Genomic DNA, 110,158 nt, shown 5'->3' on the forward strand with positions numbered 1-110,158 from the left:
GTGTCAATGACCACCCTCTTCCCGATCAGGCTTTTTAACGCAGCGTAAACATAAGGCTCCACAACGACCACCTGCATCGGTCCGTTCGAAGCTGCCTGCGGGTTATTCCGATATGGATACATGCTGTACATACATCTACCTCCAAGCTGATTAGTTTCACCTCTTAAAGGTATGTACCTGGGAGCATGGACCATTCCAGTACGTTTGCTCCCCTGCCCTTTGTATTAGTATTGGACTTCGGCGGACGGGTCCGGGGGAGGGTGCAGGCGGTTTGCATAGCCAAAATCATTGTGTTATCCGGCTTTTTCAATTTGATTGTATTCCATTAAATTCGATAATAAATGGCTGGAATCGTTGATATCGCACCGTTTATGAAAATAGCCTCAACGGAATAGATAATAAATTGTCTGTTTTCGATCATAAATCTTGAAATATTGATAATAAAACTTTCATTTTTGATAATATCCTGTCCCTGCCCCCTTTCAAAACCTATTCAAAACCCAAAAACGATGCTTTAGAACGGGTATCCCCCCTTAAAATAGTCAAAAGGTCACCAAACAAGCCCAATTCCCACCTGAAAACGATCGAAAATCCAAGAAAACGGACAATTCGCCCTCCCCGCATCTCCACGACTACAGCCCCGTCCGCCAAAACACGGTTGCGTCCGTCCTCCGAAAACGTTTACCATGGTAAAGTGCTAATATTCTAAATTTTACACACATATCTGCTGCCGGGGTCCAATCCATACCATAAAAATCTCTTTTCAAATCATGGATTCCATTGAGAGCAGCACATCCAAAAGAGCGTACATAAAAATGCGGACGCTTACACTCACATCAAGAAAGGAGCAGCACTATGTCATTAGAAGTGAACACAACCACTCCAAAAGCACCAACATCCTTTAAAAAACGGGCCGCCCTGATCGGTCCGGGATTCGTGGCCGCAGCCACAGGGGTCGGGACGGGGGATCTGGTCGCCGCCCTGGTCGCTGGGGCCAGTTTCGGTCTCGTATTTGTCTGGGCAATCGTCGTCGGGTCGATCCTCAAGCATTTCCTTAACGAAGGGGTCGGGCGCTGGCATCTCGCCACCGGGAAAACGATCCTCGAAGGCTGGCAGGAGATGGGGAAATGGGCGACCGGCTACTTTGGCGTATATGCCGTCATCTGGGGGTTCGTCTACGGTGCGGCGGCCGCTTCTGCCTGTGCCCTTGCCATGACGTCGATGTTTCCGATCATGCCGTTCTGGGCGTGGGCCGTCATCCATGCAATCGCCGGCTTCCTCCTCGTATGGACGGGCCGCTATCTACTGTTCGAAAAAGTCATGATGGTTCTGATCGGCATCATGTTCGTGACAGTCGTCGGATCTGCCCTCTTGTTCCTGCCGAATCTCGGTGATTTCCTGACAGGCTTCGTGCCGAGAATCCCCGACGGTTCATTCCTGCTTGCCCTCGGACTCGTGGGGGGTGTCGGCGGTACGATCACGATGACATCGTACGGCTACTGGCTGAAGGAGAAAGGGTGGAGCGGAAAGGAATGGATCCCGACGATGCGTCTGGATTCGAAGGCCGCATACACGATGACGGCCATCTTCACGCTCGCCCTATTGATCGTCGGGAGCCAATTTTTATATGGGACGGGCATTGAAATCGAAGGAGAGCAGGGCCTGATCAAATTGACGGGGCTTCTCGGCGAGAAATACGGGGCGTTCATCTCATGGATGTTCCTGATCGGTTTCTGGTCGGCCGCGTTCTCTTCCCTGCTCGGTGTTTGGAACGGGGTCCCTTATCTGTTCGCGGATTTTGTACGGGTTGTGAAAAAAAGGACGGACCGCCCTGTCACGGAAAAGGACCCGGCCTACCGCCTGTTCCTGGCGTGGCTCACATTTCCGCCTATGATTCTGCTATTCTTCGGAAAACCGGTCCAGCTTATCATTCTATACGGGGCACTCGGGGCGCTGTTCATGCCGTTCCTGTCATTCAGCCTGATGTGGCTGCTGAACTCGAAGAAGGTGGACAAGGACTACAGGAACAGTCTTATGGCCAACTTCGTCTTTGCAGCCTGCATCCTGCTCTTTGCCATCCTGGCCGTGACGAAATTGATCTCCATTTTTTAAAAATGGCTGTTTTCTAAAAGATTGTTGCTTTGCGTAAATAGGCTTGCAGCTTGAATAGTGCTTGTGGACGTGCTCTTTTCGAACTCAAGTATAAACAACAGACGAATTAACAAGCCGAAAATACCCAAGTTCCGGTATTTTCTGGTGTGCAAAGCAACAAAGTATGCGAAAAGAGCCTTAAAAATAAACAAAAGCCTGGGATCCAAGTGGTCCCAGGCTTAATTATTGACTGCCATCCTCCCGAGCGGCCCGCTCTCCTCAATGATATCCTGCAGATCAAAGACAGAAATCGGGAACATCGGGAAACCGGCCACATACGGCGTGATTTCATAGAGCTGGAAATAGATCACCAGTGCTTTGTCCGCGATGTAGAAGTCCTGATCGGGGCGGATGCCGGTGAATTCGCCGAGCAGCGGAATGTCCCGCTCCTTGATCTGTGCGGCCACCAGGTCCGACAGCCTCTTCACATAATCACTGCCGGGCTTGAATAAATCTTTCAAACTGCAAATCTTTTCTTTTTTCCAGATCGAACGTCAGCGAACGGATGAACGTCATCCCATGGGCGGCATGAGCGTGATACGTATAGTTGGAGAGTGATAGACTCAGGACCTCGCGCTGATTGTTCTTGATTTCAAAGGACCCCTGCATTTCCTCAACGGTCGACGGCATATTCCCTACCTGCTCATGGATCAGCTTCTGGGTCTCTGCGACAATGGTCCTGTTGATGGTGCGCTGAAAATCGCGGCTTCTCATCCGCACAGCTTTCGGGTAATAGACGACTTGTTTCGGACCGTTCGAAATCCTCCTCTGCTCGATGCTTACCGGTAACGATACTGGCACCTTCATCATCCTCTGCTTTTTAACCCATTGTATTCAAGGGGATGCCCAGCGTGAACCCTCACTCCGTTAAGGAAGGACGGTCAGCACGCCCCTGATCTTACTTAGTACCTATCTCAGTCTATGTCGCTTGTGATGAATTTTTAACAAGGATTGCAATCCTTCGAAAATAATAGAATTTGAGAATAGTAAAAAGGAATGTCCGCCAAGACATCCCTCATGCTTTCATTACCAATTCCCTTTCTTTGAGCCATTCAACGAACTCTCCCTCCTGCAGCGGAGGCGAGAAATAATAGCCCTGGATGTGGGGACGCTCAATCATCCCTGTGATGAAATCGATCTGTTCCTGCGTTTCAACTCCCTCGATGACCACCCGAAGCTTCAAGGAGGAACACAAGGTGGTGATCGCCCTCAGCAGCGCGGAATCCTTTTCAGAAAGCGGGACACCGTCTACGAATGATTTATCGATTTTAATCGTTGAAATTGGGATTTTCCTTAAATAAGAAAGGGAGGATAAGCCTGTCCCGAAATCATCGAGTGCAACAGAGAGTCCCATTTCCCTGAATCGTCCGACAGCCGTGATGGCGTTCTCGATATCGTGGATGACACTGGTTTCCGTGATTTCAAGCTCAATGAGACGGCTGTCGATGCCATACTTCCTCAATCCCTCATGCAGGACAGACAGCAGTCTCGATGACGTCACATACGGCCCCGGGATATTGATGGACACGCGCTTGAATTCTACCCCTTCATCAAGCCAGTGTGAGACCTGCCGGAAAACCGTTTCGATGACCCAGTCAGTCACCTCAAAAATCTTCCCGTTCTCCTCTAAGACAGGGATAAAAACACCCGGTGAGATCAACCCGTGTACCCTGTGCTGCCAGCGCAGCAGCGCCTCCACACCCGTCACTTCCCCGGTGCCGGTCTGTACTTTCGGTTGATAGACCATGAACAGCTCTTTAGTTTCAATCGCCCGGTTGATGTCCTGAACGATCTGCCTTTCAAAACTGTAAGTATGAACGGCGGGATCATATTCAATCACCCCGTGCCGGTATTGAATCGAGGAGTGCTGGAGGACAGCCATCGTATTGGCCAGCAGCTGTTCGCAGTCCCCTGTGTCACATTGGGAAACGGCACACGCCATTTCGATCACGACGCGGTAATCATCGATCATCAGCGGCTTCTTCAGCTCAGACAGAACGTTCTCCATACAGGCCTTCAATTTTTCAAACTCATGCTCTTCACCGTGGTAGACGGCAAAACGGTTCCCTTCGATCCGGTAGACCTTTGAAGTCCGCAGCTTTCGTTCTTCTATGATTTCCCCGACCGCTTTTATCACATGGTCGCCAAACGTATAACCATATCCGCTCACCCATTTTTCAAGGTCATGGATATGGATGATCGCAAGGCTCCCCGCCGTCTTTGAGTTCTTCAAATCCTGTTCGAACTGCCGCTGATTCGGAAGCAGGGTGAGAGCGTCATAATGATGAAGACGGTGGTCCACATAGCGGTCGAGAAGACCAGCAAGGCCGGACACCGCCAGCAGGATGAAAATCCCTGCCGTCACCCCCGTTACCAGCAGAGGCATGTCCATTTTATGCATCCCGTGCATGCCGTCCAGAGGTTTATCCGTGTAAAAAATAACGGCCGACATCCCCGTATAATGCATGCTCGTAATGGCGAGCCCCATCAGGACAGATGTGAGGATCTTGATCCACTGCGTCCCCATGAACTTCTGCAAACTTGAGAAAATGAATAAAGCCATATAGGAAACCACAACCGCAATCAACACGGAAGCGAGGAGGATCAATGGCTTGTAGGCATATTCCACTTCCATCTCCATCGCAGCCATCCCGATATAGTGCATGGCGGATATCCCGATCCCCATGATGATGCCGGCCGTGACCGCAGATAGGTGCCCCTTCTTCTTACGGCTGGAAAACGAAAACGCCAAATACGAAGCAAACACAGCCGGTAAGACAGAAGCAGCCGTCAAGAACGTATCGTAGGTCATCTGAACAGGGAGCATAAACGCGCTCATCCCGATAAAATGCATCGACCAGATCCCAAGCCCCATCGCCACCGAGGCCAGTACCAGCCAAAACGATTTATGAAAAAAATGATTCTGCTGCATCCTCTGATTCAAAGACAAAGATGTATAAGACGCACAGCAGGCAATCACAATCGACAACACCACCAGCGGGAGGGAATACTCCCCCTGAAGAATGGTGATATCCTGTGATTCAGGTAATGAAAACATACAACAACCTCATTTAACGTAATGTTGGAATTAATATTCTGGTATACATGTTAAATTATACAAAAGCTGCTGAAAAAAGATAGGGTTGGACTAGTAAACCTGCAAATGGATTCAGTTTGAATTTTCTGAAATTAAATAGGTGTTTTGTCCTGCTTTCAGCGTATAATAGAAAGACCTCACTACTAAAAATGACGGGAGAAGATGATTTTGAAGAATAAGGGGATTTACCGTGACTTTTTCCTGCACCTCGACATTATGATCATGGCCGGAATATTCCTAGCCGTGCTTGCCTTTCTTTTTACCATGGGTCCGGACGCTTTCACTCCACTGTTCATTGTACTCGGTATCGTCACCTACATGTTCAGCGAGTACCTCACCCACCGGTTCGTCTTTCACATAAAGGCCCCGAAAAATAGCATTCTATTAAAATTAATCAAGCGGCTCCACTATGACCACCACAAGAAACCAAATGACCTGAAGCTGTTATTCCTGCCTATCTGGTACAGCGCACCGAGCCTGTTCGCCCTGAGCCTAATCTTCTACTTCATCTCAGACTCTATGCAGGCAACCCTGTCCTTCAGCGCAGGGATCCTCATCATGTTCTTCGTCTACGAATGGAAGCACTACGTAGCCCACCGGCCGCTCAAGCCGAAAACGAAATTCGGCAAGTGGCTGAAAAAGACACACGTCCTTCATCATTATAAAAATGAAAACTATTGGTATGGGGTCTCGACTCCGTTTGTGGATGCACTTTTTGGGACTTTGAAAGATGAGAAGGAAGTGGATTCGAGTGAGACGGTGAAGGATTTGGAGAAGCGGGCATGACTGGCCGACCATGCTTTGGGTAACGACCGGGGCTGGGGATTGGACTGGTAACGGGGTGTGCGCTAAGGATGAGAGTGGGCCTGAATCCGGGCCAGTCTGGTACCGGGATGCGGCTGGGGTCCAGGGATCGCCTTGAATTCAGGGGCAGCACCGGATCCCCCTTCATCATTTTTTCTTGTGGCGGGCATTTTTTAAAGGAAGTAACCTTTTTCTTTAAAAGAAATGCCCTTTTTCCCTTTCAGCAGACAAATCCGAGTCAACACCCTCCCTTATCTGCCTGTATGCACGCTAAAACCGCCCTCCACGGGGGCGTGCGACAGTTTTATTATCAAAAACGGGCAACTTATTATCAAAAATCCAATTATATTATCAAAACCAGAAAAACCAAGCAGCCTTCCTGGAGGGGGCTCACCTAACACGCTTCTCAGCCAGGAGTCTTCGTCTTTCACTCCACTCAACAGCTGGAACATGCTAAAAGTTAGAGGACAATTTATCATCCACCTCAAACGTATAAACTCACCCCCTATCATTTAGAACCCGAATGATCTTAAATAGGAGTGACCTCTGCTTTTCTACTAATTATTTGAAAAAATGTAATTAACACCGAACCCTTTTTAAAGTTTAGTAGTAATAGTTGAGAATGAAAATTTAACTGCCAAATTTTTTAAAGGAGGAAATATGAAACGTCCATATTTAGCTTCACTCATTTTATTAGTACTGATATTAAATGCTTGTGCTTCACCTCAGAAGGAAATCGACATTTCGGGTAATGTAAAGTCGGTCGGAAATACGGTTTCCGTCAATGGCACTACTACATTAGAAAGCGATTCTGAGATCAAAGTCCAGATAAGAGAGTTAGGGGCAGACACTGTGATTCAAGAACAGACAGCGAAGGTCGATAGCGAGGGCAATTATAGCCTGAATTTATCCAGGGATAAAAGAGAAGAAAATCAGAAACTGGTCGTTTTATTTCAACCGGATGAGCAATCAGAGAAAATTAAAGAGATATACGGTGAACACGGAGAGAATATCGATGAAACCTCTGCAGGCATCTTCCAATACAGTAAGGGCGGGAAGGAATACGCAGGTATACAAATGTTCGATTTCATTTATAAGGTGGTGAAAGGAAGTACGGGGCAGCGTACTTTTCTGACCGAAAATTTTAATAATCCGAATGAACAAAGCGACAGTGCACAGTAATGAGTGGCGGATTAGCTGTCCAAAAATCATGACAAGACGTAAATGGATCATCACACTTGCTAAAATGACGGCGGAAATATTGACGACTTCCCTGATGATCGCAGCCATCATCTCTTTTTCACAAACTTATCTTCTATTGTGGAAGCCTCATTGGTTTCAGGCTTTTTTCTTAAACCTGAAGGAATTGTTGGTCAGTGTCATAAACATGGCTGATATCAGGGTCCGGGTCTCAGATTATCAAAATCAGAATTTGCTTGAAGCATTGGCAGAACCTTATATGTATTCAGCAAAAGTGCTACTAAGCGTGCTAATCGTTTCCATCATTGCAGGGCTTGGCCTTTCTGTCATGACAGCCTTATTACCAAAAAAGATACAAAGTGCTATAAAGGAAGCAGCATTTTTCTTTGAATCCATACCGGATGTCATTGCGCTGTTTTCCATTCAGTTGATCATTATATGGATTTTCAAGAAGTCTGCCATCCTACTTGTAAACCCGGTTGGATACATGGAAAACATCTACCTGCTGCCCATTGCCGCTACTTCGATCATCCCGTCAGTCATTCTCTTTCAGATGACCTTCTTTGCCATTCGGGAAGAACAGAATAAACCCTATGTGGAATTTGCAGCATCCAAAGGCCTTACACGGCTCAAAGTGTTGACATCTCACATATTTCGCAACGTATGCGTAGTCGTATTTTCCAATATCCAAATGATACTATGGATGACCCTTTCCAATTTACTTATTACTGAATATGTCTTTAACATGAAAGGGATTTTCTCATTTATGTTCAGGCATTTGGGTTCTCCAGAAGTATTAGCTAGCTGCCTGCTACTGATTTTTATTCCTTTTTATTTTATAGAATACGCTGGAAGATTCATTTCAGCCAGGATGGCGGGACAGGGAGGGCGTATAAAATGGTAAAGAACAAAAAACTCTTACTAGGAGGTTCAGTGGTTCTTCTCCTTTTTCTCCTCAGTCTATGCTACTCCCTCTTTTTACATGAAATCATTAAGGATCCACCTAATGCAATATACGGTCCTGGACACCGATTAGTGGATGTCCCTCCGTATCCTCCTGACAGACACCACCTTCTGGGGGTTGACCGTTTTGGAGAAGACGTCTTCTGGAAAGTGATTGATGGAGCAAAGTACACTCTGATGATTGCGCTGGTGGTGAGCAGTATGAGAATGGGGATAGGCCTATTCGGAGGTATACTGACCGTTATGTTCCTTCACCATTTTACGTTTTTAATTGACTCTTTTATCAGAGCGTTTAGGTTTGTCCCCGCAGTGATGGTAGCATATATCTTTTTTGCTGCAGTTAAAATCGACCCTGACATCCCAAGTCAAAGTTTGATTGCCCATCAGCTATTAATCTTGGGCTTTATCGGCGGTATTCCACTGACCGGACACCTGGCCACGGAAATGAGAGAATTCCTGCAGAACGACTTCATCAAATGCTCGCAGTCATTGGGAGCAGGCAAGAGTTGGCTGATAAGAAAGCATATCCTGACCTTCCTCCGTCCAAGACTGATCATTCTTTTCACCAGGCAAGTAGTCCAATCCCTATTGATATTGGTACAGCTTGGCGTTTTCCAAATGGTGATCGGCAAGGTGAAGGAATTGAAAATTTCGGATGGAATAAGCGCTTCCGGAAGTGTAACATTATCCTTATCAAATGAATGGTCTGGGCTAATCGGCCTATCCTATCGGGAGCTGATGCTCGACCAGTGGATTGTATTGGGACCTTCGCTTGCCTTTGTTGTAACCATCTATTCTTTTCGGCTGATTGAAAAAGGGCTGGAAGAAACAGTTGAAAAAGAAACAAATCATTTCATCTCTTTCAAAAAGGAAGAAGCCGTACCTGAATCCTCAGGCAGCCTATTTACGTTTACGAACAGAAAAATAAATCACAGCATTCGAGAGGAGTGAAAAGAAATCATTGTTTATTGACGAAGCAAAAGCAGAAATGATTTTCAACGAATATAGGCAGTACATTTTTCGCACAGCTCTGCTCTTAACGAAATCACGCAGCCTGGCAGACGATATCACTCAGGAAACCTTCATCATACTACTAAGCAAATATGATACATATGACCCTGAAAGGCCCATCAAACCATGGATTTACACAATCACCATGAATGTAGCCAAGACTATCATTAAGAAACAGAAAATATTAAAATATTTTTCTTACTTTTCCGACGAATCCTCACACAATAGAGTGGATTCAGTAGAAGAACAATTCTTAAAATCAGATGATATTCAAGAGATTTGGAAAATCGTCAATTCTCTCTCTTGGAAAAGCAAGGAAGTAATCGTCTTGCATTTTTACTCAGGACTGACGCTTAAAGAATGCTCTCATGTTTTGGGGATCCCCTTAGGTACTGCAAAATCAAGATTACATACGGCCCTTCAACAATTGAGGCGCTTGGAGTTAAAGGGGAAATTTGATTTTACCAAGGCGGGATTATATGAAGAAAGATGATTTTAAAAAACTATTCGACCATGTGGATGAAAATGAAAAAACATCTGTTGAATTCCAGACCGTCTGGAGAAAGGCACATCGTAAAAGCTGGAAACAAAAACTGATTCAATCCGCCGGACCTAACTTGGCCATTTTACTTATCCTACTCGTTCTTACTCCCATCACAGGGTATTATATAGTGAACCAGTCCGTAACATCCAGTTCTGCTCCATCCGTGGCGGTTCACCCCCCTGAGACTGAGTATGTGATCTCAGGAAAAGTGTATAACTTTCCTAACCAGATTGTTGTAAAAGGACGCAGCAACTTGCCTGAAGGGACAATCATCAGCCTGAAATACAGTAAAAAGGACAAAGCTACAAATTTGTATGTGGAAAAAGGAGTGGCTGACCAGGAAGGTTCCTTCCGAATCACGGGTGATCGATTAGAAAGAAAAGAAGATTATATCGTTAACATTATCGTCTATCCGCATATACAACGAGACAGTATAAAGGAAATGCTCGGCAGCAAAGGTCAATATCTAACTAAAAGCTCTGATGGATTTACCTATGCACATGAAGGCGAAAGTTATACAGGTCTTCAAATATTGGGGCAGGTAAATAAAAGCGGGAGTAATAGTCAGTCTGTCCTGTCGGAACCTTTAGTACCTCTTGAGGAATTTGAGTTAATGCATTAAAGATAGTTTATTAAAAGAAAGAATACAAGTATTTCATGCAAAAAAGCTCAGAGCAATAAAAACTGAGCTTTTTGGATTACCAACAACTATTTAATTCTTTTAAACAAACAGGTGAGTTTTCAGCAGGTTATGATTTCAAATCCCATGTCATTCTATTATTATTTCATTTGTTGTCTGATTACCCTTGCCAGCCTCTCTACACCATCAACAATCCCGCTCTCCCCCTCATAACTGAACGAAAGCCTCAAATACTCAAGACCCTCTTCCTGATTTAAAAAGAAATACTTGCCCGGGACATACGAAACGCCTTCTGCAGCTGCTTTTTCCAGCAGCTTCGACGTATCGGTACCCGGAACCTGTACCCAGACGAAGTACCCTCCCTGCGGGACATACCAAGAAACTGATTCAGGCATGTGCTTTTCGAGCTCGGACAATAGGAGTGAGCACTTTTCACGATATACCTTCCTCAAAGCGCTGTAGTGTTCTTTCCACTCCAAATCGTGCAGCAGCTGGCTTACGCTTGCCTGTGAAAAAGGGTGATCAAGATCCTTCTTGAACCATGACAACGTCTGGATGAATTCCTTATCAGCAGCAACCCAGCCGATGCGGAGCCCGGGCGCCACGACCTTCGAGAGAGATCCGATATACAGGACACGGGGATCATTTCCTCTCTTCATTGACTTCAATGGTCTCGTATCCTGATTAAAGTACACTTCCCCGTAAGCATCATCCTCCATTACAAGGAAGTTGTATTCATCAGCAAGCTTCATCAGATGTTCCCGGCGTTCTGCGGACATTGTAGTCCCGGTTGGATTTTGAAATGTCGGAATCGTATACACCACTTTCGGAAGCTTCTCCCCATGCTCTCTGCGCTCCTTCAGCTCCTCTTCCAAAAGATCGGTCCTGAGTCCATTTCCGTCTATTTCAATCGTCATGAAGCGGTTCGTATAGTTCTGAAAAATTTCGAGCGCCTCCATGTACGTTGGTGACTCCACTGCCACGACCGTCTCATCGTCAATAAGGACGCGGGCGATCAAGTCGATCGCCTGACATGCGCCGGATGTGATCAATAGTTCATCACTCCCGATTTCCATACGGCGTTCCTTCATCAAGTGTTGAAGAGTACCCTTCAGGCCATCCGCTTTTTTGCTGCCGATATAGTGAAGCGGCAGATCCTTCTCCTCTTCCAAAAGCTTCACAACCGAGTTCTTCAGCTCCTCGGCCGGGACAAGTCCGGGATCAGGGTAGCCTGAACTCAGCCTGATGCATCCTTGGGGGATGACGGGCATCCACTCCCCCGGGGGATCATTTTGCAGTGCGGGTTTAATATCTTTTGAAAAAAAAGATTCCGGATTCACGCGATCAAACACCTTTCCATTTATTGTTTAGTTTTATTTTATAGGAAGAACCCCGGGGCTTCTACCCGAATCCTCTATGAAAAAACAGAAAGCATTGACTGCTGCCAATGCTTTCGTTTATTTGCACCATTTTTCAAATGTTCCACGTGAAACATTCCCTCTAAAAGAAAAACAAATGAGCCATCAATGCCGCGACCGGCAGGGTGATGATCGTACGCTGTAAAAAGATGATGAACAGCTGCAGGAACGAGATCGGAATCTTTGACTTCAGCAAGAGAATACCGATTTCAGACATATAGATCAGCTGAGATAAGGACATGACCCCGATCACGAAACGGGTCAGCTCCGACTTGATCCCGCTTCCGACAACGGCAGGCAGGAACATGTCAGCGAACCCGACGATCATCGCAGGTGCTGCCGCTTTCGCTTCCGGAATCTGCAGCAGTTCAAGGAACGGCACAAAAGGATAGGACAGATAATCAAAGATCGGCGTGAACTCGGCAATCACCAGCGCAACCGTCCCGATGGCCATGACCAGCGGGATCAGCGCGAACCAAATGTCCACCACATTCTTGATCCCGCTGCCTGCTACACCGCGAAGACTTTTAACCTGGGCTGCCTTTTCAACAGCCGTCTCAAGGCCCCATCGGAAATTGGAGACCCCTTCAGGCACGTCCTCTTCGATTTGCTTTCCAACCGGCTCGTAATAGGTTTCTTTTTTAAGAGAAAGAGGAGGGATCCTCGGACAGATAATGGCTGCGATCACACCCGTCACGACCACTGTCAGATAAAATTGGACAAACAGGTGGTCAATCGCCAAAAACTTGGCGATCACGAGGCTGAAGGCGATCGACGCAATCGAGAAGTTGGTGGCAACGACTGCCGCTTCCCGTTTCGTATAATACCCGCCTTCATATTGCTGCGTCGTCAACAGGACGCCGACCGTCCCGCTTCCCATCCAAGAGGCAAGGGCATCGATTGAGGATCTGCCAGGCAATTTAAACAGCGGTACCATCACATTCCGGACCAGGGTGCCGAAGAAATCCATCAATCCGAACTCAAGTAGCAGCGGCATGAATAAACATGCGAACAAGAACCATACCATCAGGACAGGGATCAAATCATACAGGACGACCCCGCCCGTAAATTCAGACCATATGTATTCAGGACCTATTTTAAAAAATGTAATAATAGCGAATGCCGCCCCGATCCAGCGAAGTGTCAGCCAAAACGGCGTGACATCGAAAAGCGCTGTAAGGAATGGACTCTTTTTGAAAAATTGAATATCCGTGAATCTCACCGCTAAACTCGCAAGTGCCGAAAGACAGATGATCCCGGTCATGATCGCAGGGATGTAATCGGCTATCATGGCCTGCAGTCCATCCGCCAGGACCCCAAGCCCGATCGTCACCTTTCCGTCTACCGATATCGGGATCAAAAACAGCAGGATCCCGAACAGGGATGGCAGCCAGAACTTCATATACTGCTTCGCTGTAAACTCTTTTTTACCCGTGATCTCCTCTGCATGCTGCAATTTTTGTGCCTGCAAATGTAACCCCTCCATTCATATAAGTTTTTTTATAATTTTCTGAGTATAAATAAGATAACACTCAAGTGAATAAATATACAACCCTATATGTGAAAAATGGTAGATTAGGAGCTTTTTTTATAAAAGACTGTTTTCTCAAAGGTTGTTGCTTTTCGTAAATTGTCTAGTAGCCTGAATGCTTCTTGTGGACGTGCTCTTTTCGAATTCAAGTTTAAACCACAGGTAGAAATACATCAGAAAACACCCAAGTTCCGGTATTTTCTTTTGTGTAAATCAACAAAGTATGCGAAAAGAGCTTTCTAAAAATAAATCTGGTGAACCGTGGAATAATAAGTACAAGCATACATAAGGATGTGTCGTCCCATGGACTTTTTTCAAAGTCAGGAATCACTGACGGCGGTTGAATGGATTTTCAGGGCCGTAGTCGGGTTCTTCTTTTTACTGATTGTCACCAAGGTTCTCGGTCAGCGGGCCATCTCCCAGCTCAGACCTCTCGATTTCGCCATCGCCCTCGTGATCGGCAACATCATTGCCCATCCTCTTTCAGATGAGCACCTTGGGTTGAAAGGGTCGATCATCACCACCACTGTGCTGGTGACCCTTTACGTCGGCGGTGTGTATCTAATTCTCAAGTGGCCGTGGTTCAGGAAACTCCTTTCTCAGCCCCCGATCACTCTTGTGGAAAATGGCAAAATCCTTAATAAGGGACTGATGAAAGCAAGAATCTCTCTGGACGTGTTACTGGAGGAATTACGCGAAGATAAAATTGAAGATGTAAAGAAGGTGGCCATGGCAGTTTGGGAGGCAGACGGTAAGATTTCGGTGTTTCTCGATCCCAAATATGAACCGGTAACCCCTTCTGATCTAAAGATTGAAACAGAGCCTTTCGATTTCCCGAGGACGATCATCAAAGAAGGAAAGATGGACTTTATCGCACTCTCCCAAATTGGGAAGGACGAATTCTGGGTTCGGTCCAATCTGGAGAAACAGTATGGAACCGAGGTGAAAAATGTTCTTCTGGCCACCATTGACAGGAAGGATAACCTCAAAGTGTTTTTATATCAATAAAAAAGAACCTCCGATCCTATATCAGATCAGAGGTTCTCGAAATATTGATATTTAACTGTGGGCAAGCTCTTTCCCGTTCAAACCAAGAGCTTCTGCCGTCGAAGCATGGATTTCCTTGAACAGCTCCGGATTTTCCGATAATGATAAACCGTAAGAAGGAATCATTTCCTTGATTTTCGGTTCCCACTCATTCATGTGCTGAGGGAAGCATTTATCGAGTACCTCCAGCATGACGTGGACCGCTGTCGACGCACCAGGTGATGCTCCGAGCAGGGCAGCGATCGAACCGTCGGAGGAACTGACGACTTCCGTTCCGAATTGAAGCGTTCCTTTTCCGCCTGCTTCCGTGTCTTTGATGACCTGGACGCGCTGGCCGGCCACGACGATGTCCCAGTCTTCGCTTTTTGCATTCGGGATGAACTCACGCAGCTCTTCCATCCTCTTTTCTTTTGAAAGGAGGACCTGCTGGATCAAATACTTGGTCAATCCCATGTTCTTCGCGCCTGCTGCAAGCATCGTAAGGACGTTGTTCGGCTTGACCGAAGTGATTAAATCCAGGTTCGAACCGGTCTTCAGGAACTTGGGCGAGAAGCCTGCAAACGGTCCGAATAACAAAGATTTCTTGTTGTCGATGAAGCGTGTGTCAAGATGCGGCACCGACATTGGCGGAGCACCGACTTTCGCCTTGCCGTATACTTTGGCATGATGCTGGGCCACGACCTCCGGATTGTTGCACACCATGAAGAGTCCGCTCACCGGGAATCCGCCGATACGCTTGGACTCAGGAATGCCGGTCTTTTGAAGCAGGTGAAGGCTTCCGCCGCCTCCGCCGATAAAGACGAACTTCGCCGTGTGGGTTTCGATCCGTCCGTTGGCAAGGTCCTGAACCTTCACTTCCCATGAACCGTCGTTCGTGCGTGTAAGGTCCTGGACACTGTGCCCGTAGTTGACCTCGACGTTTTGAGTCTTCAAATGATCGAATAACAGGCGGGTCAACGCACCGAAATTAACGTCCGTACCGGAATCGATCTTGGTAGCCGCGATCGGCTCGTTCGATGTACGGCCATTCATGATCAGCGGGATCCACTCTTTCAATTTGTCAGGTTTGTCCGAGAATTCCATTCCTTCAAACAGCGGACTGGCTGACAGCGCTTCCAATCGTTTTTTCAAAAACTCAACATTTTTTGTGCCTTGAACCATACTCATATGCGGCAGCGGCATGATGAAATCCTGTGGATTCCGAATCAGGTTGCTGTTGACCAGATGAGCCCAGAACTGTCTTGAAACCTGGAACTGTTCATTTACCTTGATTGCTTTCGTGATATCGATGGAGCCGTCAGGTTTCTCGGATGTATAATTAAGCTCGCATAACGCAGCATGTCCCGTACCCGCATTATTCCACTCATTCGAGCTTTCTTCCCCCGGTTCCGACAACTTCTCGAATACTGTGATTTCCCATTGTGGTGCTAACTCTTTCAGCAATGATCCCAAAGTCGCGCTCATGACTCCGGCACCGATTAAGATTACGTCAGTTTTCTTCTGTATGCTGCTCATGATACCCTTCCTTACCTTTAATATTTTCACAAAAAAGAGCAGGCGCTCCTGCTTCAATTTGAAAAAAGCAAGGCGTCACTCCACGAACATATCTCACTACTAAATATATCATAGTCTGTCATACTGATTGGCAGGTAAATATAAAACTTCTGTTATCTAAATATTATAAACTATTTAAAGATAATAAAAAAGTGCAACCTGTTTCCATGATGCCTAAGAATATAAAAACCACTTGCAGGCTTCGTTATTGACAAAAGTTCCAAAAATTCTGTCATCAATACCGCACCCCATTATAAGTAATTATTATTCTCGTAAAACAGGCGCCGCCACATCAATTCGATTCGTCCATACCCCGCCGGTATAATCTTCCGGGAGACGCTCAAGGTCCCGAGGTGTGTCAAAGCCTTCCGACCATCCTCCGTCGCCGGCAACAAGGATCACGCGCGTCCCAGCCTCTTCCATGCGGTTGATGAACTTATCCGGCCAGCCCCACATCCATTTGGCGTACTTCTCAGGGAGATGGATCTGTGTGTTCTTACAGGCTGAAGGGACATACCCTGTCCACCCCGCAGCGATATAAGGCAGCATACAGCTCTTCATCGTCGCAATCGACATGACGCGAATTCCCGGCAGCTCTTCTTTCAACGCTGCAATCGGCCGGTCGCCTCCGTATACAGTGAGTTCACCCAGACGGTCCTCTGAAAGTCCCGCAAGACGGCGGGCAAGCTCCTTCCCTTCCCCCGGGTCATCACTCTTGATATGGATCAGAAATGAACGCTCCGGAAAACGCTCCAGCACCTCATCAAGTGACGGCATCATCCCGACTCCCTTCCCACGGAAAGGATAGGTCTTCCCGTCATCAGCCGTATATCCATACCCGACATCAAGCTGCTTCAGCTCCTCCATCGTGTGTTCCCTCGTCACCCCTTCACCATCCGTCCGGCATTCCAGGGTCCAGTCATGAAAAATCGCAAACTTCCCGTCCTTCGTCGGCTGAACATCAAACTCTACGACATCCGCCCCTCTTTCAAAAGCAGCTTCCATCGATGGAATCGTGTTTTCAAGGTAAGGATGTTCGGGTTCATGCATCCGCTCAGCCGTGCAGGTATCGCTCTTGATCCCTTCCATCGGGAACGTCTGGGCCATCCCCCTGTGGGCAAGCAGCAAAGGCTTTTCATCTTCAGTTTTCGAAAATAGGGATGTGTTGTTTATGTACATAAACGCTGCCAGAATACCTATCACCAGCAGAGTCCGTTTCAAGATTCTCTTAAACTTTTTCATCGTTCCTCCCCGGTACTCACAAAAATTGAATTCCAGTAAATTGTATCCCTTTTCCAGGAATCCTGCTATGGGTTCCGGCTTACTGCCGGCAGCTCCGTCCAGCTCCCGCGCAGTATTATCTGCCACAGTGTGTATTAGGGTGGTGAGTGTTTTTTCTTTTCGTTCTCTTCTTTCTTTACATTCTTCTTTCTGTTTTCGATTCTGGACCAAACTTGCTGCAATGCTGATTCATGTCTGATTCACAAAAAGAAATACAGCACATTTTTTGTGCCGTAGAAAATTCAACTCAAAGTGCATAGAATTCCGTTCATTTTTCATCCATAAAATTCCTTCATCACTCTCACCCCTCCAGACCTCTCCACCTCCCATATATGAAATAAAGCGAAAAACGGATACCTTTGTCGAAAATTAGCTATCATTATTTCATTCTTTCAACACATTTCCTTACTAAACTGAATGGTACAGACGATTCTATCCAAAAAAGCAAGAGAAGGAGATTCATATGAACAGGAACACTTTCAATCCATTCAGGAGGCTTCATTTTTATGCTGCCTGGTTCATCACGCCTTTATTATTGATCCTGACGCTTTCAGGGATCGGTTTCCTCTTCTATCCTGAAGTCGAAAACATGATGTATGAACACGAATTTTTCGGTCAGAGTGATGCCGGTGATATGCAGACGATGGATGAAGCAATTCAAGATATAAAAGAAACATACAACGGCTACTCCGTCAGTAAGATCAGCATGATGGAAGAGCCTTATAACAATAGGGTTACAATCAGCAATGAACAAGGGGGATCGCAGTATGTGTTCCTCGACGAAAACAACCAGATCGTTTCCAGCCTGGATTCAAAAAACACCTATTCCAATTTCATGAGGACGTTTCACAGTTCCGTGTTGACCGAGCACACCTTTGTCCGCTATCTGGTGGAACTCACGGCTTGCTGGGCCAACTTCCTGATCGTGTCGGGTACATATATGACATTCAAGAAAAAGCTGCTTCAGAACCAATCCAGGAAGCTGCGGTTCCAAAAGATCCATGCCGTCTTGGGACTGGTTCTTGCCGTACCACTGATTATCATTGTGGTGACCGGGATTCCGTGGTCTGTATTTACAGGAAGTAAAATTGCACAGTTCGCAGCCGACCATCCTGATTGGGGCAGGACGGAGCTTCGCTATAATCCGCCTCAATCGGATATAGATGAAATCCCGTGGGCTACAAGAAGCATAGATCAGCCTGCTTCAGACCATAAGGGGCACGCGGGGCATCAGTCCGAAAGCAGTGCCAGCGACATGATTGTAGGCCAGAAATCTGTTGAGGAAATCATTACCTTGTCCGCGGAAAACAATATTTCAAGACCGTTCTCCATCGTCTATCCTTCCGATGAAAAAGGCGTCTTCACGGTTTCAAAGGGAAGCAACACAGGCGTCACCGGACTCGACGTCAGCCCCTACGAAGAAACCACTGCTTATTTCGACCAGTACTCCGGGGACATGATCGCACAAATCGACTTCGAGGATTACGGTATCATCGGCAAGTGGTTCACATGGGGGATCCCGCTTCATGAAGGGCATCTGTTCGGGATGGCCAATAAAATCCTCAACCTGCTCGTCTGCATCGCCTTCCTCTCAGCCATCACGATGGGCTTCATGTCCTGGATGAAGCGGATGAAATCGGGTGAAGCGAAGGGTCCGAAAAGGATCAACAAACCATGGTCAATCGGTGTCGTAGTCACGCTGGCGGTTCTCGGGATCCTCATGCCGCTGTTCGGGTTGTCGGTGTTGGTGATTTTTATAGTTGAAACGGTTATTTATTTTAGGAAGAAGAGGAAAGAGGCTTAGATAGGGGGCGCTTATTCGAAGCTCGGATCGGAATTCCTGATTAATAAGGCAGCAGCACATGGGTTTTACGTGAAATCACCATGTACTGCTGCTTTTTTTGTGACGGGAGGAAAAAGAATGCTTGATTCCCGCTGCGTTTTGACTCTCCAACTTGGAAATCTCTATGAGGTATGGGCGGGGCGGGGGTATCGGGCAGGATTTATGTGCGGGATTTTTAATATAAGTGCGAAATTCGCGTGTTTAAGAGCGAGATTACCAATATAAGTGCGAAATTCCTTATATATGTGCGAGCTAGCAATTTTTCGACAAATTCTCTAAAATAATTCAATCCATATACATGCTCGGGTATAGATGCTACATAATCCTGGATTAACCCTGAGCCCGGTTCCAAAACACCCCAGCCAGGGACCGAAAGAAAGGAAACAGGCTTGATCCATAAAGAACGGATTTATACGAAAACAATCTACTTAATACCCTATAATACATAGACTCTCATGCCAAAAGAACGATGCGTTTTTTGATAGTTTATAATGGTACAATGAATATGGAGTTTACTGGTAAAAGAGACGATTATTTAGCGGGGGCTCAAGACATGAACTACTTTTTTAAACTGAACGCTGTCAGTATTCTTTATGCGTTAATGTTCTTTGTACCAGCTGAATTGATGGTGAATGTTTATCGAATCAGCAGATTAACAGGCTGGGAGATTGGTACGGTCAATACCTTAACTGGTGTGTTCCTATTTATTGACATCACAGCAGGGTCTGTCCTTCTCTATTTTCTAGCAAAAATATGGCTGCACGGGAGAAAAGCTAATTTTTGGAACGCCATTCTCTGGGTACCTTATTTTTTTCTTTTCACTTATATTTTCGCCTCTTTATTTCCGATCACCTATGGAGGGGACGACCCAAATCCTGCTTCTGGCCTTTTGTTAATAGGCGGATTCATTTGTTACCCATTTTATATCCTGCTGCTCACCTTTTTTGGGGTGGCAGCTGAAGACAAACTCAATTAAAAAAAGCCCGGGACAGATCCCGTGCTTAAGTTAAAAGTCTTAACGCTCAATCCAATAAAGACATCCATAATCATCATTGATAATTCTCAACATAATTTCCTTTTTCAAAAATATCCTGCGGACTGACACCGGTCCATTCAGCAGGTGCTGAATTCGGATTCAGCTCCAGATAGGACTTGACCATTTTATACCCTTCACTGTAGCCGTAAAGCCAGGGGAGGTCTTTACCGCCCATTAAGATTTCCCTTGACCTGTTGAAATCGTATGAATGAAGATCTGGTTCAATTTTAGACCAGAGCTCTTTATCGTAAGACGGGTCTATAGGAGTGAAATCGATGTCTGGATAGACGTTTTTTTCAAACATGACTGCCTTTCCTTCAAAGATCAGATTATCCAGAACCGAAGACTGCTTTGCCCTGTCCAATGCTTTTCAGCCCAAATACTGTGATGGTATTCATGGGCAAGCCCTGCCCTCAGAGTATCCTCTGTATATTGCCAATTATATAGAACTTCAATCTTTCCCGTCCCGACCGTAATCATTTCGGCATACTTGTTGGTGGATGGAAGTACACAGACCGTGGTTTCTTTCTCAGACGGCAGAATGTCGGAAGATTTAATCAGTGCCTCTTTAATAGTTTTCTCCGGTTGCTGATTATCTATCTTATCAATCAAGTTTTGAATTTCTGTGAGGTGGGTTGGAGACACATTCAAGTGATTGGGATCGGCATTGAGTATGGGGTCGGCCATATGAAGGAATTCTCCATCTTCAAAACAATCACTGTATATCGGATCGATCACTTCCTCCTGATAAATATCAAGATAAGGCGCATCAGGGTCCTTTTTAACTTCATCTAAATAATTTTGATAAAGTTTATAAGCATTCACAATTTTATATTTTTGCTTTGTTTCCGGGTGTTCAAATGTTGTAATTGTACTTTCATACTTTATTTTTCGACTGACCTCGCCTATATCTGCTTTGTCTGTATTTTCGCATGCAGTGGTCATAAGAAGGCAAATAAGCAAGATTGAAATATTAGAAGCGATATTCCTTTTCAACTACATTCCCCCAATTATGCAAAATGAAATGACTCATTAAATTCTACCATAATATGGGTGATGAGAGGTTTTTTATTTCAATGTCCGCTCATGCCTCAAAAGCCATTCCTTCCTCCACAATCCGCCCGCATAGCCTGTCAGCTTCCCATTCGATCCGATGATCCGGTGGCAGGGGACGACGATGCTCAGACGGTTCCGGCCATTGGCGCTGCCCACTCCCCTGACCGCCTTCTCATTTCCGATATGAACGGCGATTTCTTTATAGGTGGAGGTTTCCGCGTACGAGATTTCCGTTAGTGCTTCCCATACCCTCTGTTGAAAAATCGTGCCATCAAGCTGATATGGAAACGTGAACGTACGCCGTTTTCCTCTGAAGTATTCGTCGAGCTGCATGGCACACTCGTTCAATACTCCAGGACATTTATCCCCGCAGTCGTCTGACTCAGACTCATCAGTGAACAGGATGGACGTAATCTGTTCATCCGTTCCTTGTATTTCTATCATGCCGATCGGCGACCGGTACAGTTTGTTATATAGCTTCATACAAAGACCTCCAAAGATAAAAGGCGGCATATCCCTGCCAGCCCTCCCATTTATGTGAAAATGCCTCCATTTCCTCAAGCTTTGGTTTACGCTCGTACCCCATTGCTGCCTTCAGCGCATTTTGAAGGCCGACATCAGCAATCGGAAATGAACTTTTGACATGAAGACATTTCATCATGACATAGTCGGCAGTCCAGGCACCAATGCCTTTGTACTGCAGGAGCGCTTTCCTCGCTTGCTGTTCGTCCAGTTTCAGCAATGATTCTTTCGTCAATCTGCCGTCCTTCATTGCTGCCGCAATTCCAATGATGTATGCTGCCTTTCTGCCGGTGATTTGCAGCTTCCGGAGATCTGCCTCCCCCAGCAGAGCAATCTCCTCAAACGACGGAAATAACCAATAGGTCTCACCATGAAACGTCAACTTTTCACCATACGCTTCGACCAACCGCTTTTTCAATGTATAGGCAAAGGTCAGGTTGATCTGCTGGCCGAGGACCGCCCAGACGAGGGCTTCGAACAGATCATGGATGGCAATCATCCGCAAACCGGTATATCTCCTAATGAGTTCCGACAGGACGGGATCGTCACTTCCCCATTTATAAAAATGACTGAGGTCCGTGTCCAAATCAAACCACTCCCAAATGTATTCCGCCGCCTTTTCCCGTGCCGCTTCAGAAGGGATGCCATTCAGAAATTCAACCTTCAGGGAGTCGTTCACAGACTGCACCTTAATCAAAATCAACTCCCCATTCAGCCTGACCAATTTCATTAAACAGCCTTCTTTTATGGTATGAAGGATTTCCCGTTCGTTCCTCCCAAGGAATATCAGACACTCCTCAAAGCTGAACGGGTCAAGAGGATGGATAATGATGAAGGAGTGTCCGTCAGTCCAATTCATTCCCGGCACCTCCAGTCATCTGTCTCCGGTATTCGCTCGGTGAACATCCTTTCAGCTGTTTAAACACTTTATAGAAATTGGATGAGCTCTGGAACCCGGCCTCATAGCCGATTTCAATATTTGTGAGGATTGTCGTCACCAGCAAATACGCCGCTTTATCAACGCGGATTTTTTCCAGATAGGTGCGCGGCGTCTCCCCCGTTTCCTGCTTAAAAACGCGCTCAAGATAATAGGGGCTGAGTCCCGCATGATCCGCAATATCTTTTAGCTCAAGCGGTTTATTGGCATGATTGACGAGATAGGCGGTCACCCTCCTGACCACCTCGATATTCGGGGAATGCTCGAGTTCCGGCTGACATCTTTTACAGGCACGATAACCGGCATTCTCTGCCTCATAACGATCCATATAAAATTCCACATTCACTTTTTTCGGTTTTCGCGACCTGCAGGAAGGACGGCAATAAATCTTTGTCGTCTTCACGGCCGTAAAGAACAGTCCGTCATACTTCCGGTCACACGCCATAATCTTCTCCCACATTTCTTCGAATGTCAGATTGATGGCTGACATGGGCACACCCCCTTTCAGCAGAATTTGATAAAACAGCCGACCATCATCAGCTCTCCGAAAGAAATCATTCTTTGCTTTCTATTGTATCAAGACTGAAGCACGGGATACCTCCTGATTCTTGCTCTTATGGTCTACATACAAAAAAAGCTCAGGTTCAATACCTGGGCTCAATACATTATAATGTAGGCTGCTTCTGCTTTTTCTTCCTCCGAATCAAAACAAAAATCGCAATGACTGAAACCACTGCAAGCAGGATGATTGCAAATAGAATCATAGTAGGATCTTCGTTTACATCCTCAGGAATCAATCGGCTCGCAATCGGTCCCATCGAGAGAAACAGCGGGATGATGATCGTGAACCACGTTTTTGTGTAGATGGCCGCCGCAATGAAGATCACGATGCACAGAGCGAGGATCAGATTATTTTGCAGGGGTGTCGCTGTAAAGACCGGCTGGAAATCCTGTGCGTTGTACCATAGCAGGACGGCCACACCCATTCCGGTGAAAAGTAACATGGTACCGATCAGCAGGAAATAGCTCCACTTTGAATGGAAGTACTTAGGCAGCACCTTGAATAATAATGCACCATAGACCAGCGTTCCAACGACAGCTCCAATGGATATGATCAGGATCATGACGCCGGACAGCGAGAACTTCCCTTCAATGGCCGGCCCGAGACTGAAATAAGCAGCCAGCAGCAAGAGAAACAGCGGCACCAGTCCCACTATCTGACGGTAATCCGTCTTCATAGATTCCCCAATGCTTTTCATATACTGCTTCGGGCTTTCCCCGACGATGTGCGTGACATCTTTTCCTTCCGCCTCGGCTTGAAGCAGGTGATCTTCCAGCTCCTCCGTGATTTCATTGATTTCGTTGTCGTTCTTCCCTTTTGACATCAAGTGCATGCGAAGTTCGATCAAAAACTGTTCCGACTTTTTAGAAAGCATCTCTTCATCTCCCCCTTTTATTCAACACATTGTCCACCGAGGAACTCAGCTGTTCCCAGCGTTTGATAAATGACTCCAGCTCTTCTTCCCCTTTTTCAGTCAGGGAATAATATTTCCTCTTCGGTCCGGCCGTCGACTTCCGAAGCGTGGCAGTGACCAGTCCCTCTTTCTGCATCCGCAGCAGCAAAGGATAAATGGTTCCCTCGCTGAAAGAAGTGAACCCGTAGGTCTCGAGTCGCGCTGCCAGTTCGTAGCCATAGATCTCGCCGTCTTTGATGATGGACAACAGGCAGCCGTCCAGAATCCCTTTTAACATCTGAGTTGTATCCGCCATCGACGTTCTCCTTTCGGTACCTTGTAATGCAAGATATATTTTTAGTATATTCAACGCTATCTTGTATTGCAAGATATATTTGATAAATTTTTACAAAAAAGTATAGAACTGAAACTTTTCTTTCGTTTTAAGCGTATGTAAGGCAGAGGTGAAAAAGCATGTACATACACATAGATGAACCAACGCAAACCATATCAAAAAACGCCGCAAAAGTGTGGCGGATTTCCAACACCATCGGACACACGATCGTCCTGATCATCATCGCGATCCTGCTGCTTTGCACGGAGAAATTCGACTGGTATAACTGGGTCGGCATCACTCTTTACGTACTCGGAGGCCTGTTCATTATTTCTGCCGTGTTTTCGATCATCATTGAACCTGTTTATTTACAGAAGACATGGCGCTATCAGGTGGATAAGGATTTCGTGCAGCTGAAATTCGGGAGATGGGAGCAGCAGCATATCCTCATCCCAATGGAAAAAGTCGAATACGTCCGAACCGAACAGGGGCCGCTCATGAGGCGCTATGGTCTTTACGAAATTGAAATCGGTACGACGGCCTCGAATCATAAGATTCCTGCCATTCCGGCTGATACGGCGAAAACATTGAAGGCCGAGATCGCCACCTACGCGAAAATCAGGGACAATGAGGCAGAAAAAGGAGAGGTCGGGGCATGAATCATTCACCCAAGCGCTATCATCCGGCGTATATCGCCGTTGAGGTGTTCTCATCATTAAAGGGCCTGGCCGGATTTTATCTGCTTCTGTTCCTTTTGAAGGCGAACTCCACAGTGGGATGGGTCATATGGGGGCGCTACGCCCTGCTTGCTGCCACCGCCGCGTCCATCCTGTTCATCCTTTCAAGGTGGATGTTCAACCGCTATGAACTCGGCGTGACATCCATCGTCTTCAAGGAAGGCATGTTTGTCAAAAAGCAAAAAACCGTTGCCTGGGACCGGGTCCACAGTCACCGATCCAGCACGACCTTCATTCACCGCTGGTTCGGGCTCACATCCCTGACCCTGGAGACCGGCACGAGCGGGGAAAATGCAGAGTTTGAATTCCCGGTCATCACCCAGACGGAGAAAGAGCGTATCCTCTCCCATATTGAAGTGAAAAAGGAGGCTGGAGAACCGGTTGAACAAACGAAATCTGCCCGGATCGTCCGCTTCCGGGCAACCAAAAAGGACCTGATGAAGGCATCCTTCACATCACTCAGTTTCCTTGCCATCTTCCCGCTCCTGAGTGCCATTTATTTCAACCTGGCCGATTTCTTTTCCATTGAGAAATCAGCGGAAAACGCCTGGTCCTATTTGTTGAATCATGTGTGGATTCTCGTCATTCTCTTTATTGCAGCCATGATTATCTCGATTGTGATCGGTTTTGTGAAGACCACGATTAAATATGGGAATTACGTCATCAGCGACGATAAAGATCGGATTTATATCGAGAAGGGGGTCGGCAATGAAATCAGTTTCTCGATTGCAAAGGATAAAGTGCAGGCCGTAAAAGTCGAACAGACCCTGGTGAAGCGGTTGTTCGGACTCGTTTCGATCAAATTGATCAGTGCCGGCACGTCAGACGGGGAAGAGGATATCAGTTCCCTCTATCCGTTCATGCCAAAGCACGATGCATACAGCATGCTGCACTCCATCCTGCCCCAGTATCACATCCGGGAAGAGATGGAGCGCTTCCCGGTCAAGGTGTTGTGGCTGAAACTGATTCAGCCCTATTACCTGACGATCGCATCCCTGATCGGATTATGGTTTTTCAATAAAGAAAGGCTGTGGGCTGCGGCGATCATCTTCGGCTTCTCCGTCTTCCTGAGGATCCTTGACTACTATTTCACAAGCTACATCCGTCACGGACACACCGTCCAGATCCGGAAGGGAGGATGGATGAACGAAACCTTCGTCACCCACCTCCACCGCATCCAGCAGGTGACCGTCAAACACAACTGGCTGCAGCGGAAATTCGGGGTCGCCACCATCATGTTCTCCAACCGGGCAGACCCCGCGCATGAAAGCCTGCTGTACGGGGTACCCAAGGAGGAAGCGGGGACTTTCTATGAATGGTATCACCGCAAGGCCGTCTCGTGATGAGGCGGTTTTTTTTAGGTACATAACCCACACCCCTGCATAGGATAAAAAGAAAATGCCTTATGAAGGGATTGAGGAAAATGTATAATGACCCGAATATGAATTCATGGCAGCAGCACTACCCTTACTATGCAAATGGCCAGTATGTTAGACAACCTGTTCACCCCGCTTATGCAAATCAATATTATGATCCGAGATTTTTATATGATAACCGTGCTATTCCATTAAAAGACTACGGTCCAAATCCTCTTGCGTTGAATATCAACGAAGCATCCAAGCAGAACAATACGTACCGTACCGCCCTGTGGACAGGGGAACATTTGCAGGTCACGCTGATGAGCATCGACGTTGGCGATGACATCGGGCTCGAGGTCCATCCTGATGTTGATCAGTTCCTGAGGATTGAACAAGGTCAGGGAGTCGTCCAGATGGGGAAAGACAAGAACAATTTAACCTTCCAACAAAATGTTGCCGATGATTCGGCCATATTTATACCCGCCGGGACGTGGCATGATGTCACCAACACAGGCAGCACCCCGCTGAAACTGTATTCCATATACGCTCCGCCGAACCATCCATTCGGGACGGTCCACCCGACCAAAGCGGATGCGATGGCGATGGAAAGCGGAAACGGCAATAATAAAGTATATGGCAAGACCCCGGATGAATGGGTAAAGCACACGGAATTTCTTGTAAATGAAGGCTTGGAGGACGTGAAACGTGGCATCAATGCCACGCATATCCTTCAGGAATTCATTCTCATGGGAGTACTCGTAGGGAAAGGTTACACACCTGAGAATGCGTACAAAACGGTAGAAGAATGGGAGCGGACCGGGGAATCGAAACTGCTTCAGCAAAGTAAAAACATGGGGCGCTAGTATGTATGCCCGCACAGAGAAAATGGGGTCAGACACCGGGGAAACTGTTACAGTTTCTTACGGAGTCCGACCCCATTTTGGGTATGATCATTTATATGCTTTCTTCAAACCATCATAGCTGTTAATCACCGCAGCGACCAGCAGCCCGACCGCGCCGGTCAGGTAAAACCACTGAAAGTTGAAGGAGTTGTTGAAGAGCACCTGGATCCTCTCGATGAATGTCGGGTCCATCACGTCCATGTTCCTGAAGATAAACAGGAAGACCGCTACGGGAACAAATTGATAAACGGCATTTTCGACCGCGAGCCTCTTCGTCCAGACACCCGCTCGCCATTTCCGGAGGAGGAGGATCAGCTCCAAACCAATCAGAATCACGATCAACGGCCAATAACCGAGGAGGACCTCCTGGTCAAAGAAAGGCGTGAACACCCTGCCGCCGTCACTCTTTTCATACAACCCAAGTATATCTGAAGCTTTAAAATAGCAGGTGGACCAGATGACCGTCCATACGAGCCCGCCGAATATCTCCAGCTTGCTGATCCGCTTTTCCTTCGGGATATATGGGACATCCTTCAAATCGTCAGGTGACCACTCTTTACCCTTCATCGTGAGCGGCTGCTGGCTTTCCGGGGTAACGGTCCGTTCAATGACGGCAAATGTCACGGTCAGCCAGAAGAACACCTGCATCCCTGCGCTTATAGCCTCGACAACCCCATTTCCTGCAATGGACAGGAATATTTCAACGGGATTGGAATCACCTGAATAGTTTAATACGGACGATACAGTCACTACGAGGAACGTGATGGCAGCGGCAATCGGCACGATCAACTTCAACAGCGTAATATACAAATCATAATACCGCGGCCCGATCAGATGCATCGGTTTGTCCCGATAGTTTGAGGCCAAAACAGCGGGGTCTCCCAGTGACATCAGCACCTCTCTCACATCATCCTCTGTATAATCATCAGGCAGCATATCTTCAATCGTGGATTTTAATTCTAGTGCGATGTCGTCACGGTTCTTCTCAGGCAGCCTTCTCATCACTTCTTGAATATAAAGTTCAACAAGCTTCATTTGTTCTCTTCCTCCCTTAATAAAATCGCCAATTCACCGGACATCTTCTCCCACTCCGCTTTCAACTGCTTCAGAATCTCATCTCCGTATTCGCTCAGCACATAATACCTCCTCGGCCTGCTCTCCGTCCGGTCCCAGCTGCTTGTGACCAGCTCCTGCTTCTCCAACCTTCGCAGCAGCGGATAGAGTGTACTCTGCTCCATCGAAATCCCGCTCTTCTCCAGCAATTGGACAAGTGAATACCCGTACTGAGGTGTCCGCAGCTGGCTCAATACCGCCAGGGTCAGCGTCCCCCTCCGAAGCTCCGTCGTCAAGGATGTCAGCAGTGACTTATCCATACCTTCACCTCTTTGCTTGAATAATACTGTACGTCATTTACTGTGTGTCGTACACTATATGGTTTATACTATGTATCATACACTATGGACGTGCAGAAAATGTAAAAAATGTATGTGGCGGCCCCAGGATACAGCCGGGAACTCAATAATATATGCTGAAATCTTCGAAAACAGCCGGAAACCACCGGGGAGGCTGAATTAAATGGTGTATAGGAACCACATCAGTCCTAATTGATGTATTTAGCTGTATTTGTGGGGGTCGTTTTGACCTATTGTAGTTCCATCATTTAGCGAATCTTTGAATTTTGGTTGATAATCTTCGAATTCGGGCCGTTTATCTTTGAATTCGGACCACTAATCTTTGAATTTTGACAAGTAATCTTTTAATTTCAGGGATAATTCCACCAATTGGAAAAAATAAGTAAAACATACAGACCACTCCCCGACTCCCGTTGCGTTCTACCCCAAATAAAAAACAGCGGCCCACAAGCCGCTATTCCCTATCCTTCAATTTACTCAATATCGAGTTCAACGTATCGTTCAGCTGCTCAAGCTCATTGCCTTCCATGTCGAGATTATCCAACAAACGCGTCGGGATGCAGCTTGCTTTTTCCTTCAAACGAGCTCCTTTGTCCGTCAGGCTGATGATGACGCTCCGCTCGTCTTCTTTAGAGCGCTCCCGGATCAACAGGCCGTTGCCCTCCATCCTTTTAAGCATAGGGGTGAGTGTCCCGGAATCCAGGAACAGCTTTTTCCCCAATTCTTTTACCGTGATCTTCTCCTTCTCCCAAAGGACCAGCAGGGCAAGATACTGGGGATAGGTCACCCCGATTTCCTCAAGGAGGCCCCGGTATAATTTCGTGATTTCCCTTTCCGCTGTGTAGATCTTAAAACAAATTTGATTCTCCAATAAAAGTACATCGTCCATATCTATTGTGTCCTTCCTTGTACATACTGATTGTTGAGATTATCATACAAAAACATTTAGTAATTATCAAATTAAATTGCACACAACTTAATTGTTGACAATACAAATAATGTGCACTACTATTTAATTGTGCACAACTAAAATAAAACTTTTTAAAAGGAGTGTTCAAAATGGATGCCATCTATACAGCAAAAGCGACAGCTGAAGGCGGCCGCGCAGGTAAAGTAAAGAGCAGCGACGGGGTATTGGACCTTGGATTGGCCATGCCGAAATCACTTGGAGGCAGCGGTGACGAAGGAGCGACGAATCCTGAGCAGCTTTTCGCAGCCGGTTATGCAGCATGCTTTGACAGCGCACTGAACCTGGTCGCAAGACAAGCAAAGAAAAAGATCGAATCCAAAGTAACGGCTGAAGTCTCTATCGGAAAAGATCCTGCTGACGGCGGCTTCAAGCTGGGTGTCCTTCTAGCCGTTGCAGTCGGTGGAGTCGAACTGGCCGAAGCGGAACAGCTTGTCGAAAAAGCACATGGTGTCTGCCCGTATTCCAAAGCGACAAGTGGGAATATTGAGGTAGAATATCAGACAACTTCTTTATAATAGAGACAGGTAAGCAAAGGCTCAGAGGTGAACCTCTGAGCCTTTGCTTATTTCTATAAACAGATGCAGAGGGTACCCACTGTCTTTAGTTCAATCCTCTGAAAACCTAACTCATAACTCTAAAAAGAAGATAACCACCTGTGATTTCTAAAAAATACCATAGGGAAGACGCTGATACCCATACTTATAAGTTGTTTTTCCTAATTTACAGTAATAAGTAAACTAGATCTTTTAACTTCCCAAGACTTATTTAATTCCTCTTGTACTTTATCAGTCCAATCATCTTCATGCATTGCAAAGACAAATAAATGAGTTACTCTGCTCATAGAGACATATAATAAATTGTGATCAGTATATAAATACTCATCATCGTTAGTAATCCCATACCTATGCAATAATATCTTGGTCAGTGGCTTATCTTTAAAGTCTACTACCAATACCGAGCGCAATGTTTCACCTTTTACTGAATGGATAGTATAAATATCATCTTTTTTTATTTCGGTATTTACGTCTGACTGCTGTAAATTGGTTATTAACATTTCTATTTGCTTATAAATTTTATTTCTTCCATTTATTTTTTCACTTCCTTTCTCCTCTAATAATTCATTCATAAATTTATTCAGGTCATTTTTTGTTGTACTAGTAAACCCATTTTTTAAAATCTTCACTAGTATAGTATTTAAACGTAAAATGCTAGGGTGGTTATTAATCCATGATTTCAATTCTGAAAGATTACCACTTTCATTACAAATTCTCTTAATTATAAAGTCAATAATAAAAGATTTTAAATCTACATTTACTGATTTGATTTTTTTTTGTTTCTTATTCTTATAAACGGCACCTTTTTTTACTAGGGAAGACCAGTTTCTTGCCCATACTAACACTTTGTCTTCTTTAGTGCTTTTTTTAAAAGACTTATCCAGACTCTCATACTCTTCAATAATCTTTTGATATTCCAAATAAATTTCTTCTTCATCCTTATATAACAAAATTATGGGTTTAAATGACTTTTTTTCTGGATATGCTTGGATGTTAGCATTCGGCATCAGCACATTTAGATGATTAGCAATTTCGTTACCAAAACGATTAGTCATGTTCAATCTCAGAACCTGTTTTTCTTCTATAATAGGCATTGGTTGATTATAAGTGATAGTTTGATAAGGATCTCCAATTTTCTGAAAATATTCTTCTCTGTTCCAAAAAGAGCATCAAGTAACTCAATGCCGTCGGGAGTTGTATCTTGAAATTCGTCTAAAAAAACATATTTAAAACGCATTCTTAATATTTCTTTAAATTTATCTTCAAGTAAATAGCATCTTGAAAATAAAAAAGTGTCATCATGGATTAGAAAACCTTGCTTCTTTCTCATTATTTTAGCTTCTAACATACGTGACTTGTGCTTATCAAATTTTTCCCAGTCAGTAGAGTTATATAAATCTAATGTATTATCTTTTGTATTTAGATACAATTTGCTCTTTATTATTCTCTTTGATATTGCCTCTACAACACCATCATTCATCCAAGTATTTTTACGTTTTAGGTAAGATTTATAAAACTCTAAATTTTCGTTATCGTTATCAAAACTAAGTTGATTATGTTTTAATTTATTTTTAAAAAATGGTAAGACACAATAACGATTAAAAAATTCATGGATTGTTCCGATGAAATGTGGATGATTAAGTGAACCAATTCCAGTATTAATTAGAACATTATTAATTTCATTAACAGCCACATTCGTATGTGTAATAATACACACGCCCTCTTTACTATTAGAAGCGTTTAAATTTTTCAATAATAATACTATCTTTGCAGCTAAGGCAGTGGTCTTTCCTGTTCCCGGGCCTGCAACAATTGTTTTTGACTTGGTTAATTCAATAAATTCCCTTTGTTTAGTATTAAAATAACCATTGCCCAGTAAAATTTTTTCAACTAATTCATAGTCTCGCTCTTTAATTTGCACCGTCCTCTCCTCCAGTTACGTGATAAATTGCGTTTATTAGATGTTTTAATGATTGGTCTAATAACAATATTTCTTTTAATCTAGATTTATTATCTGACAAATATTTAGCAAATTGTTGAGCTACAACAGCTTTTGAAATATCCTTTTCTAGTAAAAATTTATAAACCATTGTCGCTCTCTTTTCATGCTCCGTATATGCTTCCCATTCTTTCTTTTTTTTAAGTCTATTTGGCTCAAGAGAATAGTGGGATTCTAATAATATTTTCTCAAAATCTTCTTTTAAACTACTTAAAGCAATAGAGTGTTCTAATGTCCAAGGGTTTGAAATAAATACCCTTGTATTTTCAACATCATCAGAGTATCTTTTCTTTATTTCCAAAGTCATTTTATCCTTATACTCTTCAAATTGTGGCTCCAATCCCTCTAAGTGCTCGACAATTTTAGTATAAATCTCTTCATACTTTTGTTTTAGTTCATTCTTTTCCAACCTTTCTTTAATACTATGACCGTAAATTGTCTTAGACTTATCTAATACATCTTTTACTGTTATATATACTCTCTCTAATTCTTTATTAGTTTCAGCAGACTCGAATAAATTAGCAATAGTCCTATTTAATTTCTCATCTATTCTGATATAAGATGGTTCTTCATAATAATTAACAGGCTTTAAATCTAAATCAGTGATTATTGAAACAGGGAAATTTAATGGTTTCTTTGAATCAGATCTCAGAAAAATAGAAGCATATCTTTTGAAAGCGAGATTACCGACATTAATAATAGAAATTCCATATCTATGCAACGGTCTTCCTATCACTTCTGAAATTGCCGGTAATAATAAATTCTCAGCATCTCCTTCAACGAAAATAACTCCTTGAGCAAAAAACATATTTGCTTTAGTTGCATCTAAGAAACGTTCTAAAAACTCATAATCTGATGCGTTTAATTTTGTATGACCTTTTTTCATAGAATAGGCTTCTTTATTGTAAACAAAAATTATACTCTCAAGGGAAATTGATGAAGCCAATACAGGACTGTGGGAGGTGAAAATGTATTGTATTCCTGTATCTTTAGATTGTTCTTCAAAATGCTTTATTACACGTAGCTGAGCCTGTGGATGTATATGTGCCTCTACTTCTTCTATTAGAGCAATCTGGGGCCCAATTTCCGCTTCGCTTAGTAATAGTAATTCAACTGCCATGAATAGTAAATTCGAACTTCCTAATCCAGTCCCAACCTCACCAAGATTCAATTCGAGTTTTCTTAGTATTTCAACAAAACTCATTTCTTTGCTCCTAATTTCAGGGGTTTTTTGATTATTATCCTCAAAAAAATGACTAACTGTTGAACCAACTTTATTCAATACTGGCTCATCCAGAATTGTCTTTAATTCATCAAATGCCTTTGCAAAACTATCTATAATTTTTTTTTGATCATGACTATCTTCAGCAAAGCTACCTAAGTTCTTTACAACCTGTGCTATTCTTGAGCGCTTACCCGGGCTTAGTTCTGCTGCTGCATCTCTTAAAGGTTTTAAATATGTCACCGATAATAACTGTTTAACAGTATCATCAAGGGCATTTTCTAAGTTTTCAGGACCTGCTTTCACAGTCTTTTTTATTTTTTTTTGTTTGTTTATATCTTCGTATACTTCCGCTTCCATTAAAACCCTGAGTTCTGTATCTTTTGAAGATATTGTTAGCCAATCATAAAAAAAGGATTCTTCCATATGGCTTAAATCTTTAAATATACACTCTACTTTCATACTGGTGGAATTTTCATAAAAATCTTGTTCAGTTACCCAATTAACATCTTGATTATTTGTAGAAAGTACAGTTTTTATTGCATCTATTATTGCAGTTTTTCCTGAATCGTTCTCACCAACAATTACATTTAATCCACTGTTAAATTCAATTTCTACTCCACACTCACCGTTATCCTCCTGTGAAAATTGTCTCCAATTCCATAACTTTAAACTATGTAAATACACTTTAATTCCCTCCTTGTGTTTAAGGATAACACGTTTACTGGTTTATTTTGTAAGTTATCATTAATTATATGGACTCAACTTAGTGACTCGAGTTTTAGATTAAGATAACAAATGTTTTCTACTCAAACTTCATTTAATGATAAAATAAATCCAACAAACTTCCAAAAAGAGGTGCCTTAGTATGATCATATACCAAGCAACCAAAACCGAATTCATCTCAGACGTAACAAACGAACTCCTAGTAGAACGCCTCTACGACTCCTACAAACAGAAAATTGGTCGTACCTCAAAAAGTGAAATCAATTCCTGGGAGCATTCGCTGCAGCGTATGTCGAATGTAATGCAGGATAAGGAGATTCCTGATGATACGTCGGTTGCGATTGAGTTTAAGATTCCCAATACGTCGAAGCGGGTGGATTTCCTGGTGGCGGGCCATGATGGTTTTCAGGATCATGTGGTCATTGTGGAATTGAAGCAGTGGTCGGAGGTAGAGAAGGTTACGTCCAAGGATGCACTAGTGTCCACCTTTCTCGGTGGAGGGATGAGGACGGTCACGCACCCTTCATATCAGGCCTGGTCCTATGCGGCTTTGATTCATGACTTCAACCAAAATGTCCAGGATCAGCATATCTTGTTGAATCCGTGCGCCTATTTACATAATTACCGAAAGTCAGAGAATGACCCATTGATGGATTCTCACTATGCGGATCATCTGGCTAAGGCTCCTGTTTTTGCGAAAGGAGAGATTCAGAAATTAAGAGATTTTATTAAAAGATACGTCCGTTATGGCGACCGTAATCAATTAATCTATCAAATCGAACACGGCAAAATACGCCCGTCCAAGTCACTGCAGGATTCACTGGCAAGTCTTTTGAGAGGGAATCAGGAGTTCGTGCTGATTGATGAGCAGAAGGTTTTTTATGAAGATGCCTACCATTTAGCTCTTGAGAGTATCAAGAACAACCAGAAAACGGTCATGATTATCGAGGGCGGCCCTGGTACAGGCAAATCGGTGATGGCTGTGAACCTGCTAGTGAATTTAATCAATCAGGAGCTGACGGCTCTTTATGTATCTAAAAATTCGGCTCCGCGTAACGTGTATGCTTCCAAACTGAAAGGGACAATCAAGAAAACGCAGATTGATAACCTGTTTAAGGGATCCGGAAGCTTCACTGAATCCGAAAAGGATGAATTTGACGTCCTCATTATAGATGAGGCACACCGCCTAAATGAAAAATCGGGTCTCTTCAGCAATTTAGGTGAAAACCAGATTAAAGAAGTGATCCACTCGTCTAAATTCACGATATTCTTTATAGATGAAAATCAAAAGGTAACGTTAAAGGATATCGGAAGTATTGATTTAATAAAGAAATACGCTGATGAGACAGGTGCCCAACTAATCCAGGGTAAACTGGTTTCACAATTCCGATGTGACGGCTCCGATGCTTATATCGCCTGGCTGGATGATGTGCTTCACATCAGGGAAACCGCCAATGCAATCGACCGCGGAATGGATTATGACTTCAGGGTATTCGATAACCCGAATGTTATGCTGAAAGAAATCGAAGAGCTAAATAAGAAAAACAACAAATCACGTATGCTGGCAGGATACTGCTGGGAATGGCCGAAAAAGGGCAGGACAGATACGCTTCACAAGGACATCGTCATACCGGAACACAACTTTCAAATCAGTTGGAATCTTTCGGACAGCATCTGGGCCATCGAGCCGGATTCGGTCACTGAAGCAGGATGCATACACACATCCCAGGGACTTGAATTTGATTACGTCGGCGTCATAATCGGACCAGACCTCGCCTATCAAGACGGCCGGGTAGTCACTGATTACACCAAGCGGGCCAAAACTGATCAATCCCTAAGGGGAATCAAAACAATGGCAAAAGAAAACCCGGAAAAAGCGCAGGCACTCGCCGATCAAATTATCCGCAATACTTACCGCACTCTTATGACAAGAGGCCAGAAGGGATGTTTCATCTTCTGTACAGATCCGGAACTGAATGAGTACTTCAGAGAACGCCTGAATAAATCGGGTGTTTATGAGAACTTATCACCTGGAACATCGATTGCTGCCGAGGAACGAGGTAAGTATTAACCGTGTGATAAGATTACTCTAGATTACAACGGGATCAAGCGGTTGATTGGAGTGCAAGACGAAGACTCCTGCGGGAAGAGTAGCTGATGTGAGACCCCGCAGGAGCGAACGCGACGAGGAGGCTCACGGGCTACCCGCGGAAAGCGAAGTCTTGCACGGAAATCATTAGCGGTATTAATACTGCTCTCTCAAATTAGAAAGGGGATAACTTACATGAGCGAAATCCAACACCTAACAAAAAAACTAAACCAATTCATAGACGAACGAAACTGGGGACCCTCCCAAACCCCTAAAGACCTCGCCATCTCTATTTCCATCGAAGCCGCCGAGCTGCTCGAAGACTTCCAATGGATCAGCAGCGAAGAAGCGGTTGAAAAGAACGGAGAAAACATCCGGGAAGAAATTGCGGATGTTTTGATCTACTCTTTAATGCTTTGTTCTAAACTTGATTTGGATGTGAAAGAAATCATTGAAGAGAAAATGGTGAAGAATGCACGGAAATATCCTGTACCGGTTAAAAAGTGATGAACGCAATAAGAAAGGAAGCTGGTTCACATGTTTCTAACCCTTAAGCAACGAAAGGCGGTAAGACTCATTACAGGCTGTGCCGCCTTATATGGGACCATTTCTTTTTTATACTGTTTAATTTTATATACAGAGGTAAATACAAATGCGATCATCCTGACTCTATGCACCCTCTATTTATTCTATGGTTCTTCCCTGAAACCGGAAAAAGCTGAATAGAACGACAAAAGGCAGTACTGCACCCAGCACCGCCCTTTCCATCAATCCCTGTCCCTTGCCACCTGCGTATCACGGATATTCTTCTGAATCGTAATTGCTGCAAACAGGCTGAGGACAAATGACATGCCATAAAATCCTTTTTCACTCAGGATGATGCTGCCGGCATTATAAAGCCCGATTGCCATCAAGGCGATGGCGACGATGACGGCAAACCAGCTGAGGCCGTAATAGATGCCTGACACCGGTATATCCTCTTCCTTGTCCCTGACCGCTTTTTGCAGGGAAACCGCTGCATACAGTCCGAATACGAGTACAGCGAAGTAATAGCCTTTCTCATTCAGCTCCATTCCCGCATTGAACAGGCCGATCAGATAAGCGGCCACCCCGATCACCAATGCAGCCCAGCTCGCGCCTTTAAACGCGGAAGTCGGTTCTCCTTCTTTTCTTTCCACCTTGATCTTCGGTTTCTTGTCATCGTTCTTCACTAATGGATTCTCATTGAAATCAGACATTCGCCGCTCCCCTTTACTGTCATAGAATATAAGTGCTGTTATCAGACCAATTATAGCAATATTTTACATATATTGTTTACTCTTATTGTATTGATTTTAATTTTTTTCCAAATAGATTCGTTCCTGCTTACTATATTCCATTCGTTTTCCTTTGATGTTCCTGAGCAAGAAAAATAATCACCCCATAATACAAGTGACGCACCCCCTGTACCACTCATACATTAAAATAATTATTTTAAAGGGGGGCTCCTTATGAACGATATTCACACACTTTGCCAGCAGTTCGGTCAGATTCTTAACAAAAAAACGAAGATGAAGAATGGGGTTTGCTCAGTGAATTTCCACCGCGACCTTCAGGTAACCATTCAGGGCCGGCCCAGCCGCAGTGAGCTTCATTCAAAAGCATCGTTTGAATCCTTGGATCATGGGGGCAATGCCCTTAACCTCGGGGAAACCGTCATCCTTGAGGAAGAAGTGCCTGCTTTCACAAGAAGCCTTACCCAGAACGGCATCATCGTCAGCGCCATCCATAATCATTGGCTGTTCACCAAGCCCGTCATTCTTTATGTTCATTTTCAATCGGTTGAACCGCCGCTGCAGTTTGCCCACAAGGTGGCTCAAGCTTTTAAAGTATTGAAATGACCTGACTGTTCCCTGCCCTAACCTTTCTGCACATCCGCCCATACCCTGTGCATAAGATAAATGGATATGTTAGCGAGAAGGAGGATACCCATGTAATTCAATCAACAATGGACGGCTGAACATCGGCCCGCCGCAGATACCCGGTTGATCAAAGATATCAAGAAAGCAATAAACGCCGAGTACAGCGCAATCGCATGCTACGAGAAGTTAGCCGGGAACGCACCGACACAGCAGGAGAAGGACAGGATCCTTGAGATCCAGAAGGATGAAAAGAGACATTTGAAGGAATTCAGCAACATTTATACCGCCCTGACAGGAAGCAAGCCTTCATACAAAATCACTGAAACCTGCCCTGATAACTACAAAGCAGGAATTGAATTTGCTTTCAATGACGAACAAGGAGCCGTGGATACCTATTTAGATATAGCAGATAAGGCGCAGGATCCAATTATCAAAGAACGATTCCGGCGTGCTGCATCCGATGAACAGAATCATGCCGTCTGGTTCTTATCTTTTATACAAAAGAATGCCAGGAACGCGCATACCCGCAGACAAAACGTTGATTTCGGGGCCAAAGGGGCACTGAATGCAGCTTCGCTGACCCTTCCCGAGATGCTTACCTATGCCCTTCAGGACGAATACCTCGCCCAGGCAAGATACAACAATATCATCGGGAACTTCGGAAATATCCGGACCTTTGTCCAGATCAAGGAAGCTGAATTGAGGCATATCAATGCTCTGCTGCCTTTATTCCAGCGTTACCAGGTACCGGTTCCGGCAGATACATCCCAGTCTTTGGTCACCACTCCCGGGGATATCAAGGCGGCCTACGCTGCAGGGGTGCAGGGGGAAATCGATAATATCGCCATGTATGACCGGTTCTTATCAATGAATATCCCGAGTGATGTGCGAATGGTCTTCACGCAGGTGCGGAATGCCTCTGTGAACCATCTGGCGGCTTTTGAGAGAGGACTTGCGAGAGGTTGATTTCAACATGCAGGATTTGATGACGACAGCACAATGACCTCCTCTGTAACAAAAATGTTGCTGACTTTTTACAAGGTCTCAACAGATCAGCTTCTAAACTTCATCTTTCCTCAACATTCACATGTTCTAATAGAGGCAAGACATATTCATTGGAGGTCAACATTATGAAGAAACGCGTCACGCTTGGATTATCTCTTACACTTTTAGCTTCAAGTGCTGCTTCTGCATTTGCAGACGGACCAGCTCAAAATCATGGCCATCATAACCAGAAGCAAATCAAAAGCGTGGAATTCCAATCTATGAAAGCACCATCCACCATTGAGAACATGGTAAAAACATATTCAGAAGCGTCAGTGAAAGTGACGTACAAAGATGGAAGTGTTGAGGAAACGCCTCTTCATTATAATCAGCTGTTCCTATCCAAAGATAAAATTGCAGAGAATAAAGGGGAGCTCATCCCTGCCGGTACACCGATCGATGCAGAAGGGAACCCGATCATCGACCGGAGCATCCCGGATCAGCCTTCCCCTTATATTTCGGATGCCCCTGATTCCAACAGCTTCATCGAGATCAACGGGAAATCATACATCATCTCTCATTATGAGTATGACTCAGTCGATAATGCAGGAAATGAAGTCTCGGGCCTTCCGGCATCCATGACGCTTACACAGGTTGATAAAGACCCTGAAACAGGCGAACTGAGCGTAAACCATGCCAAGAAAATCGATTTCTCAAATGTAAACGGCTTGTGGACTCCATGTAACGGATCCACTACCGAATGGGGCACTCACCTAGGGTCTGAAGAATACGAGCCTGATGCACGCGCATTCGAAGATCCAACCTCCAGTGCCTATAAAGATGTAACGAACTTTGCCAAGCACTACTTTGGCGATGAAACGAAAGCCAATCCTTACTTTTATGGATGGATCCCTGAAATCTCCATCGATAAAAACGGGGAAGCATCAGTCGAAAAGCATTACAGCACGGGACGTTTCTCACATGAAACGATGCAGGTTCTCCCTGATAATAAAACGGCCTTATTCGGGGACGACGGCAAGAACACCATGATGTTCATGTATGTAGCCGACAAAGCAAAGGATTTCTCTGCAGGGACGCTTTATGCTGCGAAATTCAACCAAACAGGTACGGATAATGGCGGTAAAGGCGATCTGCAGTGGATCAAACTCGGACATGCTTCGGACGATGAAGTGAAAGCAATCATTGATAAAGGGACGACTTTCAGCGACATCTTTGAAACATCCGACAAGCCTGCCGAAGGCTTCACGGCAGTCAAAACAGCCGCAAGCAAGAATGTTGAATACCTGAAAGTGAAACCAGGTATGGAAAAAGCAGCCGCATTCCTTGAATCCCGCCGCTACGGAGCCATCCTTGGGGCCACTTCCGAATTCAACAAAATGGAAGGCATCGCGGTAAATGAGGAAGACAAAAAAGCTTATATCGCCATTTCTTATCAAGAAAAAGCCATGTTAAAAGAGCCTGGCGCGGTACAGGATGACATCCAGCTTCCTGAGCTGAAATCGGGCGTAACCTACCAGCTTAATCTAACATCGCACCAAAAAGATCAAGACAACGGTAAAATCAAAAGCCGCTATGTCCCTGCCAGCATGGAAGGACTGGTCATCGGACAAGACCTTGAAAAAGCGGACGCATACGGAAACACAGCGGATCCTGAAAAGGTCGCAAACCCGGACAATTTAAGCTTCTCAAACGATATGGATACACTGTTCATCGGGGAAGACAGCTCTTTACACACAAACAACTTCGTCTGGGCCTATAATGTCAAAACGAAAAAACTATCACGAATCCTGTCTGTCCCGGTCGGTGCAGAAGCAACGGGACTCCGTGCAGTCGAAAACCTGAAAAACTCCCGCTACGTACTGAGCAACTACCAGCACCCGGGTGAAGACATCAGCGACAAAGAAATCACCGCTGTCGATAAAGAAGAACTAACAAACGAAATGAAGAAAACCATCGGCATCCAGGAAACGGGCGGTGTCGGCTATATCTCCGGCCTTTCTTCGAACACACCACCTTATATGAAACACAAAGAAGACAAATAAGTTAGAAAGCACGCCTCAGTAGCAGGCGTGCTTTTTTTATGTAGGGCCGGTTCCCCCGCCTATTATTATGTATAATGATACTATGGAAAAATAAGTTAATCACTCGGAGATATGAAGATGACAAAAAATGATTCTGCTAATTACGTATTGCATGCCAAAAGTGATGAGTTTTATTGGGAAGGGAACGGGCAATTATCCATCAAAACGTTCTCGAACGGCAAAGCCCGTTATCAGACAAATCGGGGTTTTTATGCCATCGAAGAAGACAGGTATCTCCTGCTGAACGCCGGCCCTTACACCATTTCCATTGACGAACCAAGAGAGGTCGAGTCATTCTGCATCTTCTTTCAAGACGGATTTGCAGAAGAAGTCTTTCACTCCTTATCAGAAACAAATGACAGGCTTTTGAGCGATCCATTCAAGGATAAGAGTCCCCTCGGTTTTTTTGAAAAAACCTATCCTCAAAATGCGGCTTTATATGCCGTGTTGCATGATTTTAAACGGACACTGTCAGGCACAGAACGCATGTCCATCGGCTATGAAGAACAATTTCATCAGATCATGCAGGCACTCTTAGACGATCAGCTGCAGATCTATAAAGAGGTTGAATCACTTAAAGCAGTGCGAAAATCAACGCGGGTAGAATTGTATAGAAGAGTGAACACAGCCCATGAGTATATACGGGCATATTATGACCGGTCCGTGAAGCTCGATGATATTGCAGCGGCAGCCTGTCTATCTCCAAACCACTTATTACGGACGTATAAGCAGATATACAAAAGGACCCCCCATCAGCATATAACCGAATTCAGGACTCAAAAAGCCAGGCAGCTGCTATCTGAAACAGATTACACGATGACAGAGATCACTTTTTTATTGGGTCTCCAAAACCCGGTATCCTTCAGTAAGCTGTTTAAACAATTTACAGGCATTTCTCCGGCAGACTATCGAAAAAAGGTGAGAATGGATAAGACAAGATAATAGGAATTTTTTATTCTTATAAAGTAAGAACAGTCGAAAGGAGAAGGATTTATGGAAACAGCACTGATTGAGAAAGTGGGACAAATCGGACTACCGGTGAAAGACCTGGACAGAGCATTGAGGTTTTACAAGGGAACGCTTGGACTCACCCTCCTGTTTAACACAGATCGCATGGCTTTTCTTGAGGCAGGCGAGCTGCGGCTTATGTTATCCCTTCCCGAAAAAGACGAATTCGCCCATTCCAGCTCGGTTCTTTATTTCCAGGTAAAGAACATAAAAGAAGCGTACGAGCGCTTATCGGGGAAGGAAATCCAATTTATCGGCGAACCGCATATGGTCGCAAAAATGGAGCAAACCGAGACGTGGATGGTATTTTTCAAAGACACAGAAGGAAATACACATGCATTCATGAGTGAGGAGCAAGGATAAGATATGAAAGGAGGCCGCCTTTTACAGGAGGTCTCCTTTTGGCATTAATTGGTCCAAGCGCGTACCCTTGCACTTTTCCGTCAATACTATTAAAGTATATACTGGTACAAATCCATCCTGACCGGGATGGGATCAAATGCATCATCTTACTTTTTAATTTTGGGAACATGGTTTCCCTGAAGGAAAGGGTTTTATATATTATGAAGAATAATTTTTGGCATGAGTTGCCTCGGCCGTTTTTTGTGTTGGCACCGATGGAAGCCGTGACCGATGTCGTGTTCCGCCATGTCGTGAGTGAAGCGGCGAGACCCGACGTGTTTTTTACAGAGTTCACGAATACAGAAAGCTACTGTCATCCGAAAGGAAAAGACAGTGTGCGCGGGCGTCTGACGTTCACGGAAGATGAACAGCCGATCGTCGCCCATATATGGGGGGACAAGCCCGAATATTTCCGTCAAATGAGTATCGGGATGGCTGAGATGGGCTTCAAGGGAATCGATATCAATATGGGCTGCCCTGTGCATAACGTTGCAGCGAACGGAAAAGGCTCCGGCCTGATCAACCGTCCGGAAGTCGCTGCGGAACTGATCCAGGCTGCCAAAGCGGGAGGACTTCCTGTCAGCGTGAAGACGCGCCTCGGTTATACGAAAGTCGAGGAATGGCACGACTGGCTGAAGCACCTGCTGGAGCAGGACATCGTCAACCTGTCCATCCACCTCCGTACAAGAAAAGAAATGAGTGAAGTCGATGCGCACTGGGAACTGATCCCTGAGATCAAGAAACTCCGTGACAAAATCGCGCCTCATACCTTGCTGACGATCAACGGGGACATCGCTGACCGCCAGCAGGGACTGGAACTCGCCGAAAAATACGGCATCGACGGTGTCATGATCGGACGCGGGATCTTCCATAATCCATTTGCATTCGAAAAAGAAAAGAAAGAGCATACGAGCGAGGAGCTCCTCGACCTTCTGCGGTTGCAGCTGGATCTTCATGATCAGTACAACGATGAACTCGAGCCCCGTCCGTTCAAACCGCTCCGCCGCTTCTTTAAGATTTATGTACGCGGATTCCGCGGTGCAAGCGAGCTCCGGAATCGTCTGATGGAGACAGAAACCACGGATCAAGTTCGCGCTCTGCTTGATGAGTATGCAAGTGCAGTGAAGGAAGATGAAGGGTTTTCGGTTTCTAAGTAAAATAAAAAAGGGTCAGTCCCCAGTGAGAGTATACTTACTGGGAGGCTGATCCTTTTTTTATATTCAGAGCCTTCGAATTCCATTTGGAAGGGTATTTCTTTTCAACAAAATCCGAAAGCCAAATGGCAGCGGCAAACACAATCAGATAAACAAGAAAGGAAATAGACAATTTCCAGCCGGTATAGGTGAAAACATGAAATTGCACGGATGTCCATTCTAAAGCGATCGCTGCGACACCCCAAAACAACAAAAAGAATATACGTTTCAACCCTTCAGGCTTATAATGCTGATACGAGTTCACTACAAAATAAGGAAGGGTTGGGTATGTGATAAAGTGCAGTACCACATCAAATAACTCATGGGTTTTATGATCGATCGTAAAGTAAAGTTCATATGGCTTCACCGTAAGAGTAATATCAGCGAGCAGCGCAAGAAACACATTAAACGTCCAAATGATCGTGACCGTAACAGCCGACAGGCGTTTTGGCAGCATAAACAAAAGCGCCCAGGTAATGATGGTGGAAATGATAATAAACAGTTCATTTTCATCAAATTCCCGGGGGAGAGGGAAAATCATATCGTATTCACCTCTTTGTTTCTATCCATACCCTTTTCTAAATAAAATGCGTAAACAGCCATCAGAAGAAGAATAAAGATGTATCGCAAATAGGAATAAAACACATTCCAGTTTACCCATTCCAAATAGTGAATGGATACGAAATAGACTTCAATTGAAACGAGTGCTGTTAAGAGGACGAATACAGTGACCAGTTTTTCTAAAACCGTCCTTCCTGAGAACAAAATATAGATGATCCATAAAAGTAAAGCCGGCTTAAGGGACAACTCAGGGATCTTCTGCGTCCAAAAAATCAATTCACTGTAGGGATCCTGCCTTGTTAACTTTAAATTTAAGTTTATGATCACACCTGTATTCGTAAGAAGGATATTGGATAACAAATAACCTCCTATGACATGAATGACATTCATTTTCTTCGTCAATACATAAAGCGAAAGAAAGGATAGTAGTGCTAAAATCAGGAAAAGCCATACCGAAATCATTACAGTCACCAACTTTGTTTATATGTAAATATGTTTTACATAAAAGAATGAAATTACACGGTATGGAAGAAATTATACGCCATACTTTATTTATTCTTTATCGCTTCTGCAAGCTCATACAAAGCCTGCTGATTTTTGATGGAATAGTTCCTGCCTTCTTTTTGCAAATATCCCTTCTCACAAAACTGCGTCAGGACATGCAGCAGGTGGCGGTAAGAGACGCCAAGATAATCACAGACGATGACGTGCTTCTCCAGGTAAACTCCTTTATCGGACGTTTGTAAAATAAAGTCTGCAAGCCTGTTCTCAAGCGGAAAAGCAAGGCTCTGTGAATACTTTGCGGCCATCAAGGTTGCCTTCAGACTCAGGAATGTTGTCAGTTCACGAAGGAATTTCGTATCTTCAAGCAATTTGGTGCGGTACCTGGAAAAAGGCAAAGCAAAACAGACGGTTTTAGTGGATGCCTGAATTCCTTTTGTATAGTACACATCGTTCAGTAATTCCATCTCACCAATATAATCATGCGCATTGATAAAGTTGATAAGTGACACTTTACCATTTTGATGCGTAACGTATATTTTTGCTTTTCCTTCTGTCACATAAAATAAGTAATCGGGTCTATTCCCTTCTTGGATGATCCATTCATCCCGCTTATATTCCCTTACCTCAAGAAATTCTTCAATCTGAAAAGAAAATCGATGAGCGATTGAGTGATTTTCTAAATAAATCCGCTTTTTCTCACCTTTATAAATTTCCATCTTCCACCTCGAAAATATGAGATATCTCATATTAATCTTCCTTGATCCCATGATATCATGCGTTTGACAAGGAGGATACACAATGAATACACAACGTTGGATGAGCACTCATTTTTTTAGTTTCTTTCTGACATGGGGAATCTTTCTCCCTTATTGGTCAGGATGGATGATACAAACAAAAGGCATTACGGTTTCAGAAGCAAGTTTAATCATGAGCATAGGCTTAGTGGCGAGGGGACTGTCCACGCTGTTTGCCTTTCCTTATTTACTGGAAAGGGTCAGTAATAAAGCACTCTTGAATATAGCCGGAATTGGTACACTGGCCGCGCTTCTCAGCTATATCCCGGCTGACTCGTTCACTGCCTTACTGATCGTAACCGTCATCCTGCACATCTTTTACCCTACCTTGATGCCGGCTTTAGACAGCGTTGCCGGCGTCCTTGTGCAAAGCAAGCAATTGAAGCACTACGGGAAAAGCCGACAGTGGGGATCGATCGGATTTGTATCGGTAGGAATCCTGTTAACAGTCTTTACAGGGATGTTCGGGGATAACATGATTTTTTGGGCACTGCTGCTGGGGATCAGCTGCTTTGTGGCTCTCAGCTTAACGAACGGCCCTGAGATTTTATCGAAGAAACCGCAGATAAGTCAGTCCACGAAGGTCAATATTCTTGATTTATTCAAGACGAAACATTTCCTGGTCGTCCTGATTATTGTGGTGCTTCTTCAAGCAGCCCACGCTGCCTATTACAACTATGGCTACATCTTTTTACAGGAGATACACGCACCGATCTATCTCATCGGTGTCATCATTAACATTGCCGTCATTGCAGAAATTATCTTTTTTTCGATGGCCGATAAACGTTTTAACCGATTTTCGCCAGGAACCTTATTGGCGCTGGCTGCAGCCGGCTCTTCGCTGCGGTGGATCTTGGTGTTTACGTTCCCAAACGTTGTGGTGTTCTGCATTGCACAAACCCTGCATGCATTTTCGTTTGCGATGGGGCATTATGCTTTTATGAAATACTTAACTACAAACATTCCGCATACACACATCCCGAAAGCTCAGGGCATGTATTCAGCCTTTGCACTCAGTTGGAGCACGGCGGTGTTTACGATATTCGGAGGGTTCTTATATGAAATCGAGCCAAGATTTGCTTTCATCGGAATGCTTGCCTGCAGCTTGCCGGCGATGTTCATTGCGCTTGGGTATCGGAAGCTGGAAGTGGAGAAGGATGTGCTGGTGTCTGCTGAAGTGCGTTAATAGAAATAAAAAAGAAGTTTATCTGCATATGGATAAACTTCTTTTTTATTTGCCGGGGAGACTCGCTGCGTTGACGCTAGCAATCTCCATTCACTTTGAACAACTACCATGTTAACTTGGAATTCTTTATTTCTTCGTCCCACATATTCTCTAATTCTTTTATTACTTTTAATGGTAAGCTTCCTACCGAGGAAGAGATATTCTGATTTAATTGCTGAATATTTCTTGCTCCGGGTATGACGGTAGACACCGCATCGTATGAAAGGATATATTGCAGGGCTGCTTGTACCATGGAAGTGTCATCTCCCCGGGTATGACGGACTTTCTCTACCAGCTTCCCTCTTCTCTGGATTTCTTTTTCACTCCATCTGCTCCTGATTCCACTGAATGTACTTGTGGCATCATACTTTCCGGTAAGCCAGCCCGAATCGAGCGGAACCTTGACGATAACACCGATACCCTGTTTGTGGGCTGATTTCATGGCAGCGGATGGTTCCTGATGGAAAAGGTTGAACATAACCTCAATAATCTGACTGTCTGTCTTACTGATTAATTCATCCATCTCTTTTCCAGTATCCACCGAAGCTCCATAAGCTCTGATTTTTCCCTGTTCTTTCAATATCTCCAGTACTTCAAATTGCGGGGAGTCTCCATTAAGGGTTGAGAAAGGAGGATTATGGAGCAGAAGACTATCAAGATATTCAGTTTGTAATCTTCGTAAACTGTCTTCCACTGACAAAATCAATTTCTCAGGCTCGAAGCTTTGTTCATCATTGGATTGATGTCCACATTTACTGCTGATGACCACTCGATCTCTTTTTCCCTTGAAGGCTTTTCCTAGGAGTTCTTCACTTTTACCCGATCCATAATTAGGTGCAGTATCAAAGAAATTGCATCCCATATCCATCGCTTGATGTACTAAATAGACGGCTTCCTCATCGGTCATGCTTCCCCAATCCCTCTGATTGCCCAATTGCCATGCGCCAAACCCTACATCTGACACTTTAATTCCTGTATTCCCCAGGTTACGGGTTTTCATTATCTCCCCACCACATTTCTTATCAATTTTTCAACCCCTGACGATCTCATCCATCACGCGGTTGGTTCTGGCACCCGATTCTCCGCTGCTTGGACACCAATTGCCGCCCTCGGTTAACTCTTTGACAATCGTCGTTACAAGCGGCTGGTGGACATGCTCCGGTCGTTCGAAGCTCCATTGCTGCTGCCCTTCACGGGTCGTCAAGATGACCGGGTCATCCCCAAAGGTAGAAAAGCTGATCTTTCCTTCACTTCCGACAATCTCATTCATATCCACATCTTCAAACGCCGTGAAACACCACATTCCAACCCCATGGACACCGGATTGAAATTGATAGGTACCCGTCACAATATCCTCGGCCTCATAATAGCCTGCTTGATTCGAAGAGAACCCTCTTGCTTCCTGGGTCGGTCCGAGCAGGAAATCGAGAATATCGAGGGTATGGCTGGCCAGGTCAAAGAACAAGCCGCCTCCGGCTAGTTCAGGCTGCACGCGCCATGGAAGATTGTCCGGATCCTTCACGTCGTCCCCCGCTTTTTGATACTGGGTAGTAGAGACAAAACGAACGTCCCCAATCGCCTTTTGATCCAGCAGTTCTTTTATTTACAAGAAGCGCTCCTGCGCACGGCGGTAGTAAGCCACATATAGAGGAACCCCTGCCTCTTTACAGGCAGCCACCATCTCGCTGCATTCTTCAAAACTGCGTGCCATCGGCTTCTCCACATAAACAGGTTTCCCCGCAGCGGCTGCCTTCAGCGTATATTCCTTATGAGAACCAGGCGGTGTCGCGATATAAACCGCATCCACCTCAGGGTCGTTAATCAATGCATCCGCGTCATCGTACCACTTAGGGACCTGATGTCTTTCCGCATAATCCCTTGCCAGCTCGCCCGTTCTCCTCATGACCGCAACAAGTTCCGAGTTTTCAACCTTTTGAAAAGCAGGGCCGCTCTTCTTTTCCGTCACATCTCCGCAGCCGATGATTCCCCACAGGACCTTATCAAATTTCATGGTTACGTTCCCCCTATTGGTTTCGTTAGTAACCATCATACCTGATTTTTCTGAACAATGACTATGATTGATGCATCAGCGTTTGATGTTTTTCCTTTTTTCTCCTCATTCCGTATAGGGTAAATAAAAGAATGAACCATATAGGTGTCAGCAATAAGGCTGGACGAGTTGCCTCAGAAACCATCATGATCACCAGGATCACGGCGAACATGGTCAGCACAGCGTAATTGATAAATGGCGTGAATGGTGCTTTGAATGTTGATTTCAAGTGTAAATCGCGACGTGTTTTCTTATACTTCAGATGACAGATCAGAATTACGCCCCACACCCAGATGAAGCAAATGGCACTTATCGTTGTCACGATCCCGAAGGCCTGCTCCGGCAGCAGTTTACTTAAAAGTGCTCCCGCGGAAATAACCAGTGTGGAGATGAACAGCCCATTGCTTGGCACATGGTTTTTATTCAGTCTGGCAAAAATAGACGGCCCCTGTTTCGTGTTGCTTAAATTATATAGAATCCTGCTTGTAGAGAACATTCCGCTGTTGCAGGCAGAAGCCGCTGACGTCAGCACCACGAAATTGATGATTCCTGCCGCCAGGGGAATCCCGATTAAGCTAAATGTTTTCACAAACGGACTTTCCGCTGCATTGAGGCCTGTCCACGGATTGATGCACAAGAGCACAATCAGCGCGCCAACGTAGAAAAATAAAATCCTTAAAGGAATCTTATTGATGGCCGATGGAATATTCTTTTTCGGATCAGAGGTTTCCGCAGCCGATACTGCAACTAATTCCACACCGACATAGGCAAAAATGACCATCTGGAATGACAGCAGGAAGCCTGACATTCCATTTGGAAATAGTCCTCCATGCTCCCACAGATTGGTCATCGAAACAGTACCTGCATCCGTCTTGAATCCAATCACCAGCAGCACAACGCCGACACCGATCAACACAAGAATCGTGATGACCTTGATTAACGCAAACCAAAACTCCATTTCCCCGAATAGCTTTACAGTAAGCAGGTTGAACCCTAATAAAATGACCACACAGATGAGTGCAGGCACCCACTGCGGGATATCGAACCAATAATTCACGTACACCCCAACAGCGATCACATCGGCCATTGCCGTCATGATCCAGCAAAACCAATAGGTCCATCCCGTCACAAATGCAGCAGAAGCTCCAAGATACTCTTCCGCAATATCCGTCAACGATTGATAACCTGCTTTCGACAACAGAAGCTCCCCAAGCGCCCTCATCACAAAAAACAGGGCAATACCTACGATTAAATAAGCAAAGATGATCGAGGGACCCGCAAGCTGTATCGCTTTCCCGGAACCTAAAAATAACCCCGTCCCGATCGTTCCGCCAATCGCAATCAGCTGAACATGGCGATTTGATAAATCCCTCTTTAATTCTCGTTGTTCCAACCTTAACTCCTCCTTACAAACATTCAGAAAGCAATATTTAGAGCATAAAAAAAGAGACTGGATGCGCTCCAATCTCATGGTCCTAAGAATAACAAATACCATTTTGTATGCCAGCAGCCATAACGGCCTGCACGTCAAAATAAATATCTGATACTCTTCTGTCCTTTTGCCTGAGATTATGAACCCTTCGGCGCCGCGAAAACTCTCGCGGTCTCTCCAGAAGCTGCTCCTGCTATAGTATGATCCATAGCAATCATAGCTTTCTAAGTAATTAAATTGTTTGGTTACTCGTTTTGCTTCGAATAGTTGATTATTTTAAGGGCTGATATGGAGTTTGTCAACAGGAGGAATTCAGTTAACCAGCGGATGTATATTAAGCGGAGTTTCTCCGGTTATATACAAGGAGAATCTCGTTTTAGGAGTATTTAAGAGGAATTTTTCCGATTATGCCAAATATAATTTCTCATTTTAACGTTTTTTGAGTCAATAGACGGCATTACTCCGTCTATTTACGCTATTTTCAATTCTATATGCTAATTAGGCGGAATTTTTCCGTTTATTTATCAGAGTAGGTGTTTAACCTGATCCGCCAAGCGATAAGAGCGGATCCTCTTGATCCCAGATTCGGGAATCAACATCTTTTTATCAACTAGTTGAGTAAGCAATTTTTTTACCGTCTTGTCAGTTCGCTTCAAATACTTTTCCACTTCTATAGGGGATATAGCTTTTCCTTTTCGAATCGCTAGTCGAAGCACTTCCTTTTCTGCATAAGATAGAGTAGTCTGATCCAGCTCATCACCTAGCCATCGGCCAATCACTTGCTGAACGACCTGCTGGCATCGACGAGGTTTTTCTTTAACCTGGTCATAAGAAAAGCGTATGACAGTCCACCCGTCCATTACCAACTGGTTTTGACGCTCCAGACTGTCGGAAAATTGCCATCTGCTTATATTCTTTAAGTGAGGGCCATACCCATCGACCTCAAAACAAATCCGGATAGCTGGACGAATATAAGCAAAATCTAAATACCGTTTTCCATCTTTAAAATCATCGATTTCAAACTCTGGATGAAGATACCGAAAATGATAAAACGAAGGCCACCAAACTTGCTTCAAAAACAACTTTTCAGCCTGATTGTGACCTTCTTGTAAACGCCTCAACCGTTCACCTTTTCTTTCCTGAGAGTGAGCATTCATAAAAGCCTGGTACTCTTCTTCAAATCCCACAGCAATCCTCCTCAATAATCATCAAACTTTTATAGTTAGACTAAAAGAATTTGAAAACCGTTCTTTCCTCAATTTCTTCTACTATAAAATTTTGAAAGACCTTTATCTATCCCTCAATTGGAACCATAAAATCATATTCAGGAACTCCATACTTCGCAATCATCTTTTCCATATACTCGTCAAAAGATAAATGAAAATGTTCCGGTGGGTTCCCAAATAGGATGGTAAATACTCCGTTTTCGAAAGAAATTAAATAGCTTTTCTCCTGGTTAACATTCTTCTCCATAAGTGATACCTTTAACTCTTCCAATTGCTCACTAGTGAGACTATCGTTCAACATCACCTTTTTGCAGTTTCCATCTTTATTTTCCAATACAAACATACCGTGTCCTTCACGTTCCTCTTCCTTGTACTTAATAGAATTTTCGGTATATTTTTCTATTGTTTTGGTGTAATAATAACCGCACACCTTACAAAAAATGTACTTCTCATCAGTTTTGTAATAATCATCTACAAAAGCAGAACGTTCACAACCGGGGCATTTAATAGCATACCTAATCGATGCCAAAAATGGATCATCTCCCTTATTTTTTTGTTTTCAGACATCTTTTTAAAATAAATGAGTGTAAAATCTAGAGGGAAAAAGAGGTTTATTGTGGTTTCAACTGAAGAGAAATAAAGAAGCAAATAAAGATTCAAGGAGTAGTTAAATTAAGAGGAATTTGAGGAAAGAACTACTTTTAGTCTAAAAGAATTTTTTAATTTGTCAATCTATTTTCTTTGCACTTCAGCAATATCTCCCTTCTCATTTCTATTTGCCCTTAGGCCCCCCACAATTAGGAGAGGCCTTTGGCTAAAAACCTCATCACTTATGATACGGTTCCCCCCGATTAATCCGAAACGCTCTATAAATCTGCTCCACCAAAATCAGCCGCATCAACTGATGAGGGAATGTCATTTTCGAAAAGGACAAGGTATCATTTGCCCGCTTCATTACCTCATCACTTAACCCGAGTGATCCGCCGATGACGAAGGCCACTTTGCTTTTTCCATAGGTGGCGAGTTTGTCCAGGTTGTCCGCCAGTTCTTCAGATGATTTCATCTTGCCCTGGATGGCGAGGGCGATGACATGGTGGTCGGGTGAGATCTTGGATAGGATGCGTTCTCCTTCTTTATCCTTGACCTGTACCATTTCTGAATCGCTCAACACTTCCGGTGCTTTTTCGTCTGGCAGCTCGATGATGTCAAGTTTGGCGTAGGCACCGAGCCGCTTTACATATTCACTTATTCCTTGCTTCAAGTACTTTTCTTTCAACTTTCCAACCGTTACAATCGTGATATTCACAGTTCGTCCTCACTTTACAAACAATTTACAAACACATTATCCACAGAACTTATCCACATATCCACACCCGCCGTCCACATACTGTATGAGAATATTAGTTCGCCACAATATATACTGCGTTATTCCCACAATATTCACAGGTTGTGGATAACTGTTCTTCTTTAGGCAGTTCCTTTAGGTCCGGGGCCACTTCATGCTCGTCTACAATGATATCCATCGCAAGCTCCACGTGCTCTAAACAGCAATAAATCAAAGCTCATACCTCCTTGTTTTTTTACGTTTTTTATTTATCCACAGGTAATCATATCACGTATAGAAAAAGCAGGAAAGGTGCTTTCCCCCTCCTGCTTTTTACTTATCCACAACTACATTCTTGATTCGTCCGTCAATTTCATCGTCACGTCTTCTTTTTTGCCGTTCCGGTAGATGGTGACGTTCATTTGGTCGCCGACTTTTTTCTTGTTGTAAAGATGTTTACGAAGATCAATCATATCTTCAACCTTTTCACCATCAAGCGCTACGATGACGTCAAGTTCTTCGAGACCCGCCTGTGCTGCAGGAGAATTCGGGATGACCTGTCTGATCATGACTCCGTAATTAACGTCCTTCGGTAGCTTCAATGTTTCCTGCTGATGGTAGGATGAAATGCGGTTGACGTCTTCAAGGGCTACTCCCATCGCCGGCCGCTTCACTTCTCCGTATTGTTCAAGGTCGTCGATGATCGGCTGTGCCGAATTGATCGGAATCGCTAGACCGATTCCTTCCACCGCTTCCTGTGCGATTTTCATCGAGTTGATCCCGATCAGCTGACCGGAAATATTGATGAGTGCGCCTCCGCTGTTACCCGGGTTGATGGCTGCATCTGTCTGAAGGACTTCCGCATTCCAGTCTTCGACGCCGTCCTGGTTGATATCCACTGGAATCGTACGCTCGACACCTGAAACCACACCTTGAGTGACCGAGCCTGAGAATTGAAGGCCGAGCGGATTTCCGATTGCGATGACCGGTTCCCCTGCTTTTAGCTTATCGGAATTTCCGAATTCAGCGACTGCGTCCTTACCGATTTTACTGCCGTCGATTTCAATGACGGCAAGGTCCGTCCAAATATCGGTCCCTCTAAGCTTTGCAGGTACCTTAGTTCCATCTGCCAGTGTTACTTCAAGCTGATCCGCACCTTCCACTACGTGGTTGTTGGTGGCGATATACGCTTTGTTCCCAGCCTTTTTGTAAATGACACCCGAGCCTGTGCCGGCCGCCTGCCCCTGTGAATCACCCTGCTGTCCCCAGAAGCTTTGGGATTGGATATTCGAGATGCCGACGACAGCGTCGCTTGCTTTTTCAACTGCTTTCGTCACATCCGTCGTCACGTCCACCGATACATTCTTGGTCGTCCCGTTATGATATTCCTCATCCGTCGCCTTTAGATCCTGATCCGGCTGGATCGAATAAGGAAGTACGTCTAAGTTATGTAATTGCGGAATCGCAACCAGTATCAGGATGGCACCGAGAATCGCACCAAGAAGCCCTGCAAGGAACATGCCTCCACGGTTTCCCTTTTGCTTCTTCCTGCCTTCCCTGTTGAAATCCTGATCATCATAGTATCCCATCTGCCATCATCCTTTCATCAGATAATACCTTTTGTTATTTTATCTATTCATGCCTGATTATAGTCAGGTTAAATTAAAAAATGATGAAAAACCGTTAAGAAATGGTTGTCGATTTGGTGAACAATAGAAAAGCGGAGGAGGCTTGCTCAGCCCCGACAAGCATAAGATGAATGGGCCGGGAAGGCGTTCTTTGCGTTCTTTGCCTTCTTGGACCATTTAGCTTATGACCTCGAGGGGCTAGCCGCCGGAGCTGGACAAGTCTCAAATTAGCTCGATTCCCGCAGTTGATTTCCGTGGAAGACTTCGCTTTCCGCGGGCGGGCGTGGAGCCTCCTCGGCTTCGCCTGCGGGGTCTCCCCAGCTCCGCTTTTCCCGCAGGAGTCTTCGTCTTCCACTCCAATCATCTGCTGGAGACGGTTAATACTCACCATTACTTATAATTTTTCTTTTAAGAAACAATACAAAAAGGCAAAGACCGCCATCCTGCAGCCTTTGCCTATCATATTCCTCTAAATTCTCCCATTCAAACACAGAAATGGGTTAGATGGCTACTAATGGTGTCGGGACTTTTGGGTCCGTATCAAATAGATCGATTTGTTCGCCGACGCCGATTCCTTGTGTTTCGAGCGTCTGCGTCACACTCATGCGTGCCAGGTCTTTCATGTTGTTGTCGAGGCTCAGGTGGGCGAGATAGATGCCCTTGGTCCTGTCGCCGATGACTTCGCTCATGGCGATGGCGGCATCCTCATTTGAAACGTGGCCGACATCACTCAGGATGCGGCGCTTGATGTTCCATGGATACCGGCACATCCGCAGCATGCCGACGTCGTGGTTGCTTTCGAACACATAGGCATCGGCATTCGAGATGATGCCTTTCATCCGGTCGCTGACATAGCCTGTATCGGTGACGAGAACAAGCTTCTTTTCACCCTGATGGAAAACATAGAACATCGGCTCGGCGGCATCGTGTGATACGCCGAATGACTCGATGCTCATTCCGCCGAAATGCTTGGCCGTTTCCATATCGAATGTGAATTTCTGTTCTGTATCGATTTTCCCCACGAGCCCGTCCATTGCGTTCCAAGTCTTTTCATTCGCATAGACCGGGAGCTTGTACTTTCTGGCAAGAACCCCAAGCCCCTTGATATGGTCGCTGTGCTCATGTGTGACAAGGATGCCGGACAGGTCCTCGATTTTACGGTCGATCTGGCTGAACAATCCTTCCATCGCCTTGCCGCTGAGACCCGCGTCGACCAGGAAGGAATGCTCGTCCGTTTCAACGAATATCGCATTTCCTGTACTGCCGCTCGCGAGTACACTAAAATGCATGGTCATACCTCTCACTCCAGTAATTCTTTCTCTTTTTTTGTAAACTCGATGACGTCGCCTTCAAATGCAGTGAAATAAAGATGTTGTTTCTTATCCTTCTTCTCTACGACAAAATGCCATGTCGGGGTCAGTACCTGGGAATCCGAGAACGGCACCTCGGTTGAATACCCCTGCTCGAAGCTGGTCACCTTGCTGTCAGGTTCGATTTTACCGCTGTCGGCAAGGATCTGCAGGGATTCGAGCGGGTTGATGACCCTCGATACTTTTCCAAATGACTTTATATCTTCCATCATTGTCTGTTTGTACGACACGATTTCGTTCTCATTGTTAAGCTCCAACACGATTTCTGCACTGCCATTATGAAATAACGGCCTTCCCTCGTAAGTCTGATTGTAACTGATGGTCAGATTCTCATTGTTGATGCCCCTGAAAGCGTATTGATCTCCGTCGATCGCATATTCCTTCAAGAAACTCTTCAATTTTTCCTTCAGATCATCTTCCGTCAATTTTTCACCTAAATCATATGGCTCATCAAGTGTCGAATACAGCGTCGTCTCATTCAGGATGCTGACTTCCTGATTCTTCAGGCTCTCTTTATCCGAATCGGTGAATTTCTTGGATGTGGCGCTTATATTCGTTTCGGTGACGGCTTCCTTAGGAGGTGCAAGATCCGCAGGATACGTGATGTTAACGGACTCCAGCGATTGCTGGGTGCCCGTATCGGCAAGAATCTCCGGTTCAGAGATTTTTTTGATGAAAATGGTTAAAAGAAAAATATTCAGGATCAGGAACACGACGATGAAAATCGTTTTCGTTTTATTCCAATCCATTTAGACCCCCTCCAATTCTTCAAGAGGCAGGCGCAGCCAGTTGCCGCTGTATTTATAATACCATGAAGGTGTCAAATCGTATAAAAGCATGTCCGGGAAATTCATATCCCTAGTCAATTTATATCCGAGTGCGATATCTTCAACAAATTCCAAGTTGATCATCTTATTCCCTTCAAGCGCCTGCTGAACTGTATAACCTGATGGGATATGAATCTTATTCGGCTTGGAAAACATGGTGTAGTTATCACCAATCCTGAAATAAGGACGTTCATACTTATGGATTGTATCCGTCCCCCAGATCTGGGTGATTTCAGTCGTCCCTGCCGAATCACTGAATACCGGTAAATTCATCAGGAACATCCGGTATTCGATTTTACTTTCTTCAGGGCTGACCGAAAATAATTTGAATCGATCGGTCCATCCCCCGTGTTCATTCACAAACCCGATACTGTTTTGAACGAGGAGATCCTCTGAAATATTCCGGTCCGGATCCACGCCGGGATTGACGAATGACAGTGAGTTCACATTCGTGTTCACTTTCATCAAACTGGAGGAATCGCGGTAGATTTCTTCGGAATCGGTTGAATTCTTGCTGACGTTGATCGGGTTTTTAAATAACGCCTTCATGAAATCCTCTGCTTCCAATAGCTCGGTTGAATATTTATAGCTGTAATACTCTTCATCCTTAACAGGTAAGAGAAGGGTTTTTCTTGAATTCGCCTTGAACGCAAAGTAATTCCGGAAATTTTCATTATAGAGTGCCCTCTGGACGAACATCGTCTGCAGGGAATCCATTTTTTCCTCATCGACCTTGCTCTCCACGACATATTTCCTGTCTTCTTCGCCGTACAGGACGAAATAGACCATCCCCTTATCTCCTTTTTTCGCATTAAGGTCGAAGATGATGCGGTTAAAAGTGGTACTCGGCAGATTCTGTTCGTCAAACTTGATCACTTTATTGTAGACGGAAAGAGGAAGGCTGTCTGGAAACACCAGCTCGATCCTGCCGGGACTGTGAACCAGTTCCTCAATTTCGCTTTGAGAGTATTGACTGCTGATGTCCTTTGCATCCGTCAGCCGCCAACTGCTCATTTGCTCCAATACTTTATCAATCTCGGTTTCATTGGGGGAACCCATGATCTGCTCGTCATCATGATAGAAGACTTTGTATGGCTGGATCAATTCAAGCTCTTTCCGTTCCTCCCCGATGGATACATCGAATGTCTCTGTACTTTCAATCACATCATATTCAGGTTGATAGGTCCATAGATTCCACGTCAGGAAGATGCTCAGCGCCACAAGCACTGTCAATAGAATCGATTTTATTTTTTCATAATTCATGACCAATCATCCTCTTGTGCGGAATCAAATGGGAGCGTGAACGTGATCGTCGTGCCTTTGCCCTCGACACTTGTTGCCCAAATATCGCCGCCGTGTGCTGTTATCATTTCCTTCGCGATCGCAAGCCCCAGACCTGTACCGCCCATCTGTCTGGAACGGGCCTTATCCACGCGGTAGAATCGTTCAAAGACCTTATCAAGGTTTTCTTTTGGAATACCGAGACCCTGATCCGATACGCTGATCTCGATGAACCCGTTGTTTTCTTTTACATTGAATGTGATCGTGCCGCCCTCCGGCGAGTACTTCAGTGCATTCGAAATGATGTTATCCAAAACCTGCGTAATCTTATCCGTGTCGATTTCCACAAACATCGCTTGATCAGGAAGATAACGTTCAAAGGTGACATTCAAATTCTTCGTCATCTCAAAACGGTCGATGATGCGGTGGAATAACAGGATGAAATCAATCCAATCCTTATTGAAACGATAATCCTTGCTGTCCATCTTCGAGAGCTGGAGGAGATCATTGACCAGGCGGATCATCCGCTCCGTCTCGGTCTGCGTCACATTTAAAAATTGCGGCGCAATCTCTTCATCCTGCCATGCCCCTTCGGCCAGCGCCTCCAGATAGCTTCGCATCGTCGTCAGCGGAGTGCGCAGTTCATGGGATACATTCGCCACGAATTCACGCCTCTCAAGATCGATCTTTTCCTGCTCCGTGATATCATGGAGAACCGTGATCAATCCGTTGACAAAGCCGGTTTCCTTTTGGATGATCGAGAAATTCGCCCTTAAGATGTACGGCTTTTCCTTCGTGCTGTAATCAAGGATGATCGAGTCCTGTTCATTCGACAGGTCCTCGAATGTATATTCTTCATCAAGCCCGAGGAGCGCAACGATCGGCTGCGACAGAACTGTTTCACGTGAAACATTCAACATCTCGACCGCCGGATCGTTAATGAGGATGACCCGGCCTTTCCGGTCCGTCGCAATGACCCCGTCCGTCATATAGGAAAGGACAGAGGACAGCTTCCTTCTTTCACCTTCAGTCGTCGCCTGCGCTTCCTGCAGCCTTTTAGTGAGGTTATTGAAGGTCATGGCCAGCTGACCGATTTCGTCATAGCCGTAGACTTTTACTTTTCTCGAAAAATTCCCTTTGGCCATCGCAAGCGCATGTTTCCTCATATCAGAAATCGGCCTTGTGATGGTCTGTGCAAGCAAAACACCCAATATCGCAGTGATGGCCAGCGCGATCAACGTACCATTCGTGAAAATTTTGTTGATTTCATTCATCTGGTTGTACACATTTTCAATCTTCGCAACCAGATAAATGGCGCCGATCACTTCATCTGACGATATGATGGGGGATGTCAAAACCCAGACGCGGTCCCCGGTCTTTTCATCGATCAGAATATTATCATAAGCGCCTCCGCCGGCGAGGACCCGTTTGACCGAGATTTCATCGGTCGGGCGTCCCACCATCGCCTGGTTATTTTCATCAGAGGTGCCTATGATCCTGCTGCGGTCATCCACCACGCGTATTTCATAAATATCCGAGTTGGGCTCGGCACTGTCTTCCAATAGATTCTTAATTTCATTTTCCTTCGATGGATCATCCTCGGCACGTTCCTTGACCATTTCTTCACGGACCGAATATTCGAGCAGATCCACCCGGCTCTTGATGCTGGATTGAAAGTTATCCACCAGCTTATTCTCCAGTTCCCTGACAAAATAAACCCCGATGATCTGCATCGCCAGGAGAATCAGGAGCACATAAATCATGACAAACTTAAGATGGATCGAACGCGTTAAACCAACTTTCTTCATTCAACCTTACTCCTGTTCAGGATTTCGCAAGTAATAACCGACTCCTCTACGTGTTACGATCCAAGTAGGGTGGCTGGGATTATCCTCAATTTTTTCACGAAGACGTCTCACGGTCACGTCCACCGTACGGACATCCCCGTAATAGTCATAGCCCCATACCGTTTGTAATAAATGCTCACGGGTCATGACCTGTCCGATATGCTTGGCCAGATAATGAAGAAGTTCGAACTCACGGTGTGTCAATTCAATCGTTTCACCGCGCTTCGACACCACATACGCATCCGGGTGGATCGTCAGCGAACCGACCGTGATTTCATTGTTCTCATCCTCATCGCCGGCAGCCGCAGCCCCCGCCTGATGACGGCGCAGATTCGCCTTCACACGTGCGATCAGCTCGCGCGTACTGAACGGCTTCGTCACATAATCATCCGCACCCAGCTCAAGTCCGAGGACCTTATCGATCTCAGAGTCCTTCGCCGTCAGCATGATGATCGGCATTTCATACTTCTTACGGATCTCACGGCACACTTCCATCCCGTCACGGTTCGGCAGCATGATATCAAGAAGGACCAGGTCAGGCTTCACTTCCTCTGCCATCTTCACCGCCTCATCGCCGTCATACGCACAATGGACCTCATAGCCTTCCTTCTTCAAGTTAAACTGCAAAATATCAGCAATCGGCTTTTCATCGTCAACAACTAAAATCTTTTTATCCATATCAATTGATCTCCTTTGACAATTAAATTCGGTCTAATCGTAATTTTGCTTAGTATAGGATTCTTCCTTTAAATTTATCACTTTCTGCGTCTTAATTCATCTTTTACTCAATGATTGGCGGATTTCATGTCTATTTTCCCACCGGTTTTCTATCCCGCGGTTGATTTCCGTGCAAGACTTCGCATTCCGCGGTCAGCACTCCAATCAACGGCTGGAAGCGTCCCTAACATGTATCTACCTCTTTTTAACATAGTAAACAGCTTTTTACGAATGAAATCTCCCTATATAAAAGAAGAAACCCAAAATACAAGAAAGGGGACTGACGGTATTGTTGTTGTCAGTCCCGGGTTGTGCTGTATTTATTTATGAAGTACGTCTAATGGATTGATCAGGGATCCGTTTTTGTGGACCTCAATATGAAGGTGTACACCGGTAGATTGACCTGTTGTTCCCATGATTCCCAGTTTATCGCCTTTGCCGACCTTTTGGCCAGCTGAAACGGAGATGGAATCAAGATGTGCGTAAGTCGTTTTGTAGCCGTTTTGATGGTCGATCACGACTTTGTTACCGTAGCCGCCGTCGTCCCAACCTGCAGAAACGACAACCCCGTTATCAACGGATTTGATCGTCTTATCGCTTGGGCGTGCGATGTCGATTCCTTTATGCATCTTGCCCCAGCGCTGACCCTGCTTGGAGGAGATATATCCGCCGTTTGTCGGCCATGCAAAGCTGCCGGAACCTCTTGAAGGAGTTTCTTTCGTTCCTTTAATGACGATGTATTTTTGAGGCTCTTTTACATCCTTTTCCTCAGTGACATTCTTCTCGGTTTGAGAACCGTTCACTTCTGTAGCAGTAAAGGTAACGGACTTCTCGCCTTCCACACCTTCCTGCTTCACTTTCGTATCGCCCTTATTCATTGAAGAATCTTCAATCACTTCTTTATCATAGGCGATTTTTTCAATCTTATTGACTTCCTTTTTAACCACTGTATGAACGAACGGCTTGCTGACCGTCACATTCAATTCTGATCCGATCTTCAACGCCCCGTCCTCATCCAGTTCAGGGTTCAATTTCAGAAGCTCGCCCGTCGTCAAATCAAGCTTCTCAGCGATTGCCCCAAGGACATCGCCTTCTTCTACCTTATACTTCTTCTCTTCGACACTTCCTTTAAGAAGCAGGTTTACAGCTTCATCAGCAGAAAGGATTTCTTTTGGATCCACCTGTGATTTTTCAGCTGCCACATCTTCTTTAAAAGAAACATCCAATAAACGTGTTTCATTTTCCTTCAAAGCGGGTAAAGAAGAATCAGCGTCATTTTTACGTGCTTCCAAATCTTTCAGTTCGTCTTCGGAAACATATTTCAGCTTGATCTTTTTCAGCGTCTCGTCCGCTGTCTCTTTATCTTTTACATACGCCACAGGCTTGTCATCGACAACCAATGCATAAGCATTCGCTTCGACAGCCATCGACTTGGATACATTATTCAAAACTTCCTGGTTATTCGTTTTCGCAGAGAAAACATTCTCAGGTATGTATGTGATGTCATTATTCCAGGTTACCTGGTAATCCTTGAACTTCTCTTCAGCATCTTGAAGCTTTTCTTCCAGCATGCCCTTCACATCATCCTGATCCGTAACAGCCCCTACATAATGACTGTTTACGTATACATGATAGATCGTCTTCAGCTCTTTATCTGTATCATCCGCAGAAGCAGATGCAAACGTCAGTGTTGAAAGTGCAAGCGTCGTGACCGCAACCTTCTTCATGAATTGAGAAGATCGGCCTCTATATTCTTCTAATTTCGGTAATAAGCGTTCTCCAAACTTCATTGTCTTGCCTCCTGTAAACTAAAAAGCAAAAATCACTGTGTTGGTCATTCATTATGCCTAATTTTAGTAAATATTCTTGTAAATTCGTACTTTACTAACTTACCATAATTCGACGAAATACGGGGAAAAGTATTAGTATTGTAACAAAACTGTATAATTAATAGAATTTTCAATGAGTCGTTTTAATGATATTACCGCTGAAATCACTGATATAACTAGGAATAAGGTTGCATAGGAGAAATATTGCGTCCGAGGGAAAATGTGGTTATTTGTCACTTTTTGTTACATTCATGTTACAAATACATAATAAAAAAGTACTACGAGAGACAAAGTCATCGCAGTACTTTTTGTAGATGGCTCAGGACGGAATCGAACCGCCGACACATGGATTTTCAGTCCATTGCTCTACCAACTGAGCTACTGAGCCGTATTAAATTATTCGTTCCTAATCTGATAAACCGGTTGTCCATCGTCCAGCTCTCAGGAGGATTATTCAAGTTGCTGCTCGAGCTGTACGCTGATGATTACTCGGATGAAGCTTATTCACCGTGCTCTACCAACTGAGCTACTGAGCCGTGTTTAGTTATGTAATGAAGATCATCCGGTTCGGGCTGAGTGACCAGCGAGGGGAATGACGATTCATTATGTAAAAATAAAATGGCGGTCCGGACGGGACTCGAACCCGCGACCTCCTGCGTGACAGGCAGGCATTCTAACCAACTGAACTACCGGACCAGAGTTTTTCGCTTTAGCGAAATAACTTTCATTAATTGCTTTAGCAAAATATATTTCCTTAAATTGCTCTATCAAACTATCATTCTACTAAAAGAAAGATATGACCCGTACGGGATTCGAACCCGTGTTACCGCCGTGAAAGGGCGGTGTCTTAACCGCTTGACCAACGGGCCATGCAGGATGATAGATGTTTTGCTTCCGCAAAAATCTTTGGTGAGCCATGAAGGACTCGAACCTTCGACCCTCTGATTAAAAGTCAGATGCTCTACCAACTGAGCTAATGGCTCACAGTATATATCAACACGAAAGTTTCGCGACGTCTTTCGTGACAACGAAATTAATATTATCACGTATGCGGGACGGGGGCAATAGTTTTTTGTAGAATTTTGTTGAAAATTATTTTCTGGGGAATAAATGCGTCAAAAAGCCACCAGCATGGTGATGAAGCTGATGGCTTTTTATTATTTATTCGAAAGGGTATGGATTCTTCCTTTATTCTGACCTTTCGTGGAAACAGCAACAGCATTGACAGTGTCCAGCCCCAGTACATTGTTTCAGCACCTTATCAACGCCAACCAAAAAACCACACCCCAGCCCCGCACCACCAACGTACGGAACCAGGCTGCAGCCTCCAATACAATACCTAACCCAACCAAAATCCAACTAACCAACAACCAATCTAATAAGTCAAACTAGCCGCCACAATCAACCCAACCACAATCGAAACCGAGAACAAGCTGAATCCGATCGCGACGTTGCCTTCTTCTACTTTTTTCGCCAGATTCGTCTTTGGTGTGAGGACATACTCGATGATCCAGTACGCGATGACCTGGGTGGCGATTCCGATCAGCCCCCATACGAAGGCATCGAACAGATTGATGCTGTTTGCCCAGACGGTGTAGATGACGATGGCCAGACCGATGGCTTTGCCCCACAGTTTCAAGGCGACGGCGAGGTTGCCTTCGCGGATGAGGGTGGCTTCTGAGAATTTCGTGGTGAATGCGAATACGATGACACCGAGGATCATTAGACCGAGGCCTGTGCCGACGTGGGCAAGAAAACTGATGAGTGCTTCACTCGTTATGATTTGCATGGATTACTCTCCTTTTTGTTCTTCCCCGATTCCGATCGGAAGGAAGTATGATTCGTTATCGGTGATGGCGTTGCCGGCACGGTATCCGACGGCGTCCGCTGTACCGTTTATGACGAAACTGCCAACCATCAGACTCGCTTCGACAACACCGGAATCAGTCCGGATGTCATGCCGCGGCAGTTCAATATATTCCTGATAGACAGGCAGTGTTTCCTTATATGTTTCTTTCGGATCCTGCAGTACCACCCTGCCGGATGCTTCAATGATTTTGACGGTATCACCCTCGCGCCCGAATGCTGGCTTCTGCACATAGGTGGCACCGCTCTCTTCGAACACATCCGGATCAAGATATGTCGGTAAAAAAAATGCTGAAATCCACTCATGTTCTTCTTCTGTGAAAAAATCGCTCCCCGACTCATGAAGTCCCCAGATCAGGGCCTGCACGCCTTTGGACTGCATCAAGAATGCAGAAGGCGGGTTCAAAATGGCAAGCTTTCCGTCCACCACCAGTCCAATCAGCTCGAGTCCCGATTTTTCACCGGTATCGGGATCCACATCTTCAACCAAATGCTCGATCGGATAGGTCGGGCGATACAGCACATCGATCCGTTCACCGCTTGGTGTATAGAGACCGGCTTCCCGGCCGGTCCTCACCTGCAATTGATCAAGGCTGACAAATTCGGAAGGCACGTCTGCCAATGACTGCAGGTAACGCGTCGTCAAATAATCTTCTTCATGATCGCTGTGCGAGGAAAAGACGATCTTCGGCGATCCGTCCCGTCCGAGTGACCGCCAGGAAGCGAGCAGTGCCCGCCGCAGCTCAAGGCCGAGCTTCTCCTCAAGACCGGCATTCGGATCGTCCAGCGAAAAATGATCGCACACTCTTCCGTTCACATGATAAAGCTCCTTGATGAAGGTCGGTGTGTCACTATTAAACTCCAATAGTTTCAAGCGTCCGTCTTCACCCGCGACAAAATCGAACCTGCCAACGATGCACTCCTGGGGAATCGATTTAGTCCGTATGTAAGGAAGCGATTCCTCCGGAAATCCCAGTTCCAGCAGTGATTCATCACCGAGCTCACGCAGAAGAACTGCTGTTTTCACAAACACGTGATAAGCTTTCTCCGAAGCGTCCCGGACCTCCTCGATCATGGCCATGGGTTCTTTTCTTATATCCAAAAGGGCATATTCCATTCCGAAGAGGTCGTGCCAGAAATCCGGGACCCCTTCATAAAAATCCGCTCTTTGTTCACGATGTGTTCTATCCACCGAATCCGCCTTTCGAGCCGCTTCCGATCCCAGATTTATATGATTTCGAATACGATTTGTAGTCTGAATAGTTACGGAGGCTCGATTTGTTTTTAAACATCCTGCCGGCGAACCAGAAGTAGCCGAAGTGAGAGGAGCGGCTGTCATCACAGTAGTACGTGCCGCTGTCGTCGTCCCAATCCCAGTCGTCGCAGTCGGTGTCGGTCGGCTCCGGCGGGAGGTCCTGGTTGTTCCCGCAGCCGGTGACGGAAATGGCCATCACTGAGGCGGCCACTCCTGCCATCAATTTTTTCGTTTTGTTCATTGCGTTTCCTCCTTCAGCGTTTCGCCGGTTGCTTTTACATATAAAATGTATACGGACCGGTCTTCGTCGATTTCGGCGGAATCCCGTTCATATTCCCTGCCATCTATATAGGTATATACTGAACCGATGACGCTCAGAATATCAAGATGATCATCGTATGTTTCCTGTTTAACGATCGGGGGATTCTTCCTCGGATTCAGCTCACGGATCTCCAGCAGCAGTCCCTGAGGCGGGAAGAGCGGATCGGTGACAGGCTCTTCTTCATATTTGTCTACATATATAAGAAAAAGATTCCCTTCTTTTGCAGACGACGTCTGTCTGTAGGTGACGCCTTCTTTTACAAAAAACTCACATTCCCTGCGTGCAAGGATCTGCCCGAGTTCGATATCCGGGTAATGAAAGATCGGTTCATAGCCGCCCATGCCTTTCAGCAGGCGGTATTCAAGTAAGGGGCGTGACATCCCTCGCATTCCTCCTTTGGTCGAGTGATTCGCTCTTTAAGTATACGGTTCACAAAAAGAATGGTTTCACTCAAAACTAGGTTATTGGTATGATTATACTATGATTTCTTCAAGAGGAGCGATTGCATGGCCATTTTTATGAGGCTTTGGAAACAAGTATCAAAGATGGACTTCGGTTTCATCTTATTGTTATCCGTTATCATCATTTTATTGGGGACATTCGGGATTTATTTTCTGGAACCCGAAGGCTTTCCTTCGTTGTTTGACGGTTTCTGGTGGACGATGACCACCCTGACCACGGTCGGATACGGGGATTATTATCCCGTAACGGTTAGCGGACGTCTGCTCGGGATCTTCCTCTTTATCTTCGGGATCGGGATCATCGGGGTCCTGATCAGCAAGACGGTAGATGCCATCACGACGTTTCAAAAATACAAACGGGAAGGGAAGCTTGAGTATACCATGAATGATCATTTCATTTATATCAACTGGTCTAAGAAGACGGAAAGGGCGATCCAGGAAGTGCTGGCACACTCGCCTGAGGCGGAGATCGTGCTGATCGATACGCTGGGTGAATCACCTGTCGATCACGCTCAGATCCACTATATTCAAGGGGATCCATCGGATGAGGATATATTGCTGCGAGCGAATATTCTCGATTCAAAACGGGTCGCGATCTTTTCCGATTCGCGGATAGAGGACCCGTCACTGATTGACGGGAAGACCCTCCTGATTGCATCTGCCGTCGAAGGCTTGTCAAAAACGCATGAAAAGGAGATCCATACGATCGTAGAGATTTCGGAAGACCGACATATCCCTAAATTCAAACACATCGCGGTCGAGGACTTCATCCTGTCCACCGATTCCGTCTCTTTCTTGATGGCAAAAGCGACGATCCATCCCGGGACGACGAGCTTGTTCAGACAGCTCTTGAGCAAACGGTACGGGAATAACATCCACGAGCTGAAGGCGAACCCTGAGTGGAAGACCATCAAGCAGGCGTCCGAGGAGCTTCTGCAAAAAGGGGCCATCCTGCTGGCCGTCAATGACAGCATGGACTTCACGGATGCGATCAACCGCGAACTGCTCGACTCGGATACGCTGTATGTCGTATGCCACGACAGGGTGTATGAACAGCTTACTGCTGGTGAATGAATATAAGAAAAGAAGCTGACCCGAGGGGTCAGCTTCTTTTCTGTGTGTCTTATTTTGAAATTATCTCGGGCTCCACACACTGCGCACCACATTCGTCTGTGAACGGTCAGGTCCTACAGAGAAGATGGAAAGCGGGATGCCGGTAAGCTGGGATACGCGCTCAAGGTAGTGGCGTGCATTTTCAGGAAGCTCGGAAAGCGTCTTGCAGCCTGTGATGTCTTCCGTCCAACCTGGAAGCTCTTCGTATACCGGCTCGCATTCAGCCAGGATGTTGAGGTTCGCAGGGAACTCTTCCATGATTTCGCCTTTGTATTTATAAGCGACACAGATTTTCAATGTTTCAATGCCTGTCAATACGTCGATTGAGTTCAGGGACAGGTCAGTCAGTCCGCTGACACGGCGGGCATGGCGGACAACAACGCTGTCGAACCAGCCTACACGGCGGGCGCGTCCAGTCGTCGTACCGTACTCACGGCCGACTTCACGGATTTGATCGCCGATCTCGTTGTTCAGTTCAGTAGGGAATGGACCGTCTCCGACACGGGTCGTGTATGCTTTTGAAACACCGACGACGTGATTGATCTTTGTAGGTCCGATACCTGAACCGATCGTCACTCCCCCTGCTACCGGGTTGGATGACGTTACGAACGGGTATGTACCCTGGTCGATATCGAGCATGACACCCTGTGCTCCTTCAAAAAGAACGCGGCGGCCGTTGTCGATCGCATCGTTCAATACAACGGATGTATCCACGACGTACTTCTTGATCTGCTGGCCGTACTCATAGTACTCATCAAGGATATCCTCGATTTTAAATCCTTCTGTTTCATAGAAACGCTCAAGAAGGCGGTTCTTTTCTTCAAGGTTGCGTGCGAGCTTCTCTTCGAATGATGCACGGTCAAGAAGGTCGGCGATACGGATCCCGATACGTGCAGCTTTATCCATGTAGGCAGGTCCGATCCCTTTTTTCGTTGTACCGATCTTGTTGGCGCCTTTGCGCTCTTCTTCCACTTCGTCAAGCTTCAGGTGGTAAGGCAGGATGACGTGCGCGCGATTGCTGATTCGCAAGTTCTCAGTCGTGACATCACGGTCATGTAAGTATTTAAGTTCCTTCACCAATGCCTTCGGATCGACGACCATGCCGTTCCCGATGACAGAAATTTTTTCATTATAAAAGATACCTGATGGAATCAAGTGCAGCTTATATGTTTCACCGTCAAATTTAATTGTATGCCCCGCGTTATTACCGCCCTGGTAACGTGCGATTACTTCTGCATGTTCAGAAAGGAAGTCAGTGATCTTTCCTTTTCCTTCGTCTCCCCATTGTGTTCCCACTACTACTACTGAAGACATAATAAGCACCTCCGACGGGAATTAGTATTCCCTCTTTTTTCAAACAAACTCATTTTATCAACTGAATAGAGGAAAGTCAATCAAAACACGAACATTATTATAGGTATTTATCTTTATGTTCGTAAAATCAACGTTGCGGAATCACCGGCACAAGGTCATGCCGACCCACCCTGAAAGCCCGTCCCGCACCGCTTTAAAGCACTGCAGATAAAATGATAAAAAAGTATTAGCCCGAAATTTTTATTTTTGGTATGTTTAAATAAGCATTTTGAATTTTACATACAATTGGATATTGAGGTGAGTGAGATGATTAAGCGTTTTTTCAGTTATTACCGTCCCCACAGGCGGCTGTTTTACATAGATTTCTTTTGTGCCGTGCTGGTCGGACTGCTTGAACTCGGGTTCCCGATTGCGGTGTCCTGGTTCATCGACACCCTCCTTCCTGATGGGAACTGGAGCACGATCATCGCCGTGAGCGCGGGTCTCCTGGTCCTGTACCTGCTCAGTTCGAGCATGCAGTTCGTCGTGAACTATTGGGGACATAAGCTTGGAATCAACATCGAGACCGATATGAGGCGTGAGCTTTTCCACCATGTGCAGCGGCAGTCGTTCCGCTTCTTTGACAACACAAAGACCGGGCACATCATGAGCCGGGTGACCAACGACCTGATGGATATCGGCGAGCTTGCCCACCATGGGCCGGAGGATTTATTCATCGCCGTCATGACGTTCATCGGGGCCTTCTGGATCATGCTGACGATCAATGCGAAGCTCGCACTTGTCGCGATCATCATCGTCCCGTTCCTTGTCTGGCTGATTTCGGTTTCGAATATCAAAATGAATAGGGCATGGACAAAAATGTACGGCAACATCGCCGACGTGAACAGCAGGGTGGAGGACAGCGTGTCCGGGTCCCGTGTCGTGCAGTCCTTCACCAACGAACAATTCGAGATGGACCGTTTCAATGAAAACAACCAGTTCTTCCGTAAATCGAAGCTTAAAGCGTACAACGTCATGAGTGTGAACCTTTCTGGGATCTATATCACCACGCGTTTGATGACGCTTGTAATCCTTGTATACGGGGCATGGCTGAGTTTCTCAGGTGCCCTTACCTACGGCGAGCTGGTCGCCTTCATCCTTTACATCAACGTTCTTTTCAAGCCGATCGATAAAATTTCAGCCCTGCTTGAGCTGTATCCGAAAGGGATGGCCGGCTTCAAGCGGTTCACGGAACTGATGGATATGGAGCCGGATATCGAAGACCGGCCGCACGCGGTGGAAGTGTCAACGTTAAGAGGACGTATCGAGTTCGACCGCGTCCGTTTTGGCTACGAGCCGGACCGGCCGATCCTGAACGACCTGTCATTCGGGATCGAACCGGGGCAGACCGTCGCTTTCGTCGGTCCTTCAGGTGCGGGGAAAACGACGATCTGCTCGCTTATCCCGCGTTTCTACGATATCGAGTCAGGGGCCATCACCATTGACGGGATCGATGTCAGGGATATGACGAAAAAATCGCTCCGCTCCCAAATCGGGATCGTCCAGCAGGATGTATTCCTGTTTACAGGGACACTGCGTGAGAACATCGCGTACGGCAAACTGGATGCGACGCAGGAAGAGATCGAAGAAGCATCAAGGCGCGCCCATTTGACCGATCTGATTGCATCCCTTCCTGACGGGTACGATACCCAGATCGGTGAGCGAGGCTTGAAATTATCCGGCGGTCAGAAGCAGCGGCTGTCGATTGCAAGGATGTTCCTGAAGAACCCTCAGATCCTCATTCTCGATGAAGCGACTTCGGCACTTGATACCGAGACAGAAGCGATCATCCAGGAGGCGCTGAACGAATTGGCGAAAGACCGCACCACTCTGGTCATCGCCCACCGTCTGGCCACGATCCGTAAAGCCGACCGCATCCTCGTTGTCACTGAAAACGGCATTGCCGAGGACGGGACGCATGAAGAGCTTCTTTCGATTGAGGATGGGATTTTCATGAAGCTGCATGCTCATCAGCATGCGACGATATTGTAGTGTTTTTGGGCCTAGGTGCGGGGTTATGCTGCACCTGTTTTTTTTGATTGGCGGGTATGCTTGGGCCCATGGCGGCTAGATATTGATTGTCGTTAATGATATGGGGTTTTTATTGGATGTGCGTTTTGACAAATGGCCCGTGGGCTTGATCTCAGGGGTATCGGCCGTGGTTAAAACCGGTTTTGATAATATATCAGCTAAAATACCCCCGTCCCCTTCCCCCAAAAAAAACGGCTGAAGCCTTCAACACAGTCACTAACAATGAACCTGGCCCAAAACCTTAAAATGACTCAAAAGATTTTTTCAAAAAAAGAATTTAACAAGCTAAAAAAACCAAGCATATGACTCCATGCTTGGTTTTTTGCTTCTAACTCTATTAATAAAACAGCGGAGGCCGGTCTAAGCCCCCGGCGGAACCCCGGAATCATCAAACCGCCGTTCCAGATTGACGAATTTGTTGTATTCTTTCACGAACGCGAGCGAGACGTTCCCGACCGGGCCGTTACGCTGCTTGGCGATGATGATTTCGATGATGTTTTTATTTTCGGCATCATGATCGTAGTAATCTTCACGGTAAAGGAAGGCTACGATATCGGCATCCTGCTCGATACTCCCTGATTCACGGATATCGGACATCATCGGACGCTTGTCCTGACGCTGCTCGACTCCACGGGAAAGCTGTGACAGGGCGATGACCGGCACCTCAAGCTCACGGGCGAGCCCTTTCAATGAACGGGAAATTTCGGAAACCTCCTGCTGACGGTTCTCGCCTCCGCGGCCATTCCCCTGGATCAGCTGCAGGTAGTCGATCAGGATCATGCCGAGTCCGTGTTCCTGTGCCAGACGGCGGCATTTGGAACGGATCTCCCCGACTTTTATCCCCGGCGTATCGTCGATATAGATACCGGCATTCGAGAGGCTTCCCATTGCCATCGTCAGCTTTCTCCAGTCCTCATCGGTCAGGTCACCGGTACGGAGGTTCTGGGCATTGATGTTGCCTTCGGCGCAGAGCATACGCATGACGAGCTGCTCCGCTCCCATCTCCAGCGAGAAGATTGCAACGTTTTCCTTCGCCTTTACCGCGACGTTCTGCGCGATGTTCAGGGCGAAGGCGGTTTTACCCATCGATGGACGGGCGCCGACGATGATCAGGTCGTTTCGCTGGAACCCGGCCGTCATATGATCGAGGTCCGCGAAGCCGGTCGGTATCCCGGTGACGTCCCCTTTACGGTTGGTGAGTGTTTCGATATTGTCGTACGTCCGGACAAGCACGTCCTTGATGTTGTGGAAGGCACCGGCATTCTTGCGCTGGGCAACTTCCATGATGCTTTTTTCCGCTTCCCCGAGGAGGGCATCGACTTCATCCTCGCGGGCATAGCCGTCGGATGCAATGTCGGTCGCCGTGCGGATGAGTCTTCTCAGCAAGGACTTTTCTTCTACGATTTTCGCGTAGTACTCGATATTGGCAGCAGTCGGTACCGACCCTGCAAGCTCACTCAAATAAGCGACGCCGCCGACATCCTCAAGTTCTTTGGCGGCTGCCAGTTCTTCTGTCACGGTGATGAGGTCGACCGCTTTACCGCCATCCCCGAGCTTCAGCATGACATTGAATATTTTCTGATGAGAGTGACGATAGAAATCTTCTGGGATCAGTCCTTCAGAAGCCGTCGTCAATGCACTCGGTTCCAGGAAGATGGCACCGAGCACAGCTTGTTCCGCTTCAATGTTCTGAGGGGGGATCCGTTCTTGCAGCATCTCATTCATTTATACATTACCTCCATTTCGAAAAACAGGTGGAAGAGCTTTTTATAATAAAAACGTTCATTACTTTATTCCTACCGAAAAAATGTGACCGGGAGAAAATCCGATCACATTTTTATCAAACTATATTCATTTTATCATGTTTTTCGCTAAATGAATTTACCAAATTTCGTATGTTCGGGAAATTATTCTTCGGTTACGTGCACTTTCAGTGTAGCCGTCACGTCTGTATGCAGCTTCACAGGTACATTAGTGAAGCCCAGTGAACGGATTGCATCGTTCATTTCGATCTTGCGCTTGTCCACTTTGATACCGTGTGCTTTTTTCAGGACATCGGCGATTTGCTTGCTTGTGATTGAACCGAACAGGCGCCCGCCTTCACCGGACTTCGCTTTCATTTCGACTGTAAGCTCCTCAAGCGTCCCTTTTAGTTTCTTTGCTTCTTCCAGTTCTTCCTGGGCAAGCTTCTCTTCTTTTTTCTTCTGGCCTTCAAGCTGGCCGACATTGGCGTTTGTCGCCTCTACCGCAAGTCCTTTTTTAAGAAGGAAGTTGTGGGCGTAACCGTCCGCCACATTTTTCACTTCTCCTTTTTTCCCTTTACCTTTAACATCTTTTAGAAAAATTACTTTCATGTCTCTTTTCTCCCTTCGAAATATTCATCTAGTGCTTCTTTTAACTGTTGTTCCGCTTCCCCAACAGATATTTCTTTTAATTGAGTGGCAGCATTCGTCAGATGTCCGCCGCCGTTCAGGTTTTCCATGATGATCTGGACGTTCACATCCCCGAGGGAACGTGCGCTGATCCCGACCGTTTCCGGATCCCTTTTTGAAATGACAAAGGAAGCAACGACCTCATCCATTGTGAGGAGTGTATCTGCCGCCTGGGCGATAAGGACGGAATCATAGATGACATCCTCGGATGCCTTCGCAATCGCCACGCCTTTATGATGGAACTCGACCGACTCGATCAGGCGTGCCCGTTTGATATAGGTCTCCACATCCTCTTTTAAAAACTTCTGGACGAGTACGGTGTCCGCCCCCTGTGCCCTTAAGTAGGAAGCCGCGTCGAAAGTCCTTGATCCCGTTCGGAGCGTGAAGCTTTTCGTGTCGACGATGATGCCGGCAAGAAGGGACGTGGCTTCAAGCATCGAGATCTTCTCGTGCTTCGGCTGATATTCAAGGAGCTCGGTCACAAGCTCCGCAGTCGAGGAAGCATAAGGTTCCATATAGACGAGCAGCGGATTCTTGATGAAATCCTCGCCGCGTCTGTGATGGTCGATGACGACGACCTTATCGATTTTATTCAACAATTTTTCTTCGATGACAAGCGACGGCTTATGCGTGTCGACGACGACGAGCAAGGTATCATCCGTTGCCATCTCAAGCGCTTCTTCCGGGGTGATGAAACGTGAGTACAGATCGGAATTATTCTTGATTTCCCTCATCATCCGTTTGACTCCATTGTCGATTTCATTGAAGTTCAGGACGACATACCCTTCGCGCTGGTTCATCTGGGCGACCTTGCGAATCCCGATCGCTGCTCCGATCGCATCCATATCAGGATGCCTGTGCCCCATGATGATGACTTTATCGCTTTCGATCATCGTTTCACGCAGTGCATGCGAGATGACGCGGGCACGCACCCTTGTTCGTTTTTCCATCGGGTTCGTCTTGCCCCCGTAGAATTTGACCTTTCCGTTCGTCTGCTTGATGGCGACCTGATCGCCTCCGCGGCCAAGCGCAAGATCGAGGCTTGACTGGGCAAGCGTCCCCAGTTCAGGAAGGGAAGGCACCCCGGTGCCGACCCCGATGCTCAAAGTAAGCGGGACATTTTGTTTCGATGTCGTTTCGCGGACATCGTCGAGAATCCCGAACTTTTCTTTTTCCAGAACCTGAAGGATTTTTTCATTGATGACCGCAACAAAACGCTCGGAAGAAACACGCTTTAAGAAAACGCCGTACTCTTTTGCCCATTTATTTAAGATGGAGGTCACCAGGCTGTTCAGGCTGCTGCGGGTCTGGTCATCCATCCCCTGTGTCAATTCATCATAGTTATCAAGGAAGATGATTGCAATATTAGTCCGTTCTTCATGGAATTGCTTCTCGATTTCCTTTTGCTCGGTGACATCAAAGAAGTAAAGAAGCTTTTCTTTCAGCTTCAATATGACATGATATTTCCGTTCATTCAGCGTAATGATCTCCGAGTCCACTTCCTGCTTGATGAGCGGCACAAGATTCTCGGCCACGTCATAGAGCGAGCGGCCCACGACGGTATCCTCATTAAAGCAAGATGCAAGGAATGGGTTTGTCCATTCGATGTAGTACTCATCGTTGATCAGCATGATCCCGATCGGCATTTCCATCAATGCCTCTTCACCGACACGCTTCACCCGGTAGGATAGGGTGGAGATATATTCTTCCGTCTCCTCATGGGACCTTTTTTCAAAATAAAAGGCGAGGAAAAACGCGCATCCAAAGACGATCAACCCGATTAACGAAATAATCCATTTGTAAAAAGCGACCGCTACTAACAAGAGAGCTGCTAATATAGCTAGACCGTACAATGGGTAACGGATCATTCGCTTATTAAAATAAGATGGCATGATTTCAGCTCCTGGAACTTAAATTATATATTTTATGACTTACGCTGCAGTCGTTCTCTCAGATTGAATCCTAAGTCAATTATACCTAAAATTCTCACGATATAAAGGAGTGGGAACGAAATGATTGTAATTCCTACCAAAATCCCCTTCGACCAGCCCTTGTAATGGGCGAAGAAATAAAGGAATGACAGGCCCTGCACAGCCATCAGTGTCTGCAGGACATAAAGCACATTCAAGATTGCCGTATACAAATAGGTGCCTTCTTCGGGCTGGGCGATCATCGATACGACCAGGACGAGCAGATAGTACCATAGGATGCTTTTAGGCAGCATCCATTCCCTGAACGGCTTGAAGACCGGTACCGGGATACCCAGCCTTTTCAATATCGGGAAGTTAATCACGATGATCAGGAGGGCACCGATCGCTGCCATTCCCAGGAATAGAGCGGGCATCAGTGTCTGGATCAACTGGATGGAACTGTTCAGGCTCTCGATAATCCTCTGATCCTGGTCCTGCCCCACCTGTTCGAGCAATGAATAATATGTAGTTTTAGACTCTTTCAAACTGTCTTCCACAATATTTATATTGAAAAAAGCAATCGATAAAACAAAACCGATGACGATATTGATCAATAATATGAACGTGGATGACAAGAATATTCTTAGTTTATCCCATTTGTTCCTGATCCCCCAGCCCATCACAAGAGCCAATGATCCGAATGCCAGTCCAAGCGGAAGCGCGACCGGTCCCCCGACTAAAAAGCTGAGCAGCATCGCCCCCAGGAGGACATAAAGGGAATTCGCGATCGAATGGCTTGCACTGAAAAAGATCAGCGGCAGCGGCAAAACGAAAAATGCCACCGTTCCGAGGAAAGGCACGTACAGCACCATAAGTAATAAAACGGTGAAGATGGCGAGCATTAATGCCCCTTGCGTTATAACACGAGTATTTTTCAACAGCTAACTCTCCCAACATTATTTTCAAACGAAACATCCATAACAGAATAATCATATCAATTTTACCGATGAATTTCATCTGACGGGCATTTGTTAAGACGTAAAAAAGATGCCCCCGCATGACATCCTTCTTTTTCCTTAGTATATACTCCCTTAGCACAAGAGTATTCCTGAGGCAATAAGTTGGATGATGCTGAGGCACCTGCCTGTATTATTGAATTTTAAACTTCTGAATGGAATCCTGCAATTCCTGACTGAGATCTGTCAGGTGTTCCGCTGCTTCTGTAACAGAGTGGATGGCCCTCAGTTGTTCCTCTGAGGAAGCATTCATCTCTTCACAGGAAGCTGCTGTCTGCTCTGCCGTGGCCGCCATCAGCTGGATGACATTGACGACTTCATCTTTATCCAGGTTGATCTGGCCGACCTGCTTGTACATCTGTTCAATCTCGGTCTGCATCGTTTTCATCAGAGCGGACGTTTGATCGAAGACATCGTTTGTTTTCTGGATGACCCCGAACTGGACCTCGAAGGTTTCCTTTGTCTTCGCCATCTCATCGACCGCCTGATTCGACCCCTGCTGTATTTCGCTGATTGTGCCTTTTACCTGCTCGGTGGCCTGAACCGACTGATCGGCAAGCTTCCTCACTTCGTCGGCAACGACCGCAAATCCTTTCCCGTGCTCGCCTGCCCTTGCCGCTTCAATGCTCGCATTCAGGGCAAGAAGATTTGTCTGTGCGGATATATCGGTGATCGTCTCCATGACGGATTCAATCGTCTTCACTTTAGATTCAAGGCTAATGATGACTTTTTCCATAGAAGAGATATATTCTTTGGAAGAATGATAGGCTCCGATCAGTTCTTCCACCTGATCCATCCCGATCCTGTTCATTTCATCCGCTTTACCGGCCATTTCAGCCATGTTTTTAGAGTTGTCATACACTTCATTGATGCGAGTCCCGAGAAGCTCGGACTTCTGATGTGCGCTCTCGGAATCGGCCGCAGACTGGGATGCACCGTGTGCGATTTCACTCACGACCGTTGCCATTTCCTCGCTTGACGCATTGGTTTCTTCCGATACCGCACTCAAGCTTTCAGCCGACTGGCGGACGTTCATGACCGACGCCTGGACGACTTTGATCGTATCTCTCATACTCGAAATCATCTTATTCAGATCAGCCGCAAGAAGACCTGTTTCATCTTTAGAATGGATCGACGACTGAATGGACAGATCCCCGGTGGCAACCTCCGTCACCGTCTTCTGCAACGCTTTGATCGGCTTGGTCATCTTGTCTGAGACAAATACGACCATGATCAGCATGACAACAAGTGCCGCCAGCCCGGTGATGAGCAATAGGCGTTCAATTTCCTTCGATGACTCTAAAAGAGCATCCTTCTCATAAGCGGATCCGACCTTCCAATTCGTCTTCGGAACCGTATTGTAGACGAGCACCTTCTTCTCGCCGTCCAATTCATAGTGAATCGTACCCTGCTTGTTTTCAGACTCGAGCATCTCTTTAATGAATGGGCGGTCAGATAGATTTTCCCCGCGCAATGTAGGATGGACAATCGCTGTTCCGTCGAGTCCAAATAGGAACGGGTAACCTTCATAGCCAAGTTCCATATCGGACACACGATCCGTCAGTTTCGTCAGATTCACATCGACACCAATGACACCGATGATTTGGTTATCCGACACAACCGCCTTCGATGCCGTGATGATATACTCTTCCGTTGCCGTATCGATATAAGGCTCACTCCACACAACGCCGGATTTCGCTTCCACAGCATCCATATACCAGTCACGGCTCGTCGGGTCGAAATCATCCGGCAGATCGACAGCAGGTACGATCTTAAGCTGCTTGGTCGGGGATGCGATATAAACCGACGTCGCCTCCTGGTACAAGCTCAGATAATTGTTAAAATCCGACTGGATATCTGCATACAGTTCCGTATCCTGGGCAGCATCCACCTCGGGATCAATCTGCGCCTTCGAGTAATTCTTCAATACATTCGAAACCGAATACTGGTTCAGGCTCTTCTCATACTGTTCAAGGAACAGCTGCACCGAGCTATTCAGCTCCTTCACGACTCCCTGCGTCTGCCCGATCACCTGATCCTCCGTCTTCATCCGCGTCTGCCAGCTCGTAATCGCTATGATCGCGACCAGCGATGTAATGAACAAGACAGAGAAGACCATGATGAGTTTCGCCCTTATGGACGACAGCTTCAGTGAGTCTTTATTTTGTTGTCTCTTTTTCTTTTGTTTCTTTTTTTCCACTCGTCTTCCCCCTAAATCCCTATAAGTCTCTCCTGTTGTTTATCGACAGGATTCGTCAAGGTTTAACAGGGGGTGGGGATTTTGGTGGATTGGTTTTTTGCTGGAAATTAGGGAGTGAGGGGATGTTTTTTTCCTGGAATATGGGGTGAGGATGGGATCGAGATAGGGTTCGCTGGCTGCTTGGTGTTGAAGTTGGATTTAAGGATGGGGGAGGTTGGGACTTGATTGGGGGAAAACCGTTTTTGATAATAAAATTGGATTTTTGATAATATATCATTCGGAGCGCTCTAAATAGCTGCCCTTTCTCAACGAAATAACAACTATTTTCATCATTTAAAAATGTTTTTGACAAATCACACCGCTTTTTCAACATAAAAACACAAAAAAACAGCAGGAACAATCGTCCCTGCTGTTTTATCCGTTCAATTATTCACCGCTAACGTATGGAAGCAATGCCATTGTACGAGCGCGCTTGATCGCACGAGTCAACTTACGTTGGTACTTAGCGTTTGTTCCAGTTACACGACGTGGAAGAATTTTTCCACGCTCAGAGATGAATTTCTTAAGAAGATCCACATCTTTGAAATCGATATGTGTAATTCCGTTTGCTGTGAAGTAGCATACCTTACGGCGTCTACGTCCACCTCTACGTCCTCCTGCCATGTGATTCGCCTCCTATCATTTTAAATTATTCGTATCGTTCGTTTAGAATGGCAGATCATCATCAGAAATGTCGATCGGCTGACCGTCATTTGCAAATGGATCCTCATCTACACGTGTGTAGTTATTATTGTTGTTGTTGTTATTGTTGCGCTGTTGATTCTGATTCTGACTATAAGGATTTCCCTGGTCACGCTGACCTCCACCCGAATAGCCCGGACTTCCTCCACGATCGCCTTGGTTCGCATTTCGCGGTTCCAAGAATTGAACACTTTCCGCCACAACTTCCGTCATGAACACACGGCGTCCATCTTGTCCTTCGAAATTACGAGTCTGGATGCGACCGTCAACGCCAGCTAAGCTGCCTTTTTTAAGAAAGTTTGCTACATTCTCTGCAGGGCGACGCCATACAACACAATTAATAAAATCTGCTTCACGTTCTCCTGATTGATTCGTAAAACTACGATTCACGGCAAGTGTGAACGATGCAACAGCCACTCCATTCGGAGTGTATTTTAATTCAGGGTCTTTGGTTAAACGCCCTACTAATACAACTCGGTTCATCATCAGAATCAACCCCTTCCTTCCAGAATCCTGTTTCATATGAAACATTCACAGAAGTATATCTTAAAAAACGTTCGGATTATTCTTCGTCTTTAACAACGATATGACGGATAATGTCGTCACTGATCTTAGCCAAACGATCGAATTCGTTTACAGCTTCAGTGTTAGCGTTCATCTTCACTAGTTGGTAGAAACCATCACGGAAATCGTTGATTTCATACGCTAAACGACGTTTACCCCAATCTTTTGACTCGATGATCTCCGCACCGTTAGTTGTTAGAACGTTATCGAAACGCTCAACTACTGCTTTCTTTGACTCATCGTCAATGTTTGGGCGGACAATGTACATTAGTTCGTACTTTCTCATCTGAATGTCACCTCCTCGTGGACTATGCGGTCCTTTCGTTACGAAAGGACAAGGAGCAATGCGTTCATTACTCACGAAATAAAATTATAGCACAGCTTTTCTAGTATTGCAATATATCGTAGAAAAACTGATAGATTTTATAGGGAGGCGGTTTTGAATTTTTGTGAGGGATTTTGCTTTCCGTGGGGGAAGATCTTTCGGTAGTGATGCGGAGGCGTGATTCACGCTGCGGAGGCGGAATTTCGATAAAACTCGGCGTCCTTTGATAATAAAAGTTCATTCTCAATAATAAAACATTAATCGTGATCGTTTCGAAGCCTTGCTGATAATAGAAAAAGAGGATTCGATAATAAATCCTTAAAATTTGAAAATAAATGTTTGAATTTCGATAATAAACTTTCCGTTTTCGATAATAAGACAAGTTGCATAGCAGTCAGACTGCTTCAATTCACTAAAAAACACTTCCACCCAGCTATTTTCGTTAATTTTTTTATGCAGATTGCCTGAATCTAAATGCTTTTTTACCAAAAACGATCAAACTTCTGCTCAAAACTTGAAAAAAGCATAAAAAAGACCGGAGTCACCCCCGGTCTTTCTACAAACTCTTACACATTAAAACGGAAGTGAATAACGTCTCCGTCTTTTACTAGATATTCTTTCCCTTCAAGGCGGACTTTACCGGCTTCCTTGGCTGCTCCCATTGTTCCTGCTTCAACCAGGTCAGCATAGGAGACGGTTTCGGCGCGGATGAAGCCTCTTTCGAAGTCGGAGTGGATGACTCCGGCACATTGAGGGGCTTTCATGCCTTCGCGGAATGTCCAAGCGCGGACTTCCTGTACACCTGCCGTGAAATAAGTAGCAAGGCCAAGAAGCGAATAAGTTGCACGGATCAGCTGATCAAGGCCGGATTCTTCGATTCCTAGCTCCTGAAGGAACATCGCTTTCTCTTCATCATCAAGTTCAGCGATCTCAGACTCGATTTTTGCACAGACAACGATAACTTCTGCGTTGTCTTCTTTCGCAAATTCGCGGACCTTTTGCACGTATTCATTATCTGATGGATCTGCGATTTCATCTTCGCTTACATTCGCTACATACAATACCGGCTTTGAAGTCAGAAGGTGAAGCTGCTTCACAAGCTTCATCTGCTCTTCTGAGAATTCAACCGTACGTGCCGGCTGTTCCGCTTCAAGAACTTCTTTCAGCTTCACAAGGATATCATGCTCGAATACCGCTTCTTTATCTTTTTGTTTGGCCATCTTCTGGACGCGCGCAAGACGCTTGTCAACTGTTTCAAGATCGGCAAGGATCAATTCAAGATTGATGACTTCGATATCAGCGATCGGATCCACTTTTCCGGAAACGTGTGTGATATTGTCATCGGCAAAACAGCGGACAACCTGACAGATTGCGTCAACCTGGCGGATATGGGATAAGAATTTGTTTCCAAGTCCTTCCCCTTTACTCGCTCCTTTTACGATTCCCGCGATATCGGTGAATTCAAAAGCAGTAGGAACGGTCTTCTTCGGCTGAACAAGCTCAGTCAATTTATCGAGACGGTGATCGGGCACCTCTACAATTCCCACGTTTGGATCGATTGTACAGAAAGGATAGTTAGCAGATTCTGCGCCTGCTTTTGTGATTGCGTTAAAAAGTGTTGATTTACCTACATTCGGCAGCCCAACAATACCAGCTGTTAAAGCCATTTCGGTCACTCCTCTTATTGTTCTTATCTATGAAAAAATCGTGATTGATGTTAACTCTTCCAAATGGTCGAACCCTTCACAATTATAGAGATAATAGGAGGAAAAGACAAGTAGGCAGAAAAGCGGAGGGGCTTTGCAAAGGGGCGTGTGTCATAAGACAAATCGGCCGTCAAGGCGTTCTTTGCCTTCTTGGACGAGTTGGCTTATGACATGTGCCTCTAAGCCCCGCAGCTGGACAGGTCTCAGGCGCAGGAGTCTTCGCTTTCCAACTCCAGTCAACTGCTGGAATCCCTAAAAAAGTCAATCAACCAACGGCTCTGCTTTTTCAAAAAAATAAAAGACACCCCCGTTCAAAACGGCAGGTGTCCGGAATATTTCAATAGTATGCCGAACCCTTGCGGCAAGAGGATTAAGCGTAAGGGGTTAGGGGTATGAAAAGAGTAATCAATCCTGGGCACTTTCCAGTACTTTTTTCATTTTTTTCGTAAAATCCCTCCGGGGGATCATGACGCTGTGGCCGCAGCCTTCGCATTTGATGCGGATATCCATGCCGAGACGGATTACTTTCCAGCGATTGACTCCGCAAGGGTGGGGCTTCTTCATCTCTACTACATCATTTAATTGGAACGTTTTTGGCTCCATCAGCCTTCCTCCTGTCCAAGTCTTTTTTTATCATGATGGGGATCGGCGTGAAAATCCTCATTCCTCGAATACATGACCATACGAGGGAACGGAATTTCAATACCATGCTTATCCAGAACGATTTTCACATCTTTACGGATCATCCTGGCAATATACCAGTGTCTCATCGGCACGGTTTCAGCCACGATCCGAATCACAACATCTGATGCCCCTAGTGTCTGGACACCGAGAAGTTCCGGAGGATTCACCAGGTCTTCATATTTCTGAGGAAGGGTGATAAGAAGATCCTGTATGACTTTTTCCGCCTCCTCTATGTTTTCCTCGTAGGCAATACTGACATCCACGACAGCAATGCTGTTATGAATCGAGTAGTTCGTCACTTCCGTAATATTACCGTTCGGGAAGATATGAAGTTCGCCTGTCCAGCTTTTGATCTTCGTCGTACGAAGGCCGATTTCTTCAACCGTCCCTTCGGCGGATCCAATCCTGACATAATCACCAACGGAAAACTGATCTTCAAAGATGATGAAGAAGCCGGTGATAATATCACGAACAAGGTTCTGCGCACCGAAACCGATGGCAAGACCGACGATCCCGGCACCGGCGATCAATCCTTTAATATCGATGCCAAGCGTCGACAGGATTGTCATTAAACTGATGAAGTAAACCACATAGGTCAATACATTCTCCAGTAGTTTCAGCAAAGTGGCCTCGCGCCGCTCCGAGAATTTGAGAGGGGCTTTCGAACGCACCCTGAATATATTCCGGATCGCTGAGCGTCCAAGTTTTAACGCGATATATGTAATCAGCATGATTGCGACGATTTTAATCGCATTTGTACCCAGCGCGACCCATAGATCATTGTCGATTATTTTATCCACGGTGTCATCAACCGTCTTTTTAACATCATCAGTAGTAGTGGCTGCCATATATATGAATCACCTGCTTTTTCAGTAATGAAGTTACGTTATATTCTATCAAGTTTCCCGAACCTTGGGTAGTTCTAACCTATACTTTCAAATTTAGACGAAATTTTTTATTTTATGAAAAATCATCCTCCTTTATGTATGAAAAAACAATATCGACCGTATACTGTTAAAAACTCTTTCCCGGAAACCTACCAATCAAAGGAGTGGAAGTCATGAATCTTAAAAAAGGATTATTCGAACGGAAAACCGAGCCCTTCAGGGTGTATCATCAAGATGAACACGCGGCAAGGGATCTTTCCGTTCAATTGGCATCCATTCTTCCCACCCTTTACCGGACTCGTCCGATTGTGTTTGTGTGTATCGGCACCGACCGCTCGACCGGGGATTCGCTGGGGCCGTTGGCAGGAACGTTATTATCCGAGCAGGGAATGGGGATTTTTCATGTATACGGTACGCTCGATGATCCCATCCATGCCGTTAACCTTGAAGAAAAGCTGCGGGAGATCAAGTCAAAGTACATCAATCCATTCATCATCGGCATCGATGCCTGCCTCGGAAGACTGAAAAGCGTGGGTGCGATTCAATTGTGTGACGGACCTTTGAAGCCGGGTGCAGGAGTCAATAAAGAACTCCCCGAAGTCGGGAACGTGCATTTGACCGGAATAGTGAATGTCAGTGGATTCATGGAATTCTTTGTTTTACAGAATACACGGTTAAATCTTGTGATGAAAATGGCGAAGACGATGGTGGAAGCCATCGTGCTCGCTGAAGAGGTCATCGAGAGAAGAAATGCGATCAGCATCGAGAATTGGCGGGAAGAATTGCATTAACTGAAAAGCGGAGGCGGCTCGCCCAGAGACGACAAGCATAAGACGGAACCCCGAAAAGGCGCTTTTTTCCTTTTCGGGGTTCTTGGCTTATGACCTCGAGTCTCTAGCCGCCGCAGCTGGACAATCGAAAAGCGGAGGCGGTTCGATCAGGAGCGACAAGTATTAGATGAACTTACGGGAAGGCGCTCATGGCCTTTTTGGTAAGTTTAGCTTATGACCTGAGCTCCTAACCGCCGCAGCTGGACAATAAAAACGGGACGCGTACGGTGCCTCCCGTTTTTTCATTTCATTAAAAGTATAATTGATAAGCATGTATTACCCCTACGACAAGGGCGACCACGATAATGCCGGGCAGCAGATTGGCTACGCGGATCTTGGTGATCCCAATCAGGTTCAAGCCGATGGCAAAAATCATGATTCCCCCCGTCGAAGTCATTTCAACAATGTATGTATCCATCAGTTCCTGAGGCACCCATTGATGAATCTGAGTGGCAAATAAGGCGATCAGCCCCTGATACAGAACGACAGGGATCGCTGAAAACATGACCCCGATACCAAGAGTGGTCGTCAAAATTAACGACGTGAAGCCATCGATGATCGACTTTGTATAGAGGACATCATGATCTCCCCTTATCCCGCTGTCCAGCGCGCCGATGACGGCCATTGCACCGATCACAAAGATCAACGTGGCGGTCACGAAGCCTTGTGAGATGGATGTTTCTTTCTTGCTGCCCATCTTTTTTTCAAGCCAGGTGCCGACAGCATTCAGCTTGTCCTCCAGGTTCATCCATTCCCCCCAGGCAGCACCGAGTGCAAGGCTGATGATTACGATGAGGAAGTTCTCACTTTTAAGCCCCATCTGAAGGCCAAGGACCACGACGGCCAGACCGATCGCTTTCATCACCGTTCCTTTCATGTTCTCAGGAATCCGGTGTAGAAAAACCCCAAGCAGTGTTCCGATGATAATACAAATTCCGTTTACGATCGTTCCTAAAAGCACCATATGCGTTCCCCTCAATCAAAATAGAAATAGTAAAAGGGAAGAGGACCGGCCTCCAATTTTTGAAGGCCAGTCCTTTCTCTTGTCATGACAACTTATTTATCCTGCAGCAGTTCCAAAATCCGGTTCAAATCTTCCTGCGAGAAGAACTCAAGTTCAATTTTCCCCTTCTTCTTGGATTGCTTGATCGTTACCGTAGTACCGAATCGCTCCTGGAGCATCGTTTCCTGTTCTTTGATGAAAACATCCTTTTTCTTCTCCGGAGGCTTTGTTTCACGTGAAACATTCCCGTTCATCTCGCCTATAAGTTTCTCAAGCTGCCGTACGTTCAGTGATTCTTTCAGAATGCGGTTCACCAGTGCGGACAGGTTCTTTTTATTCTTCAAACCGAGCAGTGCACGTCCGTGACCCATCGTTAATTTCCCTTCGGAAATCAATTCCTGAATGGGCGCGGGCAGGGAGAGAAGCCTGATGTGGTTAGCGATATGGGGACGGCTTTTTCCAAGGCGCTTCGCCACTTCTTCCTGGGTGATCTTCAGCTTATCCATCAGCATCTGATAGGCTGCTCCCTCTTCGATCGGAGTCAGATCCTCCCGCTGAAGATTCTCGAGTACGGCAAGCTCCATCATCTGCTGATCGTTCAGTTCCCGGACGACAACAGGTACAACGTCCAATTTTGCAGCGGTCGCTGCGCGGTAACGCCTTTCACCGACTACGATTTCGTATCCTTTGATTGATTTCCTGACAATGATCGGCTGCAAGATTCCGTGCTCCAAAATCGATTCCTTTAATTCCTCGATTGCAGCAGGCTCAAAAATCTTGCGTGGCTGATAAGGATTCGGCCGTATATCTTTCAGCTTTACCTCTTGAACGGTTTCTTCACTTTGAGTCGTTTGTACGTTTTGAAAAAGGGCGTTGATACCCTTTCCTAAACCTTTAGCCATTCGTCACCACTTCCTTTGCCAGTTCTAAATAAACTTCCGCTCCCCTGGACTTCGCATCATAAATAATGATCGGTTCACCGTGACTCGGTGCTTCACTCAAACGGACATTACGAGGGATGATCGTGCGGTACACTTTATCTTGAAAGTACTTCTTCACCTCTTCAATGACTTGAATACCCAGGTTTGTGCGGGCATCAAGCATGGTCAGCAGCACCCCGTCGATCATCAGATCATGATTGAGGTGTTTTTGAACGAGGCGGACGGTACTCAAGAGCTGACTCAGCCCTTCGAGGGCATAGTACTCACATTGGACAGGAATGACGACAGCATCAGAGGCTGTCAGCGCATTGATCGTCAAGAGACCCAAAGACGGAGGGCAGTCAATAATAATATAGTCAAAATCACCTTTGACTTTTTCTAATGCTTTCTTTAATCGAACTTCACGAGAAATGGTCGGGACGAGTTCAATTTCTGCCCCTGCCAATGAAATGGTAGCAGGTACGATGGAAAGATTTTCGACTTTTGATTGTTTGATTGTTTCCTTTACGTCGACATCATCCACCAGCACATCATAAATGCATTGATGCACATCGCCTTTTTCCACTCCAACACCACTCGTGGCGTTTCCTTGGGGATCGATATCTACAAGCAGGACTTTTTGTCCTATGTATGCAAGGCATGCTCCCAAATTGACGGAGGTGGTCGTTTTTCCCACGCCGCCTTTCTGGTTGGTCACCGCTATTATTCTTCCCAAGGTTGTCACCTACCTTTTGACGTCCTAGATTGGTCGTTTTTTCTACACAGTATTCTTCTATTCTATCAAAATTCGCAGAGAAATGTCTGATTCTTTTTTGAAAATATTGAAAGCTTCTTTTTCAATATTTGGAAAAAATCAAATCTGTTAAAAAGGGCAGTAGAATCCTGTTGTAAATTGTCATATTTCCAAGGAAATTATTTAGGGGGGCGGCTTGGTATTACGCTATTGATTTCTGTGCAGGTACTGCTCTTTCCGCAGGAGTTTCCGTCCTGTACTCCAATCAACCGCTGTAACCGGTATAAATTAAGTGTCTATATTGTCAAATACCAAAAAAAAAACGAGCCATCAATTTAAATTCTGGAATTCAAATTGATGGCTCAGTTTTTTTAACTTAAATAATAATATCAACGCCTCGTTTCTATTGTGCTTTGGGTATTTAATAAAATCAATAAGAGATACTCTTTGATGAATGCTCTTGAACTCTTTTAGCATTTGTCAGAATAGAAGACCTTCTCTTTAAATAATCCCCATCCAACAGAGAACGAATGCCATTTGTCATCATGGTTATCGAAACAATCAATAAGGTTAATAAAAGGACCGGGAAGAAAATGATCCATGGGGAAAGCATTAGTTCAAAGTAATTGCTCCCGATGAATGCCGTCCATCCCGGAATGAAAAAACCAAGAATGGATACGTGCATCATAAGGGTCAAGACAGCGACCAATTGTCCGCTGAATATCAATAAGAACTTTCCTCTCACACTGGGAAGCACATGCTTTATTAAAATGTGAAGGTTCTTCCCTCCCAACACTCTGGCGCCTTGTATAAATTCCTGCTGATATGCAAGAAAGGTTTCCTTTCCGATAAGTTGGGATAAAGAAGGGATTCCGACACCGATTAATATGAAGGCGATCAGCCTCCATCTGAAATCGGGGTTATCAATGAAAAGTTGATAATCCATAAATTGCATTCCGTATAACAAAAGAAATGCAAGCAGCGTCACCGGTACAAAATGAAACCCTTCGAGGAGGACATCCATCCATTTCAATCTTCGATAATAGATTCCATAAAACAATCCTAATAGTAAAGAAACGAGCATTCTTCCACCTGTAACAATAAGGGCCAGCTTCAGTGTTGGCATCGTTTGGCCCAGAATTACGTCGAACATATCAGTTCCCCCGGCTGAAGTTCCAAAGGGATGTTCCCAGGATGGCGGAAGAGGCTTTACGTTTAAGTAATCCTCCTGAGAAGTTTGTCCTGTATCCTCATAAAAGAAGTGACTATTCACATAGCTTCCTGCGATTAGAAATATGATAATCAAGAAACCTGTTAAAAAACTCCCACTTTTAAAGAGTCGCTTGATCATAGACCGCCACCCCTTTCGGCAAAAATGATTGGATTAGAAAAAATACGACAGACAGCGGAAGTGTGAGCAAGATCAATCCTGCTGATATGATTTCGTAACTGGGGTGGTTGGACATGAATTGTAAAATACCATAAATATTATACATATATTCGAGGATAATCATGTTGGATATGAGCAGCAGATACATATATTTTAAGTTATAAAAAAAGGAGTAAAGAACGTTTGGAAAAACATGCTTGATCAGAATATGAAGCTTGCCCATCCCCTTTGCCACACTAAGCTCCACATAAGGTTTCCCCAGCTCATTCTCATACATCATCAGGGTATTTTTATAAAGATAGATCATAGGGATCAAGGATAATGAAAGGATAGGCAGCAGATAAATTTTTTGTCCCGACACAGAATAGGGTTCTGTGATGAGAAAATCGGTATGCTTGAATACCCATACAGCCCCGAGCTGTAATGAGAAAATGACAAACACATCGGGCAGTGCTTCAAGAATCGTCAGTATATATTTGACTGAATCCTGCACCTTTCTTGGTAAATAAAAGGTTCCGGTGGTCAGCAGGACCGCAAATAGCAAAGCGATAAATAGTGAAACAAACAGGAGCAGGAGAGAATATGTATATGATTCCAGTATGTAAGGAAATATCGTCCTCTCGACGTTCGTACCCTGAGCTGTATAACTTATATCGGTGAAGTGATACAACTCTATGAACGTTTTCTTTAACTCAGAAAAGAAGTTCACAGGAAAAAATCCTAAATCTTTTCTTTCCATCCCAAAAGGTTGATCCGCTGGCGGTGGAATATCTTTAAAAATAAGGGCGGGTAAATGACAAATACTGATAACACTAACTGTAGTAGCAAACAGAACGATCATAAAACGTGCGAATCTCTGGACCATCCAATCCCCCTAACGTTGTTTTTGGAAAACAAATCCAATTATTATTACCATGTTAATATATAGTTCCTTGTTATGACAACCTGTTATTTAGTTATCCAAGGGGAAGATTGCCCTTAACGAAAAAAACGCAAATAAAAAAGCAAGAAACACAAATCTCTGTTTCTCGCTTTTTATGAATCTATTTCTTTTTGGGAATACGGATGGTAAATTGATAGAATTCGTCGTGCTCTTCTTCCTCGGCGTTGAGGTTGATGCCGCTGTCGGACACCATGGAGAGAGACTGACGGATTGTATTGACGGCTATGCGCATATCCTTTGAGAATGCCTTGCGTTTCGGCTTCGGTTTTGGGGCGGAGCCTTCCAGCATCTTCACGACCCGGTCTTCTGTCTGCTTGACATTCAGGCTCTTCTCGATGACTTCGCCGAGAAGCTGGATCTGTTTTTCGGGTTTTTTCAATGGAATCAATGCACGCGCATGGCGTTCCGTAATTTTCTTATCCAATAATGCATGATGAATTTCTTCTGGAAGCTTTAGGAGACGAAGCTTGTTTGCCACTGTGGACTGTCCTTTTCCTAAGCGCTGAGCAAGTGCTTCCTGAGTCAAATTGTGCAGCTCCAGCAATTTACCGTAGGCGATTGCTTCTTCAATCGGGGAAAGCTCTTCCCTCTGCAGGTTTTCGATTAAAGCGACTGAAGCCGTTTCGGTATCGCTGAGGTTCTTGACGATGGCCGGGACGGTTTCCCAGCCAAGCTTTTGAACAGCCCTGTACCGTCGTTCACCAGCGATGATTTCGTATTGTCCGTCATCAGCCTGCCTGACGACGATCGGCTGTATGATTCCATGCGTGTGGATGGTTCTTGACAGCTCTTCTATTTTTTCATCATTAAAAACGGTTCTTGGTTGAAAGCGATTGGGAACGATTTGTGCTACGGGGATCTTCTTCACCTCATCGCGGTCTTCCACTTCCACTACACTTGATTCTTCAGATTCAACATCTTGCTCTTTTTCACCCAGACCAAAAAAACGAGAGAAAGGATGCTTCATCTTCCTACACCACCTTTAAGAAACTCCCTATATTATGATTCTCTAAAATATGACAAATTCCTGCCTCTTCTAGACATATTCACTCAGGATCATTACAGTTCAAGCATACCATTTTTCCTATAAGAGCAGAACCACTATGGGGACCGTTCTTATTCCAACGGTAATTTATTCGGCGTTCCCGGTTTTCTCGGGTACTTATTAGGTGTTTCTTTCACTTTGTTTATTTTCACGATATTCCGTTCGCTTTCTTCTTCTGGAAGGACAAATGAAAAGACTTTTTCAGTCTGGCCCCCAAGCGTCGCAATCGCTTTTTTCCCTATGTTCATTTCTTCACCGGCACTGGCAGCCTTCATTGCCACGAATGACCCGCCTTTTTTGACGAGCGGCAGACAAAGTTCGCTCAGTACGGACATTCTCGCGACTGCCCTTGCCGTCACAATATCATAGGATTCGCGGTGTTCCTTCTTTTTCCCGAAGGTCTCTGCCCGGTCGTGAAAGAAGTTGGTATTCTCGAGTCCCAGTTCATTTGATAAGTGATTCAGGAACGAGATCCGCTTATTCAATGAGTCTACAATCGTGATATGCAGGTGGGGGAAGCAGATTTTCAAGGGGATGCTCGGAAACCCTGCACCCGCTCCCACATCGCATACGGATACGACATCTGAGAAGTCGATATAGAATGCTGCACTGATTGAATCATAGAAGTGTTTCAGATACACTTCTTCCTTGTCCGTGATGGCCGTGAGATTCATCTTTTCATTCCACTCGACAAGGATTTCATAGTAACGTTCGAATTGATCTAATTGCCCGGGAGAAAGGGAGATCCCCTTCTCCTCCAGGCTGGATTGGAACTGGTCTATATTCATTCAATTACCCTTCCTTTGCCTATTGATCGCCTGAAACTTTCGCGATTTTCCCTTGTTCGATATACACAAGCAGAATCGAGATGTCGGCAGGATTGACTCCTGAAATCCTTGTAGCCTGTGCCAGGGAAAGCGGGCGTACTTCGATCAGTTTCTGCCTTGCTTCTGATGCCAGTCCGCTGATCGCTTCATAATCAATGTTTTCAGGGATTTTTTTGTTTTCCATCTTTTTCAGCTTATCGACTTGCTGAAGGGATTTCTCGATATATCCTTCATATTTCACCTGGATCTCAACTTGTTCTTCCACATCTGGTGAAAGCTCGACCTCGCTCGGGACAAGGCGTTTGATGTGGCTGTAATTCATTTCAGGACGCTTCAATAGATCGGCTGCAAGGATGCCGTCCTTCAATTCACTGCCCCCGGCTTCACGGATGACCGCCTGCGTCTCTTCGACAGGCTTGATCCGGATGCTTTCCAGACGCTCTTTCTCGGCATTGATCGCTTCTTTCTTTTCCGTGAAACGTCCGTATCTTTCATCGGAAATCAAGCCGATGCGCTTTCCGATATCCGTCAGGCGCAGGTCTGCGTTGTCATGACGTAATAATAACCGGTATTCCGCACGGGAAGTCAATAATCGGTAAGGCTCATTTGTCCCTTTGGTCACGAGGTCATCGATCAATACGCCGATATAGGCATCGGAACGGCTGAGGATGACTTCGTCTTTATCAAGCGCCCGGCAGGCGGCATTGATGCCGGCCATCAGACCCTGTCCGGCAGCTTCCTCGTAGCCGGAAGTACCGTTGATCTGGCCTGCAGTATAAAGATTCTTGATTTTTTTCGTTTCAAGCGTCGGCCATAATTGTGTCGGCACGATGGAATCGTACTCGATCGCGTAGCCTGCACGCATCATCTGTACCTTTTCAAGACCCGGGATCGTGGAAAGGATTTTCTGCTGCACGTCTTCGGGAAGGCTCGTTGATAAACCTTGTACATATACTTCCTGCGTGTTTCTCCCTTCAGGTTCCAGGAAGATCTGGTGACGAGGCTTGTCATGGAAACGGACCACTTTATCTTCGATTGACGGACAATAACGAGGGCCTGTCCCTTTGATCATACCTGAATACATCGGAGAACGATGTAGATTTTCGTCGATTAGTTTATGAGTTTCTTCATTTGTGTACGTCAGCCAGCAAGGAAGCTGATCCGTGATATATTTTGTCGTTTCATAACTGAATGCACGCGGCACATCATCACCGGGCTGGATTTCCGTTTTGGAATAATCGATGGATGATGAATTTACGCGTGGAGGCGTCCCCGTTTTAAAACGGACTGTATCGAATCCAAGCTCCCTTAGATGATCCGCCAGCCTGATGGATGGCTGCTGATTGTTCGGGCCGCTGGAGTATTTAAGATCTCCAAGGATGATTTCACCGCGTAGGAATGTCCCGGTCGTGATGACGACCGTTTTCGCACGGTAAGCAGCACCGGTCATGGTCACGACACCCTTGCACTCTCCGTCTTCGACGATCAATTCTTCGACCATTCCCTGAAGAAGGGTCATATTCGGTTCGTTTTCAAGCGTGCGCTTCATCTCATGCTGATAGAGAAATTTATCCGCCTGCGCCCTGAGTGCGCGGACAGCCGGACCTTTCCCTGTATTCAACATCCGCATCTGAATATGCGTTTTATCGATATTGCGCCCCATCTCTCCGCCGAGGGCGTCGATTTCACGGACGACGATCCCTTTTGCCGGACCTCCAACAGAAGGGTTGCACGGCATGAAGGCAACCATATCCAAATTGATGGTCACCATTAACGTTTTCGCTCCCATCCGGGCTGAAGCAAGTCCTGCTTCGACACCGGCATGTCCAGCACCAATGACAATGACATCATATTGTCCTGCGTCATATTGCATGGTTTATTTTTTCCTCCTTGCGGGTGAGCCGACTGGCCACCCCTGTAAAATAATTTATTTTCCGAGGCAGAATTGAGAGAACAGCTGGTCGATCAGGCTTTCATGGACGCTGTCGCCGATGATTTCACCGAGCAGCTCCCACGTCCTTGTCAGATCGATCTGCGCGATATCGATCGGTGTTCCCATTTCCACACTGTTGATTGCTTCGTTGATTGCCTGCGATGCCTGATTCAATAAGGCGATGTGCCGGCTGTTCGATACATATGTGATATCCCCCGCTTCGATGGATCCTGCAAAGAAGAGCGAGGAAATCGCTTCTTCAAGTTCATCGATTCCTTCTTCTTCAAGAAGGGCAGTGGTCACAAGCGGATGTTCCTTCGCCAGTTCGCGAACCCGGTCCAAGTCGATCTTCTGCGGAAGGTCCGTCTTATTTACGATGACGATGACGTCCATCCCTTTCACCGCTTCAAAAAGCTGTTCATCCTCATGTGTCAGTTCGTCTGCATAATTGAGGACGAGAAGAATCAGGTCTGCTTCCTTCAAAACCTGTCTCGAACGTTCGACACCGATCCGCTCGACGATGTCCTCCGTTTCGCGGATTCCCGCCGTATCGACAAGACGGAGCGGCACCCCGCGTACATTTACATATTCCTCTATCACGTCGCGGGTCGTACCCGGAATGTCGGTGACAATCGCTTTATTTTCATGCACAAGGCTGTTCAATAAGGAAGATTTACCGACATTCGGACGTCCGATGATGACAGTGGAAAGTCCTTCGCGAAGGATCTTCCCTTGTTCGGATGTTGTGATCAATTTATCAATTTCGTCCCGTACATGCCTTGATTTTTCAAGAAGGACGGTATGCGTCATTTCTTCGACATCGTCATATTCCGGATAGTCGATGTTCACTTCGACGTGTGCCAGGGTCTCGAGGATTTCCTGCCGCAGTTTCCGGATCAGATTGGAAAGGCGTCCCTCCATCTGATTCAGCGCCACATTCATCGCCCGGTCCGTTTTCGCACGGATCAGATCCATGACCGCTTCTGCCTGGGACAAGTCGATGCGCCCGTTCAAGAAAGCGCGCTTCGTGAATTCACCAGGCTCGGCCAAACGCGCTCCATGCTTCAATACAAGCTGAAGCACTTTGTTGACCGAAACCAATCCGCCGTGGCAGTTGATTTCGATGATATCTTCACGTGTGAAGGTTTTCGGCCCCCTCATCACAGAGACCATCACCTCTTCCACCACCTGCTCTGTGCCCGGATCGATGATATGTCCGTAATGGATCGTGTGGGAAGCAAACTCCTTCATGGACGTCCCCTTCATCCCGCGGAACACTTTCGCTCCGATGTCAAAGGCTTCATCCCCGCTCAAACGAACGATGGCGATCGCACCTTCGCCCATCGGTGTCGAGATGGCTGCAATTGTATCCAGTTCCATTCTTATCACCTCTCTTTAATGTTGTTTTTGAATCTATATGAACGAATGAAATTCAGAGAGCAAAGTTTCCCCAAATTATTAGAATATCACAAACCTATTTAATACAAAAGAAACTAATTTCCCTTGCCGTCACGTTATCCACAGATCATTTTATCTTATCTCTATTATTTTAACTTATCCACATGTGAATAACAATAAAGCGGGTCAAAAAGGGATATCCACAGGGCGGGTGAGACGGAAATAATGATTTGGCTGGAGGGAGGATTTTAGTGTGGGGTTATTTCCGCAGCGGGACTAGATTTTGGGTTGTCGCTAGAGAGAGATGGGATCTGTGTAGGTGTAGGGAGAGTGAGTTGAGGAAGAGTTTTTTTGACTTTTTAAGATAATAAACGGCAATGAACGGCAGTTTTTTGTGGATTCTATTAAAAAAAAGGGGGGATCTCCATTCTTTTAAACATTTTTGATAGGGCGAGAAGCCGCAATGATGATTATATTATCAAAAACAGAGGATTTATTATCAAAAAAAAAACGATTTTATTATCAAAACGCCCCATACCCCTGGTTTCAGCCACGAGACCAACCAAAAAACGACAAATTTCGCCGCTTGCTCCAACTACCGGCTGCAATTCATGCGGCAATTTATCATCCACCCATAAAAAACAATAAAAAAGACGACCCCTCAAAAAAGGAATCGTCTCTCTCAATTTATTTAGGTGCGATCACGATATATCTGTTGGGTTCCCGGCCTTCTGAATAGGTGTCCACTTTTTTCGCATTGACCAATGCGGTATGGATCACTTTGCGTTCATAGGAAGGCATCGGTTCAAGCGAAACAGCGCGGTTTGTGCGCAGTGCTTTATCCGCAAGCCTTTCTGCGAGGTTCGTCAGGGTCTGGCGTCGGCGCTCACGATAGTTTTCGGCATCCAAAAGTATGGTTAAAAACTGGTCGGACTCCTTGTTCGCTGCCAATTGGGTCAAATGCTGAAGTGCATTTAATGTCTGCCCCCGTTTTCCGATCAGAAGGGCCATTTTTTCACCGGATAAACGGAATTCTACATCTCTTCCGTTTACCTCCACATCGATGGAAGCCTCCACTCCCATCTCACGGGCAACAGATAATAAGAATTCTTTCGCTGTCTCCACCGGATCAATTGCTTTCCTTACCTGGACGGATGCGGGTCTGCCCCCGAACAGTCCGAACAGACTTTTTTTACCTTGATCTAACACTTCAATTTCTGCTTGTTCTTTGGTGATGTTCAGTTGAGACAAGGCTGATTCAATGGCTTCTTCCACCGTTTGACCAGTCGCTTTCACTTCTCTCACTTTTTCTTTCCTCCCGAACCACCGGCTTTTGCTTTCGCAGCTTGTACTTCTCTGATATCCGGACCTTTGATGAAGTACGTTTGAACGATCATGAAGATATTACCGATTACCCAGTACAGCGCAAGTGCTGATGGGAAGTTGATTGCAAAAATCACGATCATCACCGGCATGATGTAAAGCATCATCGCCATTTGAGGGTTTTGATCCGCTGTACCCGCCATCATCAGCTTTTGCTGGATGAATGTTGTGATACCGGCTACGACCGCAAGGATGATATCCCGTTCACCAAGGTCGAACCAAAGGAAATTATGTTCTGCAATTTCTCTTGTACGAACGATTGAGTGATAAAATCCGATCAGGATCGGCATTTGGACGATCAATGGGAAACACCCTGCCAGAGGATTGACTCCGTGTGACTGGAATAATGCCATTGTTTCCTGTTGAAGTTTTTGTTGAGTCTGTGCATCTTTAGAACTGTATTTTTCACGAAGCTTTTTCATTTCAGGCTGAAGTGCCTGCATCGCTTTTGAGTTCTTCGTTTGTTTGATCATTAACGGTAAGATGGCTAAACGAATAATCAATGTGACGATGATGATCGCCAGACCATAAGAACCATTGAACCAATCCGCTACCATCGTAATTAATTGTGATAATGGCCATACAATATATTCATTCCAAAAACCTGTACTCTCAGGTGTGATTGGCTGATTATATTCTGAACAGCCGGATAAAACAGTCATTAGCCCGATAATTGCCATCAGGGCTATCAGTCTCTTTTTCACCCTTATTTTCCTCCCAACTAATATGTTTCTTCAAGGCGTACTCAGCGTATTATGTTTTCAGTATATTGCTAATCCGTGCACCCATTATAGCTTTCACACTCTCCCAAACCAATCAAGCTATCCGGTGCAAGAACAAGTGCAATCTAGCAGAAAACAGCCTTCTTTCAATAGCCGGGGATACAATTACCCCAACCCGTTCTTAAAAAGTACAATCCTTCGTATTGTAACATCTTTTCAAAGGCTTGTGATGCTGAAACTTGTCTAAATAGTAAATACTTTTTTACTTTTTTCTATCATTTTTGCCATAAGAAGTCTTTTTCAAAACTTTTCCACGCTTTAAAACATGCGTGATGCTGCTTTTCACTTCATGAAAATCCATGTCGGCCGCCGGTTTCCTGGCGATGATTAAATAATCGTGGTTATCCTGAACGTCTTCACGCAATTCTAAGAAAGCCTGCCTGATGTACCGCTTGATTCTGTTCCGGCACACAGCATTCCCGATTTTTTTGCTCACGGAAATCCCGATCCGGAAAGGCTGGGCTTCTTCCTGTTTTAAGGAATAAAGAACAAATTGCCTGTTTGCAAACGATGTCCCTTTTTTAAATATCTCTTGAAATTCTTTGTTTTTCTTAACTCGCTGTTCTTTCCTCATAACCCACACCTGTTTTTTTGTTTTTCTTAAGTCTTTCATTTAATAGAAGATCTTAATCATTTTTGCCCATTTACTAGAAAAAAAGACCACTGAGTCAGTTCAGTGGTCTAAGCAGATAATACTTTTCTTCCTTTAGCACGGCGGCGAGCTAATACTCTGCGTCCGTTTTTAGAGCTCATACGCGCACGGAAACCGTGTACTTTACTTCTTTTACGTCTATTTGGTTGAAACGTTCTTTTCATCTATTGCACCTCCCTGAAGGGTTCATCTTCATATGTTAAAGACATTCTCCACTATTATAAAGACGACAACCATAAAAAGTCAACACTCATATCATTTTATTTTTGGTTATGTAAAATTTACTAATGGATTATTGAATCTTTTTTTAATGCTCCAATTGCCGCTTATAATTTCCGGAGTGGACAGCTAAATCGTCGACGGTTCCTTTCCGCTGGAGGCATTTGCTTTCCGCGGGGAGAAAGTCGAGCCTCCTCGGCGTTCCGCCTCCGGGGTCTCGACCTTTTCTCTCTTCCCGCAGGAGTCAAATGCCTCCAGCTCCAATCCACTCTGTCTTTTTAATATAGATTGTAATAAAAATCACTAGTAGTCAGCGGGAAATGCCTTTCTCTTATTTATAGATGAATTATATCTTTTCTAATATAGAAATATAACTTATTAATGTAGACAGATTAATTTTTTACTGGGGGATAAGTGGTGTCTATATATCTAGTGGATCTAGCGTTGATTGGAGTGCAAGACGAAGACTCCTGCGGGAAGAGTAGCTTATTAGAAAAGCGGAAGAGCTTTGCTCAGAGCCCTGCAGCTGGACAAGTGAGACCCCGCAGGAACGAATGTGACGAGGAGGCTCACGGGCTACCCGCGGAAAGCGAAGTCTTGCACGGAAATCATAAGCGGAAATAAAACTCCTCAATAATTTTTTCCCTCTCTTAATTCCTTCTACAAAATTTCTCTCAACTCCAAAAAAATCACCCTGTGGATAGATTTCGACATGATTTTTATTTATCCACAGCAGGTATTGACAGGTTTTTCACAAGTTAACTCCTTGTGGACAATTTAATTCCACAGCTGACAGGGGTTGTGGATAAAATTTAAAAACCATTGCACCTCTAAGGATATTTTGATATGATTATTGTGTTTTCACTCTTGATAACTGCAATTACGAAATTTACTTATCCACAAAATGTGGATATCATGTGGGTAACTTATTCAGATGGTTTGTAAACCCTTGTCCACAGGTGGTGGATATTGTCGACTAACCATTTTCTTTCCTTATTATATATATTCTCCACATTCAGTACATTGTATTTTTATAAGATGACGAGATTTACATCGTTTACAAGTTATACAGAGATTGTACACGCACGAAAAACTGGCATTTCTGCCGGACAAAGATAAAGAAAAGGAGGGATCAGGTTTGGAGAATATCGGGGATCTTTGGAGCAAAGCCTTGGAAAATATCGAAAAGAAAATCAGTAAGCCAAGCTTCGACACATGGCTGAAATCGACGAAGGCTCACTCCATCCAAGGGGATACTCTTGTGATTACCGCTCCGAATGAGTTTGCGAGAGATTGGCTGGAAGGTCGTTATTCTCAGTTAATCTCAGGAGTGCTGTATGACATAACCGGCGAAGAACTGGTCGTCAAATTCATTATTCCCCAGAATCAGGAGCCGGAAGAGTTTGATATTCCAGTCCCGCCGAAAAAGGCATCAAAAGACGATGATCAGTATGATCTGAACCAGAACATGCTGAATCCCAAATATACATTCGATACGTTTGTCATCGGCTCAGGCAACCGCTTCGCCCATGCTGCATCATTGGCAGTGGCGGAAGCACCTGCAAAAGCCTACAACCCGTTATTTATCTACGGGGGTGTCGGCCTGGGGAAGACTCACTTGATGCATGCGATCGGTCATTATGTGCTCGAACATAATCCTGCTGCAAAAGTGGTCTATTTATCTTCCGAAAAGTTCACGAATGAGTTCATCAACTCCATACGTGACAACAAAGCGGTCGATTTTCGCAACAAATACCGGAGCGTAGATGTGCTGTTAATTGACGATATTCAATTCTTGGCCGGTAAAGAACAGACACAAGAGGAATTTTTCCATACATTCAATACACTGCATGAAGAAAGCAAGCAGATCGTCATCTCAAGTGACCGGCCTCCTAAAGAAATCCCGACACTCGAGGACCGTCTGCGTTCCCGCTTTGAATGGGGCCTTATCACCGATATCACTCCACCTGATCTGGAAACGAGAATCGCGATTTTAAGGAAAAAGGCAAAAGCGGAAGGCCTGGATATCCCGAATGAAGCCATGCTATATATTGCCAATCAAATCGACACGAACATCCGAGAGCTTGAAGGCGCCCTGATCCGGGTCGTTGCCTACTCATCGCTTATCAATAAAGATATCAACGCAGATCTCGCGGCAGAGGCATTGAAGGATATCATTCCTAGTTCAAAGCCGAAGGCAATCACAATCCAGGAGATCCAGCGCGTAGTCGGCGAGCATTTCAACGTGAAAATCGAGGATTTCAAAGCGAAGAAACGAACAAAATCCATCGCATTCCCGCGTCAAATCGCCATGTATCTATCCAGGGAAATGACAGATTCCTCCCTGCCTAAAATCGGCGAAGAATTCGGCGGCCGCGATCACACAACCGTCATCCACGCCCACGAAAAAATCAGCACCCTGCTCGGAGCAGACGCCCTCCTCCAGCAGCAGCTGAAAGACATCAGGGATTCTCTTAAGTAATAAGTTTGAGAAGGCTGCTTGGAAGTTGATAGACTATTTCAGCCCAAGGGGAAATTGAAATAACAAGTTGGATCGGGTAACCGGATATTAAATGCTCTTTTAGAATTCTATTAATGAATTTAACTAGATTCAGCGGTTGATTGGAGTGCAAGACGAAGACTCCTGCGGGAAAAGTGGCCAATGTGAGACCCCGCAGGCGAAGCCGAGGAGGCTCACAGGGCACCCGCGGAAAGCGTAGTCTTGCACGGAAATCATTAGCGGTTTTAGAAGTGTATCTAATTCTGCTATACCTATTAATAGTTTTTTCAAAACTGAATACTGTTGATAACCGAGACCAACTAGCACACAGTCTGTCCACATGTGGATAGGCTGTGTTTCCGTTCAATTCACACACTTATCCACATATCAACAGGCCCTACTAGTACTATTACTTTTTTAAATAAATTATTAATATATGATTCAGTCCAAAAAATTATGTGCAAATTGGAGGAAATAATCATGAAATTTGTTATTCAGAGGGACGATCTTGTTCAAAGCGTTCAAGATGTCATGAAAGCAGTAACGTCCAGAACCACGATCCCTATCCTTACAGGAATCAAAATCGTAGCAACCGAAGACGGCGTAACCCTTACAGGAAGCGACTCCGATATTTCCATTGAATCCTTCATCCCTGCTGAAGAAGATGGTTCAGAGATTGTAGAAATCCAGGAAACAGGCGGAATCGTCCTCCAGGCTAAGTTTTTCAGTGAAATCGTAAAGAAGCTCCCTAAAGACACGGTGGAAATCGAAGTCTTGAATCACTTCCAGACGGTCATCCGTTCCGGCAAAGCTGAATTCAACCTGAATGGATTGGATCCCGAAGAATATCCTCATCTGCCTCAGATTGAAGAAGGAAATGGAATCAAAGTTTCCACAGACCTTCTAAAGACGATGATCAGACAGACTGTGTTCGCAGTGTCCACCTCAGAAACACGCCCCATCTTGACAGGTGTAAACTGTCAGATCGAAAACGGCGAGCTGAGCTGTATTGCAACAGATAGCCACAGGCTGGCAATGAGAAAGGCTCCGATTGAAACGAACCATGATGCGTCTTATAACATCGTCATCCCGGGTAAGAGTTTGAATGAGTTGAACAAAATCCTTGATGACACGGACGAGCCGGTTGAAATCGTCATTACTGAAAACCAGGTGCTGTTCAAAGCGAAACATCTTTTATTCTTCTCAAGACTTCTTGAAGGGAACTATCCTGATACGAGCCGTTTGATCCCGTCCGATACAAAGACGGAACTGACGCTGACAACGAAGGAATTCTTGCAGGCGATCGACCGTGCCTCGCTATTGGCAAGGGAAGGGCGCAATAATGTCGTGAAACTTTCGACCCTTGATGCCGGAATGATCGAGATTTCCTCCAATACACCTGAAATCGGAAAAGTCATCGAGCAGGTTCAAAGTCAATCTGTCGAAGGGGAAGAACTTAAGATTTCCTTCAGTGCGAAATACATGATGGATGCACTGAAAGCGATCGAAGGAACCGAGATATATGTGAATTTCACTGGAGCAATGAGACCGTTCGTCTTAAAACCGCTTCATGACGATTCGATCCTTCAACTGATCCTTCCGGTTAGAACGTATTAGTAGTGTAAAAACCGATACCCCCTGAAAAGGTATCGGTTTTTTCTTTTATGAAATGTGTTGTGAAAAATGGTAATTCTTGTCGAATTGTCGGTAAACTCATAAAAATAGTCCGAATCCGCTGGTTTTTGTCCGTATATCAAACAAATTGTCCGCAAATCCCATTTTTCGTCCGCATTCCCCGAAAAATTTCCGAGTGCTTATTCCCTGATACTATTCCGTCTTCATTTTCGTCTCCCAGTAAGCTTATAGCCCTTCTATCTTTCGTTAGTTGTGACTTAAGGAGATTTAGAGTAAAATAAGATATTAGAGACTTTATACGGAAAGTAGTGATTTTAGTGGAGAAAAAAGTCACGATTTCAACGGAGATCATCACGCTCGGGCAGTTCCTGAAACTTGCCGACGTGATTCAATCCGGAGGCATGGCTAAATGGTTTTTGAGTGAATACGAGGTATACATAAATGGCGAACAGGACCAGAGAAGAGGACGAAAGCTTGCGGTCGGCGATAAAGTCGAGATTCCGGAAGTAGGGGTTTTTGTGGTTGCCGCAGAATAAAAAAGGATGTTATGTCCATGTTTATTGAACAATTGGAACTGAAAAATTATCGGAACTACGATTCGATTGAAGTGGATTTCGAGAATAAGGTGAATGTCATCCTCGGGGAGAATGCCCAGGGGAAGACGAATATCATGGAGTCCATTTATGTGCTTGCGATGGCGAAATCCCACCGGACGTCGAATGATAAAGATTTAATCCGCTGGGACGAGGAATATGCTAAAATAAAAGGCAGGATTCAAAAATATAACGGACCGCTGCCTTTGGAACTTGTACTCTCAAAAAAGGGCAAGAAAGCAAAGTGCAATCATCTTGAACAGCAGAAGCTGAGTCAATATGTCGGTAATATGAATGTTGTCATGTTTGCGCCTGAAGATCTCCATTTGGTAAAAGGGAGCCCTCAAGTTAGGCGTCGTTTTATTGATATGGAAATCGGGCAGGTTTCGCCTGTTTATTTACATGATATCAGCTTATATCAAAAAATATTACAACAGCGGAACCATTATTTGAAACTGCTGCAGACGAGGAAACAGACCGATCAGACGATGCTCGAGGTCCTGACGGAACAATTCATTGAAGTCGCCGTCAAGATCGTCAAGAAGCGGTTTGAATTCGTCCAGCTGCTCGAAAGTTGGGCAAAGCCGATCCATTCAGGGATCTCAAGGAACCTCGAAACGCTGGAAATCCTTTATAAACCGTCTTTGGATGTATCAGATGATCAAGAATGGTCAAAAATGGTAGAGGTATACGAACGGAAATTCGAGGGGATACGCGAGCGGGAAATTGATCGCGGCGTCACCCTGGCAGGCCCGCACCGTGATGACCTGCAATTCATCGTGAACGGACGCGACGTCCAGACCTTCGGATCGCAGGGGCAGCAGCGGACAACGGCCCTTTCTGTGAAACTGGCAGAAATCGAACTCATCCATTCTGAAATAAAAGAATATCCCATCCTCCTTTTGGATGATGTGCTGTCGGAGCTCGATGATTACCGTCAGTCCCATTTGCTCAACACCATACAAGGCAAGGTACAGACCTTTGTCACGACCACCAATGTTGACGGGATCGACCATCAGACGCTTAACGAGGCGGCACAGTTCGAAGTGGAAGCGGGAACTATGAAAAGACTGAAATGAGGTGCTGCATTGTACATTCATGTCGGAGAAGATGTCATGGTCCGGACCGACGATATCATCGCAATCATCGATCGGGACACCGTACAGTTTTCAGAAGAATTACAGCTCTTTTTAAAAAATAAAGATAATCACCTTTGTAATCTTGCAAAGGGTTCATATAAATCTCTCGTTATCACGAAAAATCAATTGTATCTTTCCCCGCTGGCATCCAGCACGCTTAAGAAACGATCAAAGAAATACTCAAACTATGAGAATTTATTATAGGAATACAAGCCCGAAAGGTTAGAAAGTGTAGGTGAATCGGCATGGCTATGGAACAAAAACAAGCACAAGGTCAATCCTATGATGAAAATCAGATTCAGGTTTTAGAAGGATTGGAAGCCGTACGTAAACGACCAGGAATGTATATTGGTTCAACGAGCGGAAGAGGTCTGCATCACTTGGTGTGGGAAATCGTGGATAACAGTATCGACGAAGCACTTGCCGGATATTGTGATGAAATCGAAGTCATCATTGAAGAAGACAACAGCATCACCGTTACCGATAACGGTCGCGGAATTCCGGTCGGGATTCATGAAAAGATGGGACGCCCGGCTGTAGAGGTCATCATGACCGTGCTTCACGCAGGCGGTAAATTCGGCGGCGGAGGATACAAGGTATCCGGAGGACTCCACGGTGTCGGTGCGTCTGTCGTCAACGCCCTTTCAACAGAACTTGAAGTGCATGTCCACCGGGACGGGAAAATTCACTATCAGAAGTTTGAAAAAGGCATACCGAGTTTTGATTTGAAGGTGATCGGAGAAACCGACAAGACGGGAACCATCACCCACTTCACCCCTGACCCTGAAATTTTCACAGAAACGACTGAATATGACTATGAAACACTCGCGAATCGTATTCGGGAACTGGCTTTCTTGAATAAAGGCATTCAGTTGAGCATTGAAGATAAGCGCGGTGAAGGAAAGCGCAAAGATTATCATTACGAAGGCGGAATCAAATCCTATGTAGAGCATTTGAACCGTTCGAAAGAAGTCATCCATGAAGAGCCGATCTTTATTGAAGGTGAAAAGGACGATATCACGGTTGAAATCGCCCTTCAGTACAATGACGGCTTTGCCAGCAATATCTATTCTTTCGCGAATAACATCAATACCCATGAAGGCGGGACGCATGAGTCGGGATTCAAGACGGCCCTGACCCGTATCATCAATGATTATGCGCGTAAAAATAACGTCTTCAAAGAAAGTGACGCCAATCTTTCCGGTGAGGATGTTCGTGAAGGTTTGACAGCCATCATCTCGATCAAACACCCGGATCCCCAATTCGAAGGACAGACAAAGACGAAACTGGGGAACTCAGAGGCAAGGACGATCACGGATTCACTGTTCTCTGAACATCTGGAAACATTCCTCCTGGAGAATCCGGTCGTGGCAAGGAAAGTGGTCGAAAAAGGACTCATGGCTGCACGTGCGCGTATGGCCGCGAAGAAAGCAAGGGAGCTAACACGCCGTAAGAGTGCACTTGAGATCTCAAGCCTGCCAGGTAAACTGGCGGACTGTTCCTCAAAGGACCCGGGCATCAGTGAAATCTATGTCGTTGAGGGTGACTCAGCCGGCGGATCTGCCAAGCAGGGCCGTGACCGTCATTTCCAGGCGATCCTTCCGCTGCGCGGTAAGATCATCAACGTTGAAAAGGCACGCCTTGACAAGATCCTGTCGAACAATGAGGTCCGAGCGATCATCACGGCACTCGGTACAGGGATCGGGGAAGACTTCGATATCTCCAAGGCGAGATACCATAAAGTCGTCATCATGACCGATGCCGATGTCGATGGTGCCCATATCCGTACGCTTCTCCTGACGTTCTTCTATCGTTATATGAGACAGATCATCGAAGCAGGATTCATCTACATCGCTCAGCCGCCGTTGTATAAGATTCAGCAGGGCAAGAAAATCGAATATGCCTACAACGATAAAGAGCTCGACCGCATCCTGGCAGAAATTTCACCTACACCGAAACCTGGTATCCAGCGTTACAAAGGTCTAGGGGAAATGAACCCTGAGCAGCTATGGGAAACCACAATGGACCCTGAATCAAGAACACTGCTTCAAGTAAGCCTGCAGGACGCCATCGAAGCCGATGAAACCTTTGAAATCCTCATGGGTGACAAAGTAGAACCTCGACGTAACTTCATTGAAGAGAATGCTGCTTACGTTAAGAACCTGGATATTTAGGATTGGTTTTGACTTTTCAATAGACGATTAGCAAATATTTAAATATACCTTTGACTGCACTGCTTAGTTGATTGGAGCGGAGGACGCTCGACTCCTGCGGGATGCGCGGGACAGGTGAGACCCCACAGGCGTAAAGCGCCGGGGAGGCTCACCGCCCGCCCCGCGGAAAGCCATCGTCCGCAGCGGAAATCAACGGCCCGTTTTTACCAGAACATTTTAGAGAAAAAGCAGGATAGACACATCAATCTATCCTGTCTTTTACATAGCGGACAAGGTTAACAAAGAGAAAGGTCCAAATCTTTCTTTAAAAGGAGGTCCCTTATACTATGGCCGAAACACCAAAATCAAATGTTAAAGAGATTAATATAAGTAATGAGATGCGCACCTCATTCCTGGATTATGCGATGAGCGTTATCGTTTCCCGTGCCCTTCCCGATGCCCGTGACGGATTGAAGCCGGTCCATCGCCGTATTTTATACGCGATGAACGACCTGGGGATGACAGCGGACAAAGCATACAAGAAATCTGCCCGTATCGTCGGTGAAGTTATCGGTAAGTATCACCCCCATGGTGACTCAGCGGTATATGACACGATGGTGCGTATGGCTCAGGATTTCAACTATCGCTACATGCTTGTCGACGGCCACGGAAACTTCGGTTCTGTCGACGGGGATGCTGCGGCAGCGATGCGTTACACAGAAGCACGCATGTCCAAGATATCGATGGAACTGATCCGTGATATCAATAAAGATACAATCGACTACAAAGATAACTATGATGGCAGCGAACGCGAACCGGAAGTACTGCCGGCCCGTTTCCCAAACCTTCTGGTGAACGGATCGTCAGGTATCGCTGTTGGAATGGCGACGAATATTCCGCCTCATAATCTTGGTGAGGTGGTTGACGGGATCCTTGCATTAAGTAAAGATCCTGACATCACAATCCAGGAATTGACAGAACACATTCATGGCCCGGACTTCCCGACTGCCGGCTTGATTGTCGGAAGAAGCGGCATCCGCCGCGCTTATGAAACAGGTAAAGGATCCATCACGATGCGTGCCCGTGTCGAAATCGAACAGAAGAGCAACGGGAAAGAAACGATCATCGTCCATCAGATCCCTTACCAAGTCAACAAAGCAAAACTGATTGAAAAAATTGCGGAACTAGTCCGTGACAAGAAGATCGACGGCATCACGGATCTTCGCGATGAATCCGACCGTAACGGTATGCGTATCGTCATCGAAGTCAGGAAAGATGCCAATGCGAATGTCCTGCTGAACAACCTATATAAGCAGACTGCACTTCAAACAAGCTTCGGGATCAATCTGCTTGCCCTTGTCAAAGGTCAGCCGAAAGTGTTGAACCTCAAGCAGTGCCTTGTGGAATATCTGGATCACCAGCGCGTTGTCATCCGCCGCAGAACCGAGTTTGAATTGCGTAAAGCGGAAGCAAGAGCCCACATCCTTGAGGGTCTCCGGATTGCGCTCGATCATATTGATGAAATCATCGCCCTCATTCGCGGTTCCCAGACGACGGACCTCGCGAAACAAGGTTTGATGGAGCAATTCTCGCTGTCTGACAAGCAGGCACAGGCAATCCTTGATATGCGTCTCCAACGCTTGACAGGACTGGAACGCGAAAAGATCGAAGATGAATATCAGGAGCTTGTAAAACTGATTGCTGAACTGAAAGCGATCCTGGCCGACGATGAAAAAGTACTTGAAATCATCCGGGAAGAGCTCATTGAAATCAAAGAACGCTTCAACGACGAAAGAAGATCTGAAATCGTTGCAGGCGGAATTGAAAATATTGAAGATGAAGATTTGATCCCGCGTGAAAACATCGTGGTTTCACTTACTCACAACGGCTACATCAAGCGCCTTCCTGTTTCCACTTACCGCAGCCAGAAGCGCGGCGGACGGGGAATCCAGGGGATGGGCACGACGGGTGATGACTTTGTTGAACATCTGCTCACAACATCCACCCATGATACAATCCTGTTCTTTACGAACAAAGGGAAAGCATACCGTGCCAAAGGGTATGAAATTCCTGAATTCAGCCGTACGGCAAAAGGACTTCCGATCATCAACATGCTCGGCGTAGAGAAAGACGAGTGGATCAACGCGATGATCCGCGTAGAAGAGTTCGTGGATGACTGGTACTTGTTCTTTACGACCAAGCACGGCATCTCCAAGCGTACGCCTGTCTCTGATTTTGCCAACATCCGTACCAACGGACTGATTGCCATCAACCTCAGGGAACATGATGAATTGATTTCCGTCAAATTGACCGACGGTGACAAAGACATGATTATCGGTACGAAAAAAGGAATGCTGATCCGTTTCCCTGAAACCGATGTCCGTTCAATGGGAAGGACCGCAACCGGTGTTAAAGGGATCAACCTCTCCGATGACGATATCGTCGTAGGCATGGAGATCCTTGAAGAGAAGAGCGATATCCTGGTCGTAACGGTCAACGGCTATGGTAAACGTACACCTGCAAGTGAATACAGAGTCCAGACCCGCGGCGGTAAAGGACTGAAGACATGCAACGTCACCGAACGTAACGGTGAACTGGTTGCCGTCAAAGCCGTGACAGGCGAAGAAGATCTCATGATCATCACCGCCCACGGAGTCCTGATCCGTATGGACGTCAATGATATCTCCACAACCGGACGTAACACCCAGGGTGTCAAACTGATCCGTCTTCAGGAAAGTGAATTCGTTTCTACAGTAGCCAAAGTGGAAAAAGAAGAAGATGAAGAAACAGAAGCCCCTGTTGAAACATCCGAAGACGGAGAGACAGCTGAAGGCAACGAACCAGCTGAAGACAATATAGAAGACCATAACGAATCAACCGATGATTCAGAAGAATAAATAAAGAAAAGCTATTTCCTGAGGAAGTCATCTTCTTCAGGGAATAGCTTTTTTTGTACAAAGATGGTTGTGCAAGCAGGGGAACGTTATTTCAATAAAAAATAACTTTACAAAAAATAAACCAATATGCCTTTAATTTGGTAAAATAAACCTATATAGAAAAGGATGATTTGAGGTGTAATAACATGAAAGTGCATCGAGACGAAGTGGAAGCGGGCTGTATTCTGGAAAAAGAGGTCATGGGAATGACATCAAACCCAATCATTCCAAAAAATACAGTATTAACAGATGAACATATCAAAGTCCTCCGGGCATTCAATATCACTGAAATCGAAATTGAGAAAACAAAAGCGGACGGCCGTCACCACAGGTCTAAACAACTCCCATCCCAGCCGGATGCTTCAGAAGCAGATCAACCTGCAGGAACTGGATCACATGAGATCGGGACGGACAAAGGCTTCATCAATATCTATTTGGAAAGCGTCGGTGAATTCAAAAAAGAATTCACGAACTGGCAATCAGGGATGCCGATCAATATTGCGAAGATGAGGGAAATCACCCTTCCCCTCATTAACACGATCGAACAGAATAAATTCCTGCTCTATTCATTGAACCAGTACTCTACGAAAAAAGACTATATCTATCATCACCCCCTTGCAGTCAGCATCATAAGCGCCATGCTCGGAAAGAAAGCAGGGCTTAACAGCGGACAGGTCAATCAACTCGCCCTGGCAGGTGTACTGGCCGACTGCGGGATGGCAAAAGTATCATCAACCATCTTAAAAAAAGAGAAGCCCCTTTCTGAAAGTGAATTTCAAGAAATCAAACTTCATACAGCAAACGGATATAAAATGGTAAAGGATTCCCCTCTATTGAAACCAGAAGCGAAACTTGCAATCTTCCAGCATCATGAGCGTTTCGATGGGACAGGCTATCCGACTTCTGAAAAGAGCGACCGCATCCATTTGTATTCACAGATCATCGGAATCGCCGATGTGTTCCATGCCATGACCTCGGAGAGAATCTATCGAAACCGGCAGCCGGTCTTTAAGGTGCTGGACATGATCAGCAAAGATCTCTTCGGCAAATTTGATATAAAAGTAGTAAACGCACTCATGCAGTTGATGGGTGATTTGGATATCGGGACAGCTGTAAGACTATCAACGGGGGATTACGGTGAAGTAGTCTATACAAAAACCAATATCTACACGAAGCCGATTGTGAAACTGAACAACAGTGAAGAACTGCTTGATCTCTCGCTGAGTAAGGATATTTATATTACGGAAGTATTGGGTTAAGGCTATATAAACATGGCATTTCTATCATCCGGGAGGGGTCTGAATTTTCCCGGGTTATTTTTTATAAAAAAACCTTGCTAAACTGCTTGAAGGCATGTATACTATTATTTGTTGTCCGAAAGAGAGAGACATTACATATTGATTCGTTAAAAAATGTTTTTGCGAAATAATAAAAAAGTGTTGACGAAAGTCGGACAAGATGATATATTAATAAAGTCGCTTCAAACGGAGCAGGCGCAACGAATTGAACCTTGAAAACTGAACAAAACAAGACAATACGTCAACGTTAATTCTAGATTTACCGTAACGAATATCGTTACAAAAAAGAGCTATTCAAACTTTTATCGGAGAGTTTGATCCTGGCTCAGGACGAACGCTGGCGGCGTGCCTAATACATGCAA

At 45.4% G+C, this 110,158-nt stretch carries 96 protein-coding genes, 4 tRNA genes, 1 rRNA gene, 4 pseudogenes and 1 riboswitch (1 of these 106 only partly in view); of the genes and pseudogenes, 35 read left to right on the forward strand and 70 right to left on the reverse strand.

Annotation, left to right across the window (positions count from 1 at the left end; genetic code table 11):
* Positions 1–131, reverse strand: the 5' portion of a protein-coding gene (locus ACKA06_RS11465) for a YuzF family protein (RefSeq protein WP_411159698.1). It extends 124 nt beyond the left edge of the window; 131 of the gene's 255 nt are visible here — the first part of the coding sequence; the start codon lies at positions 129–131; the stop codon falls past the left edge of the window.
* A 724-nt stretch (positions 132–855) separates the two neighbouring features.
* On the opposite strand from ACKA06_RS11465, the gene ACKA06_RS11470 reads away from it, so the two are divergent.
* Positions 856–2,112, forward strand: a complete 1,257-nt coding sequence (locus tag ACKA06_RS11470; RefSeq protein WP_052011467.1) for an Nramp family divalent metal transporter — start codon at positions 856–858, stop codon at positions 2,110–2,112.
* 218 nt (positions 2,113–2,330) lie between these two features.
* On the opposite strand, the pseudogene ACKA06_RS11475 reads toward ACKA06_RS11470, so the two are convergent.
* Positions 2,331–2,958: pseudogene (locus tag ACKA06_RS11475) on the reverse strand (DUF3298 domain-containing protein).
* A 208-nt stretch (positions 2,959–3,166) separates the two neighbouring features.
* Positions 3,167–5,209: a bifunctional diguanylate cyclase/phosphodiesterase gene (locus ACKA06_RS11480; protein WP_411159699.1), complete on the reverse strand. Its 2,043-nt coding sequence runs from the start codon at positions 5,207–5,209 to the stop codon at positions 3,167–3,169.
* Positions 5,210–5,410: 201 nt separating this feature from the next.
* Between ACKA06_RS11480 and ACKA06_RS11485 the strand changes: the two genes are divergently transcribed.
* The 6 genes from ACKA06_RS11485 to ACKA06_RS11510 all read left to right on the forward strand — a co-directional run bounded on the left by ACKA06_RS11485 (position 5,411) and on the right by ACKA06_RS11510 (position 10,392).
* A complete protein-coding gene (locus ACKA06_RS11485) occupies positions 5,411–6,034 on the forward strand; it encodes a sterol desaturase family protein (RefSeq protein ID WP_032087057.1) in 624 nt (207 codons plus the stop codon).
* 678 nt (positions 6,035–6,712) lie between these two features.
* On the forward strand, positions 6,713–7,234 hold the full coding sequence (locus tag ACKA06_RS11490; protein ID WP_032087059.1) for a hypothetical protein: 522 nt from the start codon (positions 6,713–6,715) through the stop codon (positions 7,232–7,234).
* Between the two features lie 28 nt (positions 7,235–7,262).
* Positions 7,263–8,156 carry an ABC transporter permease subunit gene (locus tag ACKA06_RS11495; RefSeq protein ID WP_411159700.1) on the forward strand — a complete coding sequence of 298 codons (894 nt, stop codon included), beginning with the start codon at positions 7,263–7,265 and terminating at the stop codon, positions 8,154–8,156.
* The gene (locus ACKA06_RS11500) at positions 8,150–9,166 is read left to right on the forward strand and encodes a peptide ABC transporter permease (RefSeq protein ID WP_411159701.1); all 1,017 of its coding nucleotides are present in this window, start codon (positions 8,150–8,152) and stop codon (positions 9,164–9,166) included. The genes ACKA06_RS11495 and ACKA06_RS11500 overlap by 7 nt, the downstream gene beginning before the upstream one ends.
* 10 nt (positions 9,167–9,176) lie before the next feature.
* Positions 9,177–9,719 carry an RNA polymerase sigma factor gene (locus tag ACKA06_RS11505; protein WP_411159702.1) on the forward strand — a complete coding sequence of 181 codons (543 nt, stop codon included), beginning with the start codon at positions 9,177–9,179 and terminating at the stop codon, positions 9,717–9,719.
* Positions 9,706–10,392 carry a hypothetical protein gene (locus ACKA06_RS11510; protein ID WP_411159703.1) on the forward strand — a complete coding sequence of 229 codons (687 nt, stop codon included), beginning with the start codon at positions 9,706–9,708 and terminating at the stop codon, positions 10,390–10,392. Before ACKA06_RS11505 ends, ACKA06_RS11510 begins: the two co-directional genes overlap by 14 nt.
* Positions 10,393–10,550: 158 nt before the next feature.
* Here the strand turns inward: ACKA06_RS11510 and ACKA06_RS11515 are convergent, their stop codons facing one another.
* Positions 10,551–11,750, reverse strand: coding sequence for an aminotransferase-like domain-containing protein (locus ACKA06_RS11515; RefSeq protein WP_032087062.1), 1,200 nt, complete (start codon positions 11,748–11,750; stop codon positions 10,551–10,553).
* Between the two features lie 160 nt (positions 11,751–11,910).
* On the reverse strand, positions 11,911–13,230 hold the full coding sequence (locus ACKA06_RS11520) for a YjiH family protein (protein WP_411159751.1): 1,320 nt from the start codon (positions 13,228–13,230) through the stop codon (positions 11,911–11,913).
* Positions 13,231–13,662: 432 nt separating this feature from the next.
* On the opposite strand from ACKA06_RS11520, the gene ACKA06_RS11525 reads away from it, so the two are divergent.
* On the forward strand, positions 13,663–14,367 hold the full coding sequence (locus ACKA06_RS11525; protein WP_198259107.1) for a DUF421 domain-containing protein: 705 nt from the start codon (positions 13,663–13,665) through the stop codon (positions 14,365–14,367).
* A 51-nt stretch (positions 14,368–14,418) separates the two neighbouring features.
* Here the strand turns inward: ACKA06_RS11525 and ACKA06_RS11530 are convergent, their stop codons facing one another.
* Entirely contained in the window at positions 14,419–15,951 is a 1,533-nt protein-coding gene (locus ACKA06_RS11530; RefSeq protein ID WP_411159704.1) for a malate:quinone oxidoreductase, read from the reverse strand.
* A gap of 273 nt (positions 15,952–16,224) precedes the next feature.
* On the reverse strand, positions 16,225–17,202 hold the full coding sequence (locus tag ACKA06_RS11535; protein WP_411159705.1) for a glycerophosphodiester phosphodiesterase family protein: 978 nt from the start codon (positions 17,200–17,202) through the stop codon (positions 16,225–16,227).
* A 502-nt stretch (positions 17,203–17,704) separates the two neighbouring features.
* Between ACKA06_RS11535 and ACKA06_RS11540 the strand changes: the two genes are divergently transcribed.
* Positions 17,705–19,045 carry a PepSY-associated TM helix domain-containing protein gene (locus ACKA06_RS11540; RefSeq protein ID WP_411159706.1) on the forward strand — a complete coding sequence of 447 codons (1,341 nt, stop codon included), beginning with the start codon at positions 17,705–17,707 and terminating at the stop codon, positions 19,043–19,045.
* A gap of 592 nt (positions 19,046–19,637) precedes the next feature.
* Positions 19,638–20,060, forward strand: a complete 423-nt coding sequence (locus tag ACKA06_RS11545) for a hypothetical protein (protein WP_214874280.1) — start codon at positions 19,638–19,640, stop codon at positions 20,058–20,060.
* A gap of 73 nt (positions 20,061–20,133) precedes the next feature.
* On the opposite strand, the pseudogene ACKA06_RS11555 reads toward ACKA06_RS11545, so the two are convergent.
* The 6 genes and pseudogenes from ACKA06_RS11555 to ACKA06_RS11580 form a co-directional block, all read right to left on the reverse strand.
* Positions 20,134–21,065: pseudogene (locus ACKA06_RS11555) on the reverse strand (DUF2268 domain-containing putative Zn-dependent protease).
* 123 nt (positions 21,066–21,188) lie between these two features.
* Positions 21,189–21,659 (reverse strand): methylated-DNA--[protein]-cysteine S-methyltransferase, encoded by a 471-nt coding sequence (locus ACKA06_RS11560; RefSeq protein ID WP_411159709.1) that lies wholly within the window; start codon positions 21,657–21,659, stop codon positions 21,189–21,191.
* Entirely contained in the window at positions 21,646–22,557 is a 912-nt protein-coding gene (locus ACKA06_RS11565) for a DNA-3-methyladenine glycosylase family protein (RefSeq protein ID WP_411159710.1), read from the reverse strand. The genes ACKA06_RS11560 and ACKA06_RS11565 overlap by 14 nt, the downstream gene beginning before the upstream one ends.
* Complete coding sequence (locus ACKA06_RS11570) at positions 22,544–23,125, reverse strand: bifunctional transcriptional activator/DNA repair enzyme AdaA (RefSeq protein WP_411159711.1); 582 nt, start codon at positions 23,123–23,125, stop codon at positions 22,544–22,546. The genes ACKA06_RS11565 and ACKA06_RS11570 overlap by 14 nt, the downstream gene beginning before the upstream one ends.
* A 175-nt stretch (positions 23,126–23,300) precedes the next feature.
* Complete coding sequence (locus ACKA06_RS11575) at positions 23,301–24,071, reverse strand: DUF1129 family protein (RefSeq protein WP_411159712.1); 771 nt, start codon at positions 24,069–24,071, stop codon at positions 23,301–23,303.
* A 4-nt stretch (positions 24,072–24,075) separates the two neighbouring features.
* Positions 24,076–24,405 carry a PadR family transcriptional regulator gene (locus ACKA06_RS11580; protein WP_411159713.1) on the reverse strand — a complete coding sequence of 110 codons (330 nt, stop codon included), beginning with the start codon at positions 24,403–24,405 and terminating at the stop codon, positions 24,076–24,078.
* Positions 24,406–24,563: 158 nt separating this feature from the next.
* Between ACKA06_RS11580 and ACKA06_RS11585 the strand changes: the two genes are divergently transcribed.
* The 3 genes from ACKA06_RS11585 to ACKA06_RS11595 all read left to right on the forward strand — a co-directional run bounded on the left by ACKA06_RS11585 (position 24,564) and on the right by ACKA06_RS11595 (position 27,381).
* Positions 24,564–25,082: a PH domain-containing protein gene (locus tag ACKA06_RS11585; protein WP_411159714.1), complete on the forward strand. Its 519-nt coding sequence runs from the start codon at positions 24,564–24,566 to the stop codon at positions 25,080–25,082.
* Entirely contained in the window at positions 25,079–26,503 is a 1,425-nt protein-coding gene (locus ACKA06_RS11590) for a PH domain-containing protein (protein ID WP_411159715.1), read from the forward strand. The genes ACKA06_RS11585 and ACKA06_RS11590 overlap by 4 nt, the downstream gene beginning before the upstream one ends.
* 80 nt (positions 26,504–26,583) lie before the next feature.
* Complete coding sequence (locus ACKA06_RS11595) at positions 26,584–27,381, forward strand: cupin domain-containing protein (protein WP_318293612.1); 798 nt, start codon at positions 26,584–26,586, stop codon at positions 27,379–27,381.
* Positions 27,382–27,468: 87 nt separating this feature from the next.
* Here ACKA06_RS11595 and ACKA06_RS11600 read toward each other — a convergent pair whose 3' ends face one another.
* The 3 genes from ACKA06_RS11600 to ACKA06_RS11610 all read right to left on the reverse strand — a co-directional run bounded on the left by ACKA06_RS11600 (position 27,469) and on the right by ACKA06_RS11610 (position 29,721).
* Positions 27,469–28,455: an HAAS signaling domain-containing protein gene (locus tag ACKA06_RS11600; protein ID WP_411159716.1), complete on the reverse strand. Its 987-nt coding sequence runs from the start codon at positions 28,453–28,455 to the stop codon at positions 27,469–27,471.
* Complete coding sequence (locus ACKA06_RS11605) at positions 28,452–28,793, reverse strand: PadR family transcriptional regulator (protein WP_032087080.1); 342 nt, start codon at positions 28,791–28,793, stop codon at positions 28,452–28,454. Before ACKA06_RS11605 ends, ACKA06_RS11600 begins: the two co-directional genes overlap by 4 nt.
* A gap of 493 nt (positions 28,794–29,286) precedes the next feature.
* Positions 29,287–29,721 carry a MarR family winged helix-turn-helix transcriptional regulator gene (locus ACKA06_RS11610; RefSeq protein ID WP_411159717.1) on the reverse strand — a complete coding sequence of 145 codons (435 nt, stop codon included), beginning with the start codon at positions 29,719–29,721 and terminating at the stop codon, positions 29,287–29,289.
* Between the two features lie 170 nt (positions 29,722–29,891).
* Here ACKA06_RS11610 and ACKA06_RS11615 point away from each other — a divergent pair, with 170 nt between their 5' ends.
* Positions 29,892–30,317 (forward strand): organic hydroperoxide resistance protein, encoded by a 426-nt coding sequence (locus ACKA06_RS11615; protein WP_411159718.1) that lies wholly within the window; start codon positions 29,892–29,894, stop codon positions 30,315–30,317.
* A 200-nt stretch (positions 30,318–30,517) separates the two neighbouring features.
* On the opposite strand, the gene ACKA06_RS11620 is transcribed toward ACKA06_RS11615, so the two are convergent.
* Genes ACKA06_RS11620 through ACKA06_RS11630 form a run of 3 tightly spaced genes read right to left on the reverse strand, consistent with a single transcriptional unit; the run spans position 30,518 to position 34,264 of the window.
* Positions 30,518–31,411 (reverse strand): hypothetical protein, encoded by an 894-nt coding sequence (locus ACKA06_RS11620; RefSeq protein ID WP_411159719.1) that lies wholly within the window; start codon positions 31,409–31,411, stop codon positions 30,518–30,520.
* A gap of 26 nt (positions 31,412–31,437) precedes the next feature.
* Positions 31,438–32,277: a UvrD-helicase domain-containing protein gene (locus tag ACKA06_RS11625; RefSeq protein ID WP_411159720.1), complete on the reverse strand. Its 840-nt coding sequence runs from the start codon at positions 32,275–32,277 to the stop codon at positions 31,438–31,440.
* Positions 32,267–34,264 (reverse strand): ATP-dependent nuclease, encoded by a 1,998-nt coding sequence (locus tag ACKA06_RS11630; RefSeq protein ID WP_411159721.1) that lies wholly within the window; start codon positions 34,262–34,264, stop codon positions 32,267–32,269. The genes ACKA06_RS11625 and ACKA06_RS11630 overlap by 11 nt, the downstream gene beginning before the upstream one ends.
* Before the next feature lie 181 nt (positions 34,265–34,445).
* Between ACKA06_RS11630 and ACKA06_RS11635 the strand changes: the two genes are divergently transcribed.
* Together ACKA06_RS11635 and ACKA06_RS11640 are read left to right on the forward strand one after the other, a co-directional pair.
* A complete protein-coding gene (locus ACKA06_RS11635; protein ID WP_411159722.1) occupies positions 34,446–36,374 on the forward strand; it encodes a DNA/RNA helicase domain-containing protein in 1,929 nt (642 codons plus the stop codon).
* 213 nt (positions 36,375–36,587) lie between these two features.
* The gene (locus tag ACKA06_RS11640; RefSeq protein WP_411159723.1) at positions 36,588–36,899 is read left to right on the forward strand and encodes a nucleotide pyrophosphohydrolase; all 312 of its coding nucleotides are present in this window, start codon (positions 36,588–36,590) and stop codon (positions 36,897–36,899) included.
* A 260-nt stretch (positions 36,900–37,159) separates the two neighbouring features.
* On the opposite strand, the gene yiaA is transcribed toward ACKA06_RS11640, so the two are convergent.
* Entirely contained in the window at positions 37,160–37,630 is a 471-nt protein-coding gene (gene yiaA / locus ACKA06_RS11645; protein ID WP_032087087.1) for an inner membrane protein YiaA, read from the reverse strand.
* Positions 37,631–37,882: 252 nt separating this feature from the next.
* Here yiaA and ACKA06_RS11650 point away from each other — a divergent pair, with 252 nt between their 5' ends.
* The 6 genes from ACKA06_RS11650 to ACKA06_RS11675 all read left to right on the forward strand — a co-directional run bounded on the left by ACKA06_RS11650 (position 37,883) and on the right by ACKA06_RS11675 (position 43,946).
* Positions 37,883–38,272: a DUF1259 domain-containing protein gene (locus ACKA06_RS11650; protein WP_058299766.1), complete on the forward strand. Its 390-nt coding sequence runs from the start codon at positions 37,883–37,885 to the stop codon at positions 38,270–38,272.
* Positions 38,273–38,416: 144 nt separating this feature from the next.
* Positions 38,417–39,259, forward strand: coding sequence for a ferritin family protein (locus ACKA06_RS11655; protein ID WP_411159724.1), 843 nt, complete (start codon positions 38,417–38,419; stop codon positions 39,257–39,259).
* Between the two features lie 164 nt (positions 39,260–39,423).
* Entirely contained in the window at positions 39,424–41,340 is a 1,917-nt protein-coding gene (locus ACKA06_RS11660; protein ID WP_411159725.1) for a PhoX family protein, read from the forward strand.
* A gap of 117 nt (positions 41,341–41,457) precedes the next feature.
* Positions 41,458–42,321 carry an AraC family transcriptional regulator gene (locus ACKA06_RS11665; RefSeq protein WP_411159726.1) on the forward strand — a complete coding sequence of 288 codons (864 nt, stop codon included), beginning with the start codon at positions 41,458–41,460 and terminating at the stop codon, positions 42,319–42,321.
* Between the two features lie 51 nt (positions 42,322–42,372).
* Entirely contained in the window at positions 42,373–42,750 is a 378-nt protein-coding gene (locus ACKA06_RS11670; RefSeq protein ID WP_411159727.1) for a VOC family protein, read from the forward strand.
* Positions 42,751–42,950: 200 nt separating this feature from the next.
* Entirely contained in the window at positions 42,951–43,946 is a 996-nt protein-coding gene (locus ACKA06_RS11675; protein ID WP_411159728.1) for a tRNA dihydrouridine synthase, read from the forward strand.
* Between the two features lie 34 nt (positions 43,947–43,980).
* On the opposite strand, the gene ACKA06_RS11680 is transcribed toward ACKA06_RS11675, so the two are convergent.
* From ACKA06_RS11680 to yeiL, 3 genes are all read right to left on the reverse strand, one after another.
* Positions 43,981–44,523: a hypothetical protein gene (locus ACKA06_RS11680; protein ID WP_411159729.1), complete on the reverse strand. Its 543-nt coding sequence runs from the start codon at positions 44,521–44,523 to the stop codon at positions 43,981–43,983.
* Positions 44,520–45,005, reverse strand: coding sequence for a hypothetical protein (locus ACKA06_RS11685; protein WP_411159730.1), 486 nt, complete (start codon positions 45,003–45,005; stop codon positions 44,520–44,522). The genes ACKA06_RS11680 and ACKA06_RS11685 overlap by 4 nt, the downstream gene beginning before the upstream one ends.
* An 86-nt stretch (positions 45,006–45,091) precedes the next feature.
* Positions 45,092–45,763 carry a transcriptional regulator YeiL gene (gene yeiL / locus ACKA06_RS11690; RefSeq protein ID WP_411159731.1) on the reverse strand — a complete coding sequence of 224 codons (672 nt, stop codon included), beginning with the start codon at positions 45,761–45,763 and terminating at the stop codon, positions 45,092–45,094.
* 82 nt (positions 45,764–45,845) lie between these two features.
* Here yeiL and ACKA06_RS11695 point away from each other — a divergent pair, with 82 nt between their 5' ends.
* Complete coding sequence (locus ACKA06_RS11695; RefSeq protein WP_411159732.1) at positions 45,846–47,027, forward strand: MFS transporter; 1,182 nt, start codon at positions 45,846–45,848, stop codon at positions 47,025–47,027.
* 103 nt (positions 47,028–47,130) lie between these two features.
* Here the strand turns inward: ACKA06_RS11695 and ACKA06_RS11700 are convergent, their stop codons facing one another.
* The 22 genes and pseudogenes from ACKA06_RS11700 to ACKA06_RS11805 form a co-directional block, all read right to left on the reverse strand.
* Positions 47,131–48,066 carry an aldo/keto reductase gene (locus ACKA06_RS11700; RefSeq protein WP_411159733.1) on the reverse strand — a complete coding sequence of 312 codons (936 nt, stop codon included), beginning with the start codon at positions 48,064–48,066 and terminating at the stop codon, positions 47,131–47,133.
* 30 nt (positions 48,067–48,096) lie between these two features.
* Positions 48,097–49,077: pseudogene (locus ACKA06_RS11705) on the reverse strand (Gfo/Idh/MocA family protein).
* 61 nt (positions 49,078–49,138) lie between these two features.
* Positions 49,139–50,509, reverse strand: a complete 1,371-nt coding sequence (locus tag ACKA06_RS11710) for an amino acid permease (RefSeq protein ID WP_032087096.1) — start codon at positions 50,507–50,509, stop codon at positions 49,139–49,141.
* 148 nt (positions 50,510–50,657) lie between these two features.
* Positions 50,658–50,739: riboswitch (glycine riboswitch) on the reverse strand.
* 333 nt (positions 50,740–51,072) lie between these two features.
* A complete protein-coding gene (locus ACKA06_RS11715) occupies positions 51,073–51,735 on the reverse strand; it encodes a DNA-binding response regulator (RefSeq protein ID WP_411159734.1) in 663 nt (220 codons plus the stop codon).
* 106 nt (positions 51,736–51,841) lie between these two features.
* Entirely contained in the window at positions 51,842–52,303 is a 462-nt protein-coding gene (locus ACKA06_RS11720) for a hypothetical protein (RefSeq protein ID WP_214872413.1), read from the reverse strand.
* A gap of 297 nt (positions 52,304–52,600) precedes the next feature.
* Complete coding sequence (rlmH, locus tag ACKA06_RS11725; protein WP_058299786.1) at positions 52,601–53,080, reverse strand: 23S rRNA (pseudouridine(1915)-N(3))-methyltransferase RlmH; 480 nt, start codon at positions 53,078–53,080, stop codon at positions 52,601–52,603.
* Positions 53,081–53,174: 94 nt separating this feature from the next.
* Positions 53,175–53,333 carry a CxxH/CxxC protein gene (locus tag ACKA06_RS11730; RefSeq protein ID WP_074440086.1) on the reverse strand — a complete coding sequence of 53 codons (159 nt, stop codon included), beginning with the start codon at positions 53,331–53,333 and terminating at the stop codon, positions 53,175–53,177.
* Positions 53,334–53,445: 112 nt separating this feature from the next.
* On the reverse strand, positions 53,446–54,687 hold the full coding sequence (locus tag ACKA06_RS11735; protein WP_058299787.1) for a S1C family serine protease: 1,242 nt from the start codon (positions 54,685–54,687) through the stop codon (positions 53,446–53,448).
* Between the two features lie 539 nt (positions 54,688–55,226).
* Positions 55,227–56,021 (reverse strand): MBL fold metallo-hydrolase, encoded by a 795-nt coding sequence (locus ACKA06_RS11740; protein ID WP_058299788.1) that lies wholly within the window; start codon positions 56,019–56,021, stop codon positions 55,227–55,229.
* 5 nt (positions 56,022–56,026) lie between these two features.
* The gene (locus ACKA06_RS11745) at positions 56,027–56,845 is read right to left on the reverse strand and encodes a two-component system regulatory protein YycI (protein ID WP_411159735.1); all 819 of its coding nucleotides are present in this window, start codon (positions 56,843–56,845) and stop codon (positions 56,027–56,029) included.
* Positions 56,846–58,186, reverse strand: a complete 1,341-nt coding sequence (locus ACKA06_RS11750; protein WP_411159736.1) for a YycH family regulatory protein — start codon at positions 58,184–58,186, stop codon at positions 56,846–56,848. It lies immediately after the preceding gene.
* Entirely contained in the window at positions 58,183–60,012 is a 1,830-nt protein-coding gene (gene walK / locus ACKA06_RS11755) for a cell wall metabolism sensor histidine kinase WalK (RefSeq protein WP_411159737.1), read from the reverse strand. Before walK ends, ACKA06_RS11750 begins: the two co-directional genes overlap by 4 nt.
* Positions 60,013–60,018: 6 nt before the next feature.
* Positions 60,019–60,729, reverse strand: coding sequence for a response regulator YycF (yycF, locus tag ACKA06_RS11760; RefSeq protein ID WP_032087105.1), 711 nt, complete (start codon positions 60,727–60,729; stop codon positions 60,019–60,021).
* A gap of 359 nt (positions 60,730–61,088) precedes the next feature.
* Complete coding sequence (locus ACKA06_RS11765; RefSeq protein WP_411159738.1) at positions 61,089–62,558, reverse strand: peptidoglycan DD-metalloendopeptidase family protein; 1,470 nt, start codon at positions 62,556–62,558, stop codon at positions 61,089–61,091.
* A gap of 354 nt (positions 62,559–62,912) precedes the next feature.
* Positions 62,913–62,985: transfer RNA gene (locus tag ACKA06_RS11770), tRNA-Phe, on the reverse strand.
* A 231-nt stretch (positions 62,986–63,216) separates the two neighbouring features.
* Positions 63,217–63,293: transfer RNA gene (locus ACKA06_RS11775), tRNA-Asp, on the reverse strand.
* 101 nt (positions 63,294–63,394) lie between these two features.
* Positions 63,395–63,466, reverse strand: a tRNA-Glu gene (locus ACKA06_RS11780).
* Between the two features lie 38 nt (positions 63,467–63,504).
* A tRNA-Lys gene (locus ACKA06_RS11785) sits at positions 63,505–63,580 on the reverse strand.
* A gap of 392 nt (positions 63,581–63,972) precedes the next feature.
* On the reverse strand, positions 63,973–64,386 hold the full coding sequence (locus ACKA06_RS11790; protein WP_411159739.1) for a DUF350 domain-containing protein: 414 nt from the start codon (positions 64,384–64,386) through the stop codon (positions 63,973–63,975).
* A 3-nt stretch (positions 64,387–64,389) separates the two neighbouring features.
* Positions 64,390–65,655 carry a glutathionylspermidine synthase family protein gene (locus ACKA06_RS11795; RefSeq protein ID WP_411159740.1) on the reverse strand — a complete coding sequence of 422 codons (1,266 nt, stop codon included), beginning with the start codon at positions 65,653–65,655 and terminating at the stop codon, positions 64,390–64,392.
* Positions 65,648–65,959: a hypothetical protein gene (locus tag ACKA06_RS11800; RefSeq protein ID WP_411159741.1), complete on the reverse strand. Its 312-nt coding sequence runs from the start codon at positions 65,957–65,959 to the stop codon at positions 65,648–65,650. Before ACKA06_RS11800 ends, ACKA06_RS11795 begins: the two co-directional genes overlap by 8 nt.
* Positions 65,956–66,420 carry a hypothetical protein gene (locus ACKA06_RS11805; protein WP_411159742.1) on the reverse strand — a complete coding sequence of 155 codons (465 nt, stop codon included), beginning with the start codon at positions 66,418–66,420 and terminating at the stop codon, positions 65,956–65,958. Before ACKA06_RS11805 ends, ACKA06_RS11800 begins: the two co-directional genes overlap by 4 nt.
* A 114-nt stretch (positions 66,421–66,534) precedes the next feature.
* Between ACKA06_RS11805 and ACKA06_RS11810 the strand changes: the two are divergent.
* A pseudogene (locus ACKA06_RS11810) lies at positions 66,535–67,575 on the forward strand (potassium channel family protein); the annotation flags it as partial.
* A 60-nt stretch (positions 67,576–67,635) separates the two neighbouring features.
* Here ACKA06_RS11810 and ACKA06_RS11815 read toward each other — a convergent pair.
* Positions 67,636–68,928, reverse strand: coding sequence for an adenylosuccinate synthase (locus ACKA06_RS11815; protein ID WP_411159743.1), 1,293 nt, complete (start codon positions 68,926–68,928; stop codon positions 67,636–67,638).
* Between the two features lie 306 nt (positions 68,929–69,234).
* Here ACKA06_RS11815 and ACKA06_RS11820 point away from each other — a divergent pair, with 306 nt between their 5' ends.
* Entirely contained in the window at positions 69,235–70,959 is a 1,725-nt protein-coding gene (locus ACKA06_RS11820) for an ABC transporter ATP-binding protein (RefSeq protein ID WP_214872418.1), read from the forward strand.
* 399 nt (positions 70,960–71,358) lie between these two features.
* Here ACKA06_RS11820 and dnaB read toward each other — a convergent pair whose 3' ends face one another.
* The 11 genes from dnaB to ACKA06_RS11875 form a co-directional block, all read right to left on the reverse strand.
* Positions 71,359–72,723, reverse strand: a complete 1,365-nt coding sequence (dnaB, locus tag ACKA06_RS11825) for a replicative DNA helicase (protein ID WP_032087116.1) — start codon at positions 72,721–72,723, stop codon at positions 71,359–71,361.
* 182 nt (positions 72,724–72,905) lie between these two features.
* Positions 72,906–73,352 carry a 50S ribosomal protein L9 gene (gene rplI / locus ACKA06_RS11830; RefSeq protein WP_032087117.1) on the reverse strand — a complete coding sequence of 149 codons (447 nt, stop codon included), beginning with the start codon at positions 73,350–73,352 and terminating at the stop codon, positions 72,906–72,908.
* Positions 73,349–75,322: a DHH family phosphoesterase gene (locus ACKA06_RS11835; protein ID WP_058299799.1), complete on the reverse strand. Its 1,974-nt coding sequence runs from the start codon at positions 75,320–75,322 to the stop codon at positions 73,349–73,351. Before ACKA06_RS11835 ends, rplI begins: the two co-directional genes overlap by 4 nt.
* A gap of 32 nt (positions 75,323–75,354) precedes the next feature.
* Positions 75,355–76,278, reverse strand: a complete 924-nt coding sequence (locus tag ACKA06_RS11840; RefSeq protein ID WP_032087119.1) for a YybS family protein — start codon at positions 76,276–76,278, stop codon at positions 75,355–75,357.
* A 211-nt stretch (positions 76,279–76,489) separates the two neighbouring features.
* Positions 76,490–78,556: a methyl-accepting chemotaxis protein gene (locus ACKA06_RS11845; RefSeq protein WP_411159744.1), complete on the reverse strand. Its 2,067-nt coding sequence runs from the start codon at positions 78,554–78,556 to the stop codon at positions 76,490–76,492.
* 426 nt (positions 78,557–78,982) lie between these two features.
* Complete coding sequence (gene rpsR / locus ACKA06_RS11850; protein ID WP_032087120.1) at positions 78,983–79,219, reverse strand: 30S ribosomal protein S18; 237 nt, start codon at positions 79,217–79,219, stop codon at positions 78,983–78,985.
* A gap of 42 nt (positions 79,220–79,261) precedes the next feature.
* Positions 79,262–79,783 carry a single-stranded DNA-binding protein gene (ssb, locus tag ACKA06_RS11855; RefSeq protein WP_032087121.1) on the reverse strand — a complete coding sequence of 174 codons (522 nt, stop codon included), beginning with the start codon at positions 79,781–79,783 and terminating at the stop codon, positions 79,262–79,264.
* 76 nt (positions 79,784–79,859) lie between these two features.
* Positions 79,860–80,147, reverse strand: a complete 288-nt coding sequence (gene rpsF / locus ACKA06_RS11860) for a 30S ribosomal protein S6 (RefSeq protein WP_032087122.1) — start codon at positions 80,145–80,147, stop codon at positions 79,860–79,862.
* A 605-nt stretch (positions 80,148–80,752) separates the two neighbouring features.
* Complete coding sequence (gene ychF, locus ACKA06_RS11865) at positions 80,753–81,853, reverse strand: redox-regulated ATPase YchF (protein ID WP_032087123.1); 1,101 nt, start codon at positions 81,851–81,853, stop codon at positions 80,753–80,755.
* A 444-nt stretch (positions 81,854–82,297) separates the two neighbouring features.
* A complete protein-coding gene (locus tag ACKA06_RS11870) occupies positions 82,298–82,495 on the reverse strand; it encodes a DUF951 domain-containing protein (protein ID WP_032087124.1) in 198 nt (65 codons plus the stop codon).
* A complete protein-coding gene (locus ACKA06_RS11875) occupies positions 82,495–83,424 on the reverse strand; it encodes a mechanosensitive ion channel family protein (protein ID WP_064563142.1) in 930 nt (309 codons plus the stop codon). The genes ACKA06_RS11870 and ACKA06_RS11875 overlap by 1 nt, the downstream gene beginning before the upstream one ends.
* A 212-nt stretch (positions 83,425–83,636) precedes the next feature.
* Between ACKA06_RS11875 and yyaC the strand changes: the two genes are divergently transcribed.
* Positions 83,637–84,254, forward strand: a complete 618-nt coding sequence (gene yyaC, locus ACKA06_RS11880; RefSeq protein WP_058299803.1) for a spore protease YyaC — start codon at positions 83,637–83,639, stop codon at positions 84,252–84,254.
* A gap of 289 nt (positions 84,255–84,543) precedes the next feature.
* On the opposite strand, the gene ACKA06_RS11885 is transcribed toward yyaC, so the two are convergent.
* The 13 genes from ACKA06_RS11885 to rpmH all read right to left on the reverse strand — a co-directional run bounded on the left by ACKA06_RS11885 (position 84,544) and on the right by rpmH (position 97,487).
* A complete protein-coding gene (locus ACKA06_RS11885) occupies positions 84,544–85,257 on the reverse strand; it encodes a DUF554 domain-containing protein (protein WP_032087127.1) in 714 nt (237 codons plus the stop codon).
* Between the two features lie 92 nt (positions 85,258–85,349).
* On the reverse strand, positions 85,350–86,198 hold the full coding sequence (locus tag ACKA06_RS11890) for a ParB/RepB/Spo0J family partition protein (protein ID WP_058299805.1): 849 nt from the start codon (positions 86,196–86,198) through the stop codon (positions 85,350–85,352).
* Positions 86,191–86,952, reverse strand: a complete 762-nt coding sequence (locus ACKA06_RS11895; protein WP_032087129.1) for a ParA family protein — start codon at positions 86,950–86,952, stop codon at positions 86,191–86,193. The genes ACKA06_RS11890 and ACKA06_RS11895 overlap by 8 nt, the downstream gene beginning before the upstream one ends.
* Positions 86,953–87,400: 448 nt before the next feature.
* Positions 87,401–88,123, reverse strand: coding sequence for an ABC transporter permease subunit (locus ACKA06_RS11900; protein ID WP_411159745.1), 723 nt, complete (start codon positions 88,121–88,123; stop codon positions 87,401–87,403).
* Between the two features lie 178 nt (positions 88,124–88,301).
* Complete coding sequence (locus ACKA06_RS11905; RefSeq protein ID WP_197669851.1) at positions 88,302–89,069, reverse strand: ABC transporter permease subunit; 768 nt, start codon at positions 89,067–89,069, stop codon at positions 88,302–88,304.
* Between the two features lie 334 nt (positions 89,070–89,403).
* A complete protein-coding gene (gene noc / locus ACKA06_RS11910) occupies positions 89,404–90,270 on the reverse strand; it encodes a nucleoid occlusion protein (RefSeq protein ID WP_411159746.1) in 867 nt (288 codons plus the stop codon).
* Between the two features lie 149 nt (positions 90,271–90,419).
* Entirely contained in the window at positions 90,420–91,136 is a 717-nt protein-coding gene (rsmG, locus tag ACKA06_RS11915) for a 16S rRNA (guanine(527)-N(7))-methyltransferase RsmG (RefSeq protein WP_411159747.1), read from the reverse strand.
* 19 nt (positions 91,137–91,155) lie between these two features.
* Positions 91,156–93,048: a tRNA uridine-5-carboxymethylaminomethyl(34) synthesis enzyme MnmG gene (mnmG, locus tag ACKA06_RS11920; RefSeq protein ID WP_411159748.1), complete on the reverse strand. Its 1,893-nt coding sequence runs from the start codon at positions 93,046–93,048 to the stop codon at positions 91,156–91,158.
* Between the two features lie 54 nt (positions 93,049–93,102).
* The gene (gene mnmE / locus ACKA06_RS11925) at positions 93,103–94,488 is read right to left on the reverse strand and encodes a tRNA uridine-5-carboxymethylaminomethyl(34) synthesis GTPase MnmE (protein ID WP_411159749.1); all 1,386 of its coding nucleotides are present in this window, start codon (positions 94,486–94,488) and stop codon (positions 93,103–93,105) included.
* A gap of 705 nt (positions 94,489–95,193) precedes the next feature.
* Positions 95,194–95,811 carry an RNA-binding cell elongation regulator Jag/EloR gene (gene jag, locus ACKA06_RS11930; RefSeq protein WP_032087135.1) on the reverse strand — a complete coding sequence of 206 codons (618 nt, stop codon included), beginning with the start codon at positions 95,809–95,811 and terminating at the stop codon, positions 95,194–95,196.
* Positions 95,808–96,593, reverse strand: coding sequence for a YidC family membrane integrase SpoIIIJ (gene spoIIIJ / locus ACKA06_RS11935; RefSeq protein WP_032087136.1), 786 nt, complete (start codon positions 96,591–96,593; stop codon positions 95,808–95,810). The genes jag and spoIIIJ overlap by 4 nt, the downstream gene beginning before the upstream one ends.
* A 280-nt stretch (positions 96,594–96,873) precedes the next feature.
* Positions 96,874–97,245, reverse strand: coding sequence for a ribonuclease P protein component (gene rnpA, locus ACKA06_RS11940; protein ID WP_032087137.1), 372 nt, complete (start codon positions 97,243–97,245; stop codon positions 96,874–96,876).
* Between the two features lie 107 nt (positions 97,246–97,352).
* Positions 97,353–97,487, reverse strand: coding sequence for a 50S ribosomal protein L34 (gene rpmH / locus ACKA06_RS11945; RefSeq protein WP_071617052.1), 135 nt, complete (start codon positions 97,485–97,487; stop codon positions 97,353–97,355).
* Between the two features lie 1,193 nt (positions 97,488–98,680).
* Between rpmH and dnaA the strand changes: the two genes are divergently transcribed.
* The 9 genes from dnaA to ACKA06_RS11990 form a co-directional block, all read left to right on the forward strand.
* Positions 98,681–100,024 (forward strand): chromosomal replication initiator protein DnaA, encoded by a 1,344-nt coding sequence (gene dnaA / locus ACKA06_RS11950; protein ID WP_032087139.1) that lies wholly within the window; start codon positions 98,681–98,683, stop codon positions 100,022–100,024.
* Positions 100,025–100,522: 498 nt separating this feature from the next.
* Positions 100,523–101,659: a DNA polymerase III subunit beta gene (gene dnaN, locus ACKA06_RS11955; RefSeq protein ID WP_058299811.1), complete on the forward strand. Its 1,137-nt coding sequence runs from the start codon at positions 100,523–100,525 to the stop codon at positions 101,657–101,659.
* Between the two features lie 335 nt (positions 101,660–101,994).
* Positions 101,995–102,213 carry a S4 domain-containing protein YaaA gene (yaaA, locus tag ACKA06_RS11960; protein WP_411159750.1) on the forward strand — a complete coding sequence of 73 codons (219 nt, stop codon included), beginning with the start codon at positions 101,995–101,997 and terminating at the stop codon, positions 102,211–102,213.
* A gap of 17 nt (positions 102,214–102,230) precedes the next feature.
* Complete coding sequence (gene recF / locus ACKA06_RS11965; RefSeq protein WP_032087142.1) at positions 102,231–103,349, forward strand: DNA replication/repair protein RecF; 1,119 nt, start codon at positions 102,231–102,233, stop codon at positions 103,347–103,349.
* Positions 103,350–103,358: 9 nt separating this feature from the next.
* On the forward strand, positions 103,359–103,613 hold the full coding sequence (gene remB / locus ACKA06_RS11970) for an extracellular matrix regulator RemB (protein WP_032087143.1): 255 nt from the start codon (positions 103,359–103,361) through the stop codon (positions 103,611–103,613).
* A 47-nt stretch (positions 103,614–103,660) separates the two neighbouring features.
* A complete protein-coding gene (gene gyrB, locus ACKA06_RS11975; protein WP_032087235.1) occupies positions 103,661–105,583 on the forward strand; it encodes a DNA topoisomerase (ATP-hydrolyzing) subunit B in 1,923 nt (640 codons plus the stop codon).
* Between the two features lie 326 nt (positions 105,584–105,909).
* The gene (gyrA, locus tag ACKA06_RS11980; protein WP_198259071.1) at positions 105,910–108,459 is read left to right on the forward strand and encodes a DNA gyrase subunit A; all 2,550 of its coding nucleotides are present in this window, start codon (positions 105,910–105,912) and stop codon (positions 108,457–108,459) included.
* 185 nt (positions 108,460–108,644) lie between these two features.
* A complete protein-coding gene (locus ACKA06_RS11985) occupies positions 108,645–109,757 on the forward strand; it encodes an HD-GYP domain-containing protein (RefSeq protein WP_198259070.1) in 1,113 nt (370 codons plus the stop codon).
* 341 nt (positions 109,758–110,098) lie between these two features.
* Positions 110,099–110,158 (forward strand): 16S ribosomal RNA (locus ACKA06_RS11990); the annotation flags it as partial.

Source organism: Rossellomorea oryzaecorticis (assembly GCF_045897515.1).
Classification (GTDB): Bacteria; Bacillota; Bacilli; order Bacillales; family Bacillaceae_B; genus Rossellomorea; species Rossellomorea enclensis.

Bases quoted from the DNA above. Each gene is read 5' to 3' on its own strand.
- ACKA06_RS11470 (WP_052011467.1), top strand. From the start codon at position 856: ATGTCATTAGAAGTGAACACAACCACTCCAAAAGCACCAACATCCTTT.
- ACKA06_RS11480 (WP_411159699.1), bottom strand. From the start codon at position 5,209: ATGTTTTCATTACCTGAATCACAGGATATCACCATTCTTCAGGGGGAG.
- ACKA06_RS11485 (WP_032087057.1), top strand. From the start codon at position 5,411: ATGATTTTGAAGAATAAGGGGATTTACCGTGACTTTTTCCTGCACCTC.
- ACKA06_RS11490 (WP_032087059.1), top strand. From the start codon at position 6,713: ATGAAACGTCCATATTTAGCTTCACTCATTTTATTAGTACTGATATTA.
- ACKA06_RS11495 (WP_411159700.1), top strand. From the start codon at position 7,263: ATGACAAGACGTAAATGGATCATCACACTTGCTAAAATGACGGCGGAA.
- ACKA06_RS11500 (WP_411159701.1), top strand. From the start codon at position 8,150: ATGGTAAAGAACAAAAAACTCTTACTAGGAGGTTCAGTGGTTCTTCTC.
- ACKA06_RS11510 (WP_411159703.1), top strand. From the start codon at position 9,706: ATGAAGAAAGATGATTTTAAAAAACTATTCGACCATGTGGATGAAAAT.
- ACKA06_RS11520 (WP_411159751.1), bottom strand. From the start codon at position 13,230: ATGAAGTTCTGGCTGCCATCCCTGTTCGGGATCCTGCTGTTTTTGATC.
- ACKA06_RS11525 (WP_198259107.1), top strand. From the start codon at position 13,663: ATGGACTTTTTTCAAAGTCAGGAATCACTGACGGCGGTTGAATGGATT.
- ACKA06_RS11535 (WP_411159705.1), bottom strand. From the start codon at position 17,202: ATGAAAAAGTTTAAGAGAATCTTGAAACGGACTCTGCTGGTGATAGGT.
- ACKA06_RS11540 (WP_411159706.1), top strand. From the start codon at position 17,705: ATGAACAGGAACACTTTCAATCCATTCAGGAGGCTTCATTTTTATGCT.
- ACKA06_RS11545 (WP_214874280.1), top strand. From the start codon at position 19,638: ATGAACTACTTTTTTAAACTGAACGCTGTCAGTATTCTTTATGCGTTA.
- ACKA06_RS11560 (WP_411159709.1), bottom strand. From the start codon at position 21,659: ATGAAGCTATATAACAAACTGTACCGGTCGCCGATCGGCATGATAGAA.
- ACKA06_RS11565 (WP_411159710.1), bottom strand. From the start codon at position 22,557: ATGAATTGGACTGACGGACACTCCTTCATCATTATCCATCCTCTTGAC.
- ACKA06_RS11570 (WP_411159711.1), bottom strand. From the start codon at position 23,125: ATGTCAGCCATCAATCTGACATTCGAAGAAATGTGGGAGAAGATTATG.
- ACKA06_RS11575 (WP_411159712.1), bottom strand. From the start codon at position 24,071: ATGCTTTCTAAAAAGTCGGAACAGTTTTTGATCGAACTTCGCATGCAC.
- ACKA06_RS11580 (WP_411159713.1), bottom strand. From the start codon at position 24,405: ATGGCGGATACAACTCAGATGTTAAAAGGGATTCTGGACGGCTGCCTG.
- ACKA06_RS11585 (WP_411159714.1), top strand. From the start codon at position 24,564: ATGTACATACACATAGATGAACCAACGCAAACCATATCAAAAAACGCC.
- ACKA06_RS11590 (WP_411159715.1), top strand. From the start codon at position 25,079: ATGAATCATTCACCCAAGCGCTATCATCCGGCGTATATCGCCGTTGAG.
- ACKA06_RS11595 (WP_318293612.1), top strand. From the start codon at position 26,584: ATGTATAATGACCCGAATATGAATTCATGGCAGCAGCACTACCCTTAC.
- ACKA06_RS11600 (WP_411159716.1), bottom strand. From the start codon at position 28,455: ATGAAGCTTGTTGAACTTTATATTCAAGAAGTGATGAGAAGGCTGCCT.
- ACKA06_RS11605 (WP_032087080.1), bottom strand. From the start codon at position 28,793: ATGGATAAGTCACTGCTGACATCCTTGACGACGGAGCTTCGGAGGGGG.
- ACKA06_RS11610 (WP_411159717.1), bottom strand. From the start codon at position 29,721: ATGGACGATGTACTTTTATTGGAGAATCAAATTTGTTTTAAGATCTAC.
- ACKA06_RS11615 (WP_411159718.1), top strand. From the start codon at position 29,892: ATGGATGCCATCTATACAGCAAAAGCGACAGCTGAAGGCGGCCGCGCA.
- ACKA06_RS11620 (WP_411159719.1), bottom strand. From the start codon at position 31,411: ATGACTAATCGTTTTGGTAACGAAATTGCTAATCATCTAAATGTGCTG.
- ACKA06_RS11635 (WP_411159722.1), top strand. From the start codon at position 34,446: ATGATCATATACCAAGCAACCAAAACCGAATTCATCTCAGACGTAACA.
- ACKA06_RS11640 (WP_411159723.1), top strand. From the start codon at position 36,588: ATGAGCGAAATCCAACACCTAACAAAAAAACTAAACCAATTCATAGAC.
- yiaA (WP_032087087.1), bottom strand. From the start codon at position 37,630: ATGTCTGATTTCAATGAGAATCCATTAGTGAAGAACGATGACAAGAAA.
- ACKA06_RS11650 (WP_058299766.1), top strand. From the start codon at position 37,883: ATGAACGATATTCACACACTTTGCCAGCAGTTCGGTCAGATTCTTAAC.
- ACKA06_RS11660 (WP_411159725.1), top strand. From the start codon at position 39,424: ATGAAGAAACGCGTCACGCTTGGATTATCTCTTACACTTTTAGCTTCA.
- ACKA06_RS11665 (WP_411159726.1), top strand. From the start codon at position 41,458: ATGACAAAAAATGATTCTGCTAATTACGTATTGCATGCCAAAAGTGAT.
- ACKA06_RS11670 (WP_411159727.1), top strand. From the start codon at position 42,373: ATGGAAACAGCACTGATTGAGAAAGTGGGACAAATCGGACTACCGGTG.
- ACKA06_RS11675 (WP_411159728.1), top strand. From the start codon at position 42,951: ATGAAGAATAATTTTTGGCATGAGTTGCCTCGGCCGTTTTTTGTGTTG.
- ACKA06_RS11680 (WP_411159729.1), bottom strand. From the start codon at position 44,523: ATGATTTTCCCTCTCCCCCGGGAATTTGATGAAAATGAACTGTTTATT.
- ACKA06_RS11685 (WP_411159730.1), bottom strand. From the start codon at position 45,005: ATGATTTCGGTATGGCTTTTCCTGATTTTAGCACTACTATCCTTTCTT.
- yeiL (WP_411159731.1), bottom strand. From the start codon at position 45,763: ATGGAAATTTATAAAGGTGAGAAAAAGCGGATTTATTTAGAAAATCAC.
- ACKA06_RS11695 (WP_411159732.1), top strand. From the start codon at position 45,846: ATGAATACACAACGTTGGATGAGCACTCATTTTTTTAGTTTCTTTCTG.
- ACKA06_RS11700 (WP_411159733.1), bottom strand. From the start codon at position 48,066: ATGAAAACCCGTAACCTGGGGAATACAGGAATTAAAGTGTCAGATGTA.
- ACKA06_RS11735 (WP_058299787.1), bottom strand. From the start codon at position 54,687: ATGGGATACTATGATGATCAGGATTTCAACAGGGAAGGCAGGAAGAAG.
- ACKA06_RS11740 (WP_058299788.1), bottom strand. From the start codon at position 56,021: ATGACCATGCATTTTAGTGTACTCGCGAGCGGCAGTACAGGAAATGCG.
- ACKA06_RS11745 (WP_411159735.1), bottom strand. From the start codon at position 56,845: ATGGATTGGAATAAAACGAAAACGATTTTCATCGTCGTGTTCCTGATC.
- ACKA06_RS11750 (WP_411159736.1), bottom strand. From the start codon at position 58,186: ATGAATTATGAAAAAATAAAATCGATTCTATTGACAGTGCTTGTGGCG.
- walK (WP_411159737.1), bottom strand. From the start codon at position 60,012: ATGAAGAAAGTTGGTTTAACGCGTTCGATCCATCTTAAGTTTGTCATG.
- yycF (WP_032087105.1), bottom strand. From the start codon at position 60,729: ATGGATAAAAAGATTTTAGTTGTTGACGATGAAAAGCCGATTGCTGAT.
- ACKA06_RS11765 (WP_411159738.1), bottom strand. From the start codon at position 62,558: ATGAAGTTTGGAGAACGCTTATTACCGAAATTAGAAGAATATAGAGGC.
- ACKA06_RS11790 (WP_411159739.1), bottom strand. From the start codon at position 64,386: ATGCAAATCATAACGAGTGAAGCACTCATCAGTTTTCTTGCCCACGTC.
- ACKA06_RS11800 (WP_411159741.1), bottom strand. From the start codon at position 65,959: ATGAACAAAACGAAAAAATTGATGGCAGGAGTGGCCGCCTCAGTGATG.
- ACKA06_RS11805 (WP_411159742.1), bottom strand. From the start codon at position 66,420: ATGTCACGCCCCTTACTTGAATACCGCCTGCTGAAAGGCATGGGCGGC.
- ACKA06_RS11815 (WP_411159743.1), bottom strand. From the start codon at position 68,928: ATGTCTTCAGTAGTAGTAGTGGGAACACAATGGGGAGACGAAGGAAAA.
- ACKA06_RS11820 (WP_214872418.1), top strand. From the start codon at position 69,235: ATGATTAAGCGTTTTTTCAGTTATTACCGTCCCCACAGGCGGCTGTTT.
- dnaB (WP_032087116.1), bottom strand. From the start codon at position 72,723: ATGAATGAGATGCTGCAAGAACGGATCCCCCCTCAGAACATTGAAGCG.
- rplI (WP_032087117.1), bottom strand. From the start codon at position 73,352: ATGAAAGTAATTTTTCTAAAAGATGTTAAAGGTAAAGGGAAAAAAGGA.
- ACKA06_RS11835 (WP_058299799.1), bottom strand. From the start codon at position 75,322: ATGCCATCTTATTTTAATAAGCGAATGATCCGTTACCCATTGTACGGT.
- rpsR (WP_032087120.1), bottom strand. From the start codon at position 79,219: ATGGCAGGAGGACGTAGAGGTGGACGTAGACGCCGTAAGGTATGCTAC.
- ssb (WP_032087121.1), bottom strand. From the start codon at position 79,783: ATGATGAACCGAGTTGTATTAGTAGGGCGTTTAACCAAAGACCCTGAA.
- rpsF (WP_032087122.1), bottom strand. From the start codon at position 80,147: ATGAGAAAGTACGAACTAATGTACATTGTCCGCCCAAACATTGACGAT.
- ychF (WP_032087123.1), bottom strand. From the start codon at position 81,853: ATGGCTTTAACAGCTGGTATTGTTGGGCTGCCGAATGTAGGTAAATCA.
- ACKA06_RS11870 (WP_032087124.1), bottom strand. From the start codon at position 82,495: ATGGAGCCAAAAACGTTCCAATTAAATGATGTAGTAGAGATGAAGAAG.
- ACKA06_RS11875 (WP_064563142.1), bottom strand. From the start codon at position 83,424: ATGGCAGCCACTACTACTGATGATGTTAAAAAGACGGTTGATGACACC.
- yyaC (WP_058299803.1), top strand. From the start codon at position 83,637: ATGAATCTTAAAAAAGGATTATTCGAACGGAAAACCGAGCCCTTCAGG.
- ACKA06_RS11885 (WP_032087127.1), bottom strand. From the start codon at position 85,257: ATGGTGCTTTTAGGAACGATCGTAAACGGAATTTGTATTATCATCGGA.
- ACKA06_RS11890 (WP_058299805.1), bottom strand. From the start codon at position 86,198: ATGGCTAAAGGTTTAGGAAAGGGTATCAACGCCCTTTTTCAAAACGTA.
- ACKA06_RS11900 (WP_411159745.1), bottom strand. From the start codon at position 88,123: ATGTTCGACGTAATTCTGGGCCAAACGATGCCAACACTGAAGCTGGCC.
- noc (WP_411159746.1), bottom strand. From the start codon at position 90,270: ATGAAGCATCCTTTCTCTCGTTTTTTTGGTCTGGGTGAAAAAGAGCAA.
- rsmG (WP_411159747.1), bottom strand. From the start codon at position 91,136: ATGAATATAGACCAGTTCCAATCCAGCCTGGAGGAGAAGGGGATCTCC.
- mnmG (WP_411159748.1), bottom strand. From the start codon at position 93,048: ATGCAATATGACGCAGGACAATATGATGTCATTGTCATTGGTGCTGGA.
- mnmE (WP_411159749.1), bottom strand. From the start codon at position 94,488: ATGGAACTGGATACAATTGCAGCCATCTCGACACCGATGGGCGAAGGT.
- rnpA (WP_032087137.1), bottom strand. From the start codon at position 97,245: ATGAGGAAAGAACAGCGAGTTAAGAAAAACAAAGAATTTCAAGAGATA.
- rpmH (WP_071617052.1), bottom strand. From the start codon at position 97,487: ATGAAAAGAACGTTTCAACCAAATAGACGTAAAAGAAGTAAAGTACAC.
- dnaN (WP_058299811.1), top strand. From the start codon at position 100,523: ATGAAATTTGTTATTCAGAGGGACGATCTTGTTCAAAGCGTTCAAGAT.
- recF (WP_032087142.1), top strand. From the start codon at position 102,231: ATGTTTATTGAACAATTGGAACTGAAAAATTATCGGAACTACGATTCG.
- gyrB (WP_032087235.1), top strand. From the start codon at position 103,661: ATGGAACAAAAACAAGCACAAGGTCAATCCTATGATGAAAATCAGATT.
- gyrA (WP_198259071.1), top strand. From the start codon at position 105,910: ATGGCCGAAACACCAAAATCAAATGTTAAAGAGATTAATATAAGTAAT.
- ACKA06_RS11985 (WP_198259070.1), top strand. From the start codon at position 108,645: ATGAAAGTGCATCGAGACGAAGTGGAAGCGGGCTGTATTCTGGAAAAA.